Origin of the sequence: Ancylobacter polymorphus (assembly GCF_022836935.1) — a bacterium.
GTDB classification, from domain to species: domain Bacteria; phylum Pseudomonadota; class Alphaproteobacteria; order Rhizobiales; family Xanthobacteraceae; genus Ancylobacter; species Ancylobacter polymorphus_A.
The window spans coordinates 3324697-3431523 of sequence record NZ_CP083239.1 but is presented as its reverse complement, the minus strand read 5'-3'; the positions used below and the strand labels follow the sequence as shown (position 1 = coordinate 3431523).

Below are 106827 nucleotides of genomic sequence, written 5' to 3'. Positions count from 1 at the left end.
GCGCCTCGGCGCCTTCCAGCGCCCCTATGACGCCACCCTCGACGACGTGCGGGAGTTTGCCGCCGGCCTGTGACGCTCAGGCGCCAGACCCTCGTGAGCCTGGCGCCAACCTCACGCCGTCTGCCTCCGAAGGCCGTAGGACCGCTCCAAAGCCTGCGCGCCACGGCCACGCCCCTGCGCTTGGCTCACCATTTCGTCTTCGACCAGCTTGCGCACCGTCGCGGCGATGTTGATTGCCCCATCGGCGCCGCGGCTCTGACGCACATCGGCGGTCTGCCCCGGCAAGGTCTGCACCGATACGTTGACCACCGGCATGCCGCCTGCGCCGCGCGCCACATCGCCGGACCTGATCTGCGGCAGGGTGGGTGCCACCAGCCCGCCGCTGGAGAAGCCGGCCAGGCGGTCCAGGAACCCCACACCAAGCTCGCGGGTACGATCGGCCGGAATCACGTACTCACCACGATGCACCACGCCAGCCGGCTGATACTTGCCACCGGAGCCGGTGTAGCCGCCACCCGCGAAGCCGAACAGCTTGCCGAGTGAACCTGCCTGCGTGGTGCCGGGACTGCCCAGCAGGCCAGTCAGCGCATTCTGTAGCCCGATTTCGATGACCTTATCGAGGACACGATTCAGCGCGTTCGACAGGGCATCTGCTGCGGAGATACCGTTGCGCAGGTCCGAGACGAACCCGCCCAGCACATCATAGGCGGTGCCGCGCACCTCATCCATCGTCTCAGCAAGCGCGGCCTGTGACGCTGCCTGTGCCTCCAGGGCAGATGCTGCCTGACCCGAACGCTGGGCAAGGTCATCGATCTTCGCCACATAGTCAGGCGTGAGCGTGATGCCGGCGCGGGTTAGCTCGTTGATGAGTTCCTGCTTGACGCGGAGCGCTTCTGCCGCCGCGGTCGTCATGCCAAGCGCCTGCTGCTCTACCCCCATCTGAGTGATCCGCTGCTCCGCCGAGAGCACGATCGACTGATATGCCTTCGCCAACTGGTCCGCCGCGGTGCTGGCGGGAGTCTTGACCTGGGACAAATCTCCCATGCCGGAACCCATGCTCGGATTGACCGTCACGCGCGGCGGGCGGCTGTCGAGTTGCGACTGCAGGCCAGCAGCCTCGGCCAGCCGGCGATCGATGCCCTCCTGGCCACCCCCAAGCGCGAAGGCGGCGGAGGACTTCTTCATATTCTCCGCGGCTGCGATCAGAAGGTCGATGCGCCGCTGAAGCGTCGCCGACGACTGCTGTTCTGTGGCGTTCAGCATATCGGAGAAGGTGCGCATCTCCGCCACGACGGCAACTATCGCGCCCTTCAGGTTGGTGCCGATCGTCGTGGATAGCTTCGCGAATTGGCGGTCGATCTCGACGGCGCGCTGGATGAGCTCGGCGTCCAGCACGTTGCCGGTGTCCCGCGCTTCCTGCCGCATCTTCGCGATGTAACCGTTTCCCTGGTCGAGAAGGCGCACGAACTGCTCGCCACCGGTACCGCCGAAGAGCTCGTCCGCGATGCGTATCTGACTCGCCTTGTCCAGCCGGCCAAGCTTTTCGATGATGTCTTCGAACAGGGCAGCCGGATCCCGCAGCTTCTCCTTGAGTTCGGCGGCGCCGTACCCGAGCCGCTGGAATGCCTCCGCCCCGCCGCCTGCCCCGGTGACGATGAACTCGTCGGCCCGGAGTTGCATTTCCTTCAAGCCGTCAGTGAGCGCGTCAAAGTTTACCAGCGCGCCTTTGGCCGCATATCCAAGCTCTTGGAATGCCTCGACGGCGACGCCGGCCTTCTGTGCCTCGGCGGCGATCTGGGCAAGGTCAGCAGCGGCAGTCTTGGCGCCTGCGAACAGGCCTGCAATGCCAACTCCGCCCAGGCCGAACGCGCCGAGCGATGTGGCAGCCGAGCGGCCGATGGCTTCGAACCGGGACTCCAGTCGCTTTGTCGCCTGGCCGGCGCGTCGCTCGATCTTGCCGAAGTTGTCGTTGGCGGCAGCGCTGGCGCGTGCCATGCCCTTTTCGAGTTTGTCGACGCGTGCCAGGACCTCGACAGTTAGCTTCTTGGATTCGGGGTTAGCCACGGCATAAGCTCCTGCGGCGATAGAGTGGTGTATCGGTGCCCGTCATTCGCCATGGCGCGGCCAACAGCCATGATGGCGGCCACTGCCGGGTCAATGCGGTCGGTGGATTTCTTCTTGTTCGGCCGACGGTTCTCAGACGCGTCGGCGTCAAGCACCACGTTTCCGACGGCCCATCGCAGCACGGGGTTGCCGCCGTGCAGCAGCCGTCGCTCCATGAATGCCGTCTCGAACTCGGTGACGGGCCGGGCGAAGGTGGCCAGCCGCTGCGGGAACTCCACCACCGGCAGGCCGTCGGCATCGAGGGATCGCATCATTTCGCCGGCCGACCACGGATCGAAGTTTATTTCCTGAACGTCCAGATGCGCGCACAGGGCTCGAATGCGCTCCTCGATCATGCCGCGGTCGATCACATCACCTGGGCATGCGGTGAGGAAGCCCTGCTCCTGCCAGAGCGGGTACGGCGCGCTGTCCAAGTCCGCTCGTCTGCGTATGCCCTCTTCGGGGCAGAATGCCTCGACGTGCAGGACGTGCCGGCCGTCGGGCACCTCAATGCAAGCCGCAATGGCGGATAGGTCGATGCGCTTCGACAGGTCAACGGCGAGGTAGGCCTTGGCGCCTTTCAGCGCTTCCAGGTCATAGGTCTCGCTGTTTTCGTCCCATATTGCCAAGTCCCAGGCCGGTTCGGCAGCGCCGTCGAGCCACACGTTAAGATGCAGCTGGCGGAACATCTCACGATCGGCGGGCCGGTGCTGGGCTTCCCGCACCATCTGCCGCAGGCCGTCGAGATCGGGATAAGGCGGCTCGCAGGACAGGCCGGGGTTAACACGGTGCCACACGGCCTCGTCGCGCCAATCCTCGTCAGGCTCGGCCTCGAACAGGATAGGCAGGAAAGCCTCGTCCTCGATCGCGCCCGTCGCCACCTGCCGGGCATACGCGTACATGTCGTACGCCACATTCTCCCGCCCGATGCCGGCCGTGGTAGTGATGACCAGCAAGCTGCCGGGGGTCTTCACCAGGCCGGTTTTGATCGCGTCCCACAGGTCGCGCTTTTTCCAGGCATGGAGCTCATCGACCAACGCGAAGACCGGAGTCCGACCATGGGCGGTTGCGGCATCGGCCGACATTGCTCGGTAGAAAGCGCCTGACTTTTTGTGGGTGATGCGGCTCTTCGTATCCTGCGGATGCATCGCCTCGGCGAGCCGCGGATGTGCGCCGATGACGCCGGTCATTTCCTCGAAGGCAATGCGGGCCTGGTCGCGATCCACCGCGGCCGACACCACCTGGGAGCGCGGGATGCGCTCCGGTCCAAGGTGAAGAAGCGCCAGCGCCGCGCCGAGCGTCGTTTTCCGATTGCCGCGCGGAATGAGGGCGAAGACCGTCTTGATGCGCCGCGTACCGTCCGGCCGGGTGTCGCCGTAGACCCTGCGGATTAGCCTTTCGGCCCAGCGATCCAGCTGAAACCCCCGGCCCGGTAAGCTGCTCTTGGGGTGCTTCAGCGCGCGAATGAAGCGGACGGCGCGCTCGCCTTTGCCGTGCGGGTCGGGGATGGGGGAGTCGTCGAAGAGCCAGGCGGGATGGGACGCAACGGCGGATTCCGCCGTTACGTCTAAACTGGCCAGAATCTGCCCAGTTTCTTTGGGGTGTGAAAGTGCCAACGAGTTGGCACTTTCAGATATCCCCAAGGTCGTCGGCAGGGTCGTTTCCAACGGCGCCCCCCTTATTCTTCCCGCGGCTGGCCGGGGTGCCGCCGAGCTCGATCAGCAGCCGACGCGCGGCCTCCTGGTGTTCCTTGAGGATCGCCGTCGCGGGGTGTCGCTGCGGGCCGCGTGTGCCCATGATCACCAGCCCCTCGCGGGCGATGATCTCCTCCGCCTCGCGGATGCGGGCGACGCTGATGCAATAGGACTCGACGCTCTGGAGCTCGTGCACCGCCAGCTTGCGGTCGTTCACCAGGATCGGAACCAGTCGTTTCCATTCTGCCTTGGCATAGGCCGGAAGCCATTTCGGAGCGGCAGGCGCCTTGTCCAGCGCGCCGTCTACGGCGGTGATTTCCGCCTTTCGTCCACGGGCCATTCTCAGGCTCCTTTCGCGACGCAGCGCAGTTCCAAACCGCGGCGCCGGCCGATTTCCTTGATGTCCTTGATGTCGAACGTTACGCCGCCCGCCACGACGCGATCGGCCAGCGTCACCCCATCGATCCAGCGGGTGCGGAACACGGTGACGTTCTCGGAGGAGGCGCCGAAGCTCTTGAAGAACTCGGTGGTGCTGGCCTCGACGACCTGCGCCCGCATCGGCGCGGCGAGAGGCGTCCAGCTGTAGACGGGCGTGCCGAACTCATCGACGACATGCGTGCCGCGCTCGATGGTGATGGTGCGATCCAGCTTGCCGGCGCGCATCACAGTTCCTCCGCGAACAAGGTGACGCTCACCACCGCGTGGGCATGCTCACCATCCGGGTCGCGAAAGTAGCGACAATCCTGCGCCATGATGGAAAGCGAGTAACCCTGCGCCTCAACATCAAGGCCGCGGAGCGCACGCTGCACGGCGCCAGCGATAGTCTTGCACTGCGCCAGGCCTGGCTCCTTAGTCCACACGTGAATGTCGCTGTAGACCTCCCAGGCCTCGATGCATTGCGCGCTGGCGTCGACCGTGTAGCCGTCGCCGACAATGATCAGAGGCGTGACCTCCGGGCGGGAGTTTCGATCCAGGATATTGCCGGCCGGTACCAGCGAGGTGACGCTGCCAGATGCCACGAGCACGGCGCGGATAGCGGCCTGGGCCGCGAGTGACGGCTCGCTCATTTCGACCATGCCTCTCGGATTGCCTTGCCGATCGCGCGGTCTATGCGGCGCCGGACTCTATTCTTGAGGGTGTTGACGGCTGGCCAGAAAAACCGGTGCTGACTGTTCGTGGCGGTTCCGTATTCTTGGAACAGCGCGGCCTCGTCATCGGCGACGACCGTCACCGCGAGGTCTACCGGGCCGGGTTCCGTATGGATGCTGGCGGCAAGCTCGCCGGTCTCTTCGGGGGCCAGGTACTTGGCCCGCGCCACGATCTCATCGGCGCCGACCTGCACGGCCGGCCGGACCTTGTCCCGCACTTCGCCGGGGATGGCTTTGAACGCCTTTTCGAGGGCTACTAGGTCGCGATTACGAGCCATCAACATACCCCGTCTGATAACCACGCCGAGCCGCGATTACGTCGCGCACGCCCAGCGGCGCGGATGCGATGGTCAGGCCGACGACCGTGGCCTCGCGGTTCTCGTAGCTGTGCGCCATCAACTGCAGCACCGCCTCGATCAGGTCAGCCGGCGCGGTCTCGAAATGGTCTTCGATCGCATAGCCCAGCCAGCCCTCGAGCAGCGCCTGGGCCGAGTCGATCTTTGCGGAGATGAGGTCATCATCGCCTTCTTCGGTGACGCCAAGATGCTTTTTTGCAAGCGATAGGTCGACTATGGCCATGCTTTTGCTCCTCTGCAATGCGCATAACGCATGCTGAATCAAGGCCATTGGGCCTTACGAAATCTGGATTAGGGCGAATTGCGCGCTGGAGAGCGGCGGGTGGTCGGGAGGGCGAGGCAAAAGTCGCCAACCACCCCCGGTATGCCATGCGATTAGCGCATGCCTCTACCGAATGCCTGGGTGCGTGCGGTGATGCGTGAGTGGCAAGACCGGCAAAGATATTGCAGATTTGCAACGTCAAGCCTCAAGTCTGGTCGCTCACGCACGGAGATGACGTGATGCACTTCGACGGCGACAGCACCGCAATCGCAGATGGGGTGCTCCTCGAGCATCCGCTTCCGCAACTGCTGCCACGCATGGTCATAACCACGCGCCGCAGCGCTGGGGCGCTTGGCGTCAGCAGCAGCCACGCGCTCACGGCGGGCCGCTACCTGGCAGGTGCAGGTGGCACCACGCTCCACGAGCCGGCCGCAAGAGCATAGACGTTTCATGGATTTGCCCGCAGGTTAACTCGCCGGCAGTCGTCCCCATCCGATTGAAAAGACGCTGCCGACGAGTGCTGGACTTGTAACGACCTTGACCCCTGGTGTCCCATTACGGGTGGCGGCGGGGAGGTCTACTTCCCGTTGTTGGACGGCCCAGCGCCGCCCTCATTGGATAGCCGCCGGATTGGATCAGGCCACGGGCCGGCTGGCCGCGTTGCCCTTGACGGCTACCGCGCCGAGCGCAATCGAAGTGCCGCCGGCCTTTGTCAGCGAGAGGCGCACATAGCGCTTGAATCCCGAGTAGCCGAGCTTGTACGTGCTCGCTGCCACCAGCGTAGCCGGAACAGTGCCCTGCACGGCCGAGGCGGCGGCGTCGGTGAAGCCAGAGCCGGAAGCATCGGATTCCTGCACTTTGATGCCGAAGTCACCGGAACCGACGATCGCTCCGGTATTGATGACGAAGCCCACCGAGCCATAGCCCAGCGTGTCGATGGTAATGCCATCAGCGGCAGCGGCCTGAACGGCCGGTGCGATAGCCTGGACGGCGCCGAAATTGGAAACGAGATCGCGCATGAAGCGCTCCTTAGAAACGCGACGACCGCCCCGAAGGGCGGCCGGTCGCAGGGGAACGGGGATGTGGGTGCTTGCCGCCAAAATGGCGCTAAGCAGGCGTCAGGACGTCGCCATCTTCAGCTTCCGGAACTTCGCCGGCTGCAGGACGCGGCCACCAACGCGCCTGGTGGCGTGGTACCTGGTCAGACCGTTGGTCGCGAGCAGGTACGGATTGACCAGGATCGACAGTCCGACGCGGTCGACAATGCGATAGCCGCTGAAGTCGGCGTAGATGATCGGGAAGCTGCCATCGGCGAGGTCAGGCATGTCAACCATCTCGACGACGGGACGGCCGAGGATGGTTTCGGGCTGACCGGCCTGGTAGCTCGGCGACCACAGATAGTTCGACTGGCCGTCCTTCAGCTTCCTGATAGTCGCAAGCGTGGTGCCATTCATCGCCCAGGAGCCGGCATTGCGGTACGTCGCCGGCATCGCGTAGAGCAGAGAAATAAGCGCATCGGCCTTTAGCTCGGTCGCGTGGCCGTTCGCGGTATAGGCGATGCCTGCATGGGTCATCACGCCTTCCGGCTCGAGCGCGCCGTTGCCGGAGACGAAGGCGAGGCCTTCCTTCTGGCCGAAGTCCTCGGCAAGGGCGAGGCGGACTTCAGTCTCAACCGCGCCGGCGCTGTCGGCGATCAGCTGATTCGAGATGTCAACGTAAGTGTTGACCTCCTTCACCGCGATCTCCGCCTGGCCGAAGGCCGGTTCGCTGCCCTCCTGCGCCTGCGTCTCGCCCTTCCAGCGAGCATTCGTGATCCCCGTTCGGGTCGGGTAGATCACGTTCGGCGCGCCGGTGGAGCGGATGCTGGCCACGCTGCGCATGGGCGAATACTCGACGAGGTCCCGCAGGAACTCGGTGCTCATCTCGTCGGGCGCCAAATATCCGCCCTGAGGATCGGACGACACCGTCAGCGTCTTCAGTTCCTCGGCCGGGGCTTCCTTGCCGTGGCGGAGGTAGGCGGCGAACGCCTTGCGTTCCACCGAAGGCTCGGGGCGGGTATCGCCAGCCGGGCGGGAAGCCTTCGCCTCGAGCTTGTCGAGCCGGGCGGCCAGGGCGGTGGTGTCGGCCTTGGTTTCAACGGCCTTCAAGCGCTCGTCGACGGTCTTGGTGAGGTCGTCCAGCGCCTTGGTGACGATACCGGTGGCGTCGTCCTCGCCGGCCGACTTCAGTTCGATGGGGGAATGATAGGTCATGCTAATGCGCCTCCTTGGCGCGCAGGGCCGCAGAGGCCGTGTTGATGATTTCAGCGAGGCGAAGGGCGTCCGCTGCAGACTTGGCGCTGGTGACGCGTGCGCCGGGATGGCTTGGGATGGTCACCAGGCTGCACTCCAAAATGTCGAGCGCAGAGATGGTCCGGCCGCCTTTTCGGGGCGCGGACTTTCGGGTGACGAAGCCGATGGACAAGCCACCGACGGCGCCAGATTTGACGAGGGCGTGGATCTCGCGCGCACGCGCAACCTCACCGATTAGGAGGCGGCCCTTCACCTCGAGCCCTTTGTCGGTCTCGCGCACCTCATCCCAAACGCCCACCGGGTCGTTCGGGTCATGAAACGCGAGCATGGGGAGCGCAGCCGGCGAGCCGGCGAAGGCGCCTTTGACGATGACATCGCCAACGCGATCTGGCGTGCCGAACGGCCAAGCCGTGCCGGTGATGGTGCCGGCGTCATCGGCCGCGATGGCCGTTTTCAGTTCAAGCCGCTGCATCGGCCACCTCGTCAGTCCACACGGCATCGCTTTCGCTGATCCCGAACAGGGCAGCGGACAGTGTCAAAGCCGCCAAATCTGCGTAGGTGCCGGGACCGTTCTTACCGATCGCGGCGGCAATTTCCGGAGCGGTAGCGCGCCGGTCGCCCGTCGGTTGCGGCGCGCCTAACTTCGCGATGATCCGCTCCATCGGCGTCGGACCATGCAGTGCGAAGGACAGCACGAGCTCAACGTCCGCCGTCGACCACGTTCCGGCCTCGAATTTCTTCAACACGGCATAGGTCGAGCCTCCGAGCGCGGCGTCGAGTATGGCGAGGCTGTCGCGTCGAACAGTGAGGCGGTGTTCCCGGCCGTTGATGGTCGCGCTGATCGAATTAACTAGCATTCGCGTCTCCTGCCGCGCTCGGCGGCTTTGCGGTGGAAATTGCGGGGTTGATGAACGTGTCGCCATCCGGGTACGGCGGCAGGCCTTCCCATCCTCGCGCCTCGTTCGGGTTGAGCACGCGGGCAGAGATCAGGCTGGAGTACGCCGTCGCACGCGCGCCGAGGTCGGCACGGGTGAGGTCGTCGCGATCGATGACGATGCGCAGGCCAGACTCACCAGCCAGCAAAGCCCGGCCAAATGCGGACTCGACGGCGCGGAGCCAAGGTTCGAGACAATAAGTCAAGAATTCCTTGCCCATCTGTTCCGAATTGGACCAGGTGGCGCGGTCGAGCTCATAAAGCATCGAAGGTGGCACGCGGAATGCGCGTGCAATTTCGATGTTCTGGAACTTGCGGTTCTCGAGGAACTGCGCATCCGTGCTGTTGATGATGCCGGGATTCCACTTCCCGCCGTTCAACAACACTGCCGTGTTGCCGGACTTTGACGCTCCGTCATGCGTCTCATGCCAGCTTTGCAGTAGGGACTTGAGCGCTTGCGCCGGTAGATCGCTGGGGATCTCGATAATTCCGCCAGGTCGCGCACCGCGGGCGAATAGGCCCGCCGCGTGTTTCTCCATGGCCGCCGCCGCGCCGATCGCCTCGGCGGCCAGCGAGACGGGGCAGCGGTCGAAGGGGCCGCGCACATGCACGATGTCGCTGGCCGCGATGGGTTGGCCGGCCAGCCTGTACGAGGGCTCGCGGGTCACGACGTCATACTGAACGTCGATTTGCCCGACCTGCGGCTGGATGATTTCGATAGGTACGCCGTTGGCGTTGCGGCCGACATAGGCCAACCCGCCCCGGTCGTTGACGAGCGCCTGGGCTACGAGGTCTCGCACCAATTCCCAGCCGTCCAGCCATTCATTCGCCGCGCTGGTCAGCAGCTTGTGGGCGGGATGGTCGGTGGCGTCGATGTCCGTCCCGGCTTCATCGACGCGCACGACCTTGATCGGCAACGTCGCGGCTGCCTCGCTGATGACGCGCACCGCAGCGGCCACGGCAGGCACACGCAACGCCGTGGGGCCGCTGATGGCCGTAGCGCCCGTGGTGATGCCGAATAGGGCTAAGAGCTCGGGGTCGGGGGCGGCGAGGGATTTCTGTTCCACCGGCGGGGCGGGCTTGCGGAACCACCTCATTCCTGGATCCCCGCCAGGCCGCGGCCTATGCGATGCAGGAGCCGTCCGGGCAGCGTGCGCGCCGAGGCGATGGTCTCGGCATCGTCAGGCGCCCAGGTCGCGCCGGAGGCCGTGAAGACCTCTTCGAGCGGGTCGTCGGTGCAGGTGTATCGGATGACCACGGCGTCGCCGGCATGCACCGTTACGGAGGCCTTCGCGGCCAGCACACTGGCCGGTGCGAGGAAGTCTGGGCCGCCTGCCGAGACGAGCATTCGGCCAATGTAATCGCCGACGGGCATACCCTGGTTGCGGTAGTCCGACATGATGGCGGCGAGCCGGGCGGCCTCGACGAGCGGCCGATCAACCAGAAGCGCCAAGAGGAGGCGCGCAACCTGCGGCGGGTTTACCAATGCCGGAAGCCGGCCGCCGGGCGAGCGAGCGAGCTCTCCGAGCTCCTGAAGGCGACGCGCCTGCATATTGACGTGGTGCGGAGAGAGTTCGGTGGCGGTCGCGACGACGTCGACAACCGCCGAAAGCGCGTAGCGCATCGGGGATCCTCTCGTCGCGACGGCGCGCGACTATGTTGATGGGAAATAAAAAAGCCGCCCGGAGGCGGCTGTTGGACGAGACGACGGGCGCCTCAATCTCGGCGGGGCTGAAACCAACCCCTTCATATAACCCGCTCGGCGAACGGTTCTGGTTATAACCAGCCGGCCGCGCTGAAGGTGCTCTCCTACATATACCCGCTTGCAGGGCTGATTTAGTCACCACCAACTAAGCTGCACGCACCAACTATGCGGAGCCAATCCTGGTATTGTGCCGTAGAAGCTGAATGGTGTAGTTTGGGAGGCAGCTTGCGGTAGATATCAGGGAAGTGGGGGAGGCACCATGAAGGTGAAAATTTTCCGACATTCTGACAGCGCTCAACTGGAGACAGTGATTAATGGCTGGCTGGAGCAAAATCCGGCAATCGAGTACGTGTCTGCAGACTATCAGATGTTCTTCAAGCCGGGTGGTCCTAGCACCGTCGGCAGCATAACAGTCCACCACGATCCAGTCGCGATATATAGCGTCCTTCTCTGGTATCGCTGACCTTTTCTCGAAGTATGCCGAGGCGGCGAGCCTCGGCCAACGGCACATCTTTTTTCTCTCAAAACACCGGCACACAGACGGCACATCCGGCACAGTATAAATACTGTGTGCCGTTTGTGCCGTCTATCGTAGTATGCCCATACCCTAAACGGCACACGGCACAAGACGGCACAAAAGCAGTTATGTGCCGTGTGCCGCTACCCAGAATTCGCCGTCGTGGTGGTACACCGTGCCCGCCTCGGTGAGCGCGCGCCGCGCCCGCTGAAATCGGACCTTCAGCGTGTGTTGCCTCTCGCCGGGGCAGGCCGCATAGAACGCCGCGCGCCATTCGTCTTCGCGGAGCTTGGCGCCTTCGCGGCAGGCCTCCGTCAGGATCGCCAATGCTTGCGCGTTGTGCCCCTTTAGCTTCGCAACCAAGGTTTCTGCGAGATCGGCATCGGCGGGCACGACTACCGGCGCCATCGTCGGCTCTCCGTCTTCATCGACGCCAACCTCAACCCCTTCCATGCGGAAGCGGCAGATTGGCCCTTCGTCGCCATCATTCGTGCCGTCGCAAATCAGCACGTGGGTGCCGCCTTCCTTCTTCACGAGAAAGCTGGCGTCAACGGCGCCATCCAGGTCGATCGCGCCCTTGCCGCGCTCGCCTGACCACGAAGTGTGGTGGACGACGGTGACGTGCGCCTTGGTCTCCAGCAGCACGTCGATCGATTGGACGAAGCGGGTCATGTCCTTCGACAGGTTCTGATCCCCTGGCCCGAAGGTGCGAGTCAGCGTGTCTATGATGATCCACACCGCGGGTAGCCCGACCTCATTCGCGGCGTCGCGGATGACCTGGACGAGAGCATTGGCGTCGGAGGTGTTAGACGTCAGGTCGATGCGCCCGCCGAGAACCAGAAGCGGCATGTTTGCCGGCACATCATGCCGCTTGCGGAAGGCGAGCATGCGGCGCTCCGTCAGCGCCTTGCGCTCGGCTGCTATGTAGACGATCAAACCTTGGCGGACGCGACGCCCCATCCACTCCATGCCCGCGGCGACGTGGCAGGCGATGTCGGTCAAGATCACAGACTTCCCGGATCCCGGCAGGCCGGAAACCACCGTGAACTCGCCGTCGCCGAGCACGCCTTTGACGAATGTCTGTTTCGGCGCGGCATCGGCGATCTCGCCAAACCAGGTAAGCGTGAAGCGGGGCTTGGCAGCGCTCGCGGCTACCGGCTCGTTATCGTTCGCCGCAGCGGGCGCGGGCGTGGCGCCCCAGAATCGGTGTTTACCGTCCGGGGCAATGTCGATCTGCCCAACGCGGCCCTCGACGGTCGCGCCATAAAGGCACCACTCCCCGCCGTGTGGACGCTGACGGATCTCTCCGCCATGTTTTTCCCGGAGACCCTCAAGCGCCGCGAAGTCCAGATCCCGGCGCGTTGCCTCAACGGTCTCGAAACTGGTCTGGCCGGCGACCACGTCCTGGACCAGGTCCATCGCTTCGGCAGAGTAGGCGCCTTCGATCTGCGCCAATTCCGGCGCGCCCTGACGCCATGCGGCGCATACGGTGATCATGTCGTTCGTGCGGATCCAGCGGCTGAAGCCGTCGATGATCACGCCAAGCCTGGGGACATCCGCAGCGGTCAACTCGTCGAGACGCGCGGGGGTGACAGAGTCCCGGTCCACGGCGTCCCAATCGATGCGGCCATCCGCCAAGGGGAGCAGCACGCGATCACCGCACAGGCTTGCCGCGAACTCACTGAATCGAGACCACGCCGCTTCAAGGACCGGGTCCGCTTCACGCTGCGCGACGGTCATGCGGCTCGATCCCGACGGCGCCAAGCGCTTCCTCGATGACGGCGACGCGGACGGCCGGCGAGAAGTTCACCGTCTGGGTGCCGCCATTGCCGGAGGGTCCGTAGACCAGTCGTCGCCCGTCCGGTGCCTGCACGATGCTGCACCCGCTGATGGCGACGCCATCAACGGGCTCGAGGTCGAACCGGCAAAGCGGCAAGAATCCGCTGCGGCCCGGCGGCAGTGAAAGCCGGCGGGCGTTCAAAATGCGCATGTTTTCTCCTTCCCGCGCGGCTCAGCCGGCGGGTGGTGATGGGTGGATGGTGGAGGTGTGGTGGCGTCTAAGGCTGCAGTAGTGAGGAGCTAGGTCAGGGCAATGGCACGCCGTCTTCTAGGAACGAGCCCACCTTCAGGAGTGCTTGGAAGGCGACATCGCGGCTTGGTGGCGTCATCGCCTGGATGCACGCCTCTTTACACAACCACAACGCATAAGAGTGGTCGTCGTTGGCGCGTATCATCAGCACGTCGAACGCCACCCGATGATCATCAAATCGTCCGGCCCTCAGGGCGTCCGTGATGAACGTGTAGTCGGCTTGCGTAAGGTATCCTGACATCATGCCGCCTCGCGCTTGCCGGGAACGTTATCGTTGGCGCCGGCCCAGGTCGACGTCCGCACCTGCGCCGCGACGAAGGCGTCAAGGTCTTCGGCCCGGTAGAAAACCGCACTGCCCATTTTGACAAACCGCGGCCCGGTGCCAAAGCACCTCCACTTATTTAGTGTGCTGATCGACAACCCCAGCCGTTCCGCGGCTTCCGTCACTTTCAACATGCTCGTCCTCCATGGCCGCACCGTGCGGCAACAGACAATTAGGCGCGACCAGAGGAAATCAGCGGAAATTTCATGCTATGGCGCGAGTTGTCCTAAATCTCGCTCTCGCCCCGCATGGAGTCGGCGATCCGGCCCGCGATTATGTCGGCGGCGGCACGTACCGGATCAACTTGCAGGTGGGCATACCTCTGCGTGGTCGCCGAGTCCGCGTGGCCGAGTAGCCCGCCGATTGTTGGTAGAGACATGCCGGATGCGGCGCCGACGCTCGCGAACGTGTGGCGCAAGTCATGCAGACGAACGCCCCCGAGACCGGCCCGTGCCGAGAGTGCCGACCATGGCTTTTTCAAATCTGCACGCGGCTTATTCGGATCGTTGCCGGCGATCACATAGGTGCCGACGCGGGGCAGGGCGGTCAGCACTGCCTGCGCAGCGGCTGACAGCACAACGGCTTTTCGGCCGGTCTTGCTGTCCGGCAGGAACAGCATACCCCGTTCCGCGTCGTACTCCGACCACCGAAGATTCAGGATCTCTCGAAGACGGCAGCCGGTCAGCATCAAGAGCCGGATAGCGCCGGTGACGTGCGGCGAGAAAACGGTGCGGTTCTTAACCTTGGGTGCATGCTTGGACGCCGATGGCGCATGCGGGATGCCGATGGTTTCAGCCTCGCGCAGGGCAGCACCCAAGCGCCCGATCTCCTCGGCGGTGAGGTAACGATCCTTTCCCTGTTCGGCGAACTTCTCGACACGGGCGCACGGGTTCGTGCCTTCTGGGACCAAGCCCACCCCGCCGGCCCAGTTGTAGATTGCCCGGACCAGCGTCAACGCTCGGTTGGCGGTGGTCTTGCCCCCCTTGCCGTCGGCCTTGGCTGCGAGGGCTACCTGCCAGGTCTCGACGTCTGCGCGCGTGATCATGGCGGCACGCTTTGCGCCAAGTGCGGGCAGGATGTGGGTGTCGAGAAGCAGTTGATAATACCCGGCCGTCGACGGTTTGCGCTTCGGCCGCACCTGACGCGTCATGTAGGCGTCAGCGACATCGGCAAAGCTGTCTGCCGTCCGTTCCGCTCGGCGCTGCGCCGATGGATCTGCGCCCCGGCGGATGTCCGCGAGCATCCCCCTTGCCATCTCACGGGCGTCCTCCGGTGTTAGCTCATCCCCGCCTATCCGCACTCGCCTCTTGGCGACTCCTCGTCCCCCGGCGCCGGGGCGATATTCCAAGACCCACGAGCGCGCGCCGGACGGCATTATCCGCAGGCCGAAGCCGCGTACCTCATCGTCGAAGTAGATCGTCGGCTTGTCGGCCGGGCGAAGCCCTGTAACAGCGCGGCGGGTGAGCTTCATGGTCGGCATCGGCGAACCTCCATCATCCGTCACGAATGTAGTGGAGTCGCCACCGAGTCGCCACCGCGAGAGCCATCTGGAGGAAAGTGAGGGAACCCGTTTACCTGCCGGCCCGCCGCCAGAGCATGTGTTCTCAATGGTTTGCGGACACTCTAGACAACAGCGTCCAACCATGGGAAAAGCAGGTACTAAGTCTGGGGGACTAGGGGTCGGAGGTTCAAATCCTCTCGCTCCGACCATTTTCACCGGCACCCCCAATAGCCGGTGACACTTCCCGACAAGTCGAGACGCTTTAACACGGTGGAAACCATGGCGGTGCCTAATAGGCCCCATGATCGACCCCCGCGAAAGCACTCCGCCGATGGCTGCAGGTACCGTCTCTGAGACGGCTGCGCCGGATTCCGGGAATCGGTCGACACACACACGCCGGTTCCTGCGCGGGCTCATTCTGCCGGCCCTTGCCGCGCTCGCTATGGCCGGTGTCGCCGGCGAAATCACCGCGCCACGCTACGAGTCGCGCGCCCGGTTGTGGATCGACGGGCGCGACGCCGGGGCAGGGCGGGACAGCGTGAAGGTCCTCGCTTCGCGCAACTTTGCGCGCCAGGCGATTGAGACGCACCGCCTGACCGCACGCCTCGCCGCTCCCACCGCGAGCGGCGCCGGAGTGCTGTCTGGTACCGCCCTGCAACTGGCGGGCTTCGCTCTGCCGGCCGACGCGGCGCCGCTCTCACGCGAGACCCTCGCCTTGCGCAGCCTGGAACGTGGGCTGGAGGTGCGGCAGATCGGCGGGGGGCAGGTGGCGATCGACGTCGTCTCGCCCGACCCGCAGCTCTCGGCGGATGTGGCCAATGCCCTTGCCGCGACCTATGTCGAGCTGCGCCAGACACGCGGTGTCCATGCGGCGGAGCCGGAGAGCCCCGCGCCCGTGTCTGCTCGAATCATCGCCAATGCCGCACCGGCGACGGCCGCGCGCTGGCCGACACCGCTCATCTCCAGCCTTCTTGCGGGTATAGGCACGTTCGTTCTGGTGTTCGGCCTGCAAGGCTGGCTGCGGCGGCGTCAAGGTGCCTTGGGCCACGAATATGGCGCGATACCGCTGCCGGAGACGACACCGCGCCCACGCCAGCACCTTCCCTGGATCGGCGCTCACTCCGGCGAGCCGACGAGCTCCGCCGAACTGACCAGCCCGCTGCGGCTGCTGTCGCGGGAGCGCGAACAAGCCGACCTCGCCCGGCTGATCGAATTGCGCGGATCCGCGGCGCGCCTTGTCACGGTCACCGGCGGCCGTGCCGATGAATCCATCGCCCGCTGCGCGCTCGCGCTCGGCCGTTCGCTCGCCGGGACGGAGCAGCGCGTGGTGGTGGTTTGCCTCGACGTTGCCTCGCCAACCCTCGACGGCCTGACCGCCGACCCGCGTGCGCCGGGGCTGACAGACCTGCTGTCGGGTGTCTGCGGCTTCTCCGACGCCATTCACCGTGAAAGCGCCTCGCGCTGCCACGTTATCCCGCCCGGGCGCGGGGCACGCGAGGCGGACGGCCTGGTCACCGCCGACCGGCTGCCGTTGATCCTGACCGCGCTGAAGCAGACCTATGATCACGTTATTGTGGCCGCGCCGCCTCTGGGCGGCATGGCGGGCGCAGAGCGTCTCGCCTCTCTGAGCCCGACCACCATTCTCGTCACCCAGCCGGGCGGGATGGCCACAGACGCGGTTCAGGCCTTCGATGCACTCGCGTCTCTTGGTTTCGGTGAGATCGCGATGGTGACCTTTACGCCGGAGGCCGAACCCCGCGCCTTCTCGCGTGCCGCCTGAGGTCGCGCGCTCAAAGGGTTTCTGAGCGTCGGTCGTGCCTCTGCATCCAGCGGATCAGCAGTCCCGCCGGGACGATCCAGCCAATGCCCAGCACCACATAAGCGACGAATTGCCCAAGGGCGGGCAGGGTGGTGACGCGCCCCTGCGCCAGCGCCATCGCCGCCAGCGCCCAACCGAGCACCAGAAACACCAGCAGCACGGTGCCGATGAATTTGCGCGAGCGAGCGGAAAGGCCGGGACGAGGGGCGGACATGGGCGGCTCCGGTCAGGACGGTCGGGCGCGAGACAATGAGTCCCGTTGCGCGCGGGCAGCGGCCTCTATATCGCTCGCGACGCCCGGGCGGAAGCGGCCCGGCGCAGGGTGGCCGGTGGGGCAGGCGGCCGCCAATGCAGGGAGCGCCCGCTTATGGTTCAGGATCACGTCGCCACCGACGTCCCCCGTCACCTCGCCGTGCCACGCGCCAGCGAACCTTCCGCCGGCGACCGTCTGCGGCCGGTGCGGCTCTGGCTCTATTTCGTGGCGGCGCTGGTGGTGCTGATGGTCGTCGTCGGGGGCGCCACACGGCTGACCGAGTCGGGCCTTTCCATCACCGAATGGAAGCCGGTGACCGGCACGCTGCCGCCGCTGAGTGACGCGGCGTGGCAGGCGGAGTTCGACAAATACCGGCAGATCCCGCAGTACCAGCAGATCAACCGCGGCATGAGCCTCGCCGAGTTCAAGTATATTTTCTGGTGGGAGTGGGGGCACCGCCTGCTCGGCCGGGTCATCGGCTTTGCCTTCCTGCTGCCTTTCCTGTTCTTCCTCTGGCGCGGTGTCATCGACCGGCCATTGCGCTGGAAGCTCGCCGGCCTGTTCGTGCTTGGCGGTCTTCAAGGCGCCGTCGGCTGGTGGATGGTGGCGTCCGGGCTGGTCAACCGCGTTGATGTCAGCCAGTACCGGCTGGCGACGCATCTCACCCTCGCCTGCATCATTCTCGCCGCCATCGTCGCGGTCGCCACCCAGCTCAAGCCCCCCCGGGAGAGGCGCGCGTCGCCGGACTGGCTACGCGGCTATGCGCGGATATTGTTCGGAGTGGTGGTGCTGCAGATCTTCCTCGGCGGCCTCGTCGCCGGCCTCGACGCCGGTCTGACCTACACCACCTGGCCGCTGATGGACGGGCATCTCGTGCCGCCGCTCGATAATCTGTTCGTGCAGCAGCCGGCGTGGCGGAACCTGTTCGAGAATGTTCTCACCGTGCAGTTCAACCACCGCCTCGTCGCCTATGTGCTGCTCGCGCTGGCCCTCGGCCACTGGCTGAGCGCGCGGCGGATCGGCGGCGCGGTGCGCCAGCGGGCGACGCTGATCCTACTGCTGGTCTGCGCCCAGGCCGCCCTCGGCATCCTGACCCTGATTCATCAGGTGCCGATCGACATCGCGCTGACGCACCAGTTCGGCGCCACGCTGGTGCTGATCGCGGTGACGGTGAATCTGGTGCGTTTGCGCGAAGGCGCCTGAGGCGCCAGCGGCGCGACCCGAAAGGGCCGCGCCCCTATTCCGCCGCGCTGCGCGGCTTCAGCGGTCGGCGGGCGAGCACGTCCGCGAGGAAGCGGCCGGTATGGCTGCGCTCGGCCTTGGCGATCACTTCCGGCGGCCCGGCCGCCACGATCTCGCCGCCGCCATCGCCGCCTTCCGGGCCGAGGTCGATGACCCAGTCGGCGGTCTTGATGACTTCGAGATTGTGCTCGATCACCACGACCGTGTTCCCCTGCTCGACCAGTTCGTGCAGCACTTCCAGCAGCTTCGCCACGTCGTGGAAATGCAGGCCCGTGGTCGGCTCGTCGAGGATGTACAGCGTGCGCCCGGTGGCGCGCTTGGACAGCTCCTTGGAGAGCTTCACCCGCTGGGCTTCACCGCCGGACAGGGTATTGGCCTGCTGGCCGACATGAATATAGCCGAGCCCGACACGGGCGAGCGTTTCCAGCTTGTCGCGCACCGCGGGCACCGCCTTGAAGAACTCGGCGCCTTCGTCCACCGTCATGTCGAGCACGTCGGCGATGGACTTGTTCTTGAAGGTGACTTCCAGCGTCTCGCGGTTGTAGCGCTTGCCCTTGCAGACATCGCAGGTGACGTAGACATCGGGCAGGAAGTGCATCTCGATCTTGATGACACCATCGCCCTGGCACGCCTCGCAGCGCCCGCCCTTGACGTTGAACGAGAACCGGCCGGGTCCATAGCCGCGCGCCTTGGCTTCCGGCAGGCCGGAGAACCATTCGCGGATCGGGGTGAAGGCGCCGGTATAGGTCGCCGGGTTTGAGCGCGGGGTGCGGCCGATCGGCGACTGGTCGATGTCGATGACCTTGTCCAGGTGCTCCAGTCCCTCCAGCCCGTCATGCGGCGCCGGCGGCTCGGAGGCGCCATTCAGCCGCCGCGCCACCGCCTTGTACAGCGTGTCGATCAGCAGGGTCGACTTGCCGCCGCCCGACACGCCGGTAACTGCCGTAAACAAGCCGAGCGGGATCGACGCGGTGACGTTCTTCAGATTGTTGCCGCGCGCATTCACCACCCGCAGCATGCGCTTGGGGTTCGGCTTGCGACGCTTGGGTACCGGCACGTTGAGCTCGCCGGTGAGGTATTTGCCTGTGAGCGAATTCGGGTTGGCGAGGAGTTCCTTCGGCGTGCCCTGCGCCACGATGCGCCCGCCATGCACGCCAGCGCCGGGGCCTACATCGACCACGTAATCGGCGGCAAGGATCGCGTCTTCGTCATGCTCGACGACGATGACCGTATTGCCGAGATCGCGCAGCCGCCGCAGGGTGCCGAGCAGGCGCTCATTGTCGCGCTGGTGCAGTCCGATGGACGGCTCGTCCAGCACATAGAGCACGCCGGTGAGACCGGAGCCAATCTGTGAGGCGAGCCGGATGCGCTGACTCTCGCCACCGGACAACGTGCCGGAGGCGCGGGCGAGGGTGAGATAATCCAGCCCGACATCGAGCAGGAAGGCGAGGCGCTCGCGGATCTCCTTGAGAATACGCGCGGCGATCTCGTTCTGCTTGTCGGTGAGCTGGCCGGGGAGGCTGGCGAACCACTCCAGCGCGTGGCGCACGGAAAGCTCTGCCGCCGCGCCGATATGCCGGCCGGCGATCTTCACCGCCAAAGCCTCAGGCTTCAGCCGGTAGCCATGGCAGGCGGCGCAGGGAACGGCGGAGAAATATTTGCCGATCTCCTCGCGCGCCCAATCGCTTTCCGTTTCGCGCCAGCGCCGTTCCAGATTGGTGACGATGCCCTCGAACGTCTTCACCGTCTCATAGGCGCGCATGCCGTCATTATAGACGAAGCGGATGGTCTCGGCCTTCGAGCCGTGCAGAATGACGTTGCGCACATTCTCCGGCAGCTCCGACCAGGGAGTCGTGAGCTTGACGCCGTAATGACGGGCAATCGCCTCCAGCGTCTGGCCGTAATAGGGCGAAGTCGACTTCGCCCAAGGCGCGATGGCGCCCTGCTTCAGCGAGCGCGCCGCATCCGGGACGATGAGGTTCGGGTCGATCTTGCTCTCATGGCCCAACCCATCGCACGTGGGGCAGGCGCCGAACGGGTTGTTGAAGGAGAACAGCCGCGGTTCGATCTCGGCAATGGTGAAGCCGGAAACCGGGCAGGCGAATTTCTCCGAGAACACGATGCGGCGGGCGTCGCCGCTCTCTTCCTTCTCGTCGGCGAACTCGATGACCGCGATGCCGTCGGCCAGGCCGAGCGCCGTCTCGAACGAATCCGCCAGCCGGCTGGCGATGTCTGGCCGCACGACGAGGCGGTCCACCACCACGTCGATATCGTGCTTGAACTTCTTGTCGAGCGACGGCGCGTCGGCGATCTCATGGAACTCGCCGTCGATCTTGACCCGCTGGAATCCCTTCTTCTGGAATTCGGCCAGTTCCTTCCGATACTCGCCCTTGCGACCGCGCACCACGGGCGCGAGCAGATAAAGCCGCGTCTTCTCCGGCAGGGCGAGCACCCGGTCGACCATCTGGCTGACGGTCTGGCTTTCGATCGGCAGTCCGGTGGCCGGCGAATAGGGCACGCCCACGCGCGCCCAAAGCAGGCGCATATAGTCATAGATCTCGGTGACGGTGCCGACCGTCGAGCGCGGATTCTTCGAGGTCGTTTTCTGCTCGATGGAAATGGCCGGCGAGAGGCCGTCGATCTGATCGACATCCGGCTTCTGCATCATCTCCAGAAACTGGCGCGCATAGGCCGAGAGGCTCTCGACATAGCGGCGCTGACCCTCGGCATAGATGGTGTCGAAGGCCAGAGACGACTTGCCCGACCCGGACAGGCCGGTGAATACCACCAGGCTGTCGCGCGGGATTTCGAGATCGACATTCTTGAGGTTGTGCTCGCGCGCGCCCCGGATCGCAATCGTGCGGGCATCGCGGCGCGGGAGATCCACGCGGTCCTTCATTCCGAACTCTTCTCGCCGGTTTCTACGGGCAGCTACGCCGAACAACAGATTTTGCAGGGCGGCGCATTACGGCGACGAGGCCCGCCCGGCGAAGGGATCAGCCCCCGACGCCGTGCAGCGCTGCCAAACCCGCCGCGACAGCAAGTGCGCCGGCTACGGCCAGAAAGGCGCGGCGGATCAACGCCTGGCGGGCCTCTTCGGCACGGACGGCGATGGCACGGGCGCGCGGGCGATGGCGCATCTGGGTCATGATGGGGACAGGCTCCCTTTTAGAACACAGGGTAAACATAGTCCGGCGCGCGCGCTTCGCAATGTCGACTCAGCACTCTTGCGGCAGCTTAGACACAATGCTAGGAACAGAACAAGAACAATGTTTCTGGTCGATGTTCCGCGGCGCCATGTGGGCGCAAAGCGGTGGACAGCACAGGCCCGAGGCGCGCGGCCGGGCGTCCGCTGGTCTATTATGCGTTCCCTTTCACGAGCGCGCGCCAGAGCGGGCGTCCGGCAGTTTCGGAGGACAAGATGGCGGGCAGCGTCAACAAGGTGATCCTGATCGGCAATCTCGGCCGCGACCCCGAAGTGCGGACGTTCCAGAATGGCGGGCGCGTGTGCAATTTGCGCATCGCGACCTCGGAAACGTGGCGCGACAAGGCCTCGGGGGAGCGCAAGGAGCGCACCGAGTGGCACAGCGTGGTGATTTTCAACGAGAACCTGCTGCGCGTCGCGGAGCAGTATCTGCGCAAGGGTTCCAAGGTCTATATTGAAGGCCAGATCGAGACCCGCAAGGCCACCGACCAGAATGGCGGCGAGCGCTACTTCACCGAAATCGTGCTGCGGCCGTTCCGGGGCGAACTCACCATTCTCGACAGCCGCGGCGGCGGGTCGGAAGGCGGCGGCGGAGATGATTACAGCGCCGGGAGCAGCGATTTCGGTTCGGGCGGCGGCTATGGCGGCGGTTCGGGTGGCGGGCGTTCCTTTGGTGGCGAGCGTCGTCCGGCACCTGCGAGCGGATCGGGCGGCGGCAAGTTCGGCGGCGGGCCCGCTGGCGGCTCCGGCGGCGACCTGGACGACGAGATTCCGTTCTGAGGCCTGGTCACCGAACCGGTACAGGGCAGAGCGGTGCGGCCTACCACTGCAAGATGCGCAGTGCGAGTAAGCGCCGCTAACGGTGCGTGAGCCGCATGGGGTCGCGGAGGCGGCAACAAAGACGGGCAATTCCCGATAGGGAGCTCAGGTGAGGAACGACGCCCGGATCCCGTCGATCACGAACTGTACCGCCAGCGCGGTCAGCACCACGCCCAGCAGGCGCGAAAGAATGGCGTTGCCGGTGACACCAAGCAGCCTGTCCATCCGACGGGCCGCGAGGAAGACAGCGAGGCAGCTCGCGATCACCAGCGCGGTGATGACGAAAAGCGCCGCGAGCCGCGCCGGGTCGCCATGCGCCTCGCCGGCCAGCAGCAGCATGGCGGTGATGGCGCCGGGCCCGGCCATCAGCGGGATGGCGAGCGGGAAGACCGCGAGCGTCCGCAGGAGCTTTTCGCGCTGGGCGACTTCCGACGCGTCGAATTTGCGCTCGGTGCGCCGGCCGAACACCATCTCGAAAGAGATCGCGAACAGCAACAGCCCACCGGCGATGCGAAACGCGGGCAGGGTGATACCCAGCGCGGCCAGAAGCGGCGCGCCGACAAGGCCGAACGTGACCAATATCGCGAGCGCAATGGCGGCCGAACGGAGCGCCACCAGACGCCTTTCTCCAGCCGTCAGATCCGAGGTGACGGCCAGGAACAGCGGCGCGAGGCCGATCGGGTCGATCACCACCGCCATGGTCACGATGGCCGAGAACATATAGTCGAGCACGTCGCCACCTTCCGCCTTCAATCACGGCGCCCCCGCCGACGGTAGCATTCTATAAGATCGTCCCCACGCGGGCCTGCCAAGGCCTCTCAGATGACACCGCTTGGCTGGGCGCGGCGCCGCGCTTTCGCCACCTTCGCGCGGGGCTGTGGAATTGGGGCTGTAAGCCGTTGGTAAGGCACGCGTTTTGGCGCCGGAGAAAAAGCCGTCGCGCTGGCGTTTCCGGGCAGAATGGTCTAAACAGGCACACACGTTCCGCAACCACGGAAAGACGATTCCTTGTCCGATTCCGACACGTTCAACCCGGAGGGCGGCGGCCCTTCGGATATCCGGCCCGTCTCGATCACCGAGGAGCTGTCCCGCAGCTATCTCGACTATGCGATGAGCGTCATCGTCTCGCGCGCGCTTCCCGATGTGCGCGACGGTCTGAAGCCGGTGCATCGCCGTATTCTGTTCTCGATGCGCGAGAACAATTACACGCCTGAGCGCCCCTACAATAAATCGGCGCGTGTGACCGGCGATACGATGGGTAAGTACCATCCGCACGGCAACCAGGCGATCTATGACGCGCTGGTGCGTCTGGCGCAGGACTTCTCCATGCGCCTGCCGCTGATCGACGGCCAGGGCAATTTCGGTTCTGTCGATGGCGACCCGCCGGCGGCCGAGCGCTACACCGAGGTGCGCCTCGCCAAGCCGGCGATGAACCTGCTGGACGATCTCGACAAGGACACGGTCGATTTCCAGGACAATTACGACGGCCGCGAGCAGGAGCCGACGGTCCTGCCGGCCCGCTTCCCCAATCTTCTGGTCAACGGCGCCGGCGGCATCGCCGTCGGCATGGCGACCAACATCCCCCCGCACAATCTCGGCGAGGTGGTGGATGCGTGCGTTGCGCTTATCGACGACCCCTCGCTCGATGTGGAGCGGCTGCTCGACTATATTCAGGGCCCGGACTTCCCCACAGGCGCGCTCATTCTCGGACGCAGCGGCATAAGGCAAGCCTATCTCACCGGCCGCGGCTCCATCGTCATGCGTTCGCGCGCGACGATCGAGGAAATCCGCAAGGACCGTGACGCCATCATCGTCACCGAAATTCCCTATCAGGTGAACAAGGCGACCATGATCGAGCGCATCGCCGAACTGGTGCGCGAGAAGCGGCTGGAGGGCATCGCCGAAATCCGCGACGAATCCTCCCGCGAAGGCATGCGGGTGGTGTTCGAGGTCAAGCGCGACGCCCAGGCGGATGTCGTGCTGAACAATCTCTACCGCATGACCGCGCTGCAGACGTCCTTCGGCGCGAATATGGTGGCGCTGAACGGCGGCAAGCCGGCGCTGATGAACCTGCTGGATCTGTTGACCGCCTTCGTCGCCTTCCGCGAGGACGTGGTGAGCCGGCGGACCAAGTTCCTGCTGCGCAAGGCGCGTGACCGTGCGCATGTGCTGGTCGGCCTCGCCATCGCCGTCGCCAATATCGACGAGATCATCCACACGATCCGCACCTCGCCCGATCCCGCGTCGGCGCGCGAGGCGCTGATGACGCGGCATTGGCCGGCGATGGATGTCGCCCCGCTGATCGCGCTCATCGACGATCCCCGGCATCGGCTCGCCGAGGACGGCACCTATCGCCTCTCCGCCGAGCAGGCGCGCGCCATTCTCGATCTGCGCCTGCAGCGCCTCACCGCGCTGGGCCGGGACGAGGTCGCGGACGAACTCGACAAGATCGCGGTAGAGATTCGCGAATATCTCGACATTCTCGCCAGCCGCGAGCGCATCCGTGGCATCGTCAAGGACGAGCTGTTGGCGGTGAAGGCGGAATTCGGCACGCCGCGCAAGACCGAGATCACCGAAGCTGAGGGCGATTTCGAGGACGAGGACCTGATCGCCCGCGAAGACATGGTCGTCACGGTTTCCCATGCCGGCTATGTCAAGCGTGTGCCGCTGTCGACCTATCGCGCGCAGCGGCGCGGCGGCAAGGGCCGCTCGGCGATGCAGACCAAGGACGAAGATTTCGTCACCCGCCTCTTCGTCGCCTCGACCCATGCGCCGGTGCTGTTCTTCTCGTCCAAGGGGCAGGTCTACAAGCTGAAGGTCTGGCGCCTGCCGATGTCGGCGCCGCAGTCGCGCGGCAAGGCGCTGGTGAACATTCTGCCGCTCACCGAAGGCGAGCGCATCACCTCGATCATGGCGCTGCCGGACGAGGAGGCGTGGAGCCGGCTTCAGATCATGTTCGCGACCAATTCCGGCACGGTGCGGCGGAACGAGCTGTCCGATTTCACCAATGTGAACCGCAACGGCAAGATCGCGATGAAGCTGGAAGTGGGTGAGTCCATCGCCGGCGTGCAACTCTGCACCGAGGCCGACGACGTGCTGCTGACCAGCGCCAACGGCCAGTGCATCCGCTTTCCCGTTACCGAGGTGCGTGTCTTCAAGGGACGCGATTCCATGGGCGTGCGCGGCATCCAGCTGGAAGAGGGTGATCGGCTCATTTCCATGGCGATCATTCGCCATGTCGAGGCGACGGCGGAAGAGCGTGCCGCCTATATCAAGCTCGCCAACGCCATCCGCCGGAGCCAGAACGGCGTGGAGGCCAATGGCGAGGAGGGCGAGGTCGTTGAGGCCGAGATCGTCGAGCCGGATGCGGAAGAAGCGGTTGCCGGGCCGGCGGATATCGACCAGGCGCGCTATGTCGCCATGGGCGCTGCCGAGCAATTCATCCTGACACTCTCGGAGAATGGCTACGGCAAGCGCACCTCGTCCTATGAGTACCGCACCACGCGGCGCGGCGGTAAGGGCATCGTCGCCATGGCGGTCAATGACCGCAACGGCCCGTTGGTTGCCTCGTTCCCCGTGGAGGACGCCGATCAGATCATGCTGGTCACCGATGGCGGCCAGCTCATCCGCTGCCCGGTGAACGGCATCCGCACCGTGGGGCGTGGCAGCCAAGGCGTGATCGTGTTCGACACGGCGGAGGACGAGAAGGTCGTCTCCGTCGAGCGCGTCACCGAGGACGAGGGCGACGAGGCGCTGGGCGGCGAGGCGGCGGGCGAAGACGCCGCAAGCTGAGCCAAGGCCATGATGAGAACACGGAACGGCGCCAGAAGGCGCCGTTCTTGTTTCCACGCCTCGTATGTTGCCCCGCCGAATGTCATCGCCCATGCGTCCCCTTTTCCTCCTTCTCGCGCTTGCCTTCATGGCGATCAGCGCTGGAGTCGCGCGCGCCGACGGTGTCGGCTTTCGCCGGCTGAGCCTCACCGAGATTCCGGAGCGCCCCCTGGAGGCGGCGGTCTGGTATCCGACATCGGCGGCGGGCCCGCAGACCTTGATCGGCGACAATGCCGTCTTGGTGGGCGAATCCGTCATCGTCGACGCCGCCCCGGCAGCCGGTCGCCACCGTCTCGTCGTGCTCTCTCACGGCTTTGGCGGCAATCTCGGCAACCAGGCCTGGCTGGCGGTCGCGCTTGCGCGGCATGGCTATATGGTCGCGGCGGTGAACCATCCCGGCACCACCAGCCGCAACCTCAAGCCCGATATTGGCGCCCGACTTTGGGAACGGCCGCGCGATCTGTCCCGGCTGATCGACCGGATCACCCGCGACCCCGCCTTCGGTGCAGATGCCGACAAGGTCGGCGTCATCGGCCATTCTCTCGGCGGCTGGACGGCGATGGCGCTTGCTGGTGCGCGTTTCGATCCGGCCCGTTTCGCGGCGGACTGCGACGTTTATGCCCAGCTCGCGGCCTGCGAGATATCTGGTCGGCTTGAGGTGGGAAGCACGGTCGAGGCGCGCACGCTGTTGGCCGGTGATCTCGCCGACCGGCGCGTGGGTGCGGCGGTATCGCTCGATCTCGGGCTGGCGCGCGGCTTCACGCCGGAGAGCCTCGCTGCCCTGAAAGTGCCTGTGCTGGTGATCTCGGCAGGCGAGGGCGACCCGCATGTGCCGGCCGCACTGGAGTCGCGTTATCTGGCCGCGCATCTCCCTTTCGCATTGGGACGCTATATCGCTTTGGACGGCGCTACGCATTTCAGCTTCCTGCCACTGTGCAAGCCGGGGGCGGTCGCGTTGCTGGAGGCGGAGCAGCAGGGCGATGGCCCGATCTGCCATAACGGCACCGCCGCGGAGGGGCGCGCGGCCCTCCACGCGCAGGTGGCCGACGCCGTATTGCATTTTCTGGATACCGAGCTCGGTGCCCCCTGAGCGGAGGCGACACAGTCACCGGTGGCGAAGTGGAAACCACCGCGGCTTGCGTCCAGGCCGCGAGACCGCTAACCCTTGCCGCGCACCGAGAGGCCCGAGATGAGCGCCATGCGCACCGCCTTCTACCCCGGCTCCTTCGACCCGCCGACCAACGGCCATGTCGAAGTCGCGCGTGCTGCGGCGCGGCTGGTGGACCGGCTCGTGGTGGGCGTCGGCATCCATCCCGGCAAGGCGCCGCTCTTCGCGCCGGCCGAGAGGCTGGAGATGTTGAGTGAGGTGTTCGCGCCCATCGCCCATGAGGAGGGCGCCCGGCTCGACTGCGTCACCTTCGACAATCTCGTCGTCGATGCCGCCGAGGCCCATGGCGCGAGCCTGCTCATCCGCGGCCTGCGCGACGGCACCGATCTCGACTATGAAATGCAGATGGCCGGAATGAACGCGACGCTGAAGCCCGGCGTGCAGACCGTTTTCCTGCCGGCCTCCCCCATTGCCCGCCCCATCACCGCCACGCTGGTGCGGCAGATCGCGGCCATGGGCGGGGATGTTTCCGCCTTTGTGCCCGGCCCGGTTCTCGTCCGCCTGCGCGGTCGGTTCGGGCGCGGGGCCTAGCAACGGGCGGTCTTCGCCATCGCTCAACGGAGTTCATGCCCATGATCCGACGCCTTCTCGCTGCCTTCTCCGTCGCCTGCGCGCTGGCCGTGGTCGCCGTCGCTCCGGCCTCGGCGCAGGCGCCCAAGCTGCCGCCGAATGTCGACCCGCAGAACGCGATCATCATGCAGACCACCAAGGGTCCGGTGATCTTCGTGCTGCGCTCGGATATCGCCCCCCAGCACGCCGAGCGCATCAAGACGCTGGCGCGCGAAGGCTACTATGACAACGTGCCGTTCCATCGCGTCATCGAAGGCTTCATGGCGCAGACGGGCGATGGCCAATATGGCAACGGCACCGGCGGCTCGCGCTATCCGAACCTTCCGGCCGAGTTCTCCAACGTGCCCTTCAAGCGCGGCACGGTCGGCATGGCACGCGCTTCCAGCCCCAACAGCGCCAACTCGCAGTTCTTCATCACCTTCGGCGATGCGTCCTTCCTCAACGGCCAATACACCGTGATCGGCCAGGTCGTGTCCGGCATGGAGAACGTCGACAAGATCAAGCGCGGCGAGCCGGTGCAGAACCCCGACAAGATCATCTCGATGAAGGTGGCTGCGGACGTCAAGTGACGCCGCCAACCTTCCAGTAAAGGAGAGACCAATGACCGACACCGCTGAAACCACGCTGCTGCTCGAAACGACGCAGGGGCCGGTCAAGATCCGCTTCCGCCCGGACCTCGCGCCCGGCCACGTCGCGCGCATTAGCGAGCTCGCCAAGCAGGGCTTCTACGATGGCGTGGTCTTCCACCGCGTCATCGACGGCTTCATGGCCCAGACCGGCGATCCCACCGGCACCGGCCGCGGCGGCTCGGGCAAGAATCTGAAGGCTGAATTCAACAAGGGACGCCATGTGCGCGGCACCGCCTCCATGGCCCGCGCCCAGCACCCGGATTCCGCCGACAGCCAGTTCTTCATCTGCTTCGCCGATGCCGGCTTCCTCGATGGCCAGTACACCGTGTGGGGCGAGGTGATCGAAGGCATGGAGAATGTCGACAAGATCAAGCGCGGCGAGCCGGTGCAGAACCCGGACAAGATCGTCAAGGCGACCGTTTCCGCCTGATCACCGCGACGTTGAGGCATGATGCTGTCCCGGATGCGCGTGAGCGCGTCCGGGATCGCCTTTTGTAAGAGCCGGGCCTTCCATGCGTGTCGACCTGTTCGATTTCGATCTGCCGCCCGAGTCCATCGCGCTCCGGCCCGTCTCGCCGCGCGATGCGGCGCGGCTGCTCGTTGTGCGCGCCGGTGCGGACCCGGAACTGACCGACGCGCAGGTGCGTGATCTGCCGGAACTGCTGGCTGCCGGCGACGCGCTGGTCGTCAACGATACGCGCGTGCTTCCGGCACGGCTCGACGGCATCCGCCGCCGTGCCACCTCGCAGGGCGAAGGGGTGCAGGTCGAAGCCATGCTGCATAAGCGGCTCGGCCCGGACAGCTGGCTTGCGCTCGCCCGTCCCGGCAAGCGGCTGGCTCCCGGCGACACGATCGAATTCGCCTCTCCCGAGGGCGAAACCACGCTCGCCGCGCGCGTCGAGGCGAAAGGCGAGGGGGGCGAGGTCACGCTGCGCTTCGCGGCCGCCGGTCCGGCGCTCGATGCCGCCATCGCCGCCATCGGCCATATCCCGCTGCCGCCCTATATTGCCGCCAAGCGCGCCGACGATGCGCAGGACCGGGCGGATTACCAGACCATGTTCGCCGCGCATGAGGGGTCGGTCGCGGCGCCGACAGCAGGGCTGCACTTCACCCCCGAGTTGATCGAGCGTCTGGCCGCGCGGGGCGTCGAGACCCATCGCGTCACCCTGCATGTCGGCGCCGGGACCTTTCTCCCCGTCAAGGCCGACGACACGGCTGACCACCGGATGCATGCCGAATGGGGCGAGGTTTCTCCCGAAACCGCGGCCGCGCTGAACGCGGTGCGGGCGCGGGGCGGCAAGGTCGTCACCGTCGGCACCACGGCCACCCGCCTCATCGAGAGCGCCGCCTCGCAAGAGGGACTTCTCAGCGCCTGGCGCGGCGAAACGGATATCTTCATCACCCCCGGCACGCACTTCCGCTTCATCGACGGCATGCTGACCAATTTCCACCTGCCGCGTTCGACGCTGGTCATGCTGGTGGCGGCGTTCATTGGTCATGAGACCCAGAAGCGCGCCTATGCCCACGCCATCGCCAGTGGCTACCGCTTCTATTCCTATGGCGATGCCTGCCTTTTGCTGCCACAAGCCCGGCCATGAACAGTTCCGATCATTCCCTGCCGACCGATTTTCATTACCGCCTGCACGCCACCGATGGCGCCGCCCGGCTCGGCGAGGTGGTGACGCCACGCGGTGTGGTGCGCACGCCCGCCTTCATGCCGGTGGGGACCGCCGGTACGGTGAAAGGTATGTATCCTGGGCAGGTGCGCGAGCTCGGTGCCGACATCCTGCTCGGCAACACCTATCACCTGATGCTGCGCCCCGGCGCCGAACGCGTGGACCGGCTCGGCGGGCTGCATCAGATGATGCGCTGGCCGCATCCTATCCTCACCGATTCCGGCGGCTTCCAGGTCATGTCGCTGGCAGGCCTGCGGAAGATGAGCGAGAAGGGCGTCACTTTCCGCTCGCATATCGACGGCGCCTATCACGAGCTGACGCCCGAGCGTTCCATCGAAATCCAGGGGCTGCTGGGTGCCGACATCCAGATGCAGCTGGATGAATGCGTGCGCCTTCCTGCCCCGAAGGACGAGATCGCCCGCGCCCTGCGCCTGTCGCTGCGCTGGGCGGAGCGCTCGAAGAAGGCGTTCGAGGCGCAACCGAAAGGCCGTGCGCTGTTCGGCATCGTACAGGGCGGCGACGATACGGAGTTGCGGATCGAATCGGCGCGGGGCCTCATCGACATCGACTTCCCCGGCTATTCCATCGGCGGTCTTGCGGTCGGCGAGCCACAGGATGTGATGCTGGCGATGCTGGAGGTGGTGACGCCCATCCTGCCGGCGGAAAAGCCGCGCTATCTCATGGGCGTCGGCACGCCAGACGACATCATCGAAAGCGTGGCGCGCGGCGTCGACATGTTCGATTGCGTGATGCCGACCCGCGCCGGCCGGCACGCGCAGGCCTTCACCCGTTTCGGCAAGATCAACCTGAAGAACGCCCGCCACGCCGAGGACCCTCGCCCGCTCGACGAGGAAAGCGACTGTCCGGCGGCGCGGGACTATTCGCGCGCCTATTTGCATCACCTCGTGCGCTGCGACGAGATGCTAGGCTCCATGCTGCTCACCTGGGTGAACCTCGCCTATTACCAGAGCCTGATGGCCGGCATCCGCGCCGCCATCGCCGAAGGCCGGTTCGAGGCGTTCAAGGCCGAGGTGAAGGAAGGCTGGGCACGCGGAGATATTCCGGCGCGCTGAGAAATCCCGGCGCGAAGTCTTGCTTCCGCCGGGATGACTTGGCTCAAATGGCCACAGGTACGCGTGATCAGGCCAGCTTGGCCGCGATGGTGGCAACATGCTTGCCCTGGAAGCGGGCACCCGCCAGCTCGACTTCGGAAGGCTGACGCGAACCATCGCCATTGGCGATCGTCGACGCGCCGTAAGGCGAGCCGCCCTTGATCTCGTCAACACCCATCTGGCCCTGGAAGGCGTAGGGCAGGCCAACCACCACCATGCCGTGGTGCAGCAGGGTCGGCACGAAGCCGAGAATGGTCGATTCCTGGCCGCCATGCTGGGTGGCGGAGGAGGTGAACACCGAACCGACCTTGCCCACGAGCGCGCCGGTGAACCACAGCCCGCCGGTCTGGTCGATAAAGCTGCGCATCTGCGAGGCGACCGTGCCGAAGCGGGTCGGGGCGCCGAAGATGATCGCGTCGTAGTCCTTCAACTCGTCCACCGTGGCGACCGGCGCCTTCTGGTCGAGCTTGAAGTGGTTCTGCCGGGCGATCTCCTCCGGCACCGTCTCCGGCACCCGCTTCACCACCGCCTCGGCACCCGCCTCACGCGCGCCTTCGGCAACGGCTTCCGCCATCGTCTCGATATGGCCGTAGGTCGAATAATACAGCACCAGAACTTTTGCCATGTGTCTGCTCCTTGCCCCTGGGAGGGCCGGCGGCGCTCCCGAATGTCATGGCTGCAAGCTAATGGCGCCAAAGCCGCACCGGAAGCGGCATGATCGACGTGGTGTTCTTGCGCACGTGCAATATGAAACATTTGGCACCCCCATCAGGCTCTTGATAGGTGCCGCCGCGACGCGCCGTCCGCTTGCCTTCGCGGTGCGAAACCCTTAATCCCCCTTCTCGTGGGGGCCCGTAGCTCAGCTGGTTAGAGCGCGTGACTTTTAATCATGAGGTCCTGGGTTCGAGTCCCAGCGGGCTCACCACGCGCAAAGGCATATTCTGGAAGCCGTTTCCGTAGCAGGAGTTGAGATGTCCTACGCACCGTTTCTCCCGGCCTCGGTTTTCGCTCTTGCCCTGGTGGCGGCGCAGCCGGCTCTCGCGGCTGGAGCCTTCGAGTGCCCGAAGAGCACGCTCGAAGCCGCGCAGGCGGCGACGATCAAGTCCGTGCTGCCCACGGGCGATGGGCTCGACAAGCCGGAGGCGCTGGATGCGGCGGTGGACGGTCTGCGCGCCGCGGGCTTTTCCTCCGGCCTGATCATCGACGGCGTCATTTCCGCCTACTGCCCTGCCGTTGCTGCGAAATCCGGCCTTTCCGACGCGCAGAAGACCCAGGCTGTGGCGAGCTTCGCCTCGCGGGTCGTGCGCACCGTCTATTCGCTCGACAGCGCCGACGCGGTGATTCTCGACGTGCCCTTCCCGCCGGAAATCCTCAACGCCATCAACACCAAGGCGGCGGCGGCGAAGATCTCGCCGGAAGCCTTCGTGCGCCAGGCGGTTGACGCCGCACTCAAGTAAGCCTTTGCGCCGGCTCTCTTTTCGGGAGCCGGCAGTCTAGTTTCCGGTCAGGCTTTCCAGCCGCGCGATGACGGTCTGGTGGAACTGGTCCATCGAGTCGATGCTCGTATGGTCGATGCCCGGCTGGCCGGAAAGATCAATGTTTTCAAGGTCCCCGGTATAGCCGGGAGACGCTTCGACAGGTTCGCCGAAGCCGTCGGCGGCCCAGAAATTGATCAGAATCGCGACATTCTCCGGCACCGGATCGGGGTCGGTGGCGTCGAACGTCACCGCGAGATCGACCGCAATCCCCTGAGATTGCAACGCGTTAGCGATATTTGTCACCGCGTTGGCGCCAAGCGAGTGGCCGATGAGAATCGTCGGCCCCTCATGGCCCTCAACCTCCCGCCGCTCGATCAGCGCGATCACCTGCTGCGCCTCGTCCCAGCCATAGAGCTCGGCATGGTAGCCCTGCGCCACCAGTTCCTGCGCCAGCGCGTCAAGTCCTTGCGAGAACACGCCAAATAGACCGCGCAGCAGATAGACATGGGTGTCGGCGCGCGACGGCAGCGGGGCGGCGGCGCTCTGGCCGTGATGCGGCGCCTGCGCCGAAGTGGCGTGACCAGTGAGTGCAGTGAGGTGGACAGTGAGGCCGACAAGGCCGGTAAGGGTGAACAGACGGCGCGTCAGCTTCATTGGCAAACCCCGTGGCGGAACCAGCGCCGCTAGATAGAAGTGACTCCGGCGGGATGACCATCCCCCTCGCGCGCAGCCGGCGTCTCATGCTTGCGAATTTGAAAGCTCAGCGTGTCGCCCTGCCGCTGCTGCGCCACCAGTTCATGGCCGTCCTGGCGCACGAGATGGGGAATGTCGATGGCGGCCATCGGGTCGGTACACTCAACGACGATCACGGCGCCCACTTGCGCGCGGGCCAGCGCCCGGCGCGTGTGCAGCGCCGGCAGCGGGCATTTCAACCCTTTGAGGTCGAGCCGGAGCGGGGGCTCGTCGGAAACGGCGGTGGCCATGATGCGCGGGTTACGCCGGGACGGCACCGAGGGCAAGCGCCTCCGCAGCCGGCGGCCCGGCGCAAGCGTGATGGGCCCACCCGCCTCGATGACTTGACGCGGGGGCTGCGAGGGCCGAAGTGCTGGGAAAAGGGCGCGGGGAGGCGACAATGCGGCTGATCGGATTCGCGGGGTGGAGCGGCGCGGGCAAGACGACGCTTCTGGCGCGGCTCATTCCCGTTCTGGTCGGGCGTGGGCACCGCGTCTCCACGGTGAAGCACGCGCACCATAATTTCGATGTCGACAAGCCGGGCAAGGATTCGCACACCCACCGCACCGTGGGCGCGAGCGAGGTGCTGATTTCCTCGGCCAATCGCTGGGCGCTGATGCATGAGCTGCGCGGCGCGCCGGAGCCGGACCTGCCGGAACTCGTCGCCCGCCTTTCGCCGGTGGATCTCGTGCTGGTGGAAGGCTTCAAGCAGGACCACCATCCCAAGATCGAGGTCCATCGCGCGGAACTCGGCAAGCCGTTCCTTTATCCCGACGATCCGTTCATCCTCGGCCTCGCCTCCGACCACGCGGTGCCCGGCTGCCCGCGCCCGGTGATCGACCTCGACGATATCGAGGCCATCGCCGATTTCGCCGACCAGCACGCCGCCCCGGTCGATTCCATCGCCTGGCGCCCGTCGGCTCACAGCGCGGGATAGGCGGCGAGCAGGCGCTCGGCGGCGAGAAGGTCGTCGGGCGTGTTGAGGTTGTGGAACGGGTCGAGCGGCGTAGCCGGCCATTCCACCGGCACGGCGCCGACTTCACGCACCCAACGCATCATCCGCCGCTCGTCTTCCTCCACCAGCAGGCGGCGCAGCGCCGCGCGGGCCGCCACCGGCCACAGCCCGACCACCGGGTGCTCGCGCCAGCCGGAGGTCGCATAGGCCGCCCCCGCTTCCCCGGCAGCGGCGGCAAGACGCGCGGCGAGGTCATGGGGCAGGAACGGGCAGTCGCTCGGCACGGTGAGCAGGTGGCGCGCGCCCGGCAGTTCGCGCGCGACATGGTCGAGCCCGGCGAGCAGGCCGGCGAGCGGGCCGGGTTGGCCCGGCAATGTGTCCGCCACCACAGGCAGATCCAGCCCGAAGCGCGCCGCCGGACCATTGGCGTTGAGCAGAAGCGGCGACACCTGCGGCGCCAGCCGGGCGGCGATGCGCGCCAGCACCGTCTCGCCGCCGAGCCGCTTCAGCCCCTTGTCGCCCCCGCCCATGCGGCGCGACAGGCCGCCGGCGAGGATCAGCCCGGCGGGTGGCGCCGCTTCGCTCATGCGGTCGGCCGGGTGAGCAGATAGGCGCTGGTGCCGACGAAGATCGCGCCAATGATCGCCAGAACCGGCACGGAAAGGCCGATGACGACCAGCAGCACGAAGCTGCCGGCCATGCTGCCGGTGGCGACAAGTTGCGCCCAGCGCGGCACCACGCCATTCGCCCGCCACGCCACCACGGAGGGGCCGAGGCGCGGATGGGTGAGCAGCCAGCGCTCGAAGCGCGGTGAGGAACGGGTGAACAGCCATGCCGCGAGAATGAGGAACACCGTGCCGGGCATGACCGGCGTGACGAGCCCGACAATGCCCAGCCCGACGCAGACCCAGGCGAGGGCAAACATTGCCCAGCGCACAGGTGCCGCAAGGGAAGACGTTTTCCGCTCAGGCTCTGTCATGCAGGGGTGCATCATCGCATCGCCAAGTCGTTGGAGCTCGTCCTCTCGTCATTACCCCGCGCTGAGCAGCTTCACCGCCACGTCGCGCTCGAACACATGTAGCAACAGCCGCAGGGCCGCGCCACGCGGGCCGCGAAGATCAGAATCGTTCTTGACGATCTCCAGCGCCTCGGCCCGCGCCGCGACGAGAAGATCGCCATGCACCTCAAGCCGCGCCAGCTTGAAGCCGGGAAAGCCGCTCTGCCGTGTGCCGAGCACGTCGCCCTCGCCGCGCAGCTTCAGATCCTGCTCGGCGAGGAAGAACCCGTCCTCGGAGGAGCGTAGCGCTTCCAGCCGTTGGCGGGCGATCTCCCCCAGCGGGCGGCGGTAGAGCAGCACGCAGGTGGAGGCTTCCGAACCGCGCCCGACCCGGCCGCGCAGCTGATGAAGCTGCGCGAGGCCGAAACGTTCCGCATGTTCGATCACGATGATGCTGGCCTCGGGCACATCGACGCCCACCTCGACCACGGTGGTGGCGACGAGGAGCTGTGTTTCCCCAGCGGCGAAAGCGGCCATGGCGGCGTCTTTCTCCGCCCCCTTCATCTTGCCGTGGACGAGGCCGACACGGGCGCCAAAATGTGCCGCGAGATCGGCAAAGCGGGCCTCGGCGGCGGCGAGGTCGGAGGTTTCCGATTCCTCGACTAGCGGGCAGATCCAGTAGGCGCGGCGTCCTTCCGCCAGCGCGCGGCCGAGCCGGGCAACAATCTCGTCAATCCGGTCGGAGGGGATGGCGCGGGTGTCGATGGGCTGGCGGCCGGCCGGCTTCTCGCGCAGCTCGCTGGAATCCATGTCGCCGAAATAGGTCAGCACCAGCGTGCGCGGGATCGGCGTCGCGGTCATGACCAGCACATCCACCGCCTCGCCCTTGGCGGCGAGCGCGAGGCGCTGATGCACGCCGAAGCGGTGCTGCTCATCGACGATGGCGAGCGCGAGGTCGTGGAAATCCACCCCTTCCTGAAACAGCGCATGGGTGCCGATGACGAGATCGATCGCGCCGGCCGCGAGCCGGGCCAGAAGCTCCGCCCGCCCGCGCCCCTTCTCCCGCCCGGTGAGCAGGGCAACGCGAAGCCCCGCCGCTTCCGCCAGCGGGGCGATGGTCTTCATGTGCTGGCGGGCGAGGATTTCCGTCGGTGCCATCAAGGCCGCCTGCCGGCCGGCCTCGATCACGGTGGCCGCCGCCAGCAGCGCCACCACGGTCTTGCCCGAGCCGACATCGCCCTGCAGCAGGCGCAGCATGCGGTCCTCTGACCCGAGATCGGCGCGGATGGCTTTGAGCGCCTCGGTCTGCGATCCCGTGAGGGAAAAGGGCAGGGCACTGAGAATGCGCGCCGAGAGCCGCCCATCGCCCACGCTCGGCCGCCCTGCCTGCTTCACCGTGCTGGCGCGTAGCAGGGCGAGGGCGAGTTGGCCGGCGAGCAGTTCGTCATAGGCGAGACGCTGCCAGGCGGGGCCCTGCGGGCTTGCATCCAGCGTCTCGCGCGGCTGGTGCACCTTGCGCAGCGCGTCGAGAAAGCCGATGCCGGGCGGGTCGGCGCGCCATTCCGGCAGCTCCGGCACTTGGGTGAACGCGGCCTCGATGGCGCGGCGCAGATGGCCCTGGCCCAGCCCCTCGACGAGCGGATAAAGCGGCTCGATCGGCGGCAGCTTCGCGAGGCCGGCGGCGTCCACCACCCGGTCGGGGTGAACCATCTGCGCCATGCCGTCGTAGAGCGTGACGGTGCCCGACACCCAGCGCGTTTCGCCCACGGGCAGCAGCCGCTCCATCCAGCTGCGCTCGGCCTTGAAGAAGGCGAGCGTCAGGTCGCCGGTGGCGTCGTGGCCATAGACACGGTAGGGCGCGCGCGAGCCGCGCGGGGTGGGGACATGGCGGTCGACATGGATTTCCACCGTCACCACCGTGTCGGGCACGATTTCCGCCAGTGTCGGGCGGGCGCGGCGGTCGATGGTGGAGGATGGCAGGTGCAGCAGGAGATCGAGCACGCGCGCGCCCTCCTCCCGCCCGAGCAGGCGGTTGAAGGGCCGCGCGAGCTTGGGGCCGATGCCGGGAAGGCCGGTGATTTCGGCGAAATAGGGATTGAGAAGGTCGGGCCGCATGATGGGCGGAAGGTGGACGATGGCGGGCCGGCGCGCAATCGCTTCCCGGGCGTTCTATCTGCCATGCCGACAAGCCACCTGACAGCGGGCCCAGCCCGCGCTAGAACCGGCGCCTCTTGCGCGCGGCCGCGCTGGCGTCACCGCGAAACCGAGACCTGGACATGACCGGAACCACGCGCTCCAGCGCGGGCCTCGATGCCCGCCGTCGCCGCATCCTCTACCGCTCCTGGCATCGCGGCACCCGCGAGATGGACCTGCTGATGGGCCGTTTCGCCGATGCCTGCATCGGCGAGTTGAGCGAGGACGAGGTGGCCGATTTCGAGAAGCTGATCGAGGTCGAGGACCCCGACCTTTTCGGCTGGCTCGGCAGCGGTGAGCCGTCGCCGGAGTTCGACACCCCCGTCTTTCACCGCTTCCGCCAGTTCCATCTGTCGGGCGAGGGCCTGCCGCCGATATGAAGACCGCTTTCGCCACCCTGACCTCGAAGCTCGCGCCCGGCCGCACGGTCACGCTCGCCAATGTGCCGGGCGGGATGGAGGGCCTCGTCGTCGCCGATCTCGCCCGCGCGCTGGCGGCGCAGGACAAGGCGCCCTGGCCGACGCTGATGGTGATCTGCCGCGACAGCGAGCGCATGGCGGAGCTGGAGCGGGCGCTCGGCTTCTTCGCGCCGGGGGTGGAGGTGCTGCCCTTCCCGGCCTGGGACTGCCTGCCCTATGACCGCGCCTCGCCCAACAGCGCCGTCATCGCCCGCCGCATGACCACGCTGGCCCGGCTCGCGCGTGTGAAGGGCCGCGAGGCCGGCACCATCCTGCTCACCACGGTCAACGCCGCGCTGCAGCGCGTGCCGAGCCGCGCGCTGATCGCCACCCAGTCCTTCTCCGCCGCGCCGGGCAACGCGCTCTCGCTCGACGAGGTGGTGGGCTGGGCGGAGATCAACGGCTTCCAGCGCACCTCCACCGTGCGCGATACCGGCGAATATGCGGTGCGCGGCGGCATTGTCGACCTGTTCCCGCCCGGGCTGCCGGCGCCGGTGCGGCTCGATTTCTTCGGCGACACGCTGGAATCGATCCGCTCCTTCGACCCCGAGACCCAGCGCACCGCCATGCAGATGCGCGCCCTCGATCTGGTGCCGATGAGCGAGGTGCAGCTCACCAGCGAGACGATGAAGCGCTTCCGCATGGCCTATGTCGCCGCCTTCGGCGCGGCGCAGCGCGGCGACATGCTCTATGAGGCGGTGAGCGAGGGGCGGCGCTATCCCGGCATGGAACACTGGCTGCCGCTGTTCCATGACGGGCTGGACACGCTGTTCGACTACGCCCCCGACGCCCCCATCGTCATGGAGGCGCAGGACGACGAGGCCGCCGCCTCCCGGCTCGACCAGATCGCCGATTATTACGACGCCCGCCGCCACGGCCTGGAGCATGGCGGCGGCACGCCCTACAAGCCGCTGCCGCCCGACGCGCTCTATCTCACCGCCGAGGAGTGGAAGGCCCGGCGCGAGGCGGCGAAGAACGTCGCCCTGTCGGCCTATGCGCTGCCCGAATCGAGGGACGTGATCGACCTCGACGGCCGCCCGGCCCGCTCCTTCGCGCCGGAACGGGCGGACCCCGAAGCCTCGCTGTTCGAGGTGGCGGCCGCCTATCTGCGCGACCTCGCCAAACATAAGCGCACCATCCTCGCCGCCTGGTCGGACGGCTCGCGCGACCGGCTGTCCACCGTGCTCGCCGATCACGGCCTCAAGGGCACGCAGACGGTCGGCTCGCGCGACGCGGCGGAGGCGCTGCCCAAGGGCACCATCGCGCTGGCCGTGCTCGGCATCGAGTCTGGCTTCGAGACGGACGGCCTCGCCGTCATCGGCGAGCAGGACATTCTCGGCGACCGGCTGGTGCGCCCGAAGCGCAAGGCGCGCCGGCCGCAGGACGTGATCGCGGAGCTGGGCGCGCTCACCGCCGGCGATCTCGTCGTGCATGTCGACCACGGCATCGGCCGCTTCATCGGGCTGAAGACCATCGAGGCGATGGGCGCCCCGCACGACTGCCTCGAAATCCACTATGCGGAAGGCTCCAAGCTGTTCCTGCCGGTGGAAAACCTCGAACTCCTGTCGCGCTACGGCTCGGAAGACACCGAGGCACAGCTCGACCGGCTGGGCGGCGGCGGCTGGCAGGCGCGCAAGGCGCGGATGAAGAGCCGTATCCGCGAGATGGCGGCCGAGCTGATCAAGGTGGCGGCGCAGCGCCAGACGCAGGAGGCGCCGCGCCTCGTGCCGGCGGCCGGGCTTTATGACGAGTTCCGCGCCCGCTTCCCCTATGAGGAGACCGAGGACCAGGAGGCCGCTATCGAGGCGGTGTTCGACGATCTCGGTTCCGGCCATCCGATGGACCGGCTGGTGTGCGGCGATGTCGGCTTCGGCAAGACGGAGGTCGCGCTGCGCGCCGCCTTCGCCGTGGCGCTGAACGGCAAGCAGGTGGCGGTGGTGGTGCCGACCACGCTGCTCGCCCGCCAGCATTTCAAGACGTTTTCCGAGCGCTTCAAGGGGCTGCCCGTCGTGGTGCGGCAGGCCTCGCGGCTGGTGACCGGCAAGGAACTTTCCGACACCAAGAAGGGGCTCGCCGACGGCACGGTGGACATCGTGGTCGGCACCCATGCGCTGCTGGGCAAGACGATCTCCTTCCGCGATCTCGGCCTCGTCATCGTCGATGAGGAGCAGCATTTCGGCGTTGGCCACAAGGAGCGGCTGAAGCAGATGCGCGCCGAGGTGCATGTGCTGACCCTCACCGCGACGCCCATTCCGCGCACGCTGCAGCTCGCCATGACCGGGGTGCGCGAACTCTCCATCATCGCCTCGCCGCCGGTCGACCGGCTGGCGGTCCGCAGCTTCATAACCCCGTTCGATCCCTTGATCGTACGCGAGGCGCTGCTGCGCGAGCGCTATCGCGGCGGACAGAGCTTCTATGTCTGCCCGCGCATCGAGGACCTCGCCGAGGTGAAGGACTTCCTCGACAAGAGCGTGCCGGAGGTGAAGGTCGCGGTGGCGCATGGCCAGATGGCGGCGACGCAGCTCGAAGAAATCATGTCCGCCTTCTATGACGGGCAGTTCGACGTGCTGCTCTCCACCACCATCGTCGAATCCGGCCTCGATATCCCCACCGCCAACACGCTGATCATCCACCGCGCCGACATGTTCGGCCTCGCCCAGCTCTACCAGCTGCGCGGGCGCGTCGGTCGCTCCAAGACGCGGGCCTATGCCATCTTCACCCTGCCGGCGGAAAAGCAGGTGACGGCGCAGGCGGATCGGCGGCTCAAGGTGTTGCAGTCGCTCGACACGCTGGGGGCGGGCTTCCAGCTCGCCAGCCACGACCTCGACATTCGCGGCGCCGGCAATCTGCTCGGCGACGAGCAGTCCGGCCATATCAAGGAGGTCGGCTACGAGCTGTATCAGGAGATGCTTGAGGAGGCGATCGCCAACCTCAAGGCCGGCATTACCGCGCCGGCGGCGGACAAGTGGTCGCCCACCATCTCCATCGGTACGCCGGTGCTGATCCCCGAGGACTATGTGACCGACCTGCATGTCCGCCTCAGCCTCTATCGCCGGCTGGCCGACATGGAGACCGACGCCGAGATCGAATCCATGGGCGCGGAAATGGTCGACCGCTTCGGCACGCTGCCCGAAGAGGTGGAACAGCTGCTCAAGCTGGTGGCGATCAAGGCGCTGTGCCGCCGCGCCAATGTGGAGAAGGTGGATGCCGGCCCGCGCGGCATGGTGCTGACCTTCCGCGACGGGCGCTTCCCCAACCCGGCCGGCTTCATCACCTATGTCGGCAAGCCGCATGTGGTGGCGAAGATGCGCCCCGACGGCAAGGTGGTGTTCTCCGAGGACTGGCCGAGCGCCAATGCGCGACTGAAGGGCAGCGCCGGAATTCTGAAAGAGCTGGCGAAGATCGCGGAGCAGGGGGCGAAGGCGGCCTGAAGGCGGCGTGAGCCGCCGCTTCGCGGCGGGCCGTCATCCCGGAAGGGCCGCAGGCCCTGTCCGGGATCGCTGCGGCATTTTGGACGACGATCCCGGCTCTTCGCCTCGGCGACGGCCGGGATGACGATGTTCTCAGGGGTGGCGAGCCGTCCGTATGACGGCCGCTTTCAGCCGGGCCTCAGTCCAGCGGGCTTTCATAGGCGCCGTCGGTGTCGGGCATCACATCAGCGTCGACATCCGACCCCGGGCCGCTGAGGTTTTCATAATTGCCGCCGGCCTGATCCATATAGTCCTGGCTCTTGCCGGAACCCGGCTTGTCCGGCAGCGGGCCGTAATCGAGATAATTCGGGTCGTTGATCGGCGGAATGGTGATCTCCAGCCCGCCCTGCGCCGGCTGGTTCGGGTGCACCTCAATCGGCTGCTGCGCTCCGGCGGACAGGGTGCCCGCCACGAGCAGGGCGGCGGAGAGGACGGCGTAACGCATGGACATGGCTCCAGCACTTCATTCCTTCGCGGGTCAACCGGCCCAAGCCGGCCCGCCGCGCGCATTCCGCCCCTAAGGAACAGGTGACGGCCCGGCTGTCCAGCGCTTCATGCGCCGGGCGACGCGGAATTGACCGAGCGACAGCGGGCAACTCGCCGGTTTCGGCTGCCCGATGCCGCTAGCCCTTGGCCTGCCACCAGCTTTCCGCCAGCGTGCCTTGCAGGGCCAGCGTCTGCGGCCGTTCCACCTTGCGCCAGCGCGCCACCCACTGGCCGGGCGTGTAGAACAGCGGCACGGAGAACTGCGCGGAAATCAGCACCCGATCCAGCGCGCGCACGGCGGAGACGAAATCCTCCTTGCCCTGCGCCGCCAGTAGCGCCTCGATCATCGCGTCCGCCGCCTTGCTCTTCAGCCCCATGAAATTGCGCGTGCCGGGCGTGTCGGCGGCGGCGGAGCCGAAATAGAACGCCTGCTCATTGCCGGGGGAGAGCGACTGGTCCCAGATATAGGGCACCATGTCGTAGTCGTAAGTCTGCTTGCGGGCCTCGAACTGCACATTGTCGACGAGGCGGATGTCGAGCCGGACCCCGGCGCGGCGCAGCATGTTCTGATAGGCGAGCGCCAGCCGTTCCTGGTCCTTTGAGCCGACGAGCAGCTCCGGCGCGAAGGGCTGGCCGGTGGCGCGGCTGCTGAGCGTGCCACCCTTCAGGTCCCAGCCGGCGGCGGCGAAGAGATCGAGCGCCTCGCGCAGCCTTGTACGGTCGCGGCCGGTGCCGTCCGAGCGCGGCGCCTGCCAGGTGCCGTCCATGACTGCGGGGAGCACCGCGTCGGCATAGGGCGCGAGCAGCGCCCGCTCGCGCGCATCGGCGGGGCGACCCAGCGAGGAGAGTTCGGAATCGTCGTAGAAGCTGCCATTGCGGCGGTAGAGGCCGAAATAGAGGTTCTGATTCGCCCATTCGAAATCGAACAGCGCCACCATCGCCTGCCGCACCCGCAGATCCGAGAACAGCGGGCGGCGCATGTTGAAGATCAGCGCCGAATAGGGTTTTGGCGTGCCGGTGGCGATTTCCTCGGTGACGATGCGCCCGTCGCGCGCGGCGGGGAAATCATAGCCGGTCTTCCAGCGGCCGGGATCGGTTTCGAAGCGAATGTCGTAGAGGCCGCGCTTGAAGGCTTCAAACTGCGCATTCACATCGCGGTAGAAGTCGTAGCGCAGGCTGTCGAAATTGAAATTGCCGCGATTGACCGGCAGCTCCGCGCCCCAATAGGCGGGCGCGCGGGTGAGCACCACGCTTTCGCCCGGCTTCACCTCGCTGGCGACATAGGGCCCGCTGCCGAGCGGGGCCTTGAAGCTGGTCTGCTCGAAGGTCTCGGGATCGGTGGCGTGGCGGGCGAGCACCGGCATCAGCGCGAGGATGAGCGGCAATTCGCGGTCGACCACGGCGAAGGTGAAGCGGATGGCGAGCGGGCCGGTGACTTCCGCCTTCGCCACCTTGCCGTAATAGGTGCGGTGGTTTGGCCGCCCCTTGGCGCGCAGCAGCTCGTAGGAGAACAGCACGTCGTCGGCCGTCACCGGCGTGCCGTCGGAGAAGCGGGCGCGCGGGTCGATCTCGAAGGCGACATAGGAGCGGGCGGCGTCGGTCTCGACGCTGCGGGCGAGCAGGGCGTAGCAGGTAAACGCCTCGTCCGGGCTGCGCGCCATCAGGCTTTCGACGATGTTCCAGCGCACGAAGGGCGGCGCCGTGCCACGCACGATGAACGGGTTCAGGCTGTCGAACGCGCCGACCGCGCCCTGCACCAGCCGCCCGCCCTTTGGCGCGTCGGGATTGACGCTGCGGTAATGCGCGAAGTCGGGCGGATAGAGCGGGTCGCCATGCATGGCGAGGCCGTGCCGGGGGCCCGAGGGCGCGGCGCTCTCCTGCGCGCGGGCCGGCAGCGCATAGGGGTAGCCCAAGGCCGCGCCGCCGGCGATTAAGACATTGCGCGCAAAGGCCCGCCGGGTGATACCGCTCACGCATCGGCTCCTGTTCGAGATTCGGGGCGTAGTCGCCCCCCCACATCTAGCATGAACGGGACACCGATATGTCCCGGGGTCACTCTGTCGCCTCAATTGCGCTTGAGACAGCCCCACGATCGCGTTATGGCGGCGAGGCGTCCGCTGTTGTCTCTACCCGGTTCGCTCGACAGGAACTCGACATGATCCACCGCTCCACTCTCGCGCGCAGCCTGGCTGGCGCCGCCCTGGCGCTGGCCTTTGCCAGCGGTGCCGCGCTCGCCCAGACGGCGCCGGCCAAGCCGGCGGCCAAGCAGCCGGCCGCTCCCGCCGCCCAGCCCGCCGCGCCGGCCAATGGCCAGCAGGCCGGCGCGCAGCAGATCCCGGCGATTCCGATTCCGTGGATGAAGCGCTGCCGGCAGGAGCCGTCGATCAACAAGGAGGTCTGCGAAATGGAGCAGACCATCATCACCGACACCGGGCAGTTCCTCGTCCGCTTCGGCATATTCGAGGTGCAGGACGACCCGAAGAAGGCGTTCACCGTCGCTTTCCCGACCGGCCTGCTGCTGCGCAACGGCTTCCGCGTCGCCCTCGCCAACGAACAGCCGATCCTCGGCACCTTCGTGATGTGCGACGAGCGCTTCTGCCGCGGCGACATCCAGGTCGACCAGGGCTTCGTCGACCGCATGAAGAAGGCCCCCGGCCTGACGCTGCAGGTCGCCAATGCGGTCGGCCGGCTGATCTCCTATCCGATCGGCCTCGGCGATTTCGCCAAGGTCTATGACGGCCCGCAGACCGACCCGAAGGCGTTCGAGGCGCAGATCACCAAGATCCAGGAGCAGGTGAAGGCCCGCCAGGATCAGCTGAAGGCCGAGGCCGACCAGCGCGAACAGCAGACCAAGGCCGGCCTTGAAAAGCTCGGCGCCGAAAAGCTGAAGACCGCGCCGGCCCAGTAAGGCCCGCGCTCCTCCCGATACAGAAACGCCCGGCGATGAGCCGGGCGTTTTCGTTTGGGAAGGGTGTGCAAGAGGCGCGAGCTATTGCAGCCTTTCGCTGCGCACGCGCCAGCCGCCGTCACCGTCGGCCGCCAGCATCTCCGGCAGCTGCGGGTGGCGAAGCGGCTCACCCGTGGTGTCGAGTTCCAGATTCTGCTCCGAGACATAGGCGACGTATTCCGTCTCCGCGTTCTCGGCCAGCAGATGATAGAAGGGCTGGTCCTTGGTCGGGCGGATGTGCTCGGGGATCGATTCCCACCACTCATCGGTGTTGGAGAATTCCGGGTCCACATCGAACACCACGCCCCGGAACGGGTAGTGCCTGTGCCGCACGACCTCGCCGATCCGGTATTTGGCGTTGCGCTCTTTCATCCTGGACCCGTCCGCCATACTGAAATGTCCGCCATGGGGGTGGCGCCCCCGTAGCGGGCGAGGCCGGCGCCTGTCAACGCCGCTCATGCAACCGCCATGCCCGACCGCACCCGCCGCGGGCACGCCACGTCGCCATTGACCGGGGCGCGGCGAGCCGGTAGCGAGCGCTTATGGACGAGGTCCTTGCGCTCGCGCTTCCCTTCTTCGGCGTCATCTTCCTGGGGCTGGGATGCGGCCGGCTGGCGCGTATCCCGGAAAGCGGCCTCGCCTGGCTGAGTTTCTTCATCATCTATGTCGCCCTGCCGGCTTTGTTCTATTCGCTGGTGGCGCGCACGCCGTTCCACGAACTGACCAATGGCCGCTTCATCCTCGCCACCACGGCGACGACGGCGGTGTGCTTCACCCTCTCGCTGCTGGTGGGGCTGTGGCTGCGGCGCGGCAATTTGCCGGAAGCCTCCATCGCCGCCATTGTCGGCTCCTATTCCAATGTCGGCTATATGGGGCCGGGGCTGACGCTGGGCGCGCTCGGCGCTGCCGCCTCGGTGCCGACGGCGCTGATCTTCGTTTTCGACAGCCTGTTCTTCTTCACCATCGTGCCAGTGCTGATGGCCATCGGCGGGCGCGACCGCCGCGGGCTGGGCCACACGCTGCTCCTCGTGGTGCGCCGCGTGGTCACGCACCCCTTTAATGTCGCGACCTTTCTCGGCGTGCTCTCGGCCTATGCCGAATTCCATCCGCCCGCCGCGATGGAAAAGACCATGGAGTTCCTGCGCAACGCCGCCGCGCCCTGCGCGCTGTTCACGCTCGGCGTCTCGGTGGCGCTGCGGCCGATGGGCAAGATGCAGAGCGAGGTGCCGTGGCTGCTGGGAATCAAGCTCGTCATCCACCCGGCGCTGGTGTGGCTGGTGCTGAGCCTCGTCGGCGGGTTCGATCCGGTGTGGATCGCCACCGCCGTGCTGATGGCGAGCCTGCCGCCGGCGCTGAACGCCTTCATCATGGCCAAGCAGTACGACACCTATGTCGCCGGCGCGTCCGGCGGCGTGCTGGTCGGCACCGTGGTCTCGGTGGCGACCGTCACCGCCATGCTCTACGCCCTGCAGCACGACATGCTGCCGCACGGCCTGCTGCAATAGCCTAGAGGGCGATTTACCGATCAGCGCATGCTCTAAAGCGGCGCCCCCGCCAGCAGGCGCGGCACGTCGCTGGTCGGCCCCACGCCCTCGCGCATCACCAGCCGCCGCAGCCCCGGCGAGCGGCCGAGCATATAAAGCCCGAGCCCGCGCAGGCCGGCGACGGGGAGAAGATCGGTGAGCAGCGAGCGGTTGAACAGATCAATGGCGAAGCCGCGCGCGGCGACATCGCGGCGGCGGCGGCGCTCATAGGCTTCCGTCACCTCGGCGCCGCCAATGTCGCGCCCGGCGCGCACCGCATCGCTGGCGATTTCGGCGAGAGTGGCGGCGTCGCGCACGCCGAGATTGAGCCCCTGCGCGCCAATGGGGGGAATGATGTGGGCGGCCTCGCCAATCAGCGCGATGCGGCCGCGGGCGAAGTGCGTCGCGGTGCGCTGGCTGAGCGGGAAGCTGCCGCGCGGCGAATCAAGCTGCATCGTCCCGAGCAGCGAATGCGCCTTGCGTTCCATCTCGCGCGCGAAGGCGGCGTCGTCGAGCGCGGCCAGCGCTTCCGCCTCCGCCGCCGAGACGACGCAGACGACGCTGGAGCGATTCCCGGGAAGGGGCACGAGGGTGAACGGGCCGGTGCGGGTGTGGAATTCGGTAGAAATGTCGCGATGCGGGCGGCTATGGGCGAGGGTGGCAGTGACGGCGACCTGGGGATAGGCGCGCGCCGTCACCTCGATGCCGGCCGCCCGCCGGCAGGGGGAGTTGCGTCCATCCGCCGCCGCCACCAGCGCGGCGTCCACCTGTTCGCCGCTGTCGAGTTCCAGCGTCGCATGGGTAGCGCTTTCCCTGACGCCGGAGACGCTGGCCTCACGCCGTGTGATGCCGGGCGTCGCCGCCACGGCGGCGTCGAGCGCGGCGAGCAGCGCCTCGTTCTCCACATTCCAGGCGAAACCGTCGAGCCCCAGCTCGCCGGCGCGGAACTCGACCTCGGGCGCGCGGATCAGCCGGCCGGTATCGTCCACCAGCCGCATCACCCGCAGCGGCGAGGCGTTCGGGCGCAGGCGCGGCCACACGCCGAGCGCTTCCAGCGCCTTCACCGAGCCGTCCATCAGCGCCGTGGCGCGGGGATCCACCGCGCGGGGCGGGGCGATGAGCGTGACGGGCAGGCCACCCGCCGCCAGCGCCAGAGCGGCGATGAGGCCGCTGGCGCCGCCGCCGACCACCGCCGCCCGCTGTCCTGTGTGCAGTTCGGATGACATGTGAACCTCCATGTGCATCACCGGGACTATAAGCCGGACCTGGAGTGTGGGATAAGCAGCCCGGCGTGGTCTGGCAATGCGGATCGCGGCGGGCGCATGTTATATGTCAGATGTTGAAGAGGCAGGCGGCGATCCCACGGGTCGCACGGTCGGGGGAGGAGAGCCGGTGGCGATGACAACCAAGTCGCTCAGTGCGGGGCCGGCCGGACGACGCACGCTTGCTTTCGCCGTCCACATCTTCACCGCCTCCGGGGCGGTTTGCGGCCTTATGGCGCTGATGGCGGCGGTGGAAGGCCATTGGGCGATCATGTTCGCCTGGCTCGGCATCGCGCTGTTCGTCGACGGCATTGACGGCACCATGGCCCGGCGGGCGAAGGTGGGCGAGGTGCTGCCGCGCTGGTCGGGCGACACGCTGGACCTCGTGGTCGACTACCTCACCTATTGCCTGGTGCCGGCCTTCGCGGTGGCGAGCGGCGGGCTGATGCCGTTCTGGCTGGCGGTGGCGGCGAGCGCCACCATCCTGCTCACCAGCGCGCTCTATTTCGCCGACACCTCGATGAAGACCGACGACCTGTATTTCCAGGGTTTTCCGGCGGTGTGGAACGTGGTGGTGTTCTATTTCTTCCTGGTGCCGCTGAACCCGTTCGTGATCGCCGGCATCATCGCGCTGCTGGCGGTGCTGACCTTCCTGCCGATCAAGTTCGTGCATCCCTTCCGCGTCGTGCGGCTGCGGCTCGTCACCCTCGCGCTGCTGGCGCTGTGGGCGGTGCTGGCGGTGATCGCGGTGCTTGAGGACATGCGGCCGGATGTGTGGGTGACGGTGGGCCTGTGCGCCTGCGCGGTCTATTTCGCGCTGTTCGGGGTGATTCCGGTGCGCAAGCGCGCCGCCGGCCCGCAGGCCTGAGCGCCGGCGGCCTTCCCCCTTCCCCTTCGCGTCAGGAGAGCACGATGGTCGTGGCGATTCGCATCCATGAAACCGGTGGACCCGAGGTCCTGCGGCTGGAAGAGGTGACGCTCGGCACGCCCGGCGCGGGCGAGGTGCGGCTGCGCCACACCGCCATCGGGCTCAATTTCATCGATACCTATTTCCGCAGCGGGCTCTACCCGGCGCCGGGCGGCCTGCCCTTCACGCCGGGTAACGAGGCGGCCGGCATCGTGCTGCAGGTCGGCGAGGGGGTGAGCGGGTTCAAGCCCGGCGACCGCGTCGCCTATGGCTCGGCGCTCGGCGCCTATTGCAGCGAGCGCATCATGTCTGCCGCGCCGCTGGTGAAGCTGCCCGAGTCCATCGCCGACGAAACCGCCGCGGCGATGATGCTCAAGGGCATGACGGCGCGCTATCTGCTGCGGCAGACGCATAAGGTGAAGGCCGGCGACACGCTGCTGGTGCATGCGGCGGCAGGCGGCGTCGGGCAGATCCTGTGCCAGTGGGCGACGCATCTCGGCGCCACCGTCATCGCCACGGTGGGCTCGGCGGCGAAGGCGGAGATCGCCAAGGAGTGCGGCGCCGCCTATGTCATCAATTACAGCGAAGAGGATTTCGTCGCGCGGGTGAAGGACATCACCGAAGGCGCGCTGTGCGATGTCGTCTATGACGGGGTGGGGCAGGCGACCTACCCGGCCTCGCTCGACTGCATCAAGCCGCGCGGCCTGTTCGCCAGCTTTGGCAACGCCTCCGGTGCGATCACCAACTTCAGCCTGCTGGCCCTGTCGCAGAAGGGCTCGCTCTACGCGACGCGGCCGACGCTGTTCACCCACATCTCCACCCGGGAAGACCTGCTGGCGAACGCCAACGACCTGTTCGAGGTGGTGTCGTCCGGTGTGGTGAAGATCCCGGTGAACCAGCGCTACGCCCTCGCCGATGCCGCCGATGCGCATCGGGACCTGGAAGCGCGGCGCACCACCGGGTCGACCGTGCTGCTGCCGTGACGGTATCTCGATCCGGCAGACTGACGCAAAACGCGCCAGTTTTCGAAATTTTCGGACCAGACTTTAGGCTTGCCCCGCGTGCCCGCCATGCCATGCTGCCGGCTCGTAACCCCACCAGCGTGCTGCGCATGACCCTTTCCCGCCACCTTGTTTCCCCGACTTCACGCCCGCGCGGTGCCGGGCACCGCGGCTGTGGCCGCTAGGGCGGGGCGCGGGGATGGGGGAGGCGGCACGCCAGCCGGAATCGCTGCTCGAAGCGGTGGAACTCACCAAGCGCTTCGGCGCGCTGGTGGCCAATGACCATGTGAGCCTCGCCATCCGCGCCGGCGAGACGCATGCGCTGCTCGGCGAGAACGGCGCCGGCAAGTCCACGCTGGTGAAGATGATGTGCGGCCTGCTGCAGGCCGATTCGGGCGAGCTGCTCTATGAGGGCACGCCGATCGTGTTTCCCGACCCGGCGAGTTCCCGCGCCAAGGGCGTCGGCGTCGTGTTCCAGCATTTCGCGCTGTTCGACGCGATGACCGTGGTGGAAAACGTCGCGCTCGGGTTGCCCGGCCACCAGCCGCTTTCCGTGCTCGCCGCCCGCATCGACGATTGCGTGCGCCGCTATGGCCTTGCCGTCGAGCCCTATCGCCGCGTCGGCGAACTCTCCGTCGGCGAGCGCCAGCGGGTGGAGATCGTCCGCTGCCTGCTCGGCGATCCGCGCGTGCTGATCCTCGACGAGCCGACCTCCGTGCTCACGCCGGACGAATCGGAAAACCTGTTCCGCACCGTGGATGTTCTCACCGGCGAGGGCCGGGCGGTGCTGTTCATCAGCCACAAGCTGGACGAGGTGCGCCGGCTCTGCCACCGCGCCACCGTGCTGCGCGGCGGCAAGTTCATCGCCGAGGTCGATCCCAAGCGCGAATCCTCCGCCAGCCTCGCCCGGCTGATGGTGGGGGCGGAAGTGCCGCGCACGCCGCGCGTGACGACCCACGCGCTGGGCGAGCCGCGCCTCTTGGTGCGCCACCTCAACCTTCCCGGCGACGGGTCGCGCGGCTCGGCGCTGCACGACATCAATATCGAGGTGCGCGCGGGCGAGATCGTCGGCATTGCCGGTGTGGCGGGCAACGGCCAGACGGCGCTGTTCAACGTGCTCTCGGGCGAAACCCTGGTCGAGGATCAGGAGAGCATCGTCATCGACAAGGTGGCCGCCGGCGGGCTGGGGCCCACGGAACGCCGGGCGCTCGGCGCCGGCTTCGTGCCGGAGGAGCGGCTGGGCCATGCCGCCGCACCCGATATGCGGCTGTCCGACAATGTGCTGCTGACGACCCATGGCGACGGCGAGATCGTCACGGCGGATGTCATTCGCCGCACCACCCTGTTCGGCCGCTTCCAGAAGATCGTGAAGGGCTTCGACGTGCGCTTCGGCGGCAAGGACCCGAAGGCGCGGCGGCTGTCCGGCGGCAATCTGCAGAAATTCGTCATCGGCCGCGAAGTGCTGCGCAACCCGGTCCTTATCGTGGTCGACCAGCCGACCTGGGGCGTGGATGCCGCCGCCGCCGGCTTCATCCGCACCACGCTGCGCGAGCGCGCGGCGCAGGGCTGCGCCGTGCTGGTGGTGAGCCAGGACCTCGACGAATTGCTGGAATTCACCGACCGCATCGCCGTGATGAGCGAGGGGCGCCTCACCGCGCCGGTGCCGGTGGAAGAAACCTCGCGCGAGGCGATCGGCCTCGCCATGGGCGGCGCCCATGGCGCGCATGACAGCGACGCGGAGGGGGAGGGCCACCATGCCGCTTAGGCTCGAACGGCAGGAGAACATCTCTCCCCTGCGCCACGCGCTGGCGCCCGTCGTGGCGCTCCTCGTCACGCTGGTGGTCGGGGCCTTCATGTTCGTCGTGCTCGGCCACGATCCGGTGCGCGCCTTCGCCATCTATTTCATCGACCCGCTCGGCGATCCCTACACGCTGCAGGAACTGGTGGTGAAAGCCGCCCCGCTGCTGCTGATCGGCGTCGGCCTCGCCTTCTGCTACCGCGCCAATCGCTGGAACATCGGCGCGGAGGGCCAGTATGTCGCCGGCGCCGTGCTCGGCTCCTGGCTGGCGCTGGCGACCCATGGCACCGAGGCGGGACCCTGGGTGCTGCCGGCCATGCTGGTGCTCGGCGCCATTGGCGGGGCGCTGTGGGGGCTGATCCCCGCCTTTCTGCGGGTGCGCTTCGGCTCCAGCGAAATCCTCACCAGCCTGATGCTGGTCTATGTCGCGCAGCTCGGGCTCGATTATCTCGTGCGCGGCCCCTGGCGCGACCCGCAGGGCTTCAACTTCCCGCAAAGCGTCACCTTCGACGATGTGGCGCTCATGCCGCTGTTGATGGGCGAGGGGCGGCTGCATGCGGGCATCGTCATCGCGCTGCTGGCGGTGATCGCCGCCACCTTCGTGCTCGGGCGCACGCTGGTGGGCTTTTCAATCGAACTCGCCGGCTCGGCGCCGCGCGCCGCCGCCTTCGCCGGCTTCGACGAGAAGCGCGTGACCTATGGCGTGTTCGCGGTGTCCGGCGCGCTGGCGGGGCTGGCCGGCATCATCGAGGTGGCCGGGCCCATCGGCCAGCTGCAGCCGACGATCTCGCCCGGCTACGGCTTCACCGCCATCATCGCCGCCATGCTCGGCCGGCTGCACCCGGTGGGTATTCTCATCGCCAGCCTCGTGCTCGCTCTGACCTATATTGGCGGCGAGGCGGCGCAGATCAGCATGCGCCTTCCCTTCGACGTGACCCGCGTGTTTCAGGGCACGCTGCTGATCGCCATTCTCGCGGCCGATGTGCTGGTGCGCTACCGCATCCGCCGGGTGGAGGGAGCGACCCATGCTTGACGCGGCGATCCTCGGCGCGGTGCTCGCCAGCATCGTGGCGGCGGCGACGACGCTGCTCATCGCCTCGCTCGGCGAACTGGTGGCGGAACGCGCCGGCACGCTCAATCTCGGCGTCGAGGGCATGATGATCGTCGGTGCCGCCGTCGGCTATGCCACCGCCTATGGATCGGGCAGCCTGCTGCTCGGCACGCTGGCGGCGGTGCTGGCGGGGGTGCTGCTCTCGCTCGTCTTCGCCGGCCTCGCCATCTGGCTGGCCACCAACCAGGTCGCCTCCGGCCTTGCCACCACCATTCTCGGCCTCGGCGTCGCCGGGCTGATCGGCTCCAATTTCGTCGGCACCCGGCTCGACGGTGCGCCGGAGCTGGTGATCCCCGGCCTGACCGACCTGCCGATCATCGGCGAGGCGGTGTTCGGGCAGAATGCCTATGTCTACGCCTCGCTGGTTCTGCTCGCCGCCGTCACCTACACGCTGGCGCGCACCCGCATCGGCCTCGTGCTGCGGGCGGTGGGCGAGAACCACGCGGCGGCGCATGCGCTCGGCCACCCCGTGCGGGGCATCCGCACGCTGGCAGTGATGTTCGGCGGCGCCTGCGCGGGACTCGCCGGGGCGCATCTCTCCCTCGCCTATACCCCGTTCTGGGCCAGCGACATGACCGCCGGGCGCGGCTGGATCGCGCTGGCGCTGGTGGTATTCTCCGCCTGGCGGCCGCTCTGGCTGCTCGGCGGCGCCTATCTCTTCGGCGCGGTCTCGATCTTGCAGCTGCATGCGCAGGGGTTCGGGCTGGGCATTCCCTCACAGCTCTTGTCGTCGCTGCCTTATCTCGCGACGATCGCGGCGCTGGTGGTGATCTCGGCGCTGAAGCACGGGCAGGGCGCGCCGGCCTCGCTGGGCGTGCCCTTCGTGCCGGACCGCTGACGACGACGACAGACCCGGCCGCGCCACGCGGCCTCCCGGCGCGCGAAGCGGTCGCGCGTGCCGGTGATCCCTCCGGCCGCGACTGACGGAGCGGAGACGTTCATGCGCAAGATTCTCTCCATGGCGGTGGCCATCGCCTCGGGCCTCGCCCTCGCCGGGGCGGCGGCGCCGGCCAAGGCGGCGGAGAAGCTGAAGGCGGCCTGGGTCTATGTCGGGCCGGTCGGCGATTTCGGCTGGTCCTACCAGCACGACCAGGGCCGCCTCGCGGTCGAGAAGAAGTTCGGCGACAAGGTGGAAACCACCTTCGTCGAGAACGTCTCCGAAGGGCCGGACGCCGAGCGCGTGATCGAGCAGCTGGCGCGCGCCGGCAACAAGATCATCTTCACCACCTCCTTCGGCTTCATGGAGCCGACGCTGAAGGTGGCCAAGCGCCATCCGAACGTCTATTTCGAGCACGCGACCGGCTTCAAGCGGGCCAAGAACGTCTCGACCTACAACGCCAAGTTCCATGAGGGCCGCTACGTCCTCGGCCAGATCGCGGCCAAGATGTCGAAGACTGGCACGGTGGGCTACATCGCCTCCTTCCCGATCCCGGAAGTGATCTCCGGCATCAATTCGCTGATGCTGGGCGCGCAGTCGGTCAATCCCGACATGAAGATCAAGATCGTCTGGGTGAATTCCTGGTTCGACCCGGCCAAGGAAGCCGACGCCGCCAAGGCGCTGATCGATCAGGGGGCGGACGTCATCTCCCAGCACACCGACAGCCCGGCCGCCATGCAGGCCGCCGAGTCGCGCGGCGCCAAGGCGTTCGGCCAGGCCTCGGACATGATCAAGTTTGGCCCGAACGCGCAGCTCACCGCCATCGTCGATGACTGGGCGCCCTACTATATCGAGCGCGTGCAGGCCGCCCTCGACGGCACCTGGACCTCCACCGACACCTGGGGCGGCATGAAGGATGGCGAGGTGGTGATGGCCCCCTACACCAACATGCCCGACGACGTGAAGAAGATGGCCGAAGCCACCCAGGCCGCCATCACCTCCGGCGCGCTGCATCCCTTCAAGGGCCCGATCCTCAACCAGAAGGGTGAAGTCGTGGTGAAGGAAGGCGAGGTGCTGGCCGACAAGGACATCTTGTCGATGAACTGGTACGTGAAGGGCATCGACGACGCCGTGCCGGGCAAGTAACGCCGCTCCCTTTGGGCAGACCTTTCGGCGGCGCGGCGCGGTCCGTGCCGCCGAAGTCGGCAAAGCCGGCGCCCTAGGCGATGGCGCGGGCGGGGAACGTGTTCCCGTCCGGGCCGCACCGCCGTCTCGATCCGATGACGTTTCCCGTGGACAGCGCAGACGCCGGCGCCGCCACGTCTTCCCCCGCTTTTCTCCCGATCTTCGCGCCGCCGCGCCCGGACGCTATGCTGTGGCGCCGGCGCTGCTTCAGCGCGCGGAATCAACGGCCCCCGGCGGTGGCGGCCCAGGCGGAGCGGTGAGGTGAGCATGTCCGGCGACGATGACGAACTGGCGCGCGAGGTCGACTTCCTCAAGGCGCTGGTGCGCGTTCCCAGCGACAACCCGCCGGGCGACTGCGCCCCGCATGCGGAAGTGGCGGCGCAGTTGCTGGAAGAACTCGGTTTCACCGTCGAACGCCACGCGGTTCCGGAGCCCTTCGTCCGCGCGCATGGCATGAAATCCGTGGTCAACCTCATCGTTCGCGAGCGCTTCGGCAGCGGCAACGGCCCGGTGATCGCGCTCAACGCCCATGGCGACGTGGTACCGCCGGGCGAGGGCTGGACCTACGACCCCTATGGCGCCGTGGAAAAGGGCGGGGCGATCTATGGGCGCGGCGCGGCGGTGTCGAAATCCGATTTCGCCACCTATGCCTTCGCGCTGCGGGCGCTGAAACAGCGGCCGGAGGGCCTGGACGGCACGGTCGAGCTGCATTTCACCTATGACGAGGAGGCCGGCGGCTTTGTCGGGCCGCAATGGCTGCTGGGGCAGGGGATCAGCACGCCTGACCTCGCCATCTCCGCCGGCTTCTCCTATGCCGTTGTCGTGGCGCATAATGGCTGCCTGCACATGGAAATCGTCGTGCGCGGCAAGCAGGCCCATGCGGCCATGCCGGAGACCGGCGCCGACGCGCTGGAAGCCGCCACAGCCATTCTCAGCGCGATCTATGCCGAGCGCCGCCAGCTCGGCAGCCGCGTCAGCGCCACGCCGGGCATCGGCTCGCCGAAAATCACCGTCGGCCTCATCTCCGGCGGCATCAACACCAATGTGGTGCCCGACCGCATCGTGCTGCGGGTCGACCGCCGGCTGACGCCGGAAGAGAATGGCGAGAGCGTCGAGGCGGAACTGCATGCGCTGGTGGAGGGCGCGGTAGCGGGGCAGGCGGGCATCGAGATCGAATGCCGCCGCCTGATCCTCGCCGAGCCGCTGCGCACCCTGCCCGGCACGGAGCGGCTGGTGGAGACGATCCAGCGCCACGCGACCGAGGTGTTGGGCGAAACCCCGCCCGCCACCGCCGTGCCGCTCTACACCGATGCCCGCCACTACACGGCGGCGGGCGTGCCCACCGTGCTCTACGGCGCCGGGCCGCGCTCCATTCTGGAAGCCAATGCCCATGCCGCCGACGAGCATGTGCGTATCCGCGACCTGAAAGCGGCGACCCAGGTGATCGAAGCCGCGCTGCGCGACCTCTTGAACCCCTGAGGCGGAGACGCGAACGTGACGTGGACCCGCCTCTTCGTCAGCGAGTATTTCCCGCTGTTCGTGGCTTTCGTCGCCATCGTGCCGCTGCTGGCGGGATGGGCCTGCTACCGCGTGGCGATGCACCCGCGTCTCGTCGCGGTGTTCGTGCCGCGCGACCTGCAGACTTCCTATCTCGGTGCGCTCACTTTGCCTTTCGCGCTGTTCCTCGCCTTCATGGTGAGCGACATCTGGAACCGCGAGACGCTCTACGCCAAGACCGTGCTGCAGGAAGTGCAGAAGCTCGACGCCATGCTCGATGTGGCGCGTGTGTGCGGCCCGGTCTGCGCACCGATCGACGACGCGGTGGGCGTCTATGCCCGCGCGCTCGCGCGCTATGAATGGGACGAGGGCTGGGTGCGCCCGCAGGCCGAGGTCTCAGCCACCTTCGAGGCGCTGGTCGACGCCATCGGTCGGGCGGAGGCGGATTCCGCCATTCCGACCTATATCCGTTCGGTGCTGCTGACCGGGCAGATCGAGCTGCGCCGGCTGCGCACGGATCGCTACTTCATCCTGCACGCGGATCTGGCGCCACATCGCTGGATCGTGGTGATGGTGCTGGGCCTGCTGTCGCTGGTCGGGCTGGCGGCGCTGCATGTGGGCAAGCCCTATCAGCTCATCCTCGGCCTCTCGACCTTCGCCATCGCCTTCTCGATGACGCTGGCCTACACGGTGGTCCTGGCCTGGCCGACCGTGGACGAGAGCATCATCCCTTCCGAACAGCTGCGCCGGGTGCTGGAATAGCCCCGCCCGGCGCCGTGCGGGCGGTCAGTACCCGACCGCCGTGCCGTGCAGGTCATAGGCGTCGGCACGCTCGATCTTGACGGTGACGATCTCACCGACGCGCAGCGGACGGCGGGCGGCGACATGCACCACGCCGTCGATTTCCGGCGCATCCGCCTTGGAGCGGCCGATGGCGACGGTGGGGCCGACGCTGTCGATGATGACCTGCTGGCGGGTGCCGACCTTGCGCTTGAGCCGGCGGGCGCTGACGCGCTGCTGCACCTCCATGAAGCGCTTCCAGCGCTCCTCCTTCACCTCGTCCGGCACCATGTCGGCGCCGAGCGCATTGGCGGGGGCGCCGTCCACCGGCTCATATTTGAAGCAGCCGACCCGGTCGAGTTCAGCCTCTTCGAGGAAGGCGATGAGTTCTTCGAACTCCGCCTCGGTCTCGCCGGGGAAGCCGACGATGAAGGTCGAGCGCAAGGTGAGATCCGGGCAGGCGGCGCGCCAGGCCTGCACGCGGGCGAGCGTCTTCTCGTTCGAGGCCGGGCGCTTCATGCGCTTGAGCACAGTGGGGGAGGCGTGCTGGAAGGGGATGTCGAGATAGGGAAGGATCACGCCCTCCGCCATCAGGCCGATGACTTCGTCGACATGGGGGTAGGGGTAGACATAGTGCATGCGCACCCAGGCGCCGAGGCCGCCGAGTTCGCGCGCGAGATCGAAGAAGCGGGCGCGGACCTCGCGGTCCTTCCAGGTGCTCGGCGCGTAGCGCAGATCGACACCATAGGCCGAGGTGTCCTGCGAGATGACGAGGAGTTCCTTCACCCCCGCATTCACCAGCCGTTCCGCCTCGCGCAGCACATCCGCCGCCGGCCGGCTGACGAGATCGCCGCGCAGCTTCGGGATGATGCAGAAGGTGCAGCGGTTGCTGCAGCCCTCGGAAATCTTGAGATAGGCGTAATGGCGCGGGGTGAGCTTGATGCCCTGCGGCGGCACCAGATCGACGAAGGGATCGTGCTGCGGCGGCACCGCCTGATGCACGGCGGCCAGCACGCTTTCATATTGCTGCGGGCCGGTGACGGCGAGCACGCCGGGATGCACGTCGCGAATCTGCTCGGGCTCGGCGCCCATGCAGCCGGTGACGATGACCTTGCCATTCTCCTTCAGCGCATCGCCGATGGCGGCGAGGCTTTCGGCCTTGGCGCTGTCGAGGAAGCCGCAGGTGTTGACGATGACGAGATCGGCGCCCTCGTGATGGCGCGACAGCTCATAGCCTTCCGAGCGCAGGCTGGTGATGATCCGTTCGCTGTCGACCAGCGCCTTCGGGCAGCCGAGCGAAACGAAGGAGATGCGCGGCGCCTCACCGCGCGTGGAGGAGAGGGCGTCGGGGGACGCGATGTCGGCCATGATCGTGGGGGTACCCGGCATTTCAGGATCGCGAGGCGTTACGGCACGCCGCCCGATCCGTCAACTGCGCCGGGCGCGGCCCCGCCATGCCGAGCTCCCTCTCACAAGCGTCCCCGACGCGGCTCTCAGGCCGCCTGGTCTTCCATCGACTGTGCGAGCACGCTCTCGAACAGCTCGACCTCGGGATGGCCGAGATAAAGCGGCTTGTTGGCGCCGGCGCTGCCATGCGCCTTGCGGAACGCTTCCGAGCGCGTCCACGCCTCGAAATCCGCCCGCGACGCCCATTGCGAATGCGAGGCGTAAAGGGTGTGGTCGTCCTTGGTGGGACCGCGCAGCAGATGGAACGACTTGAAGCCCGGCACGGTGCGCAGATGGCTGTCGCGCTCGCGCCAGACGGTTTCGAAATCGGCTTCCGAGCCGAGCTTCACCTTGAATCGGTTCATTGCGAGGAACATGGCGCTCTCCTGTGTTTGACCCGGCAGGGCAGACTTAACCCATGGTCGCGCCAAGGTCGATGCGGCGCAGGGCGGCACGGGCCGCGCGCAAAAAAGAAGGGCGGCTCGCGCCGCCCGCCAATATCCGGGAGAGACACATCCGGAACTGGGCTTACTTCAGCTTGTCGACATCAATGCCGAAGGTGACGGCGCCGATGGCCACATCCTTGTCGGAGATGGTCACGCTGACCTGGGCGATCTTCTTGCCGTCCTCTTCCTCGACCTTGTCGACGAAGATGGTGCCGGGGCCGACCGCATAGGTCTTCTGCCACTTCGCCTCATCGGCCTGCCAGAGGTCCGAGGTGCCGTCGGTCTGGCCGACATTGAGGCCGCGATTATCCATCACGAACGCCTCGGTGATGACACCGCCGGAGGCATCCTTCTTCTGGATCAGGAATTCGGACAGCTTGTTCTTGCGAACCGGGTCGACCACCGCCGGGTCCTTGGCGACCCACGCCTTGTCGAGGGCGATGATGTCTTCCTGCATGAGGCGCTTATGCGCCTTGTTCGAGTCGATGACGGCGGTGATCACCACCGGGTCGCTGAGCCAGGGGACGATCTTCTCCTGCACATAGGCCGTCGCCGGCTTCACATGCGCCGCCTGTTCCTGCGCGAAGGCGGGGGCGACGGCGAACAGGCTCGTCGCCGCAGCGAGGGCGACGAAGGTGCTGCGGATCTTCATTGGCGTTTCCTCCTCAGGACGGTCTTCTGCCGTCCGTCCGCAGCGTAGCATGATGTATCGGCGGGCACGCAAGAGGTATTCGACGCTGCATGGCAGCATTAATAATGCCATTAATTCGCACAAGCGAAATAATTCAGCCGCGAATAGTATATTCTTTACTTATCCGGTCAGGGTGGCAACAATTCAGCCGCGCGCCGTGCCGGAAAAGCGCCGCACGCGCCCGACAGAAGGTCGCGACAGCTGACCAAGGGGAACAAGCACGCTGACGACGCTTTTCTATTGGCTGGCGCGCCTCCGGTACCTGCGCACTAACCATCAGCCATCGTCTGGAATGCCGCATTACATGTACGATGTTCGGTATTCTTCATGGGGGACATCACGGTTTCACGCAAACGTGTGAACGCCCTTCCGCCCTAATTGCCGCGATCCGCCATGGTCGTGCCCGGATACTTCTTGACTGCGTCATTTGGGTGCCAAGATAGTCAGCCTAGGATGTGCCTGCCCGTCGAGGGTCACGGCCCCACCTCCGACGGGTTTCACAAAAGGCCGAAACGGGAGGTTCACATGACCAACATTGTTGAAGGCCCCGCCTTTCGCCCCGAACCGCTTCACCTGCTTATCGGTCAGGAGGACCTGACCGTCGCCTCGCTGGACGAGGCCATCGGATTCATCCGTTCGCTGCGTCACGACCGCCTCGGCCGTTTCGCCGAAATGCTGCTCACCCAGCTGGAATCGGCCCGCCTGCCGCAGCAGAAGAGCGACGCCTGGGTCGCCTTCGCCACCTGGACGCAGGCCTGCCAGCTGCGCAACGACGCGCACCACTGGAGCCGGGCCGCGTAGCGGTAACTGGTTGGCGCGCGGAAAGACATATGCACTTCCCGCGCGCGAGCATCCCGGCAAAGCGATGGCGGCGACCGCGCGGTTGGGGTAACGGTGGCGATGGGGGAAGAGCGATCCGTTAGTCGAGCAACCGATTTGAAGCCTGTCACTGCCACCGTCGCCGCGCTCGCCGTCGGCGCTGCCCTCATCGCCCCACCGGCCGCGCTGGCCCAAACCAGCCGGCGCGCCGAACAACCAGAACCGGCCTCGCCCGCGCCGGCTTCTCCGCCTGTCGTCCTGCTTCTGGACGGTCTCGGGGTCTATGTCGAAAGCGACTATATCGGCGTCTCCGCCTTGACCCGGCCGCTGGCGCGGCAGGGTTTCCAGACCCGCACCGATTCGCATCTGATGATGAAGTCCAAGGGGATGGTGCCCGATGTCATCATCGGCCATTCCATGGGCGGGGAGAGCGCCCTGCGCTACGCCACCGAACTGGCGCGCGCCGGCTACAAGCCGCCGCTCGTCATCACCATCGACGCGGCGCCTGCCCCGCCGGCCTGCACCGTGCCGCGCTGCATCAACATTGCGGGTCCCGGCTTCGCCAATGTGCGCGGCGCCCGCAACATCAGCGCCTGGGACGCCGGCGCGCGCTTCGTCAACCACGCCCAGCTGCCGACCCACGCCGCCGTGCAGGAGCTGATCCTGCGGGAGACCGGCGCCTTCATGGCCGCGTGGAAGGCCGGCCAGCCCAAGATCGCGCGCAGCGCCAAGCCGGCCGCGCGGCAGAATGGAGCGGAAGCCGCCGCTTCCGCCGAACCCGCTCCGCCGCCGTCCGCGCCGAAAATGTGGACCATGCCGGGCTGGACCGTGCCCGACTGGGCGACGCCGGGCGCAACCGGCACCCGCCAGGGCGGCTGAGCGGCGCCAGGGCCGGGCAGGGCGTGCGTCAGCCCTGGCTGTAGCGCAGATGGTCGATCAGCGCCCGCAGCTTGGGCGCGAGATTTCGGCGGCTCGGATAGTAGAGATAGAAGCCTGCAAAGGGCGGGCAATACGCCTCCAGCAGCGGCACCAGCTCGCCACGGGCGATGTAGGGCCGGAAGGTCTCCTCCATGCCGAAGGTGAGACCGCCCCCGGCCAAGGCGAGCTTGATCATCAGCGCCATGTCGTTGGTGGTGATTTCCGGCGCGACCGCGACGGTGAAATCCCGGCCGTCTTCCGTGAACTCCCAGCGATACGGCGCCTTCTGCGGCGCCGGCCGCCAGCCGATGCAGCGGAAGCTGGCCAGCTCCCGCGGATGCGCCGGCGCACCGGCGCGCGCGAGATAGTCCGGGGCGGCAACCACGATCTGCCGCTGTTCGGCGGAGACCGGCACGGCGATCATGTCCTGCTCGATCACCTCGCCGAGCCGCACGCCGGCGTCGAAGCCTTCGGCGACGATGTCGAACTCCTCATCCGTCACCGTCACATCGAGCTGCACCGCAGGATGGGCATCGGCGAATCCCGCCAGCAGCGGGCCGGCGAGAAAGCGCTCGGCGATGGAGGAGACGGCGAGCCGGAGCTGGCCACGCGGCGCGCTGGCGTGATCGCCGGTGCTCTCAACCGCCGCCTCGATCTCCGCCAGTGCCGGGGCCAGCGCGGCATGCAGCCGCTCGCCGGCCTCGGTGAGGCTGACGCTGCGGGTGGTGCGGCGCACCAGGGCGAGCCCCATCGTCGCCTCCAGCCGTCCGATGGTCTGGCTCACCGCCGAGCGGGTGACGCCGAGGCGGTCGGCGGCCGCACGGAAGCTCCGCTGCTGCGCCACCAGCGCGAACACGGCGAGGGCGTTGAGATCCGTCGGCATTGGTAAGCTACGCTTTCCTCTGTGTCGCCCGGTCGGCGGCTACTCGCGACAATGCCGTCTGACTACCTTCCTGCCAACACCAAACACACGGAAGGAACAGCAACATGGCTTTGGAAAAAACGACTCTCGACAAGGTGGTCCTGATCACCGGCGCCTCCAGCGGCATTGGTGCCGGCATCGCCCGCGAACTCGGCCGCGCCGGCGCCCGCCTCGCGCTGGGCGCGCGCCGCACCGACCGGCTCGACGCGCTGGCCACCGAGATCGCCGAGGCGACCGGCGCCGAGGTGATGACCCGTCGGCTCGACGTGACCGACCGCGCCGATGTCGCCGCTTTCACGGAGGCGGCGCGGGCGCGCTTCGGCCGGGTAGACGTGCTCATCAACAATGCCGGCATCATGCCGCTCTCGCTCATGGCCTCGCTGAAGGTGGAGGAGTGGGAGCGCATGGTGGATGTGAACATCAAGGGCGTGCTCAACGGTATCGCGGCCGTGCTGCCGGAGATGACCGCGCGCGGCGCCGGCCACATCGTCAACATCGCCTCCATAGGCGCGCTCTCGGTGGTGCCGACGGCGGCGGTCTATTGCGCCACCAAATTCGCCGTCCGCGCGATTTCAGAGGGGCTGCGGCAGGAGAACCGGCAGCTGCGCGTCACCTGCGTCCATCCCGGCGTGGTGGAGAGCGAACTCGCCGACACCATTACCGACCCCGCCGCTGCCGAGGCGATGAAGAGCTACCGCGCGATCGCCCTGACGCCGGACGCCATCGGCCGCGCTGTGCGCTTCGCGCTCGAACAGCCGGACGATGTCGATGTCAGCGAAATCGTCGTCCGCCCCACCGCCAGCACGTGAGGAGGCGGGCATGACGCATCCCCTCCGCCTGCTGACACGCCGCGCCGCCCTGGGGGCGGCGCTCCTCACCTCACTGACCGGAGTCATTCCTGCCATGACGCAGCCCTCGACCGCGCAACCCGCCTCCGCCCAGACCCCGCCCGACCGCGATCATCCCTATGTCGGGCTGTGGGTCACCGCCGATCGCTATGTCAGGCACGAATTGCTGCCCAATGGCCGCTATGATGAGGCGCGAGGCTCGCGCGAGAGCGCCTATCGCGGCCGCTACGAGGTGCGAGGGACGCAGATCGACTATTGGGACGACACCGGCTTCACCGCCGACGGCGTGTTCGTCGATGACAATACGCTGCACCATGGCGGCATGGTGTTTCGCCGGGCGAAATGAGGCGGGCTGAGCCGGGCCGGGGCAACACCGCAGCGATGACGCAGACGAGGGGGAGGGGCGGGCGCGGCGACATGCCCGCCGCCCCTCCGCCGCGCCGATCGGGCGGGGGAACGGCTTGACGAGCAGGCACCGGCTGGGGCATGGCTCGCCGGCGATCCCGCCCGGCCTGCCGGGCCCGAACCCGACGCATGACGGGCGGCTTGCCTGGCGAAGCCGTTTCCTTGGCAGGCTGTCTCCTAGTGGGGCTGCCTTAGCTGGACGGAGGGAGCCCGGTGCCGATCCGGTGCCAGGTTCGGAAGCGGATCGCCGATGATGTCTGCCGCAACGGCCGATGTTGTCACGGGGAAGGGTGGCCGAGTGGTTTAAGGCAGCGGTCTTGAAAACCGCCGTGGGTTCACGCCCACCGTGGGTTCGAATCCCACCTCTTCCGCCAGTTTCGTTTTTAAGATCAATGCCTTACGGCACTCTCCCGGCGCGCAACAGGGCCTCAGGTTACCGGGAACAAACGGCGACAGATCGCACCGGAATGCACGTTTCGGCGCAAGAAGTCCCGAAATAGTCCCGAACGGCGTTCACGGGGTGTTCTCGGTCTGGAGCGACTGGTCGCCCTTGGCCTGGCCTTCCGGAAGGAAGCCGCCAAGTCGAATGAAGCCAATGCGTTATCCCGAAGTGGGAAATGAATCCGTCGCACCGGCTCGCAAGCATTTGCAACACCGCTCTTTCCCACCTCCGGCCTAGGTCGGCTCCTCCCTCTCGAATTGCGCACTGACCACCTTGTCGGTGCAAATCCACAGGTGGCTCGTCGCCGAGTCGGCGAAAGGGTAAGGGCCGCTTGGCTCGCGCTCACCGCACACGCGGCAGCGCATTCGCTTGCGCACATCGTGGATGGTCTCGCCCGGGCGCGCCCATAGCTCCATCACAGAGGCGCGGACATAGACGCCTCGGTGGCCGCAGCGGCATTGAAATCCGACCAAAGGGCTGGTGTTCCGCATGAGAACATACTGAGAACGCGTCCGCCGAGAGTCAACGCCGCCGTTTGCTCCGCGGATTGCCAACCGGGCCTGCCGTGGCAGGCTGCACTGCGGTCTCAGCAGCTAGGATGCCCGCCTCGGCCGAGGCGGCAATGAGCGCGTCACGGAATGCCCCTGCGGTGCCATGCCCGCCTAGCGCGTCGAGGGCCGCCACCTGCGCCGCCCGGTGCGCCAGTGTATCCATCATCTCAGGCGGCCACTTGATCAGCAGGAAGTTAGCGGCGCCTTCCACATCGCCGAGCGTGCGCCGCGTGGCATTGCCTTCCCATACATGAACAGGTGCAATCGGTATCATCCTGACTCAACACCGATCCGGCCTTCGGGTTGCCGGCCGATGTGCGAATCGTCGATAGGGATCGGATGCAGCCATACGAGATCGTGCGGAAGAAACTCATCAAGACGGATGGCGAGTGGCGGATAGCGCCGGAGCCTCCACCGGCAGACGCGCGCACATGGATCGGCAACCTCGCCTTTGTGCCTGGCGCTGCGACGGAGGTTCGGAAGAAGGTCGACGCGATCAAGATCAGCTTCGCCGCCGATGTTCTGCCGGCCGAGGGGGGCGCTTGGGTGTGGGCGGGCATCAGCGATCTAGAGAAGATCGTCCGCGCGCTCAGGACGGAAGGCTAGCACGGGCGGCGCCGCGCCTTCTGAAAGGAAGGCGCGGCGGACCTATAGAGATGGACTACGAGCGCCCAGTGAGCGTCGGGTGGCGCATCATCCCAGGCTTAGGCGCTCCGCTAGGAGGCAAAAGCTTCTGCAGATAAGGCAGGGCAGCAGGGTCGCGAGGCGAAAAATACTGTTCCGCGTACTGCGGAATCCAGACCGTCTCGACAAACTCAATGAACAAAGGAAGCATGGAGTTCGGGTATTGCCGCACAAGGCCCTCCCACTGTGGGGTCTTGTGAAGGTAGAAGCTATGAGCGTCGCAAACGCTGGGATGGTTGGCTTTCAGCCATGACGAGAAGCGGCTGCCAACCGCTCCATCGAGGCGAATTTCTTTCCCGTCGGGAGCGCGATCTGCCAGCCGATGTCCGGCCATCTCGAGCCTTCCCCACACACGCGCAACGGTTTCGCTGAGAATCGAGAAATGCCCCGCATCGACGCGGTGCCAGTTCTCATTGAAGCGCCGGATGAAAGCCGGCGTCTGCGAAAGCTCATACCCGCCGGTTTTGCGGATCGACGGCAGAACTTCCGACGTGACCCACTTCCGGAAGCGCTTCGCCTCCGGCTTGGTCGAACGAAGGATCAGAGAATAGAGACCGGACTCGCTGATGACTGTCATCTTCTGAGCGCGTCCGATGGCGTCGGTAATTCCGACGGCATCCTTTTCGTCATCGTCGAGCCTAGAAGCTGCGTCGCTCGGATTGGCGATATCCAGCTTTTTGCATACGTCCAAAAGAACGAACCAAGGCTCGCCATTTCGGTCGATCACACGGAAAGTGTCGTGCTGAGGGTCGTGAAACACCTTGAGAGAGTACTGCATTAAGGCTTCCCAAATTGGGCCGGAAAGCGCTTGACAGAACGATAACCGGTCCTATTTAAAGGACCTGTCCAATGTACCGTTCCGCAAGGCTTCCAGGCAGTTGCGGATTCAAGAGAGCCGGGGCGCCAACCCCGGCTTTTTGCTGTCCCGAGGGACAACCTGAGGCAAATGGTCGTGGCGTGATGCTTCCGCAAGGGCGGCTCGACAAGAATCTTTCGAGAATGGAACAAAACGCGAAAAAAGCGCCCCACCACCCATAATGGCAGCGGGGCGAGTGGGGTAGGCTTTGAACCGGGAGAAGTCCCGGCCGCTATCCGCGCGGCTCGCGCGAATGGGGGTTGTCGAAGAGTGAGCGCTGGGGCCGGCAGTCGGCCGAGCGCAGGTCGCAGATGAGAAGCTCGGCCGCCTCGGTCGCGGCGCTGCGCCCGATCGTGTAACGCAGCCGCACCTCATCCATCGGGAACGCTGCGAAGACGCGCCGGATCTCCGGCGTGTCGTTGATCGAGAGCAGGAACCGCCCCTTCAGGTCCGCCAGTTGGGTGGCCATGCGCTCGAACTCGCCGGGCGGGAACACGCCCGCCCCATAGTCGTCCTCGCTGCCGTGATAGGGCGGGTCGAGGTAGAACAGCACGCCCGGCCCGTCATAGCGCTCGAGGAGCGCGCCATAGGGCAGGTTCTCGATCACCACGCCCGCCAGGCGCTGCGCCAGCCCGTCGATCAGCGGGCGCAGCTTCCTGCGGTCAACGGCGGCGGATTCCAGCGGCGAGACGCCGAAGGTTTGCCCCGTCACCTTGCCCCCGTAGCTGGCCCGCTGCAGGTAGAGAAAACGCGCCGCCCGCTCGATATCGGTAAGGCCGCGCGGGTCGGTCGCCTGCAGCACGTCATAGGTGGCGCGTGCCGTCAGGAGGAAGCGGAACTGCGCTTCGAGCGCATCCGGGTGGCGCTGCACCACCCGGAACAGGTTCACCACCTCGCCCGACACGTCGTTGATGATCTCCGCCGGCGGGCGCCGGTCCCGTCGGAGGAAAACGCCGCCCATGCCAATGAAGGGCTCGGCATAGCTGCGGTGCGGAATGGCGCCGATCCGCTCGACGATGAGCGGTGCGAGGCGCTTCTTGCCGCCGATATAGGCGGCGATCGGCCGGGCAGGGCGCACCGGCCGGAGGGTATCCATCTCCATGATTTGGTAACTCGCGATAGGGCACAGTCCGTGCGCGCGCCGGCTGCGCTCGGCGGGTGGCCTTTTCGCTATGCGAGGCTGCGCGGGTTGATCTGCCAGGACTGGCCCGCGGCGGAGGGGTGTTAGCGCGCCCCAATGCCCCGCCGATCACCCGGCAGGGCTGTAAATGTCAGAATTCGGGCTTGATCTCCGGCAGCGCCGGCCAGCGGCCCTCATAGGCGTCCGCCCGCACCTGGTGCCGGGCCTGCCGGATGAAGCGCTCGATCTGCTCCATCTCTTCCAGCGTCCCTATGGCGAAGGACGAAGGGCCGGCGATGAGCAGCCGGCCCGTGGGCTTGTGAAAATCGGCCCGGAGGCCGGTTGCGGTGTCGACGATCACCGCGGCCATGGCGGCGGTCTCCATCCCGGCGGCGGGCCGTCTCGCCAGTGGCGCACCCAGCGGATCGCCGCCTCGCACAGCGACATGCCGATGAGCCCCAGGATAAAGCCCACCATCCCCTCGACAGAGGCGGGCGATATCTCCGGCGCCGCCAGCCAGCGCGCCGCGAAATGCGCGCCGATGGGCGTGCCATAGCCGGCGACAGCGGTGCCGACGACAGCCGCGCACACATGCCGCGCCAGCGAGCCGCCCGGGTGTGTCAGCGAGCGGGCCAGCCCGCCGACGAAGCCGGCCGCAAGGTGCGCGATCTTGATGCCCCACAGGGCCGGGTCAGGCGGGATATCGGCCACCACTACCCCCTCAGCGGCGGCCAAGCGGCGTCTTCGCCACCCAGCGCCCATACAGGGTCACGAGCCCGCCCACCAGCGTGCCGGCCGCCGTCGCCACGGCGATGATGGTCTCGACATCCTGCGGGCTCACCGCCAGCCCCAGCAGCCCGCACACGCCGGCGCCGATCGAGACGATGGCGCCGATGGTGACGCGGGACTGATACCAGGGCTCGGCATTGGTGGCGTATTCCACCTGCGCCGCCACCTCGCGCACGGCGGCGCTCTCGCGCACCTGCCGCTCCACCTCGGCGGCGATGAGGGGCGCCTGCGCCGGCGGCGCATCATTGCGCGGCGAGCGGATCACCTGCTGCACGATCTCCCCGATAGCGGGGAGCAGAACCGTCGTCAGAATCGGGGTCACGGCAGGTACTCCTTGATGTTGAAGCCGAGCGCGCCCAGCAGCGCCGCCAGCGCGGCAATGAGAGCGGTGATGAACGGAGCGAGCCGGGCCGCCGAGGAGGCGGGCGGCGGGGTTGTCACGGGCACCCCCGCAGCGGCAGGCACCGCGCGCGCCGTCGCCAGCGCCTTGGCGATCACCGCCTCGAAGGTGGCGGCGGGTACGAGCGATTTGTTGAGCGCATCGCCGGCGTAATAGGATTGGCCGCGCTGCAGCGTCCGGTGCGCGCCCTTGGTGGCCGCCAGCACCGGCATGGAGGCCCACTCCATCGCCAGCCGCTTACCGAATTCCTCGAGGGAGATGCGCCTGGCCACGGCGTCCGCATAACCCCGGCGCTTGAGCAGGTGATAGCCCAGCCGGTCCTGCAGATTGGCGTCGAAGATCTGCGAGCCGCGCAGGCCAAGCTCGGCCTTCAGATCTTGCAGCGTCGCCCGCATGAACTGGTAGGCACCTGCGGCGCTGGATTTGTAGGCGCGCGTCCAACCCGGCCCGGCGGCGATCACCTCGTCGATGGTCATCCGCGTCAGAGGCTTCGGCAGATGCCGCTCATTGTGGCCGAACAGCGTGTCATAGGCAGTGGCGTCGCGACGGCCCGTCTCGGTTTCACGCATGAAATCGAGCAGGATCGCGGCGCCGGCGGGCACCGTGGGGTCCATTGTTATTCTCCCGTTGGAAATGAAAAAGGCCGCCTGAAGGGGCGGCCAAATAGGCGGGGTCGAGAAGCGAATACCGCTCGGGGTTCGCTACGTGGGCTGTTTCAGCTATAGATAGTGGGCTCGCTCATATGCCCGTCAGGCTTGTGAGTGGGCGGCCGGGCGTGGTTGCGGGCGCGCCCGGCCTCTCACGCGGTGCGTGTCGGTCTAAGCGGCCACGACGGGCGAAAGCCCCAGCATCTGGGTCGCCGTGATGCCGTCAAGGCCGACGACAGCGACTACGCGGCCTGGGGCCGCTATGCGCTCGGCTAAATGCCTCAACGAGCGCTTAGGCCAGGCGCGTGAACCCGTGGGCCACGCAGACCGCGTTGAGGTGGTCCGAACCCCACAAGATCGGCATCTCCGGGGCAGACGGGTCGGGGGAGAAATCAGCTATCAGGGCCTCGATGACGGGTCGCAGGACGGCCTCGGGCAGGGCCTCGGGATAGACGCCCTGCCTCGCCGCCGCGATCATATCGATGAAGGCGGGCCACACATCAGCCCGCAGACCCATGTGTGTCGCGTCGGCCCCGTCATCGGCGGCGAGCGGGATGGTGTAGGACACGGGTCCCCACCCCATCGCCGCGCCGATCTGGTCGCCTGCGTCCTTAAGCGCCATCGGCAGTATAAGCACCGCGCTATGCATTACCATTCCTCCTCGGGGCGAAGCTCTCGGACGGAGATGTTGTCGAACACCCCGGTGTCGCCTGCCGCTGCGCTGTTGACAGCCAAGCCAACGAACATCGTCGCGCTGGTTGCGACAAACACTTGGTCGACGGACCCGGTGATCTGAAAAATCTCGGTGGCAACGCTCGACGTGCCTACGCCGATACGCCCGCCGCTGATCACCTGCCCTCTGATGCGGTATGCCCTCCCGATCACAGCGCTAAAGGACTGGATTGCGCGACGATTTGTGCCGCCGGAAGGGTTTGTCACAACCAGCTGTCCGGAAACTGCGGCAAAGGTAGCACCGCTGCCGGAAGACCAGTTGCTTGCGTCAGTGTTGAACGTGCCGTTTAGGATTAGCTCCGGACCGGCTTCAACCAGCAGCCCCTTCGCCCCGCGCTCTTTGTGGTAGCTCAAAAGCCATTTACGCTCGGCAGCGGTCAGGGTCCTGCCGATCACCGCCCATCCGACCACATCACCAACCGCCCGCAGGATGTTTGACACACCCCCGGTATAGGAGGTCGGGCCAAGCTGGAATGTGCTGCCAGCCGCGTAGCTAGCCGGCGCTATGACTGTGCCGTCCCGCCCCGCAATGACCACGTCACCTGTCACCGCCTGCGGCAGCACTGTATCTAGCCGGTCGTCGGATAGGTCTAAGCGCGCGAAATAGTAAGACGGGACACCTTCTTCGGTGGTGATGAGACCATTCAAGCTGACCGACTGATAAGGGGTCAGATCGCCATTCTCGATTTGCAGTTTGCCGATGTTGATCGAGCCTGTGCCGGGAACTAAGCGCAGGTTGGCTGATGTGAGTGCCTTGAACGAACAGCGATATCCACCTGCGACCGGCTGCATCGCTGCGTCAGTCGTATTGTTGCCGCTGCTTGCCACGCCGGTAACCAGATTGAAACTGGCAGTGATTGCACCTCCTGTAGAGCCAACTCCGATTGAACCTGATGTGCCTGCCGAAGCGAAAAAAGATACGGTCCTGCCCGATGCAATCGGGGCCGACATCTGAAGGATGCTAGCACCAGAAATGCCGGTAAGCGTAGCGCCAAACCCGATCCCATCCAGCACAAACGTTGCGCCGTTCACCGTGCTAGGAGACGATCCTTCGAGTAGGTCACTACCAAGGTATATGTTCCGCCGGTCCTTCGGCGCGCGCCCAATCAGCGGCCGAAGCGAAACCGACGACTGGCGGGCGTGTGTGGCGTGTATCCTGTCCGACACAAGCGCGATTTGCTGCTCCGGCGCGGTCGCAGGGTTGGTGCCGGCCGTGTCCTGAAACAGCGACGACAGGTCGAAAGCATCGTAAGCGACGCCCGGCTCACCGTAGCGGAAAAGGTCTTGCAGCGTCGGTAGGATAGCGGTCTTGCCCAAGTTGGGATAAGTAAGCGTCGGCATCAGGGAGCCCTCCCGTCGATCTGCACCAGCATCACCCACGGTCCAGTGAGCGTTCCCCCGCCCTCGCGATGCACCGACACCTGGTCGCCCTTGGCCAGCACGAGGCCGAGATCGGTGATAGTCGTCACCCCGGCCCCCAGCGCGATGCCGCTGCGGACGGTGGTACCATTCTTGCGCACCGCCAGTGTCACGCCCGTCGCCGTGCCCACCAGCATTTCGGCGCGCAGGTACTGGCACGTCGCGGCGGCGTGGTAGTCCCGCGTCACCCACCAGCCGCCGAGGCCGGTGTCGACCGTGTCGCTCACCACCAGCACCAGCGGCTCGCCGGGCGCGCCGGGGGTGCCTTGCGCGCCGGCGGGGATGGAGAATGCCAGCTTGGGCTCCTCCGGCGTGCTCCCCGGCCCCAGGCTGACCTCAGCCGGCTCCCCCGGCGCCAGCGTGGTGGTCGGAAGGATCGCAATATCTGGCGTCAGGCCCGTGTCGCCCTTCGGGAGCCCGAAGACGAGCTTTGGGGCCTCGGGCGTGCTGGTGTGGTCCAACGTCACGCGCGCCGGTTGCCCGGGCGCAAGCGTGGTGGTGGAGAGCACCGAGATATCGGGGGTCAGGCCGGTGCCGCCCCGAAAATCGGTTGCCTCGGAGATATCGTCCACCAGCCCGCCAGAGCCGAGATACTGCCCCACAGCCGGCTTGTCGCCGCCCCCGCCCGTCCAGTCCGCGACCCGCATGACGACGCTGGCGCCGTATTCCTCGGCCGCGAACAGCGGCGCCCAGCCGCGCGGGCCCTGGATGCCGGGGACTTCGACAATACTGAGGCTCGCGGTGAGCATGTGGCCGGCGCGGCCGATCGTGATGTATCCCGCTGCAATCTTTCTTCGGGCGGCTCCGCTCAAAGCGAACAGATCGACTGTCGTCAGACGGCCTTCGGGCAGGCGACCAATCAGATCGGCACCATAGGCGACGACGACGCCATCAGGCAGATCCAGCGAGAGCCCGCCATTCTGGGTCGAAAGCAGGATCGGCGTGCCCCGCTGGTTAGGAAGAACCTCCATCTCTAAGGTAGCACCGGTCAGATCCCGCCCCTCAAGCCGGATCGTCACTGTCAGCCCATCCTCGCCGGGATACATCGGGAGGAGTATTTCGTCAGACGCCATAGCGGCCTCCGTGAATGTCGATGGTGAGCCGGGCGCGCCCGTCAGAACGAATAGGGGCCGGACCAGCCGGCGGCTTCCTTGCGCGTCAGGGTGAGCGGATAGCCCGTCTCCACCCGCAGCCAGAAAGACCCGGTGGGCGGCTGCGGCGCCAGCGCGTCGCGCTGGGCAATCGTGCCGCTGCCATAAGGGGCGATGGCGCACAGCGACAGGTCGCGGATCACCTTCACCAAGGCGTTGCTTGCGAAGAGCGCGTCGGCGGCAAGCGCGCTCTCGCGGGTGATCACATAGGCCGACCCCGCCACGCTCGGCCCCTGCCAGGCGAAGGCGAGCTTGCCCGCCCCGTCGGCGCTGATCTCGCGGATCGGCGCGCTGTAGCTCGCGCCGCCCGCCGCCACCCACAGCGTGCCGCCGGCCACGCCATTGACCAGCCAGCCCGTGCCGGCGCCAGTGAAGTCAACCGAGCCATGGACGAGCGAAATCGTGCCTTCCTCATAGAGGGAGGGTGAGACAGGCATGGCGATGTCCTTTGGGTCTAGAAATCCGAGACGTTCATGGTGGCGAACGCCGTCAACGTGCTCGAAGAAGCGCCAAGCCACGTGTACTTGTCTCGCGCTGAGACGTAAGCGTTCATGGTATCTTGCGGCACCCACTTATCTATTGTGGTGTTGAATATTCGCTTGTCGAACTCGCCTGAATAGCCGCACCCGCACCACCAGTCGCCTGTGGCATTCTTGTAATGCAGAAAGAAAGCAAAGGGTAATCCTGCGCCAACGGGCGGGGGAGCCGGTATGTTGTAAGCACCAAACGGTCTTGATGCCGGTATTTGCTCATACGCCTTGATGTAGGGGGTCAGTCGATCTGAGCGAAATATGTAATCCGTCTGACTAGCCAGATCGAAATGCACATCGTGCTTGGTGACAACCAAGCCGGTTGCCGGCGAGTAGTGCCAACGTCGCACGCCCTCGGTCGAATCCACCCCGCCACGATAGGCGGGGTCCGTCGCAACAACCGCGAAGCGGAAATTCGTTACACCCGTCCCGCCGGTCAGCATGATCCGGCTCGGATTGATCCAGTAAGCCGAGCACGCGATGCCACCGGCATTGGTGGTGAAATAGACGATGACGGGCGGGTAATGCGGATACGACCCCTCAAGATCGACGAAGCCAACCACCGGGCCTGAGCCCGTCGCCAGCACCGGGTCTGCCATGGGATCGGAGAGCGCTAGGCCTGAGCTCGCACATTGGCCGGTCTCCGCGATCTGGAAGACGTTCTTTTTGGTCGCAACCGTCATGTCATCAATGCCGGCGGTCTCGATCACGGCGCCGGGCCGCGACACAAACAGGCCACGGCCATGCAGCGGGTGATTGCCGAGGATGAAACCGTTCGTCCCCGAATCCTCGGGTGACGAGGCGTTATTGCCGAAGATGAAGTAGACATAGTCAACGCCGCTCAGCTGCGGCGACAGAAGTATGAATGCGGTGCGAAGGCTGACGCCGCACTGCCGGTATCCACGCTGATAAGCCTGCGTCCGGGTCACGCCGCCGGAGATGTACTGAAGCGAGCCGGACCCGCGTCGCGCCCATGCGAGAACGGGACGGACAAGGCTACCGCTCGACGGCAGCAGCTTCACCCTTCGTGTGGCGCCACCGGCGTAGTTCACAGTCAGGTTCGACAGCGAGGCGGCCGAGACCACATTGTTGTCGATCAGGCGGAAGGCATTAGGCCATGTGCTGTCGAAGGTGACGTAGCGCTCATCGAGGTTGATGTTCTCAACATCTTGGCCCGGGAGGCACGTCCGCAAACGCGTGACGCCGCCCAGGTTTCCCAGCAGAAAATCCGCCATTCAGCTGGTCCCGGTGATCGTGCCGTTGGTGATATCGATCCGGAGCTTGGCGCCGGGGCCGCCCTTGATGAGGCCCGTGGTGATTTCGCCGGCGTCGACCGAAAGCGAAGAGAGATTGGGCACCTTTAGAAACCCGACATTGATCACCGCTTGGTCCGTCGCACCATCGATCACGAAGAGTGGCGCCACCGCTCCCGTGACCGGGTTCAGCACCAGGAACTGATCAGCGAAGTTGGTGATGCGCGAGAATGGCATGCCGGCGGTGAAGCCGGTTTCCCAGGCGGTGCCGACCTCCACCCACTCATCTTCCATTGTGGCCCGCATGAAGATGACCAGTCGCGCGACCACGTCGCCGCTGCCGGCGATCACTTCCATCTTCCACAGGCCTTCGCCGGCGATGTTGCCGACCTGGGCGCTGAGGGCGCTGACGACCGCCGCATTGGCGTTCACGACGCCATCAAGCTCGGTTACCGAGGCCGAGAGGCCCGTGAGAGCCGCGGCATTGGCGGTCCCCGCCCGCACCGCCACTGCCGTCTCGCGCGCCTGCGCTCCCATGCCGGCGGCGGTTTGCCTCACCAGATCGTCGAGCCGCTGGCCGGCCGCGTTGATGTCGGCGCGGAGCGACAGCAGCGCCTGGTAGGCATCGCCCTTGATCTGGTCGAGATACACTCCGAAATCGGGGTCCGGCAGTTCGCTGGTCGTGACGAGTGCGCCCACGCTCCATGCCACGGTGCGTGGCGGGTCCGTCACCAGCCGCGTGCGCACCCGGTACTGCGTCGCCGAGAGCACGCCGTCGAGCAGCGCCACCGTCTGGCTCACCGGCACGCTGCGCAGGATCACCGCTTCCGGCTGGGCAGTCGGGAAATACATCACATCGACGCCGGTGACGGTCACATCGTCCACCGCCTCCCAGGCGGCGCGAATGCCCGCCTGCATCCGCCCGTCCGTCCCGGTGAGCAGGATCGGCAGCGCGGTGAAGGACTGCACCTCGGCGAGGTAGCTCGGCGCGCCTGGCGGCAGCGGCAGGGTCACCGCAGGGGCCGAGACGCCGTCATAGATCGAGCCGTCGCGCTCCTCGAGCGTCAGCTGCACATTGCGCGGCCCCTCGCCGTCGAGCGAAACCAGCGTCACCGCCTTGACGAGATACACCCGGTTGCCATAGCGCGCGCTGTTCCAGCGCACCCAATCGCCCGGCTCCAGCACCAGGAAGCGGGGGCGCAGCGTCACTTCCGCGCTCGCCTCATAGCGGTTCTCTTTGAAGTAGATCGCCGCCAGCGCCGCCCCTTGCCCCCCCACGCGCACCTGCGGGAAGTCGATGGTCAGGTCGCGGTTGCGCCGGTCGAGCGCCAGCAGCGCCGGGCTGGTCTGCGTCTCATAGTCCACCATCGACCAGACTTCGTCCGGGCTGGCGACCTTGCCGGCTACCGAGTTGACGAGCTCGCTCATGGAGCGCCGCGCCTGCCAGCGCACCGGCGCCGTGGCGATCAGGTCGTCATCGGTGAAGGTGATCGCCACCGGCTGGTCGTGGCCGACGACAGGCCAGGAGCCGGCGATGCCGTCCACCGTCGCCGCCCCGCACGCCATCTGGATCGAGGCGATGTTCTCCCCATGCTCGGCGGTGCAGTCCAGCATGATCGAGCAGCGGTAGCGCGGCCCGTACTCGGTCGCCTCATCGCTGATATTCGCGGCAGGGGTCCACTTGTCGAGCGGTAGGTCGGCCGGCGCCATGCCCATGCCGCAGAACATGTCGCCATTGATCGCGAAGCCCCGCCGGTAATTGTATTCGATCACCTGCGGGTTATCGCTGAACTCGTGCGTGGTCGGGTCATCCCAGCGATGCGGGCCGGAACCGCCGACGGTCGAATCCTTGCGCCAGTCATAGAGCCGCGCGCCCCGGAACTCGAAGAAGAAGTCGGGGAATGACGAGTTGCGCTCGTCGTTGAAGGTCATGCTCACCAGCACCGCCGTCTGGCCGATGCCGATATGGTTGGCCGTCCAGCGCCCCGCCGGGTTGGCGAAATTGACCAGCGGCGACAGCGCCGCCGTCTGCCGGCCGTCGAGAAACTTGATCCACACCAGCCCGGCAAAGGGGCCGGTCATCACCACCCGCCCGCGCGCCGGGCTGCTTTCCGTCGGCTCCAGCGTCACCCACTTGCCGTTAATGGCGACGCGCGACAGCCCGTCGCTGGGGTAATCCGACAGCGTGTAAAGCTGGTGCATCTCATAATTGGCGGGGCCATAGGTGCTGCAATAGGTGTCGTGCCCGGCGATCCCCACTAGCCCGCAGGCCACCTGCCGCTGCACGGCGCCGCCATATTGCCGCTCATACAGGACGCCCCCGGGCGTCTTCGGCGCCTTGTTGGCCAGCGCCTTGGAGGCATAGCTCGCCGCCACGCTAAGGCCGATTCCGAGCACCGCCTGACCGACGACGCCAATGCCGGCGACGAAGGAGCCGACAGCGGTTACCGCCGTGCCGATGGCGGCGACGATGGGCGCAATGACAGGCATCAGGCCACCCGGAAGGCGCGGGTGACAGAGGAGATCGGCAGCACCAGCGCGCTCGCCGGCCCGCGCGTGAAGAAGCCGGCGCCGGTGAAGACGCCGCCCGACACCTCGCCATTGCCCTGGTGGATCACGCCGATATCGCCGCGCTGCGCTTGTGCCACCGGAATGGCGGGGAAGCGGTCGGCAAAGGCGTCTTCCACGGTCAGGAAGCCATGGCGGCGCAGCACCCGGGCGGCGCCCTTGGCGGTGCGGTAGCGCCGGGCATCCCGGAACATCCGCGCGCCGGTCACCGCCTCAACGGCGTCGTCGGCGATCGCATAGCAGTCGCTCACCCCGTACTGCGTCGGGAGCGCGAGGTGCTTCTCCACGACGAGCCGGAGCCCTCGCTCCCAGCCTTGGACGCGCATGGCCGAATTCCTGATTTGTAGAAGTGTCAGACGTTGGTGACGCCGGCGATGAAGCCGCGCCCGGCGACGACGGGCGCGCTGCCGGAAACGGTGCGCGCGCGGCCCCAGAAGATTTCTTCCCGGCCGCGCATCGCGCAGTGCTCGAAGAACAGGTCGCCCGGCGCGCGCCGCGCCTGGTCGGCCACGGTGCGCCGGCGCTCATTGCGGCGGGTATAGTCCAGCGCCCGGCTCTCGCAGGCGGCGGTGATGGTGTAGCCGGTCGACGGGTCGTCTTCGTGGGCGATCACGTCGACATAGCCGCGTCGCATCGGCTGCACATGCAGCAGCGCCCCCGTGTCCGGGTGGAAATAGGCGTCGTACACGGTCACCGGGCGGTCCCGGTAATCTTCCGCCTCGATGCTCTGCAACACCGCCGGCGTCAGCCCGGCGGGGGAGGCGGCGAGCGTCACCGTGAAGCCCCCGGCCGAACGGTCGACATCCCCGGCAAGGTCCGACACCGAGATCAGCCCGCCCGGCTGATAGGTCAGCCCCGCCCAGGTCAGCGGCTGCTGCGCCCGGATGAAACCATACTGGCCGGACCCGAAGGCGAAGCGGATCATGCCACGGATGGAAATCCGCCCGGCGTCCAACAGGGCGAGCACGTCTTCGGGCAGCACGATCATGGCCTAGATCCTCTGCCAGGCGGAAAAGGTGAAGGTGCCGAGGCTCGGCAGCGCGCCGTTCTCATCGCCGCCGCTGGTCCAATCGAGCACGAGCTCACACACCGGCCGCCACAGCCGGACTACAGCGTCGGGCGTGAACAGCGCCGTATGCAAGAAGGGCGCGACGGTCACGGTGGCATTGCCCGCGCCGTCGGCCCCTGCCGCATCGATCACCTCGTAATAGCCCCGGCGCAGCGGCGCCCCCTGCTCGATCCCTATCCGGTCGCCGGGGGTGAAGCGGTATTGCGCCGGCAGGCCGGAGAGGGTGAGCACGCCACCCGCGCCGAGCGTCACCACATTCGCCGTGCCATCCCAGCCGGCCTTGATATCCACCGGGGAGCGGGCGCCGGCATAGGCCAGAGGCGCGCGGCGGCGGGTGTCGAAGGCGAGGAAGCTGCGCAGCCCGCCCTGCAGGCTGATCTTCCACGCGCCCCATTCCGCACGCAGCGCCGGGCGCAGCGTGTAGGTTTCCCCCGCGAACAGCCACACCGGATCGTTCACCTGCGTCAGGTTCGCGAAGGCGCCCTTGCCGGAAGGCGACATGGCGACGTTCTCGGCCAGCGTGAGCGTGCCGCTGCGCAGGCCGCATTCCGGCAGCGGGCGCGGAAAGGTGAGCGCCATCACACCCTCACATTGCGCATGCGCGCGTTGCGAATACCCTTGACCGCGAGGCCGGGGATTTCCCGCTTCAGCTGCACGACTTCGGCCCGCAGGCGCGCCAGTTCCGGGCCGTCGGCTCCCGGCGCGTTGATCGAGATCGGCATCGAGAGGCTCAACCGGTCACCGCCGCGCCCCATGCCCGCCAGCGAAGGGATGCGCGGCGCCGAGCCCACGAGGCCGCCGGCGGCCATCTTGCCGATCCGGCCGGAATTGATGGCTTCCAGCAGCGGGGCGAATTTCTTCGCCTGCGCCGCCCGCACCACATACTCACCATCCGACAGCATCATCGGGATGCTGTCGCTGGTGCCGGTGCCCGGGCCACGAATGCGCCCGCCCGTGGCGGCGCGGCCGATACCGCCGCTCACCGGCCCGCCCTGCGCCATGCCGCCGAACAGCTTGGCGAGGAACCCGCCACCGGCCGGGTCGAACAGCGCGTTCAACGCCATGTCGAGCAGCTTGTCGGCGACATTGTCGAGGGCATTGGCGAGCGATTCCGCCGCGCTCGCCCCATTCAACAGCCCAGAGGCCAGATCATCGGCGAAACCCCGCGCCAGATCGTTGGCATCGTCGAACGCCTGCTGCGCCTTCTCCAGCGCCTCCACCTGGCGGCCATAGGCGGCCGACACATCTTCGATCGCCGCAATCTGGTCGGGCGCCAGCTGAATGCTTTCGAGATCGGTCTCGCCCTTTCGCCGCGCCTCTTCGCGCAGATCGGCAAGGGCGCGCTGCTCGAGGTCAATTGCCATGCGCCGCGCCTCCTGCGCGGCGATGCTCTGGCCGATCATCTGCTGTTCCGCCGCGAGCGCTGCCGTGCGGTCTTGGACGGCCTGAATATCCTCCCGGAGACGGTCCGATGCCGTCCGCCGCCCAACCTTCGTGGTGTCGGAAGTCACACCCGGCCCCTTGCCGTAGCCGTCGCTCGTTGCTGCCAATCCGGCTTCGGGGTTCGCCAGCCGCTTCTGGAGGTCCGCCAGTTCAGCCTTGCGCTTGGCGATCTCGGCGAGCGCCGCATCGATCTGTTTGTTTGCGAAATCCTCGTTGGTGGCAGCGAAGGCCGCCGCCTCGCCGAACATGGGCGTGCTCTGTGCGGCATCCCGCACAGCCTGGGCCGCCTTCAGCTGAGCTTCCGCGTTCTCAACCGCAGCTGTCGCGCTCGCCAGATGGGCTTTAGCAAGAGCCTCGAACTTTGCCTTGGCGCCATCGGCCCCACGCTGTGAGGCCGCGAAGGCGTCAGTCAGTTCGGAAACGGCATTTTTATGCCGTTCGGCCGCTTCATCCGCCTGGTCTTGGCGCATGGAAAGAAGCAAGAGACCGGCCGAGACCGTGCCCAGCAAGATGCCGATAGGGCCGAGCGACGCGGTGAACGCGGCGCCGACAGCGGTACCGGTACGAAGGGCCGTGAGTAACGCTCCGAGGGCGACCACAGCATTGCCCGCCGATATGACCAATCCCGCGAGCGCTCTGCCCGAAAGAGCACCGGCAATGATTGTCGCAAGCGAGACAGCACCGTCGGCGACAGTGCCGAAGTTGGCCGCCAAGAGAAGTAGTGCGCTGACAAGCCCGCGGCTCGCGCCTGCGGCCATGTCTGCGTTGCCGATGTAGGCCGTGAACTCATTGTTCACGGTGGTGATCGCATCCTTGATCGTGGCATTGGTCGCACCGAACTGCGCCGCCACTTTCGGCTGAGCATTCAGTATCGCTTGGAAAACGCGATCCGAGGTGAGCTTGCCCTCAGCGCCGAGGTCCTTCAGTCCGGCAATCGTCGTCTTGAACTCATCGGCGATTGCCTGCGCCAGAATGGGCGCGTTCTCCCGGAGGGAGCGCAGTTCATCGCCCTGGAGCACGCCGGAACCGAGCGCCTGCCCCAGCTGAAGGATGCCGGCGGCCTGTTCGGAGGCGGACGCGCCGCCAGCCTTGAAGGCCTGCGCCACGATCTGCGTCGCCGCTGCGATCTCCTGCTCGCTCTTTGCCACCCCCGACGCCGATCGGATGAGCCGTGCGTACAGGTCGACATAGCTCTCAAGATCGGTGCGGGCCGCGTTGGCGCCGTCTTTCAGCGCATCAAGGCTTCGGGCCTGGACACCGGCCGAAGTCGCAGCGGCGCGGACCTTGTTGCCGGCCTCTGTCCAAGCGTCGGCATAGGCCGCGATCTCGCGGACGCTAAGGGCTGCGCCAATACCGGATAGGGGCGCGAGAAAGGCGTTCGCCGCTTGCTTGCCGATGCTGTCCAGCCGGCTTGCCATCTGCGCACCCCGGCGCTCGATTTCCCCGGCTTGGCGGTTCATGATGCCGACGGCGCGGCCCATCTGCCGGTCAAAGCTGCGGATATCGGCCGAAATTTGAGCGACAAGGCGCTCAAGGTCGGTAGATGCGGCCATCGCGGGGGAGCCTTATGAATCTGTTTTGGTGGGTAGTCGGAGCCATCGCGGTGCTGGTGATCGGGATTCCGATCCTGATGGCAGTGCGGAGAGCCAAGGCCCGTGAGGAGGCGGAAGGTTGGCTTAAGGCGTCTGGCGTTGCCGAACACGTCACCGGCTTGAGCAGCGGCGACGCGATCGGCATCAACTATGCGACTAAGACCCTCGGCGTCGTTGCAGGAGGGAATCGTTATCTCGTCGAGATGCACGGCATTATTTCCGTCGAACTCATCGAGGACAGCGACACCGTGTCGAGGGTCAACAGGAGCGGACAGATCACCGGCGCTGCGGTTGGTGCGCTGGCGCTTGGCGGTGTCGGCGCTCTCATCGGTGGCCTATCGGCCGGGCGCACTTCGAAGACCAAGGTGAGCAAGCTCGCCTTGCGCATCTTCACCGACAGTCCGCATGTGCCGGTGATCGAGGCCTGCGCCTACCAAGGCCCTGAAGTTGATCGATCTGGCATCGTCTATCGCCAGGCGGAAGCGGAACTTCTGCCGTGGTTCGGCAGGTTGCGCGCCGTCGTCGAGCGAGGCGTCGCCGCCTGACGTCAGATGCCGAGCCAGTCCGCGAGATCGTCTTTCTCGGCCTCGCTTAGCTTGCTGCGGGCATCGGGATCATGAGCCTGCGCAAACCCTTCAACGGAGGCCATGAACTGCCACATGGACATTCCGTCGATCTGCTGTGGTGTGAAGCCCATAACGGCTCCTGCGCCATAAACGGCGGCGAATCTGAACTTTCCGTTCGGGAGGCTATCCAACTCCTCCCTTGATCCGCCGCCTACGGTTTTCCCAGCGGCTCATCCGGGGCGCCGACCAGCGCGGCGCCGAGAACCGCGTAAGCTAACGCGGCGTTCTCGACGGGGAGGCGCCCGCTCTCATCACCCAGCCAACTCTCGACGATCCGCAGGGCCTCGACATGGGTCATGCCGGCGCCAACTAGGCCCAGCAGAAGCACCACCGAGACATCGTCGGCCTTCCACTGGCGAGCGCCGAGCCGGTCCAAGATCACGAAGGGTCCCGCGTCGCATGCCTCCTGCAACGCGACCAACTGGCCCCAGCCAAGCCGAAACTCGAAATCGGTGCCGCCCACGCGGCTGACCAATCGTGCATCGCGGCTCATCGCAATCAGGCCCCCGGGATGGTGCTGGTTTTCACCAGTGCGCCATCGCCTTGCATCTCCACCGAGACGGTGACACGCCCGGCACGCTCGGCGCTCATGCCGAAATTGCTCAGATGCGCGTGGCCGACGAAGGTCACGGTGCCGGAGGAGAATTCGATCTCCACCTTGACCGGCACCGAAGCGGAACTGTCATAAGCATCGAGCCAGGCGTCCACCGATCCGGCGGCGAGAAGGCCCTCGCCGGAAATGTTCCAGTCCTTCGACTGCACGTCGCGAGCGAGGTCGACAGCAGCGTCCGGGTCCGCGCAGTCGGGAATCTCGATCTCGGCAAGGTTCTTGATGAGGTTGAGCGCCTTCGAGGTGAAGCCGCAGGGCGCGGCATAGACGGTCGGCGTGGCGTCGTTGCCCAGCAGGACACGGAACTTGCCGAAGCGGGCGGTTACAGGCTGCGCCATAATGGCCTCCAACAGAAAGGCCCGCACGGAGGCGGGCCGGATGACAGGGCAAAGGTCGGGTCAGTCGGCGCTCTCGATCACGCCGGAGAAGGTGATGGCGGCCTGACTCATCGTGCCGCCCCGGTCCCGGAATACCCGGGTGATGCGATGATCGAGGCTCACCAGAGCGTTCTCGGTCAGCGCGAAATCGCCGATCATGGCTTTGCGCACCGCCGCACCGAGCCGGCGCACCTCGACAAAGCCGGGCGCCTCCGACCAGCAGTCGATCTGCAACGCGAATTCGTAGGCCCCAATGCATTCGGCGCTATCCTCGGCCGCCTCGCTGGGGCCGATGGCGATATAGGGGCGGTCGGCACCGAGAGGCACATCGTCGAACACGCGCCCGCCGACGAATGCCACCACGCCGGCATCGGCCTTGAGGCGAGCCACTACGGCACCCTGCAATTCCAGCAGCGGATCGGTCATGAGGTGGAAACCTTTCTCGCGGCATTCCGCATCGCCTTGCGGATGCGGCTCTTGGCCCGCTTCCTGTTGGCGCGGAAGGACGGGTAGAAGAAGGGCTGCGCCCGTGTTCCGGGGTGCTGTGAGCCGGCGAACAACCCGCCAACGATGTGCGGCGCGGTGCCGAACTCCACCCAGCGGGCATAGAAGGCCTCGCTGTTGCCGGCATAGACCGTGATCGTCAGCCCCTTGCCGAGGGCGGAGCGGGCCACCTTGCCGAGCGTGATGGAGCCGCGCGGCGGCGCCCCCCACGTCCAACCGATGCTGGCGCGCAGCGCGCCGTCATCTTCCGGGGCCAGGGAGCGCGCGAGGCGCACGATCTCATCCGCCACGGCTTCCATCGCCGCGCGGATCTCGGCCTCCGCCACCTTGGGCAGGCGCTTGAGCTTCCGCTCCAGCTTCGCCAACCCGAGGATCGTCGTGCGGCGCGCCATCAGCCCGGCTCGCCTTGGGTGACGAGAATGTCCAGCCACAGCCCCAGCGCGTCCGGGTCGGTCGGCGGCGCGGTGATGGCGAACACCCGCGAGGCGTCGCGCGCGTCCACCACGCGCCAGTCGCTCGCCACCAGCCGCGTCTGGCTGCTCTGGCGCACCGTCAGCACATAGGGCTGCACACCCTGCAGGCGCGAGGCCATCACCTGCTCACCGCCCCGCAGCGGCCTCAAGCCGGCGGCGACGGTGAAGCGGGTGACCCAGGCCCCGCGCGTGTTGCCATAGCCATCATCGACCACGGCACGCGACTGGAAACGCACCCGCTCCCGCAGGCGCCCGGCACCCGTCTGCCGGCTCATCCGAGCACCCGAAAGGGGCCGAGCAGACGCCGCACGCTGAAGGGAACCTCAAAGCGTTGCGCGTCGGTGCCTTCCTCTCGGTTGTTGAACCACTCGGCGACCATCATGCGGATGGCGAGGCGGAAAACCTCCGGCATCTCGGCGTCTTCATAGCCGGCGGAATAGGTGACGCTGACGGCGTCCGGCCGGCAGGCCGTCGCGGGCCATGATCCGGTGGGCGCGAGGATGGTGGCAGCGACGACATAGCCGGCCTCGGGAAGCGTCGTCTGCTCCCCGGCGGGATCGCGATACTTCACGCCGGTGACGGCACGCACCGGCCCATAGGGCAGGCGGACGCGCCGGGGGAAACCGGGGAGGTCGAGCCGCAATGTCTGCCGGGAAATCGATCGGCCGTAAATGTTCGGGGGACCGTCGAAATGGGCCTGCGCAGCGGCGATAAGCGCCGTGATGGTGGCGTCTTCGTCCCCATGATCGACATGGAGCCACTCGCGCGCCTCCGCCAACGACACCAGCGGCGAGAGGGCCCCGATGCGGGTGATGATCACGCCCGCACCCGCTTGTTGCGCGGCGCGGCACCTTCAGCCTTGTTCTGCACGGGCGCTTCAGCCTTGGCCTCGCGCTCGCCAGCTTCCGGCGGTGCCAGCACGCCAGCGCGGACCAGATGAGCCACTTCGTTCGCCTCGGCCGTCCGCGTCTCGCCGCGTTCATAGAGCCGCTCGGCCATGTGCCGGCGGGCAACCGCGTATGTGACCTTCGCCATGGGCATCTCCTGATGGATGAGCGGAGGCGACCGGGGCCGCCTCCGTTGCTGTCGTGATCAGGGCGTGGTGGGAGCCGGCAACTCGCCGTAGACGAAAGCTTCCGGGCGATACACCGCCAGCGCCAGACGCTCCTCGCCGAGCACGGTCACCAGGTTCTTGGTGAAGTCGTCGTTCTCGAAACCGACTTCAACGCGCGCGTCCCAGCGGTCGAACACCTGGGCTCCGAGCCGGAAGGCGCCGGTCAGGAAGTCGCCCTGCGCCATGGCCTGGGTGGCGACGACAGGCAGGTTCCAGAGAGTGGGCGCCAACGTGCCCTGCGGATTGCCGACGATGTAGCGGCCGAGCGTATCCTTGGTGAGCTCGATCGCGGCCCAGTCGATGGGGTGGAGCACATGGCCCGTGGCGGGATATTCGGCCAGCGCCGCTTGCAGCATGGCCAGGCGAAGAGTGTCGATAGCCGTTTCGCCATCCGGAGCGAACGGGGCGGAATATGGCGAGGCCTGCGGCACGATGCCATGCAGATTCTGGCCCGTCCCGTCGCCGTTCAGAAGCTGCGCCTCTTCCTTGTAGGCGAGACCGTAGAGCAGGCGCTGATCGATGATCGAGCGCAGCTGCGAGAAGTCATCGAGAATCTGGCGCGAGGCCTTCATCCAGTGCGCGATAACCTTCGCACTGGTGGTGACGAGGCCGAACTTCAGGTCCGACGACGGCTTGGCCGCGCCCTCCGCAACCGGCGCCGCGTTGTTCACGAATCCCGTCTCCTTGACGTACTCCAGAGAGGAGCCGTCCATCCGGCCGGGGGTGATCAGGTCGCGAACGGTAAGGCGGCGCTGGGGAAGTTCGAGAATGCCGGGCAGGCGGGTCGTCTGCACACCGGCCCCCGCCGAACCCGCGGCGTTCGAGGTGGCCGAGGTGATCGTGGCCTTGATGCGCATGTCGGCGCGCCGGCCGCCGGAGGGCGCGGCGGCAAGGTTCTTCACGCCCTCCTGTTCGATGAACTGCTCGCCGATCGACTTCTCGGCGGCGGGGCGCGTATCGCCCTGCGCGAGCTTCTGCTCGATCTGGGCCACCTGCTCGCCGAGCGTGTTCATCTTGATCAGTGCTTCGTCGGCCCTTTCTTTCAGCGAGGCGCTGGCCATCTCGCCGGTCTTGGCCTTGCCGAGAGCCTCCTCGGCAATTGCCTTAACCGCGTCGACCGAGTTTTTGAAGGCGGTCTTCACTTCATCCGCCAGCTGGGCCGCAGTCTTCGTGCCGCCGTCGTTCGGAGCGTCGAAGCAGATGATGGGAGCGCCACGCCACAGGGCAGCACCGAGGCGGGCCACCGAGCCCGCACCGCGAAGGGTGGTCGTCATGTTGATATCCTCAGGGGAGGTGGTCGGGTTCAGCCGCCCAGAAGCGCCTTCAGGAAGGCGGCCGGTTCATTCGCCTTCTCGCCCTCGGACTCGCTCCGAATGGCCTTCGCATAGCCGACAGAGGCGATCTGTACGGCCATGGCCTTCGGGACCCCTGCGTCACGCAGGATGTCCTCGAATTCCTTGATCGGCATGGGGTCGCCATCGCGCAGGCGCCGGGCGAAATCCTCCATGCGGTCGGCGGACTTCACCGACTCCACCCGCGCGCGGCGGTTGGCCGGGAATGACACGAGGCTGATCTCGTGCAGATAGAGCTTCTTCAGCAGGCGCACCGCGCCGTCCTGATCGGTATCTTCCTCGCGATACCCGATGGACAGTCCGCCAATGGCCGACGCCTTCAGCAGCGCATGCGCCTCGCGCGCCTTCTCGACCTCGAGCACCAACCGACCCTTGCCCCACAGCCCCTTGGCGTCTTCGGCCAGATCTTCCCACACGCCAATCGGCTGGTACGGGTCATGCTGCCACAACATCAGGACGTTGGAGCCCTCGCGCTTATGGCGGGCCAGGCTCTCGACGAAGGCGCCTGGCATGACCTTCTCGCCATAGCTGTCGACATTGCCGAAAACCGAGCCATAGCCCTCGAAAGTGCCGTCATCGCCGAGCGCCTTGACCTGTAGCGCAAAGCTCTTGGTCTTGTGCTGGCCGGAGTCCTTGATCTTCATTCCGGGTTCTCCCGCGGCGGCCGGTCCTCATCGTCGATCGCAGGCCCGCCGTTGTCGCCGATGCCGCGCGCCTCGGTGATGGGTATGTTTTGGGCCTGCATGCGGGGCACGTCGCCCCCTTCCACCGGCGGCAGGCCTTCCAGCCGGCGCACATAGTTGATGGTGAACACGCCAGCGTTCAGCATCGCCACGTAATAGGCGGCCCGTGCCTTCGAATCCCCACGCAGCAGGCTCTCGAAATTGAAGCCGACCGTGATCCCCGCTGCGCGATCTGCCGGCGTCAACAGCTGCTTCTCGATCGCCGCCTCGATCCGCTTGGCGCGGCGGCGCAGCGCGAAGCGCTGGAAGCCCAGCGTCTGCTGCTCAATTCCCGTGCCCCAGCTGGTCGACTTCTCGGTGTGTCCAACCATGAAGGGCGGCACGCCGAAGAGCCGGCACACTTCCTCCACAGAACGCGCGCCGGATTGCAACATCTGAGCATCGTCCGGCTTCATCTGGATGGCTTCGGCCTTCACGCCGCCCTCGGCCACATAGGGGCGGCCGGCATTGGCCGCGCCCATGTACTTCTCGACGAGGATGTCGTTGGCGAGCGTCCGCTGTTCCTCCGTGAGCCACTCGGGGAACACGAGTTGCACCGTCGGGCGCATCCCGTTCTTGAAGAAGCCGCCGGCCGAGCGGTCGATAGCCTGCGCCAGGCCGAACACATTCCGGCCGAAGCTCAGCGTCGACATGCCCCCGAGCGGTGAGCCACCGAAGCCGCGAATATGCAGCACCTCCGCCGCCGGCAAATCGAAGCTGCCGAATTCGTCTGTCCAGCGATACCAGAGGCCGCCACTGCGCTCGCGCCGCACCGCGACAAGGTCCGGCATGACCGGGATCAGGGCAACGATGCGCGCTCCCGAGCGGACGATGCGCACATAGGCATTGCCCCAAAGCTCGAGGCTGACGCATACGAACTCCCAGAAGTCGACGGCGGTCTGGTCGGCATTGGGGCTGTCATGCAGCAGGCGGTAAAGCGGGTGGTCGGGTGCCTCATCCGCTACCCCGGAGGCGGTGCCGCGATAGACCAGAAACTGCAGCGAGGCGACAGTGCCGGCCAGCAGGTTGACGCAGGCCCACGCCGTCGAAAGCGCAAGCGTGCCGCGCCAGGTCACCACCTCGTCGGAAAAGCCCGTGTGTCCGGTAGGATACCACCCATCCGGCCGCAGCGTCGTCATCAGCCGGGTCACCTCGGACTTGCGAGCAAGCCCCACGGCGCCGAGCATCTTCGTCATCACGCTCATGCCGCTGCGCCTTTGAGTGACTTGAAGAACCCAGCCATCCCAGCCCCCGCCGCCGTCGGGTTCCAACTCATGAGGATGGCCGCGCAGAGCATGGCGATGAACGGGTCAATCTTGGCGCGGCCGGCCGCCTGCTTGGTGGCCATGTTGCCGTTCGCCTTCACCTCGACCTTCACGTTCCCCACGCACCAGTTCATGAGCGCCAGCCCGGCATGGCTCACCGTGTCGTCGCTCAGTTTGTGCTCAAGCCCCCAGAGGGCAGGCGAAAGAGCGGGGCCTTGGAGCAGCCGCCTCAGCATCGGGCCTTCGATCCCGCAGGCGGCCAGCGTATCGATCAGCGCGGCGATATTGTTCGGGTCGAACCCCACCGCGTCCTTCGCCGGCAGCAGGCCCTCGCTCTTCAGCAGCGCCACGATCGCTGCGATCTCGGCCAGGTACTCACTGACTTCGGCAAAGGTCAGCGAGCCCTCGGCCTCGAAATCGTCCAGCGTCGCCGCTATATCCTTGCGCACCTCGCGAACGTTCGGGTGTGCATAGGCATGGCTCCAGACAAGCCAGCGCCTGGTGACCTTCTCGCGACCGATGACGCACAGCCCGAAGAGGTCATCAAGGCCGCCGCCATCGAGCCCGACGACGGCCACTTCGCTCCGGGCAATAAGGGCTTCGAGGGTCAACCCGGTATCCGCTCGAAGCTCCCAATAGTCCGCGCCGCGCCATCCATCGTCAGCGATGCCGACGCCGATTTCGATATTAAGATGTTGCGAGGCCCACACCTTGATGGCGTGGTCGCCCTTCTCCTGCTCCGAATTCCAGTCGGCAATCAGGCTCGGAAGCTGCACCGAGCGGCCGAGGTTCGGCATCACAAGGCCCCAATTATCGGGGTCCTTCCACTTCGCCGGGTCTGCGGCGATGTCGCGCGGGAACTCGTAAAGGATCGGCAGCATCTGCCGGACATCGCGCCCGCGGTACTCGCCGTCACGCATCTTGCGGGCGAACTTCAGCTCGTCCTTGAAAGCGCCGACGGGAGCGGCGTCGCTCTGCGTGGTGGTGATGATCAGCAGCCCTTCCGGCGTCTTCTCAAGACCGCCCCGGATCTGGCGCATGACCTTTGTCGTGTGGGCGTTCCGTCCCAGCAGATGCAACTCGTCGACTAGGGCAGCGATAAGGATGCTGCCCGTCAGGATGTTCACGTCGAACGTCTTGACCCGAAGCTCTGTGCCGTTGGCCTGATCCACGATCGTCTTGATGTGGTCGCGTGGCAGAAAGCGCCGCTTGAGTTCGGGCTTGCGGTCGATCATGCCGACCGCCTTGTCATAGGCGTTTTCCGAAATGGCCTGCGTCGGCGCGACGAAGAGGGCCTCCGCCCGGGGCCGGATGTTCATCAGCATGATGATGAGCAACAGCCCGGCGCTATACGTCGTTTTCGACTGCCCCTTCGGGAGCATCGCGAAGATGTCGCGGATGTACCGAACGCGGGCAACAGGGTCCCATGAACCGAAGGCCGCGCGGACGATCTCGCGGAACCACAGTCCACAGGCGTCACGCATCGGCGGGGTGCCCGGCACGTCCGGCAATTCCAGTTCGTCGAACATGGCAAGCGCCAGTTCGGCCTCTTCGCTCATCAGCGGCAAATCAGGGATGAGCGAGCGCCCGCTGCGGATACGGTCTTCCCAATCGGGGCAGGACAGGTCCCACATGGCGCTAGTTGACCTTGCCCTGACGCTGGGCGATCAGCTGGCCGAGGGTGGAGCCGGTGTCGGGGCGTTGGGCGGCAGCGGCGGCGGCTTCCTTCTTGCCCAGCTTGGGCGGCTTCGGTGCCGCTTTGGCCGGGGCACCGCTGGAGCGCCCGTAGAGCATCATGTCGTTCCGTTCGAGGAAGCGATCGAGATGCTTCATCGCCGCCACGTTGCCCTTCTCGACTTCGGCCCAGAGCAGTTCGACGCGCCGCATGTCCAGCCGGTCACGCGCCACCTCCCGATACTTGAGCTCAGAAAAATAATGCCGGCGAAAGGTCGGCAGGGTGATGCGCAGAGCGCCCGCGATCCGCTCATTACTCCAGCCAAGCGCCAGTAACATACTGACACGCCTACGGTTTTCGTTGGTCGGGACATGCTGCGGCCGGCCCCGACCACCCCGGCCTTCCGGCACCGGGTCGCCGAAGAGGTCGAAATTCCCAGCCATCGAAAAAAAACCTGCGAATGAGGGGGACGCGGGTACGCGGGCGAGGGGGGCTCCAGACTTTCTGGCCCCCCTCCCGTCGCCGCGCTTAGAATTAGTAGGGTTATGCCCGCCTTGTGGGCTTAGGCGCGCCTAGTGCCAGACGCCGCGCTGTTGCAGCGAGGCCTGTTCCTCGCGCTGCTTGAGCTTGTCGTGGCAGGGCTTGCACAGCGTCTGCAGGTTGCTCTCATCCCAGAACAACGCCGCGTCGCCGCGATGCGCCTTGACGTGGTCGCACACGAGCCGAGACGTGTCCGCCTCGATCCGTCCGCACTCCCGTCGCTGGCAGGTGTAGAGGTCGCGCAGCAGCACCTTGAGCCGAAGCGCCCGCCACCGAGCGGTGTTGTACCAGGCGCGCCAAGGCGCCGCCCTTGCTCGCCCCATCAGCACCCCCAGACATGCGAAAGGCCCGAAGCGTTTCCGCCCGGGCCTCTTTATCCGTGCACAGTGAGCACCAAATGTAAGGCGCAAGTCAAGCCCTCGTCACAGCCACCCCGCGCAGTGACGGGAGAATGCGCCTTTGCGGAGCGTCCGGCTCCCATGGGCGGGCCGCCCGCTTGGGCCCGGTGACCCGGTGCGCGTCGAGCGATTCGGCCAGCAGCCCCACCAGCGCCATCAGCGCGGCATGCCACACCTCATATTCGGCACGGTCGCAGGCCGCGTAGACCGGCGAGGGCACCAATTCCATCTTGTGATAGGCACCGGGGAAAGGGCGCCGGCGACGCGGGCACCAGCCGTCTACCTCGTGTTCGACATAGCCGATGATCTCGCCGTTGACCGTCTGGGCTACCTTCCGCTTCATGAACCACTTGGCGTGGCCACGGTCACCGCCTCGCACCCGGCGATACTCGATCGGCTCCGCCTCCCAATCCGGCACCGTGCCCATCATCGCGTGCTTGCGCACCAGCCAAGCCGGGGACGCCTTGAACCGCAACCCGCCATCCTCGCCCCGCACCGCCAGCCGGTCGAGCGCGTCGCTCACCGTCTTGGCCCCGGCCTCGCCCCAGCCATCCGCCGGCGCCATATCCGCGAAGGGCCACCAGCCCGCCGGCACGTCGAGGTGCAGCCCGTCCAGTTCGGCAACGGCGCGGTCTACCAGCAGCGCGTCAGGGTGCGGGCCATCCAGCGCCGTCATGTCCGGAGTCACGCCATAGACGTTTCGCACGTCCCGGCCGTCGATCACCGTCCCGAGCGTCGCCCACAGGGACATGGTAGCCCAGCCGGCCCCGTGCCGCGCCGGCGCCACCGGCTCCGCCGGCACCTTCGGCAGCTCTGCCCGATACGCCCAGATCAGCAGATCCTCGATATCCATGGTCGTCTTCATCGCCGGCCCCTGTTGCTGTCCAACCTGTCCAACCTTTTCAGAACAGAAATAAGAGGTTGGACGCTCGCAAAGCCTTGCGGCTGCTCGCTTTGTCCAACCTGTCCAACCTGTCCAACCTAAAAGCCGCCTCCGGCGCCGTGAGAGCGGGGCCTTCGGCGTAATTTACATTCCCGGCGCGGCCTTCACGCGCGCGCGGGCGCACATGCACGTGCGAGGAAAAAGGTTGGACAGGTTGGACAGGTTAGGCAGCGCTTTGATATCGCTAGCGTTTCTGCGTCCAACCTTTCGGCCCGCGTCCAACCTAGGTTGGACAAAGGCGCCTCTACCCCTTCAACCCGATCTCTCTCACGGCTCGTCATCGCCCCAATCCACGGCTTGGCCGAGTTCTCTCACGAAGGCGTCGCGGCAGTCGGCGAGGCTGGGCATGACAAAGCACCAAGAGCGCCGCATCACGCCCGGCTCTACCTCGATCGTGAGCCGGCGTTTGATGATGCCGGGCACCAGCTTGCGCAGCTTCATGCCTACGGCCGTCTCTTCCGCTTTGCGCCGGATGCCGATCTTGTCGGAGATATCGAGATAGTCGGCAAACAGCGCGTCGCACGACACCTCTTCAAGCCACGTCGCGCAGTTGCGGGTGCTGGTGCCCTTTTCCAGCCGCCCGAACCACCAGGATTCGATGCTGTCGAGCGAGCGGAGCTTCTGCTCCAGCAGGCCGCCGGTGCGGGGTATCTTCCGAAGGTCCACCTGCGAGAGGTCGAAGTGCAGCAGGTCATGCAGCAGCGCCTCGCGCCCCCCGGCATCAAGCTCTTCGTCCATCTCGCGGAAATAGTCGGTGTTCTGGGCACAGCGCGGGTTGATGTCGAGCACACAAAAGCGCCGCTCATCCTTGCCGGCCGGCACCACCCAGTCCTCATTCGAGGTCATCATCAGGCAAACGAAATTGTCGATGCGGATGGGGTCGATGCCCTTGTTCTCGATCATCTGGAACTTGGACGTGACGAGCCCCTTCAGCCGCCCTTCGGCCGCCTTGTCACCCGCCCACACGGCTTCCTCGGCTTGCAGCAGCAGGCAGGACGCCATGTGCGAGTTGAATTGCCCGGTGATGTAGCGCGGGTCATCGACCGAGAAATAATGGGCGGCGATCAGGCTTCCCATCACCTCGCCCACCTTCGACTTGCCCACGCCCATCTTGCCGCGCATCACCAGCGCGGTGCCGATCCGCTCGCGCGGGCGCTGCATCATGTGCGCGAACCAGCCGAACACCCAGCGGTACAGATCAGGGTCGCCATCACAGACATTGTTGATCATGTGGTCGCGCAAAATCGCGTAACTGCCGCCATTTCGCGGTTCCACGGCAAAGCCGCGCCACAGGTTGAGGTAGCCTTCCGTCGCCTGCGCATCCGGTCCGGGGTTGAACTCGATTCCCTGAAACTGCCGCCGGTCCCGCGCGCTCAACCAGCGCGTCGCCCAGGTCACCACCTTCAGGTCGCCCTGCGGATTCACCGTCTCGGTGAAGCGGTTGGAGAACCACTGCTTGAACGCGTCCACGGAGATGATGCGCAGCCGGTCCTCGATCGGCCCGGCCGTCTGCTCACGCACCATCACGGCCTTGGAGCCCATCAGCACCAGCGCCCATTCGGCGTTCATGTCGTCGGTGGAATAGCCCATGGCCCGCGCCCGGGCCGGTGCGTCTTCCTCGCCCGCATCGCCCGCCGGCTTGCGCTTGCGGCGGGGTTTCGCGGGCGGCGCCGTCTCATCTTCGGCGGGCGCTGCGGCTTCCGGCGCCGGTGCGTCCGGCGCGACGGGCGCCAGCCCCTCCACCGGGTCCACCATGCGGGCGATGGCCTCGAAAGCCTCGTGCTTCGGCTGTTCGCCCATCACATCACCATGCTGTTGAAGTCATGGCCCGCCGGGGGCCACAGGGTCGCCACGCGGCGCCCCGGCACCAGGTGCCGGCGCTCCGCCCGCGCCATCGTCAGGCGGGTGGTGAACGGGTCGCTGTCCCCGTCGCCGAGAAGGCGCAGATCCATCACGCTGTCGGGCACCGGCACCGCGGCCGAATCCATGTCCGGTTCCGGCCCCGGCACCTGCTTCACCCGCCCGGCCGGCGTGCGCTCGCTCGGGTGCGGCACGCGGCTATGGTCCGCTGCGCGCCCGGCGAGATTGCCGAGGTCGACCGAGGTCCACATGGCGAGCCCGTCCAGCGCCCGCCCGGTGCACGCCAGCGCGGTGAAGACGGTCAGCACCGTCTCGATCCCCTCGCCGAGGATCAGGCGCCCCGGCGCCGCATGGCGCAGAAGTTCGATCCGCCCGCCCGCCTTGCTGCCGCGCACCTTCTTGGCCGGCAGCTTTTCGCCCGTGTCGGGGTGCACCAGCGCCAGCTTGCCCTTGGGGGCATCGAGGTCGATCCAGGTGATATGCAGCCCCGCCAGCCGCCCGTCGGCGCCGGTAATGGCCGCCAGCATGGCCGGCCCCTCGTGCAGCCGGCGCCAGTTCTTCCGCCCCGCCTCATCCTGCCCATGCTCGAGATAGGGCATGGCCGGGTGCGCCCGCAGCGCGGCGCCGGCGGGCCAGTCCACATGGCGAATGTCGCGCAGATAGGTTTCCACCGGCGTGCCCGGCAGTGGCCCCGCCGCCTGCCAGAACTCCCAGCACCGCTTGCGCTCCGCCTCGCGATAGGCGGCATTCTTGGCCTCATCGGCCGCCTTCTTTTCCGCCGCCGCGCGCGCCCGCCGCGCATCCTCCGCCGGGTCGGTTTCCTGCGCCCCGCCCAGCCAGTCCACGGCCTCGCGGAAGCCCAGCTTTTCCACCTGCTGCACAAGGCGGATCACGTCGCCGCCGTCCTGGCAGCGCGCGCATACCCAGCCATCGTCCCAGCACTCGAAAGAGGTGGAATCCTTGGCCGCCCGATCAAGCGAATGGATAGGGCAGGGGCCGACCATCCGCCCCTTGCGCGCGCCACGGCGCAGGCTCACCCACTTGCCGGCGACATCGCAGCAGGAATTCCGGGCGCGCAGATCCGCGAGGGAGCTTTCGGAGATCATTCCGCCGCCTCCATCTGCCGTGCGGCAACCGTGCTCCACTGCGCCGCCATCGCGGCGGCAAGGCCCTCATAGGTGCGGCTGCGGTCTCTCCAGCGGTCAGGGCCGGGAGACGCCCGATGCACCTTCGACCACGCCTTGTGCTCTTCCGTGCCGCGCGCCGGCGGCGTCAGCTTCTTGGTCGGCACCAATGGCGGCAATCCGCGCAAGTGGAGCCCAGTTGCCTTGAAGGCCGGGTCGCCAAACCACCACGGCTGCACGGTCTGCGGCTTCGCCCAGTTGCGAATCCGCTCGCGCGCATAGCGGTGCATCACCGGGTTCTCGACACACACCCGCTCCACCGGCGCGTTCCAGCAGTCGGAGAACAGTGCCGCGCCGGCGTCGAGTTCGGCCCACATCTCCTCAAGCGTCCGGCGCGGCGGTGCCTTGCGCAGCCAGCGAACCCCGCTGTTGCACAGCCGCGTGCAGGGCGGGTGCATCACCGCGAGGAGGTCCCACCCCTCGGCGAGATGGTACCGCACATCGCCGATGATGTGCCGGTTGCTGCCATCTTTGGCGGGAAGCACGTCGACCGACCAGACATCGTGCCCATAGGCCGCAAATGCCCGGCGCACGACACCAGAGGTTTCGCAGCCGATCAGTATGCGCATTGGGGCAGGATGGTCGATCGGGGAAAGCACTGCAGTCATGCCGCCACCCTCTCGACAACCGGGAGGCGAACGGGCAGCGTCGAGATATGAAAAGGATGCCTTTCACTGCCGATCTCGTGGCATTGGCCGCGTTGCTGCTCTCGACTGCAGTAATTGTCATCGTCTCCGTCCGCGGTCCGATCGCCGCGACTAACGATGGCGCACTTGCCTTCTGGGGCGGCATTCTCGGGGGCGTGGTTGGCGGCCTGCTGACCGTTGCTGCAGGTACGCTCGCACTCAGAGCCGCGAGCGCTTCCGAAGAAGAGAAGAAGCGTCAAGCTCTTCACATAGTGGGCTACAACTACAGCCAGTGGTCGAAGTTGATAGAGGGACTTCAAGACGATGTAGTCCGATTTCGCTCTATCAAAATTGGACCAAGCTACGTTACCGATTATGCCGATATTGAATATCTCGGAGAGACATGCAGGTTGCATATAGCACTTCAAAATCGGCATACGGAAATAATAGCTGCCAGAATCGCGCAAAACGCCGTTTCTATACTTTCGTACGATGTTATTACAGCATACTTTGAAGCCAATAATGCAATTGTTGCGTTGGTTGGAAGTCGTAGGAGGTTGTTCATGTATGTAGAGCAGCTTACGAGCAGCACGGTAGCCCTCAAGGCTCAAATTGAGGAGAAAGCCTCGAACGCTTTGAGAGAATATTGTGACGATATCGATGCGGCCGTGAAAGCCACGGCCAGTCTGGGCCAACTGCTTCCGCGCCACCATCATACTCCCCCCGCCTGATCGAACTTCCCGGCCTCATTCCCCCACACGTCCCAGCCGGGCCGGCTCTGGCGGGAAAACAGGCTGGCGCGCCGCGCCTGCGGCCACGCCGCCTCGCAGCGGGCGTAGAATTCATCGGGCTTGCGGGAGTGCTCGCGCGCCAGCCCGTCGAGCGAATCCGCTTCCAGAGTTTCGACAAGGTTGGGAAAGCTCGCCCCGCTCCAGTCGCCGCCGGGCAGGCGGGCGATGATGTAAGGCTCGTGCAGCGAGCGGGCGACATAGCCCGGCCCCCATTGCAGCTTGCCGTTGACGGTGCGCTTGGCCCAGCCGCCGCCGGTCACCGGCTTCAGCCCCCAGCCGCGGATGACATCGACATGCGCGCCGATGGCAACCAGCGGCCACGTCGTCCACATCACGCACACGCCGCCTGGCGCCAAAAGGTTGCCCACCGGCAGCGCGGCGATATCGGCCAGCGACATGGTGGCGTATTGCGCCTGCGGCGACTTCGCCTCGCCCTTCGCCGAATACAGGTCGAAGTTCCACGGCGGATCGAGCTCGACCACGTCATAGGCGAACATGCGCAGGGGTGAGAAAGGCCAGGTCACCGCCCCATCTCCCGCATGAGCGCCGTCGTCAGGCGCTCCCATTCCTTCGGTGACCAGATGCCTGCCCCCGGCGCCAGCGCGCGCTCGACATAGCCGGCGCTGATGCGCAGCCGCCGGGCGATCTCCCAATGCGGGCGCCCGAGGGCGTGCATCCGGCGCACCGCAGGCACTACCCGGCGCCAGGGGCGCTTGATGACAAAGATCACCGGCGTGCGCGCGAGCATGGGTCACCACTGCGTCCGACTGCCGAGCTCGGCGCACTGCGCCGCCGGGCTTCCCGCGCAGCCGGCGGCCGGCTGCAGCCGCCGCCACGCCAGCGGGCGGGCATCATTGGGGGAAGGCACCGCATCAGCCGGCGGCGCCTTGTGCCGCGCGGCGAGCGCGGCCAGCAGCGGGTCGGTGCCGCCGCCCGCCCTGCGGCAGTCGAGCGGGCCGTCTTCGCTGTCGTGTCCGATGCCGAGAAGGAACGCCCTCTGCTTCGCCGCGTCCGGCGAGCGCCGCCCCAGCCCTTCCGCTTCCATCAGCGCGACAATGCGGGCATAGGGCAGCCCCTTGGCCACCAGTCGCCGCAAGGCCGCGTCCATTTCCTCGGTCCATCCGCGCGGGTGCCGGCCCATCACCGCCCCCCATTCGCCTTGGCGGAAAGCCGGGCATAGAGGCTCGACATCGCCATCAGCGCGTCGCGCACATCGGGCAGCGCCGCGCGGGCCTCAGCGGGGGTGATCTCCACCCCGCCATCGGAATCCATCGCCGCGCTGGCGAAGATCTTGGCCGCCGCCTCGCTGGTCTCGCGCATGGCTTCGGCCGTCAGCTGCACAGCGGCGTCACCCTCCGGCGGCGCGGGCACGAAAAAGCCGCCGGCACACGCGGCGAGGTACGCTGCCGCCTCGGTGCAGCGAAAGCGCTCGGCCAGTTGGCAGGCGTGGGCGAAGGCGAACTCGCCCGGCTGGTCGGGGTCCATCTGCCGGTACAGAGTCGAGCGCGCGATGTTGAGAAAGCCCAAGGCGAGGATCATGCCCTCGCTCGGCGCCCCGTTCGGCCCGTGCTCGCGGCCGATCTGGTCGAACATCCGGTCAAGCGCCTCATGGGCGGAGCCGATGGCGGGCCGCTTTGTCATGCCGGCACCCCGCCTATCGGCAACAGGTCACGGCCGTAGCCCGGCAACGCCTCGCACAGGGAAGCGGTGGCGCGCAGGCCAACGAGAATGGAAACCCCGCCATCGCCTCGTGCAGGGTACTGGTAGACTTCGAAGAGTGCAGAAGCGCCAAAGCGGCGGAACGCGGCATACGCCTGCTCGTTGAAAGCCCCTTCGGCAGCCAACGCTTCCAGACGGTTCAGCAGGCGCATGGCGCCGGCGCCGTCGAAATGAAGACTGACCTTCAAGGGTCTCATTTTGCCAAGGCGCGCGGGCGCCTGCTCGCACAGGCCGCTCATGCCGCCACCTCGTCACTGAGATTTTTCGCCGCCGGATTCTCGTTTTCGTCCGCCATCTCCGGTGCGAGGGTCGGCGTGTCGGGGCGGGGAACGCCGGCAGGCCACTCCGCCCCCTCCGGCCAATTGGCCGAGAACCAGCCCATCACTTCGTCGTACTTGCGGACAGTGAAACTCGCTCCAGCGCCTACCCGGTCGAAGAAGCGCCAATCGCCAGCGGCCAACGTGGCGACGCGAGCAGTGCTGAGTTGGCGGGACGCGGCGAAGCAAGCGAGGCAAGTGGTCAGGTGAGCGCGGAGGTGCTGTTCCATGGCCGGCATGATGCCGGATGTTTCCGGTTTTGCAACAGGAAATATCCGGCTCGCCTGTTGACCCGTTTAGCCGGATTATTCCGCCATGTCTGACGAACTGAAAAATGCTGTGGCAGCGCGGCTCGAGGAGGCAGGCCTAGTCCCTACGCCGGCGGCGTTAGGGGCGGGGCTGGAGCGGAACTTCATCACCGACATCCTGAACGGGAAGAAGAAAAACGTTCGCGGTGACAACCTCGCCAAACTCGCCCGGGCGCTGAACTGGACGCCTGCCGAACTGCTAGCCGCCATTGCCAAGGGCGGGGAGGTTGGCACGAGCGAAGCTAGCGCACGGCCACCACAGTCCGCGCCTAGAGCGTTATGGCAGCCGGTTCCAGATGCTTTGCCGCAGCTGGTGCCCGCTCCCGTGGTCGGCGTCGCCAGGGCGGGCATGTTCGAGCCAGTGGACGAGCTGGCCAGTCAGGAAATGCAATGGGTTAACGTGCCGCGCGATGAGGATTTTCCGCAAGCGCGTCAGATGATTTTCGACGTTGAGGGCGATTCAATGAACGCCCTAGCGCCAATGCCCATCCTCGATGGGTCCCGAGTCGTCTGCGTTGACTTTGAAGATTTGCAGGGGCGGGTCCCGCTGCAAGACGGGATGATCGTCGTTATTGAGCAGCAGATAGCTGATGGCGCCGTGCGTGAGTGGTCTGTTAAGGAAGTTGAAATTAAAGACGACCGTGTTGAGTTTCACCCACGCAGCACCAATCCGAAACATAAGCCCATTATTATCGATACCGATCTAGACCCTTCTGATACTCGCCAAGTCCGCGTTCTCGCAATTGTGCGGAGCCTTCTAAATACTGTGGCGCTGAGCCGGACGAGGCGCTCACCCAAGCGCTAATCAAGCCGCGCCACTGACTTGCTGGCCCCGTTCAGTGACGACGGATGCTGTTACGATCGATCCGATCGTGCCTTGGCAGCGCGTGCACTGAAATCTCAGATCCGACAGCAAGGCGCTCTCCAAGAGGTCATCAACAGTGCGCGGCGCGTCGTCTTCCTCGGGCACGTTGAGGTGTGCGACGTGGTCTTTCCGGCAGTTGTGGCAGCGGACGCACAGTTTGAAGACGGCTGCATACCCCAACCCTAAGGTCATTTTGGCACCTCCGACAATCGACAATGTTCTTGTTTCGTACTCATATTGCGGCGGGCGTGAGGCCGTGTCGAGTCGAATCGCTAACGGAGAATGAAAGCAGGATTTATCCGGCTTACTTGATTGACAGCCGGATAAATCCTGCTTAGCGTTCGCCCCAATCCACGCGATTGGGAGCGACGCATGCACCCCGCCCATCATGAATCCGCGCTTGTCGCCTTCTTCCGCCGCCATGGCCTTGTCGCCCCCCACACGGAATGTGACGGGCTGATCGAGCGCCACGGCCTGGTGCTCGCCATGGGCTTCGCGATGCGCGAGGCGCATTTCCGCGCCACCCCGGCGGAGGGCGGCGCCTTCGCCTTCGGCAACCACGTCTTTCCGGTTGACGACTGGATGGCCGCCAGCGGCGATGCGCACGCCTTCGCCCAGCTGGTGGCCGAGATCGCCGACACCCGCTGCCTGGCGCGGCCCGATCGCCCCTATGAGGCGCTGGTTGACCGCATGGCGCTGGATATGCGCCGGCTCGATCTCGCCGGCATCTCCGTCACGCCGGATACGCTGGCCTGCGAAGGCTACGCCTCGGCGGAAATCACCGAGACCGGCGTCACCGCCGCCCAGCTGGCCGAGGCGATGAAGGTCGCGCAGTCGCGCTACTGGCAGTCCCGCAAGACCAAGGCCGAGGAGGCCGCCGCCGCCCGCACCCTCGAGGCCGCGTAATGGGCACCGTTGCGGCCATCGTCGCCGCCGTGGCCGCCTGCGCCCTCATCGGCGTTGCCGCCGCCATGGCCTATCACCTGTGCTTCGGCATTGCGGAGGATGACGGCGAATGAGCCTCCCGCACCGCGTCTGGGAGCAGTCCCGTTATGGCCGCGCGCTCGATCTCGTCGAGCCGCACGCGGAACAGGTGAACTTTGCCGAGATCGCGGACCAGCTGTCGCTGATCAATCGCTATGTCGGCGCCTCCACCGTGGCCGTCTCGGTCGCCAATCACACGCTCATAGCCTTCCGCGCGGCCGAGCGTGCCGGCGCCACGGAGCGGGAGAGGGCGCTTGTGCTGCTGCACGACGCGCATGAGAGCCGCATCGGCGACAAGGCCACCCCGGTCAAGTCGATGGAATTCGCCGTTGCCCGGCAGATGTTCGGGCTCGCGGGCGAGGACACGCTGCGCCAGGTGATGGCGGAGGTGGAGCGGCGGCACGATGCCGCCATCTATGCCGCCGCCGGCATTGCACCGCCGAGCGAGGCGGAGCGCGCCTTCGTCAAGCACTGCGACATCGTCGCCCTCAACACCGAGCGGCGGGATTTCCTCGCGCGCCCACCGATGCCGTGGGGCGCGGACATCGAGGCCGTGCCGGCGCTTTCCAGCCGCCAGCGCCTTCTGCCGCCGCCCACCGCGTCGCTGGAACTGCACGCGCTGTTCCTCTCTCACCTGCCCGGCGCCCGCGCGCAGAGCGCCCGCGCCGCGCCCATCACGCAGAGGTCCGCATGAGCCTCGCCCAGGATCGCCAGCGCCGCCGCCAGTTGGCGGAAGACTATGCCGCCCGGCGCCGCAAGTTCGCGCCGATTTCGGAGGTGGAGCAGCAGCTCAAGAAGCTGACACACCGCCTTCTGCGCAGCGAAGTGGCGGAGGCCAAGGCCGCCCGCCGCAAGGCCAGCGCCGCCACCCGCGCCGGTAGCCTCGCCGCCGATCTCGATCTTTTCACCGTTAACCACGGCTGACCGCCGGCCCGCAGGGGATTCCTATGACCACGCGCATCATTCGCAGCCTCTTTCAGGCGCTCGGCCTCTCCAATCGGGGGCGCTTCGAAGAGAAGGCCAACGCCGAAATGCAGCGCCTCATCGACGCGCTGCAGGAGCACCCCGACGAGAAGGCCAAGGGCACGCTCACCCTCACGATCGAGTTCGTGAAGCTGGGCGATCGCATGGACATGAAGCCCCAGGTCAAAGCCAAGCTGCCGGAAGAGAAGGGCTTCACCTCCACCCCGTTCTGGGTGGTCGAGGGTGGCCTGTCCGTTCAGCACCCCAGCCAGTCCGACATGTTCGGCGGCCCGTCCGAGGTCGGCGAGCGCCGCCGCGCGGCCGAGCCCGCCTGATTTCCCGCCCTCGATTCACCCCGCTGACAGGAGCACCCTCCCGTGTCCATCACCGAGCACAAGCCGGACCTGCCGCCCGCGGCATCCGCGCGCTACATCGCCGAACTCGCCCGCGACGCCGAGGCGCCGACCGTTCTCAGCATCCCCACTGCGGGGCTGGGCGCCGGCCTGCCGGCTACGGTTCCGGCCCTGTGGGACCGCAAGAACCAGCGCGTCATCCAGGTCTTTGACGAAATCGAGCGCTATCGCCAGGGGCCGGCGCGCATCAAGGGCACCGCTGTCGTCGACACGCTGGAAAGCTTCATCGGGCTGGTGAACCGGCACAAGAGCGATGACAGCGTCATCTTCGCCGCGACGTCGTGGCCTAAGCCCTCGCTCACGGCGGTGATCGACTATTACACCCTCACCCACGGCACGGCGCACAAGCAGCACCGCGTGGCCTATGCCTTCCCTCTCACCGAGGAATTCAAGGCGTGGGTGGCCGGCAACGGCAAGCCGATGGAGCAGCAGGCCTTCGCCGAGTTTCTGGAAGAGCACGCGGCCGAACTCTCCGCCCCGTTCGAGCAGGAGAAGACGGATTATCAGCCCCTCTTCAAGGAGCGCTTCGCCCTGCCGAATGAGCTCCTCGAACTCTCCCGGCACCTCGAGGTCAATGTCGGCGCCAAGATGAAGCAGGGCTACCGGCTGCAGACCGGCGAGCGGCAGATCGTGTTCGAGACCGAGCACATGAATGCCAAGGGCGAGCCGATCGATATCCCCGGCATCTTCATGATCCAGCTGGCGCCCTTCGTCGATGGCGATGTCGTGCGCATCCCGGCCCGCATCCGCTATCGCGCGGGGCAGGGCGTGGTGACGTGGTTCTACCAGCTGTACCGCTGGGAATATTGGCTGCGCACCCGCGTGCAGAACGATCTGCTCAAGGCCGGGAAAGACACCGGCCTGCCGACCTTCGAAGGCTCCCCCGAATCCTGATCCTCCCCCCGGCGCTTTGGCGAGGCGCCGGGACCCCTGCCGGGCGGCGCCCCGCGCATGCGCGCCGCCCGGCCTTTCTCTTCCCCTTCGCGCCGCGGGACACGCCGCGAACCGAGCCGGGCGGCAGGTTGATCGCGCCCAGCCCCGTCGCCCGGCTCACCCCATCCCCCTCACGCGAGACGCAGATCATGAACATCACCGTCGAGCGCGCCGCCTTCCTCGCCGCGCTCCAGCGCGCCCACCGCGTCGTCGAGCGCCGCAACACCATCCCCATTCTCGCCAACGTGCTGCTGCGCGCCGAAGGCGGCAGCCTCACCCTCATCGCCACCGATCTCGACATCGAGATCGAAGACACGCTGCCGGCCGAATGCGCGGCCGAGGGTGAAATCACCCTGCCGGCGCACACCTTGCTCGACATCGTCCGCAAGCTGCCCGAAGGCGTGCAGATCAAGCTCGAATTTAACGCCGAGAAGGGCACCGCCACCCTGCGCGCCGGCCGCTCCCGTTTCTCGCTTCAGGCGCTGCCGTCGTCGGAATTCCCAAGCCTCTCCCGGGTGGAAGACGGTGCCGCCTTCGAGGTGCCCGGCCACGCGCTGGCCGACGTGCTGGACCGTGTGAAGTTCGCCATCTCGACGGAAGAGACGCGGTACTACCTCAACGGCATCTATCTGCACCGCGACCCGGAGGGCTCCGGCAAGCTGCGCCTGGTGGCGACGGACGGGCACCGCCTCTCGCTCGCCTCGCTGGCCGTCGAGGGCCTGCCGGACTTCCACGGCGTCATCGTCCCCCGCAAGGCGGTGGATGAGCTTTCCCGCATGGCCCAGGCGGCAGAAAAGGCGTCGCTCGCCTTGCAGATCTCCGGCGCCAAGCTCGCCGCCACCTTCGGCCGCGCCCGCTTCACCACCAAGCTGATCGACGGCACCTTCCCCGACTATGGCCGCGTCATCCCCGCCGGCAACGCCTTGGTGGCCACGCTGCAAGCGGAAGAACTGGCCTCCGCCGTCGATCGCGTCGGCACCGTGTCGAATGAGCGGGGCAGGGCGGTCAAGTTCACTTTTCAGCCCGGCAGGCTGGTGCTGGAGGTGGTGAACCCCGATGCCGGTAACGCCTCGGAAGAGCTTGATATCGCCTATGCCGGCGAGGAAATGAGCATCGGTTTCAACGGCCGCTACGTGGGCGATCTGCTCACCGCCACGGCCAAGACCGGCCCCGTCGAGATCGCGCTCAACGATCCCGGCTCCCCCACCATCTTCCGCCGCGTAGAGGCCACCGACGCGCTCTGCGTCCTCATGCCGATGAGGGTCTGAAAATGGCAACCGCTCGCGTGAAGGTCACGCTCGAAGTCGAAGTCAGAAGTTCGTGGGGCAATGAATGCCGGCTCGAACAGGTCGAGAAACAGGCCACCGACGACGCCCTAGGCGCGCTTCGGAATGGATTGCGCGACCGCTTTACGATCATCGGGGCCCCCGAGGTTATCTGCATCCTGGTGCCCACCAAGGGGAAGCTCTGACATGAGCGACAACCCCGCCCGCCCGATCAACAAGGCGCTGTTCTATCTCATCGCCCTGTCACTGGTGGTGCTCGATTTCCAGCACACCGGCCTCATCCCCCGCGCCCTCGGCGCCCTGTTCGGAGGCGGCTCATGAGCAAGAACAGCCGCCGCCACCGCCGAGCCTATGTCGCCGGCGCCCACACCGGCATCGCCCGCCTGCGCGCCGTCATCGCTCCGCTGCTGCCGGCCGATGCCCGCCCGGCGCTGGAGAAGATGGCCGCCAACGTCACCGCCGAATTCCCTATGCCGCCCGTCTGGCGCCACGACAAGGCGCCGGCGGATAAGGCGGGAGGGTGAGGCATGGCGGAAGCAGTCACATCCCGCGAAGCTGGCGAGGACGCCATTCACGCGCGCCTTCGCAAGGCAATCGAGAAGCGTGAGTCGGCATACCTCTGGGTGCCCTCTGACGCGATCACGTTCGTCCCGCGCGTCTCGCCGACCATTTACGGCGATGGCAGGGCGCTCTTCACCATCGCAACATTAAACCAGCGCCCTGCCTATTGGGTGATCCGCGCGTGCAGCACGTGGGGCTGTGGCCTCGATCGCGACGACGCACCGGGACCTGACTTCGCCCAGATGACAGACCAGATCATGGCCGATCTCGAAGAGGCATTCGGGCGTGGCCGCTGCGGCTACTCCGGCAACAGCCTGTTTTGGACCCGGAAAGAGCGCCTCCGAAACTGCCAATGTGAGGAGTGCGACGAGAAGCGGTTCAAGGCCCGCTGGCCCATGGTCGACGATTCCGGCGGCTGCTCATGGTCGCGCACCGACTGGCCCAAGGGCTTCGACACGGTGGAAAATCCGCTGTCCTGGCAGGGCAACCTCCTCGCAGGTCATTCCCCTCATCGAGGGGGTGCGCCACGCCGCGCGAATTGACCATCTGGATCGAAAACCATTGTCACCTCGTTGATGGCCCGAACGATGTGCCTCTTCAAATAGACCCTTGTTGCACCGTAATAAATCGCCGCATCATCATTGTATTCGCAACCAAACGAGCGACCGTCAATAACAATTGCGTCAGGACAGATCCCAGCGATCAGATTGAATGTGAACTTGTTTCCGTCAATCAGATGTTCAGGAGAGCTAATATGACAACACGCATTTCTTGCGACGCGTATCAGTTCGGTTACATCCTTATGGCGACCGACGTCATCCTTAAACGTTATTCTCCTTCCAAGTTTACTAGCTTTTTGTAATACATCGTTCAAATGTATGAGTATAAATGTGATCAGTGGTGCAGTGTTTATGCTATGACTTTGTGCATCAAGAAGCTTTCCCAATTCTTGTAGTTGGTAAGCGCACATATCGATTGATGTCACCGCATCCTGCTTACTCATCCAGGTCATTTCGGGCATCAGGCTTCTCCAGCACCGTACAGGGAAATGGTAACATGGCCGGCAGCGTCAACAAGGCAATCCTCATCGGCAATCTCGGCCGCGATCCCGAAATCCGCACCTTCCAGAACGGCGGGCGCATCGCCTCGATGCGCATCGCCACCTCGGAAACCTGGCGCGATAAGGACAGCGGCGAGCGCAAGGAGCGCACCCAATGGCACAGCGTCGTCATCTTCAACGAGCCGCTGGTGCGGGTTGCCGAGCAGTTCCTGCGCAAGGGCAGCAAGGTCTATGTCGAAGGGCAGATCGAGACGCGCAAGCACACCGATCAGGCCGGCGTCGAGCGCTATTACACCGAGGTGGTGCTGCGCCCCTTCCGGGGTGAAATCACGCTGCTCGATCGGCAGGAGACGGGCTCGCGCGGCACGCCGGAGGATTACACCCGCACCGATCCGCCGCGCGAAGCCGCCGGCGCCACCCGCCGCTTCGGCGACCAGGGTGCCGCGACCGATATGGACGACGAGATTCCGTTCTAGGGGAGGGTGGGGCGATGCAGGCGCGCCTGTTCAACATCGACGAGGCGGCCGAGCGCCTCGGCATCTCGCCGCGCACCTTGCGCGAACATGTGCGCCATGGCGAAATCACCTTCATCGCCATGGGGCGGGGCACGGAGAAGATCCGGCGCATGTTTGCGGAGAGCGACCTTGATACCTTTGTCGAGCGCCGCCGGAGAAGCGAGCCATGTCCGTCTATAAGCCAAAAGGGTCGCCGTTCTTCCACTACGACTTCCAGCGGGCCGGTCGTCGATTTTACGGCTCTACGGGCTGCAAAACGCGCCGCGAAGCAGAAGCCTTCGAACGCCTAGAAGCCAAGAAGGCCGCTGCCCTCCCGAAGGCCAGCGCAACCGAGCACGTGGCCATCACCCACGCCTGGGCGCGCTTTTGGGAAGAGAAGGGGCAGCACGACGCCAAGTCCGACACCACCTTTGCCCGCATGGAAGCCTTGCAGGATGGCCTGACAAAGGCGCTGCAGGCCCGCAACCGCTCCACCGCGATCAGCGAGATCGACGCCGACGTGATCGCCTCCTATGTCGCCACCCGGCGCGGCACGAAGGGGCGAAACGGCAAGCTGCTGTCGAATGCCAGCGTGAACCGCGAATTGCAGATCCTGCGCCGAATCCTCCGCCGCGCCCAGCGCGTCTGGAAGATGCCGGTGCAGCTGCCGGCGTGGGATGAGCTCATGCTGCCCGAGGCGGATGAGCGGGTGATCGACATTTCCCGCGACATCGAGGCCGACATCATCGGTCGCATGCGCCCCGATTTCCGCGCCGCAGCGCGATGGCTCATCTTGTCAGGCCTGCGCGCCGGCAACGCCCTGCCGTTCGATCCCGCCAATGTCGATTTCGCCATGGGGCTGGTCACCGTCATGCAGAAGTCCCGCAAGCCGGGCGGGCGCATGCACGTGCTGCCGATCACATCAGCCATGGCCACGCTGCTGGGCAACGAGATCGGCCACCTTCCAGATGCCGTCTTCACCTATGTCGCCCGGCGGACCCGGGAGGGCAGGGTGCGTGGCCTGCGCTATCCCATCACGCCGGAGACCTTCTATAACGAGTTCAAGGCCGCTGCGGTCGCCGCCGGCCTTCCCGATCTGCGCCCGCATGACCTGCGCCACGTCGCTGGCACTCGGACGCTACGCGCCTCTGGTGGCAATCTCCGGGCCGCCCAGCGGCACTTGGGCCACTCCCGAATCTCGACCACCACGAAGTACGCCC

Annotated in this window: 125 protein-coding genes, 2 tRNA genes and 2 pseudogenes (1 of these 129 only partly in view); 49 read left to right on the top strand and 80 right to left on the bottom strand. The window is 66.5% G+C overall.

Annotation, left to right across the window (positions count from 1 at the left end):
- A protein-coding gene (locus tag K9D25_RS16280) for a hypothetical protein (RefSeq protein WP_244376678.1) crosses the window boundary here: on the top strand, positions 1–73 show its end. Its footprint begins 134 nt before the window's first position; only the last 73 of its 207 coding nucleotides appear in the window; its start codon lies off the left edge, out of view; the stop codon is at positions 71–73.
- Between the two features lie 38 nt (positions 74–111).
- Here the strand turns inward: K9D25_RS16280 and K9D25_RS16275 are convergent, their stop codons facing one another.
- The 14 genes from K9D25_RS16275 to K9D25_RS16215 all read right to left on the bottom strand — a co-directional run bounded on the left by K9D25_RS16275 (position 112) and on the right by K9D25_RS16215 (position 10412).
- Positions 112–2064 carry a hypothetical protein gene (locus tag K9D25_RS16275; RefSeq protein WP_244376677.1) on the bottom strand — a complete coding sequence of 651 codons (1953 nt, stop codon included), beginning with the start codon at positions 2062–2064 and terminating at the stop codon, positions 112–114.
- Positions 2037–3770 (bottom strand): terminase large subunit, encoded by a 1734-nt coding sequence (locus K9D25_RS16270; protein ID WP_244376676.1) that lies wholly within the window; start codon positions 3768–3770, stop codon positions 2037–2039. The genes K9D25_RS16275 and K9D25_RS16270 overlap by 28 nt, the downstream gene beginning before the upstream one ends.
- The gene (locus K9D25_RS16265; protein ID WP_244376675.1) at positions 3733–4137 is read right to left on the bottom strand and encodes a phage terminase small subunit P27 family; all 405 of its coding nucleotides are present in this window, start codon (positions 4135–4137) and stop codon (positions 3733–3735) included. Before K9D25_RS16265 ends, K9D25_RS16270 begins: the two co-directional genes overlap by 38 nt.
- A 2-nt stretch (positions 4138–4139) precedes the next feature.
- A complete protein-coding gene (locus K9D25_RS16260; protein ID WP_244376674.1) occupies positions 4140–4460 on the bottom strand; it encodes a phage head closure protein in 321 nt (106 codons plus the stop codon).
- A complete protein-coding gene (locus tag K9D25_RS16255; protein ID WP_244376673.1) occupies positions 4460–4873 on the bottom strand; it encodes a DUF3168 domain-containing protein in 414 nt (137 codons plus the stop codon). The genes K9D25_RS16260 and K9D25_RS16255 overlap by 1 nt, the downstream gene beginning before the upstream one ends.
- Complete coding sequence (locus tag K9D25_RS16250) at positions 4861–5223, bottom strand: HK97-gp10 family putative phage morphogenesis protein (RefSeq protein ID WP_244376672.1); 363 nt, start codon at positions 5221–5223, stop codon at positions 4861–4863. The genes K9D25_RS16255 and K9D25_RS16250 overlap by 13 nt, the downstream gene beginning before the upstream one ends.
- Positions 5213–5524 carry a head-tail connector protein gene (locus tag K9D25_RS16245; RefSeq protein ID WP_244376671.1) on the bottom strand — a complete coding sequence of 104 codons (312 nt, stop codon included), beginning with the start codon at positions 5522–5524 and terminating at the stop codon, positions 5213–5215. Before K9D25_RS16245 ends, K9D25_RS16250 begins: the two co-directional genes overlap by 11 nt.
- A gap of 152 nt (positions 5525–5676) precedes the next feature.
- Positions 5677–5856 (bottom strand): HNH endonuclease, encoded by a 180-nt coding sequence (locus K9D25_RS25085; protein WP_432207954.1) that lies wholly within the window; start codon positions 5854–5856, stop codon positions 5677–5679.
- A gap of 342 nt (positions 5857–6198) precedes the next feature.
- Positions 6199–6582 (bottom strand): hypothetical protein, encoded by a 384-nt coding sequence (locus tag K9D25_RS16240; RefSeq protein WP_244376670.1) that lies wholly within the window; start codon positions 6580–6582, stop codon positions 6199–6201.
- A 99-nt stretch (positions 6583–6681) separates the two neighbouring features.
- Positions 6682–7815, bottom strand: a complete 1134-nt coding sequence (locus K9D25_RS16235) for a phage major capsid protein (protein WP_244376669.1) — start codon at positions 7813–7815, stop codon at positions 6682–6684.
- A gap of 1 nt (position 7816) precedes the next feature.
- Positions 7817–8326, bottom strand: a complete 510-nt coding sequence (locus tag K9D25_RS16230) for an HK97 family phage prohead protease (protein ID WP_244376668.1) — start codon at positions 8324–8326, stop codon at positions 7817–7819.
- Positions 8313–8711: a GTA-gp10 family protein gene (locus K9D25_RS16225; protein WP_244376667.1), complete on the bottom strand. Its 399-nt coding sequence runs from the start codon at positions 8709–8711 to the stop codon at positions 8313–8315. Before K9D25_RS16225 ends, K9D25_RS16230 begins: the two co-directional genes overlap by 14 nt.
- Positions 8701–9885 carry a phage portal protein gene (locus tag K9D25_RS16220; protein WP_244376666.1) on the bottom strand — a complete coding sequence of 395 codons (1185 nt, stop codon included), beginning with the start codon at positions 9883–9885 and terminating at the stop codon, positions 8701–8703. Before K9D25_RS16220 ends, K9D25_RS16225 begins: the two co-directional genes overlap by 11 nt.
- Positions 9882–10412, bottom strand: a complete 531-nt coding sequence (locus tag K9D25_RS16215; RefSeq protein WP_244376665.1) for a hypothetical protein — start codon at positions 10410–10412, stop codon at positions 9882–9884. The genes K9D25_RS16220 and K9D25_RS16215 overlap by 4 nt, the downstream gene beginning before the upstream one ends.
- A gap of 340 nt (positions 10413–10752) precedes the next feature.
- Here K9D25_RS16215 and K9D25_RS16210 point away from each other — a divergent pair, with 340 nt between their 5' ends.
- Positions 10753–10956, top strand: coding sequence for a hypothetical protein (locus K9D25_RS16210; RefSeq protein WP_244376664.1), 204 nt, complete (start codon positions 10753–10755; stop codon positions 10954–10956).
- Between the two features lie 180 nt (positions 10957–11136).
- Here the strand turns inward: K9D25_RS16210 and K9D25_RS16205 are convergent, their stop codons facing one another.
- The 5 genes from K9D25_RS16205 to K9D25_RS16185 all read right to left on the bottom strand — a co-directional run bounded on the left by K9D25_RS16205 (position 11137) and on the right by K9D25_RS16185 (position 14901).
- Positions 11137–12750 (bottom strand): AAA family ATPase, encoded by a 1614-nt coding sequence (locus K9D25_RS16205; RefSeq protein ID WP_244376663.1) that lies wholly within the window; start codon positions 12748–12750, stop codon positions 11137–11139.
- Positions 12731–13000, bottom strand: a complete 270-nt coding sequence (locus K9D25_RS16200) for a hypothetical protein (RefSeq protein WP_244376662.1) — start codon at positions 12998–13000, stop codon at positions 12731–12733. Before K9D25_RS16200 ends, K9D25_RS16205 begins: the two co-directional genes overlap by 20 nt.
- A 94-nt stretch (positions 13001–13094) precedes the next feature.
- On the bottom strand, positions 13095–13340 hold the full coding sequence (locus K9D25_RS16195) for a hypothetical protein (RefSeq protein WP_244376661.1): 246 nt from the start codon (positions 13338–13340) through the stop codon (positions 13095–13097).
- Positions 13340–13555, bottom strand: a complete 216-nt coding sequence (locus K9D25_RS16190; protein ID WP_244376660.1) for a helix-turn-helix transcriptional regulator — start codon at positions 13553–13555, stop codon at positions 13340–13342. The genes K9D25_RS16195 and K9D25_RS16190 overlap by 1 nt, the downstream gene beginning before the upstream one ends.
- Before the next feature lie 92 nt (positions 13556–13647).
- Positions 13648–14901, bottom strand: a complete 1254-nt coding sequence (locus K9D25_RS16185) for a tyrosine-type recombinase/integrase (RefSeq protein WP_244376659.1) — start codon at positions 14899–14901, stop codon at positions 13648–13650.
- Between the two features lie 322 nt (positions 14902–15223).
- Here K9D25_RS16185 and K9D25_RS16180 point away from each other — a divergent pair, with 322 nt between their 5' ends.
- Positions 15224–16702: a tyrosine-protein kinase family protein gene (locus K9D25_RS16180; protein WP_244376658.1), complete on the top strand. Its 1479-nt coding sequence runs from the start codon at positions 15224–15226 to the stop codon at positions 16700–16702.
- A 10-nt stretch (positions 16703–16712) separates the two neighbouring features.
- Here the strand turns inward: K9D25_RS16180 and K9D25_RS16175 are convergent, their stop codons facing one another.
- The gene (locus K9D25_RS16175) at positions 16713–16955 is read right to left on the bottom strand and encodes a DUF2842 domain-containing protein (protein WP_244376657.1); all 243 of its coding nucleotides are present in this window, start codon (positions 16953–16955) and stop codon (positions 16713–16715) included.
- Between the two features lie 153 nt (positions 16956–17108).
- On the opposite strand from K9D25_RS16175, the gene K9D25_RS16170 reads away from it, so the two are divergent.
- The gene (locus tag K9D25_RS16170; protein WP_244376656.1) at positions 17109–18197 is read left to right on the top strand and encodes a COX15/CtaA family protein; all 1089 of its coding nucleotides are present in this window, start codon (positions 17109–17111) and stop codon (positions 18195–18197) included.
- A 34-nt stretch (positions 18198–18231) separates the two neighbouring features.
- Here K9D25_RS16170 and uvrA read toward each other — a convergent pair whose 3' ends face one another.
- Entirely contained in the window at positions 18232–21135 is a 2904-nt protein-coding gene (gene uvrA / locus K9D25_RS16165) for an excinuclease ABC subunit UvrA (RefSeq protein WP_244376655.1), read from the bottom strand.
- 97 nt (positions 21136–21232) lie between these two features.
- Positions 21233–21385, bottom strand: a complete 153-nt coding sequence (locus tag K9D25_RS16160; RefSeq protein WP_244376654.1) for a hypothetical protein — start codon at positions 21383–21385, stop codon at positions 21233–21235.
- Positions 21386–21657: 272 nt separating this feature from the next.
- Between K9D25_RS16160 and ssb (K9D25_RS16155) the strand changes: the two genes are divergently transcribed.
- Positions 21658–22221 carry a single-stranded DNA-binding protein gene (gene ssb / locus K9D25_RS16155; protein WP_244376653.1) on the top strand — a complete coding sequence of 188 codons (564 nt, stop codon included), beginning with the start codon at positions 21658–21660 and terminating at the stop codon, positions 22219–22221.
- Between the two features lie 144 nt (positions 22222–22365).
- On the opposite strand, the gene K9D25_RS16150 is transcribed toward ssb (K9D25_RS16155), so the two are convergent.
- Positions 22366–22992, bottom strand: a complete 627-nt coding sequence (locus K9D25_RS16150; protein WP_279613814.1) for a MarC family protein — start codon at positions 22990–22992, stop codon at positions 22366–22368.
- Between the two features lie 276 nt (positions 22993–23268).
- Between K9D25_RS16150 and gyrA the strand changes: the two genes are divergently transcribed.
- The 7 genes from gyrA to tgt all read left to right on the top strand — a co-directional run bounded on the left by gyrA (position 23269) and on the right by tgt (position 31207).
- Positions 23269–26052: a DNA gyrase subunit A gene (gene gyrA / locus K9D25_RS16145; protein ID WP_244376651.1), complete on the top strand. Its 2784-nt coding sequence runs from the start codon at positions 23269–23271 to the stop codon at positions 26050–26052.
- A 127-nt stretch (positions 26053–26179) separates the two neighbouring features.
- The gene (locus tag K9D25_RS16140; protein WP_244376650.1) at positions 26180–27181 is read left to right on the top strand and encodes an alpha/beta hydrolase family protein; all 1002 of its coding nucleotides are present in this window, start codon (positions 26180–26182) and stop codon (positions 27179–27181) included.
- A 108-nt stretch (positions 27182–27289) separates the two neighbouring features.
- Positions 27290–27790, top strand: coding sequence for a pantetheine-phosphate adenylyltransferase (coaD, locus tag K9D25_RS16135; RefSeq protein ID WP_432207953.1), 501 nt, complete (start codon positions 27290–27292; stop codon positions 27788–27790).
- Between the two features lie 35 nt (positions 27791–27825).
- The gene (locus K9D25_RS16130) at positions 27826–28398 is read left to right on the top strand and encodes a peptidylprolyl isomerase (protein WP_244376648.1); all 573 of its coding nucleotides are present in this window, start codon (positions 27826–27828) and stop codon (positions 28396–28398) included.
- 31 nt (positions 28399–28429) lie between these two features.
- A complete protein-coding gene (locus K9D25_RS16125; RefSeq protein WP_244376647.1) occupies positions 28430–28888 on the top strand; it encodes a peptidylprolyl isomerase in 459 nt (152 codons plus the stop codon).
- 82 nt (positions 28889–28970) lie between these two features.
- The gene (queA, locus tag K9D25_RS16120) at positions 28971–30056 is read left to right on the top strand and encodes a tRNA preQ1(34) S-adenosylmethionine ribosyltransferase-isomerase QueA (protein WP_244376646.1); all 1086 of its coding nucleotides are present in this window, start codon (positions 28971–28973) and stop codon (positions 30054–30056) included.
- The gene (gene tgt / locus K9D25_RS16115) at positions 30053–31207 is read left to right on the top strand and encodes a tRNA guanosine(34) transglycosylase Tgt (RefSeq protein ID WP_244376645.1); all 1155 of its coding nucleotides are present in this window, start codon (positions 30053–30055) and stop codon (positions 31205–31207) included. The genes queA and tgt overlap by 4 nt, the downstream gene beginning before the upstream one ends.
- Before the next feature lie 67 nt (positions 31208–31274).
- Here tgt and wrbA read toward each other — a convergent pair whose 3' ends face one another.
- The gene (gene wrbA / locus K9D25_RS16110) at positions 31275–31871 is read right to left on the bottom strand and encodes an NAD(P)H:quinone oxidoreductase (RefSeq protein ID WP_244376644.1); all 597 of its coding nucleotides are present in this window, start codon (positions 31869–31871) and stop codon (positions 31275–31277) included.
- A gap of 223 nt (positions 31872–32094) precedes the next feature.
- Here wrbA and K9D25_RS16105 point away from each other — a divergent pair.
- Both K9D25_RS16105 and K9D25_RS16100 read left to right on the top strand, forming a co-directional pair.
- Positions 32095–32171: transfer RNA gene (locus tag K9D25_RS16105), tRNA-Lys, on the top strand.
- 46 nt (positions 32172–32217) lie between these two features.
- Positions 32218–32703 carry a hypothetical protein gene (locus tag K9D25_RS16100; RefSeq protein WP_244376643.1) on the top strand — a complete coding sequence of 162 codons (486 nt, stop codon included), beginning with the start codon at positions 32218–32220 and terminating at the stop codon, positions 32701–32703.
- A gap of 36 nt (positions 32704–32739) precedes the next feature.
- Here K9D25_RS16100 and K9D25_RS16095 read toward each other — a convergent pair whose 3' ends face one another.
- Together K9D25_RS16095 and K9D25_RS16090 are read right to left on the bottom strand one after the other, a co-directional pair.
- Positions 32740–33378 (bottom strand): alpha/beta hydrolase, encoded by a 639-nt coding sequence (locus K9D25_RS16095; RefSeq protein WP_244376642.1) that lies wholly within the window; start codon positions 33376–33378, stop codon positions 32740–32742.
- Between the two features lie 29 nt (positions 33379–33407).
- Positions 33408–33734 carry a sulfurtransferase TusA family protein gene (locus K9D25_RS16090; RefSeq protein WP_347881452.1) on the bottom strand — a complete coding sequence of 109 codons (327 nt, stop codon included), beginning with the start codon at positions 33732–33734 and terminating at the stop codon, positions 33408–33410.
- A gap of 122 nt (positions 33735–33856) precedes the next feature.
- Here K9D25_RS16090 and mobB point away from each other — a divergent pair, with 122 nt between their 5' ends.
- Complete coding sequence (gene mobB, locus K9D25_RS16085; protein WP_244376641.1) at positions 33857–34393, top strand: molybdopterin-guanine dinucleotide biosynthesis protein B; 537 nt, start codon at positions 33857–33859, stop codon at positions 34391–34393.
- On the opposite strand, the gene mobA is transcribed toward mobB, so the two are convergent.
- The 3 genes from mobA to recG form a co-directional block, all read right to left on the bottom strand.
- Positions 34378–34998: a molybdenum cofactor guanylyltransferase MobA gene (mobA, locus tag K9D25_RS16080; RefSeq protein ID WP_244376640.1), complete on the bottom strand. Its 621-nt coding sequence runs from the start codon at positions 34996–34998 to the stop codon at positions 34378–34380. The two genes, mobB and mobA, sit on opposite strands and share 16 nt — an antisense overlap.
- Positions 34995–35336 (bottom strand): YbaN family protein, encoded by a 342-nt coding sequence (locus tag K9D25_RS16075; protein ID WP_244376639.1) that lies wholly within the window; start codon positions 35334–35336, stop codon positions 34995–34997. Before K9D25_RS16075 ends, mobA begins: the two co-directional genes overlap by 4 nt.
- A 105-nt stretch (positions 35337–35441) precedes the next feature.
- A complete protein-coding gene (gene recG, locus K9D25_RS16070) occupies positions 35442–37523 on the bottom strand; it encodes an ATP-dependent DNA helicase RecG (RefSeq protein ID WP_244376638.1) in 2082 nt (693 codons plus the stop codon).
- Positions 37524–37684: 161 nt separating this feature from the next.
- On the opposite strand from recG, the gene K9D25_RS16065 reads away from it, so the two are divergent.
- Positions 37685–37981 (top strand): succinate dehydrogenase assembly factor 2, encoded by a 297-nt coding sequence (locus tag K9D25_RS16065; RefSeq protein ID WP_244376637.1) that lies wholly within the window; start codon positions 37685–37687, stop codon positions 37979–37981.
- Positions 37978–41490 (top strand): transcription-repair coupling factor, encoded by a 3513-nt coding sequence (gene mfd / locus K9D25_RS16060; protein ID WP_244376636.1) that lies wholly within the window; start codon positions 37978–37980, stop codon positions 41488–41490. Before K9D25_RS16065 ends, mfd begins: the two co-directional genes overlap by 4 nt.
- Positions 41491–41668: 178 nt before the next feature.
- On the opposite strand, the gene K9D25_RS16055 is transcribed toward mfd, so the two are convergent.
- Positions 41669–41974: a hypothetical protein gene (locus K9D25_RS16055; protein WP_244376635.1), complete on the bottom strand. Its 306-nt coding sequence runs from the start codon at positions 41972–41974 to the stop codon at positions 41669–41671.
- Positions 41975–42152: 178 nt separating this feature from the next.
- A complete protein-coding gene (locus K9D25_RS16050) occupies positions 42153–43853 on the bottom strand; it encodes an extracellular solute-binding protein (protein WP_244450895.1) in 1701 nt (566 codons plus the stop codon).
- A gap of 317 nt (positions 43854–44170) precedes the next feature.
- Here K9D25_RS16050 and K9D25_RS16045 point away from each other — a divergent pair, with 317 nt between their 5' ends.
- The gene (locus K9D25_RS16045; RefSeq protein WP_244376634.1) at positions 44171–44923 is read left to right on the top strand and encodes an invasion associated locus B family protein; all 753 of its coding nucleotides are present in this window, start codon (positions 44171–44173) and stop codon (positions 44921–44923) included.
- An 81-nt stretch (positions 44924–45004) separates the two neighbouring features.
- Here K9D25_RS16045 and hspQ read toward each other — a convergent pair whose 3' ends face one another.
- Positions 45005–45334, bottom strand: a complete 330-nt coding sequence (gene hspQ / locus K9D25_RS16040) for a heat shock protein HspQ (RefSeq protein ID WP_244376633.1) — start codon at positions 45332–45334, stop codon at positions 45005–45007.
- A 170-nt stretch (positions 45335–45504) separates the two neighbouring features.
- Here hspQ and K9D25_RS16035 point away from each other — a divergent pair, with 170 nt between their 5' ends.
- Positions 45505–46467 (top strand): AEC family transporter, encoded by a 963-nt coding sequence (locus K9D25_RS16035; protein WP_244376632.1) that lies wholly within the window; start codon positions 45505–45507, stop codon positions 46465–46467.
- A gap of 32 nt (positions 46468–46499) precedes the next feature.
- Here K9D25_RS16035 and K9D25_RS16030 read toward each other — a convergent pair whose 3' ends face one another.
- The gene (locus K9D25_RS16030; RefSeq protein WP_244376631.1) at positions 46500–47711 is read right to left on the bottom strand and encodes a UbiH/UbiF family hydroxylase; all 1212 of its coding nucleotides are present in this window, start codon (positions 47709–47711) and stop codon (positions 46500–46502) included.
- A 172-nt stretch (positions 47712–47883) separates the two neighbouring features.
- On the opposite strand from K9D25_RS16030, the gene K9D25_RS16025 reads away from it, so the two are divergent.
- The 8 genes from K9D25_RS16025 to K9D25_RS15990 all read left to right on the top strand — a co-directional run bounded on the left by K9D25_RS16025 (position 47884) and on the right by K9D25_RS15990 (position 56885).
- Positions 47884–48615: a CDP-alcohol phosphatidyltransferase family protein gene (locus K9D25_RS16025; protein WP_244376630.1), complete on the top strand. Its 732-nt coding sequence runs from the start codon at positions 47884–47886 to the stop codon at positions 48613–48615.
- A 44-nt stretch (positions 48616–48659) separates the two neighbouring features.
- Entirely contained in the window at positions 48660–49637 is a 978-nt protein-coding gene (locus K9D25_RS16020; protein ID WP_244376629.1) for a quinone oxidoreductase family protein, read from the top strand.
- Positions 49638–49854: 217 nt separating this feature from the next.
- The gene (locus K9D25_RS16015; RefSeq protein WP_244376628.1) at positions 49855–51420 is read left to right on the top strand and encodes an ABC transporter ATP-binding protein; all 1566 of its coding nucleotides are present in this window, start codon (positions 49855–49857) and stop codon (positions 51418–51420) included.
- On the top strand, positions 51410–52486 hold the full coding sequence (locus K9D25_RS16010) for an ABC transporter permease (protein WP_244376627.1): 1077 nt from the start codon (positions 51410–51412) through the stop codon (positions 52484–52486). Before K9D25_RS16015 ends, K9D25_RS16010 begins: the two co-directional genes overlap by 11 nt.
- Positions 52479–53402 (top strand): ABC transporter permease, encoded by a 924-nt coding sequence (locus tag K9D25_RS16005; protein WP_244376626.1) that lies wholly within the window; start codon positions 52479–52481, stop codon positions 53400–53402. The genes K9D25_RS16010 and K9D25_RS16005 overlap by 8 nt, the downstream gene beginning before the upstream one ends.
- A gap of 102 nt (positions 53403–53504) precedes the next feature.
- Positions 53505–54587, top strand: coding sequence for a BMP family ABC transporter substrate-binding protein (locus K9D25_RS16000; protein ID WP_244376625.1), 1083 nt, complete (start codon positions 53505–53507; stop codon positions 54585–54587).
- 300 nt (positions 54588–54887) lie between these two features.
- Positions 54888–56105 carry an ArgE/DapE family deacylase gene (locus K9D25_RS15995; protein WP_432207887.1) on the top strand — a complete coding sequence of 406 codons (1218 nt, stop codon included), beginning with the start codon at positions 54888–54890 and terminating at the stop codon, positions 56103–56105.
- A 15-nt stretch (positions 56106–56120) separates the two neighbouring features.
- Positions 56121–56885 (top strand): hypothetical protein, encoded by a 765-nt coding sequence (locus K9D25_RS15990; protein WP_244376623.1) that lies wholly within the window; start codon positions 56121–56123, stop codon positions 56883–56885.
- A 24-nt stretch (positions 56886–56909) separates the two neighbouring features.
- On the opposite strand, the gene rimO is transcribed toward K9D25_RS15990, so the two are convergent.
- The 3 genes from rimO to K9D25_RS15975 all read right to left on the bottom strand — a co-directional run bounded on the left by rimO (position 56910) and on the right by K9D25_RS15975 (position 59447).
- A complete protein-coding gene (rimO, locus tag K9D25_RS15985) occupies positions 56910–58271 on the bottom strand; it encodes a 30S ribosomal protein S12 methylthiotransferase RimO (RefSeq protein ID WP_244450894.1) in 1362 nt (453 codons plus the stop codon).
- 125 nt (positions 58272–58396) lie between these two features.
- Positions 58397–58726, bottom strand: a complete 330-nt coding sequence (locus tag K9D25_RS15980; protein ID WP_244376622.1) for an antibiotic biosynthesis monooxygenase family protein — start codon at positions 58724–58726, stop codon at positions 58397–58399.
- Between the two features lie 151 nt (positions 58727–58877).
- Entirely contained in the window at positions 58878–59447 is a 570-nt protein-coding gene (locus tag K9D25_RS15975; protein WP_244376621.1) for a hypothetical protein, read from the bottom strand.
- Between the two features lie 564 nt (positions 59448–60011).
- Here K9D25_RS15975 and K9D25_RS15970 point away from each other — a divergent pair.
- The gene (locus tag K9D25_RS15970; protein WP_244376620.1) at positions 60012–60287 is read left to right on the top strand and encodes a hypothetical protein; all 276 of its coding nucleotides are present in this window, start codon (positions 60012–60014) and stop codon (positions 60285–60287) included.
- 135 nt (positions 60288–60422) lie between these two features.
- Positions 60423–61184 carry a hypothetical protein gene (locus K9D25_RS15965; RefSeq protein WP_244376619.1) on the top strand — a complete coding sequence of 254 codons (762 nt, stop codon included), beginning with the start codon at positions 60423–60425 and terminating at the stop codon, positions 61182–61184.
- Between the two features lie 28 nt (positions 61185–61212).
- On the opposite strand, the gene K9D25_RS15960 is transcribed toward K9D25_RS15965, so the two are convergent.
- Positions 61213–62106: a LysR family transcriptional regulator gene (locus K9D25_RS15960; RefSeq protein WP_244376618.1), complete on the bottom strand. Its 894-nt coding sequence runs from the start codon at positions 62104–62106 to the stop codon at positions 61213–61215.
- A gap of 104 nt (positions 62107–62210) precedes the next feature.
- Between K9D25_RS15960 and K9D25_RS15955 the strand changes: the two genes are divergently transcribed.
- The 3 genes from K9D25_RS15955 to K9D25_RS15945 all read left to right on the top strand — a co-directional run bounded on the left by K9D25_RS15955 (position 62211) and on the right by K9D25_RS15945 (position 63772).
- The gene (locus tag K9D25_RS15955; protein ID WP_244376617.1) at positions 62211–62954 is read left to right on the top strand and encodes an SDR family oxidoreductase; all 744 of its coding nucleotides are present in this window, start codon (positions 62211–62213) and stop codon (positions 62952–62954) included.
- 10 nt (positions 62955–62964) lie between these two features.
- Complete coding sequence (locus K9D25_RS15950; protein ID WP_244376616.1) at positions 62965–63339, top strand: Atu4866 domain-containing protein; 375 nt, start codon at positions 62965–62967, stop codon at positions 63337–63339.
- Between the two features lie 343 nt (positions 63340–63682).
- A tRNA-Ser gene (locus K9D25_RS15945) sits at positions 63683–63772 on the top strand.
- A 590-nt stretch (positions 63773–64362) separates the two neighbouring features.
- On the opposite strand, the gene K9D25_RS15940 is transcribed toward K9D25_RS15945, so the two are convergent.
- The gene (locus K9D25_RS15940; RefSeq protein WP_244376615.1) at positions 64363–64665 is read right to left on the bottom strand and encodes a DUF982 domain-containing protein; all 303 of its coding nucleotides are present in this window, start codon (positions 64663–64665) and stop codon (positions 64363–64365) included.
- Positions 64666–64730: 65 nt separating this feature from the next.
- Here K9D25_RS15940 and K9D25_RS15935 point away from each other — a divergent pair, with 65 nt between their 5' ends.
- Positions 64731–64997, top strand: a complete 267-nt coding sequence (locus tag K9D25_RS15935) for a hypothetical protein (protein WP_244376614.1) — start codon at positions 64731–64733, stop codon at positions 64995–64997.
- A 529-nt stretch (positions 64998–65526) separates the two neighbouring features.
- Here K9D25_RS15935 and K9D25_RS25080 read toward each other — a convergent pair.
- From K9D25_RS25080 to K9D25_RS15855, 16 genes and pseudogenes are all read right to left on the bottom strand, one after another.
- A pseudogene (locus tag K9D25_RS25080) lies at positions 65527–65853 on the bottom strand (BRO-N domain-containing protein); the annotation flags it as partial.
- A gap of 310 nt (positions 65854–66163) precedes the next feature.
- Entirely contained in the window at positions 66164–67033 is an 870-nt protein-coding gene (locus tag K9D25_RS15925) for a DNA adenine methylase (RefSeq protein ID WP_244376612.1), read from the bottom strand.
- Positions 67034–67202: 169 nt separating this feature from the next.
- A complete protein-coding gene (locus K9D25_RS15920) occupies positions 67203–67421 on the bottom strand; it encodes a hypothetical protein (RefSeq protein ID WP_244376611.1) in 219 nt (72 codons plus the stop codon).
- The gene (locus K9D25_RS15915) at positions 67409–67786 is read right to left on the bottom strand and encodes a hypothetical protein (protein ID WP_244376610.1); all 378 of its coding nucleotides are present in this window, start codon (positions 67784–67786) and stop codon (positions 67409–67411) included. The genes K9D25_RS15920 and K9D25_RS15915 overlap by 13 nt, the downstream gene beginning before the upstream one ends.
- Positions 67773–68162, bottom strand: coding sequence for a hypothetical protein (locus K9D25_RS15910; RefSeq protein WP_244376609.1), 390 nt, complete (start codon positions 68160–68162; stop codon positions 67773–67775). The genes K9D25_RS15915 and K9D25_RS15910 overlap by 14 nt, the downstream gene beginning before the upstream one ends.
- On the bottom strand, positions 68159–68854 hold the full coding sequence (locus tag K9D25_RS15905; protein ID WP_244376608.1) for a hypothetical protein: 696 nt from the start codon (positions 68852–68854) through the stop codon (positions 68159–68161). The genes K9D25_RS15910 and K9D25_RS15905 overlap by 4 nt, the downstream gene beginning before the upstream one ends.
- Positions 68855–69179: 325 nt before the next feature.
- The gene (locus K9D25_RS15900; RefSeq protein ID WP_244376607.1) at positions 69180–69536 is read right to left on the bottom strand and encodes a hypothetical protein; all 357 of its coding nucleotides are present in this window, start codon (positions 69534–69536) and stop codon (positions 69180–69182) included.
- Entirely contained in the window at positions 69536–70960 is a 1425-nt protein-coding gene (locus tag K9D25_RS15895; RefSeq protein ID WP_244376606.1) for a hypothetical protein, read from the bottom strand. Before K9D25_RS15895 ends, K9D25_RS15900 begins: the two co-directional genes overlap by 1 nt.
- A complete protein-coding gene (locus K9D25_RS15890; RefSeq protein WP_244376605.1) occupies positions 70960–72111 on the bottom strand; it encodes a hypothetical protein in 1152 nt (383 codons plus the stop codon). The genes K9D25_RS15895 and K9D25_RS15890 overlap by 1 nt, the downstream gene beginning before the upstream one ends.
- A gap of 41 nt (positions 72112–72152) precedes the next feature.
- The gene (locus tag K9D25_RS15885; RefSeq protein ID WP_244376604.1) at positions 72153–72626 is read right to left on the bottom strand and encodes a hypothetical protein; all 474 of its coding nucleotides are present in this window, start codon (positions 72624–72626) and stop codon (positions 72153–72155) included.
- A 17-nt stretch (positions 72627–72643) separates the two neighbouring features.
- The gene (locus K9D25_RS15880) at positions 72644–73954 is read right to left on the bottom strand and encodes a hypothetical protein (RefSeq protein WP_244376603.1); all 1311 of its coding nucleotides are present in this window, start codon (positions 73952–73954) and stop codon (positions 72644–72646) included.
- Positions 73955–76462: a phage tail protein gene (locus K9D25_RS15875; protein WP_244376602.1), complete on the bottom strand. Its 2508-nt coding sequence runs from the start codon at positions 76460–76462 to the stop codon at positions 73955–73957.
- Entirely contained in the window at positions 76462–76866 is a 405-nt protein-coding gene (locus K9D25_RS15870; RefSeq protein WP_244376601.1) for a DUF6950 family protein, read from the bottom strand. The genes K9D25_RS15875 and K9D25_RS15870 overlap by 1 nt, the downstream gene beginning before the upstream one ends.
- A 26-nt stretch (positions 76867–76892) precedes the next feature.
- A complete protein-coding gene (locus K9D25_RS15865; protein WP_244376600.1) occupies positions 76893–77528 on the bottom strand; it encodes a DUF2163 domain-containing protein in 636 nt (211 codons plus the stop codon).
- A 3-nt stretch (positions 77529–77531) separates the two neighbouring features.
- A complete protein-coding gene (locus tag K9D25_RS15860) occupies positions 77532–78188 on the bottom strand; it encodes a hypothetical protein (RefSeq protein ID WP_244376599.1) in 657 nt (218 codons plus the stop codon).
- Positions 78188–80605, bottom strand: coding sequence for a tape measure protein (locus K9D25_RS15855; RefSeq protein ID WP_244376598.1), 2418 nt, complete (start codon positions 80603–80605; stop codon positions 78188–78190). Before K9D25_RS15855 ends, K9D25_RS15860 begins: the two co-directional genes overlap by 1 nt.
- A 14-nt stretch (positions 80606–80619) precedes the next feature.
- On the opposite strand from K9D25_RS15855, the gene K9D25_RS15850 reads away from it, so the two are divergent.
- Complete coding sequence (locus K9D25_RS15850) at positions 80620–81189, top strand: hypothetical protein (RefSeq protein ID WP_244376597.1); 570 nt, start codon at positions 80620–80622, stop codon at positions 81187–81189.
- 2 nt (positions 81190–81191) lie between these two features.
- Here K9D25_RS15850 and K9D25_RS15845 read toward each other — a convergent pair whose 3' ends face one another.
- The 18 genes from K9D25_RS15845 to K9D25_RS15760 all read right to left on the bottom strand — a co-directional run bounded on the left by K9D25_RS15845 (position 81192) and on the right by K9D25_RS15760 (position 94895).
- Positions 81192–81341, bottom strand: coding sequence for a hypothetical protein (locus tag K9D25_RS15845; RefSeq protein WP_244376596.1), 150 nt, complete (start codon positions 81339–81341; stop codon positions 81192–81194).
- An 80-nt stretch (positions 81342–81421) separates the two neighbouring features.
- Positions 81422–81763: a gene transfer agent family protein gene (locus K9D25_RS15840; protein WP_244376595.1), complete on the bottom strand. Its 342-nt coding sequence runs from the start codon at positions 81761–81763 to the stop codon at positions 81422–81424.
- Between the two features lie 5 nt (positions 81764–81768).
- A complete protein-coding gene (locus K9D25_RS15835) occupies positions 81769–82218 on the bottom strand; it encodes a phage tail tube protein (RefSeq protein ID WP_244376594.1) in 450 nt (149 codons plus the stop codon).
- 60 nt (positions 82219–82278) lie between these two features.
- Entirely contained in the window at positions 82279–82683 is a 405-nt protein-coding gene (locus K9D25_RS15830; RefSeq protein WP_244376593.1) for a DUF3168 domain-containing protein, read from the bottom strand.
- Positions 82680–83153 (bottom strand): HK97-gp10 family putative phage morphogenesis protein, encoded by a 474-nt coding sequence (locus tag K9D25_RS15825; protein WP_244376592.1) that lies wholly within the window; start codon positions 83151–83153, stop codon positions 82680–82682. Before K9D25_RS15825 ends, K9D25_RS15830 begins: the two co-directional genes overlap by 4 nt.
- Positions 83153–83509 (bottom strand): head-tail adaptor protein, encoded by a 357-nt coding sequence (locus tag K9D25_RS15820; protein ID WP_244376591.1) that lies wholly within the window; start codon positions 83507–83509, stop codon positions 83153–83155. The genes K9D25_RS15825 and K9D25_RS15820 overlap by 1 nt, the downstream gene beginning before the upstream one ends.
- A complete protein-coding gene (locus K9D25_RS15815) occupies positions 83506–84054 on the bottom strand; it encodes a head-tail connector protein (RefSeq protein WP_244376590.1) in 549 nt (182 codons plus the stop codon). Before K9D25_RS15815 ends, K9D25_RS15820 begins: the two co-directional genes overlap by 4 nt.
- Complete coding sequence (locus tag K9D25_RS15810; RefSeq protein WP_244376589.1) at positions 84051–84269, bottom strand: hypothetical protein; 219 nt, start codon at positions 84267–84269, stop codon at positions 84051–84053. The genes K9D25_RS15815 and K9D25_RS15810 overlap by 4 nt, the downstream gene beginning before the upstream one ends.
- A gap of 57 nt (positions 84270–84326) precedes the next feature.
- Entirely contained in the window at positions 84327–85550 is a 1224-nt protein-coding gene (locus K9D25_RS15805) for a phage major capsid protein (RefSeq protein ID WP_347881476.1), read from the bottom strand.
- Positions 85551–85651: 101 nt separating this feature from the next.
- Entirely contained in the window at positions 85652–86344 is a 693-nt protein-coding gene (locus K9D25_RS15800; RefSeq protein ID WP_244376587.1) for an HK97 family phage prohead protease, read from the bottom strand.
- Positions 86341–87627: a phage portal protein gene (locus K9D25_RS15795; RefSeq protein WP_244376586.1), complete on the bottom strand. Its 1287-nt coding sequence runs from the start codon at positions 87625–87627 to the stop codon at positions 86341–86343. The genes K9D25_RS15800 and K9D25_RS15795 overlap by 4 nt, the downstream gene beginning before the upstream one ends.
- Positions 87624–89321: a terminase TerL endonuclease subunit gene (locus K9D25_RS15790; RefSeq protein ID WP_244376585.1), complete on the bottom strand. Its 1698-nt coding sequence runs from the start codon at positions 89319–89321 to the stop codon at positions 87624–87626. Before K9D25_RS15790 ends, K9D25_RS15795 begins: the two co-directional genes overlap by 4 nt.
- A gap of 4 nt (positions 89322–89325) precedes the next feature.
- Complete coding sequence (locus tag K9D25_RS15785; RefSeq protein ID WP_244376584.1) at positions 89326–89700, bottom strand: hypothetical protein; 375 nt, start codon at positions 89698–89700, stop codon at positions 89326–89328.
- A gap of 234 nt (positions 89701–89934) precedes the next feature.
- Complete coding sequence (locus K9D25_RS15780) at positions 89935–90225, bottom strand: HNH endonuclease (RefSeq protein WP_244376583.1); 291 nt, start codon at positions 90223–90225, stop codon at positions 89935–89937.
- 88 nt (positions 90226–90313) lie between these two features.
- A complete protein-coding gene (locus K9D25_RS15775; RefSeq protein ID WP_244376582.1) occupies positions 90314–91165 on the bottom strand; it encodes a hypothetical protein in 852 nt (283 codons plus the stop codon).
- A 345-nt stretch (positions 91166–91510) separates the two neighbouring features.
- Entirely contained in the window at positions 91511–93043 is a 1533-nt protein-coding gene (locus K9D25_RS15770) for a primase-helicase family protein (RefSeq protein ID WP_244376581.1), read from the bottom strand.
- A complete protein-coding gene (locus K9D25_RS15765; protein WP_244376580.1) occupies positions 93043–94209 on the bottom strand; it encodes a DUF7146 domain-containing protein in 1167 nt (388 codons plus the stop codon). The genes K9D25_RS15770 and K9D25_RS15765 overlap by 1 nt, the downstream gene beginning before the upstream one ends.
- Complete coding sequence (locus K9D25_RS15760) at positions 94206–94895, bottom strand: hypothetical protein (protein WP_244376579.1); 690 nt, start codon at positions 94893–94895, stop codon at positions 94206–94208. The genes K9D25_RS15765 and K9D25_RS15760 overlap by 4 nt, the downstream gene beginning before the upstream one ends.
- Positions 94896–94951: 56 nt before the next feature.
- Between K9D25_RS15760 and K9D25_RS15755 the strand changes: the two genes are divergently transcribed.
- The gene (locus K9D25_RS15755; protein ID WP_244376578.1) at positions 94952–95644 is read left to right on the top strand and encodes a hypothetical protein; all 693 of its coding nucleotides are present in this window, start codon (positions 94952–94954) and stop codon (positions 95642–95644) included.
- On the opposite strand, the gene K9D25_RS15750 is transcribed toward K9D25_RS15755, so the two are convergent.
- The 6 genes from K9D25_RS15750 to K9D25_RS15725 are packed head-to-tail and all read right to left on the bottom strand — an operon-like array spanning position 95626 to position 97979.
- Positions 95626–96228 carry an MT-A70 family methyltransferase gene (locus K9D25_RS15750; protein WP_244376577.1) on the bottom strand — a complete coding sequence of 201 codons (603 nt, stop codon included), beginning with the start codon at positions 96226–96228 and terminating at the stop codon, positions 95626–95628. The two genes, K9D25_RS15755 and K9D25_RS15750, sit on opposite strands and share 19 nt — an antisense overlap.
- Entirely contained in the window at positions 96225–96452 is a 228-nt protein-coding gene (locus tag K9D25_RS15745) for a hypothetical protein (RefSeq protein WP_244376576.1), read from the bottom strand. The genes K9D25_RS15750 and K9D25_RS15745 overlap by 4 nt, the downstream gene beginning before the upstream one ends.
- A 3-nt stretch (positions 96453–96455) precedes the next feature.
- Positions 96456–96845 carry a hypothetical protein gene (locus K9D25_RS15740; RefSeq protein WP_244376575.1) on the bottom strand — a complete coding sequence of 130 codons (390 nt, stop codon included), beginning with the start codon at positions 96843–96845 and terminating at the stop codon, positions 96456–96458.
- Positions 96845–97345, bottom strand: a complete 501-nt coding sequence (locus tag K9D25_RS15735) for a hypothetical protein (RefSeq protein ID WP_244376574.1) — start codon at positions 97343–97345, stop codon at positions 96845–96847. Before K9D25_RS15735 ends, K9D25_RS15740 begins: the two co-directional genes overlap by 1 nt.
- Positions 97342–97662 carry a hypothetical protein gene (locus K9D25_RS15730; RefSeq protein ID WP_244376573.1) on the bottom strand — a complete coding sequence of 107 codons (321 nt, stop codon included), beginning with the start codon at positions 97660–97662 and terminating at the stop codon, positions 97342–97344. The genes K9D25_RS15735 and K9D25_RS15730 overlap by 4 nt, the downstream gene beginning before the upstream one ends.
- Positions 97659–97979 (bottom strand): hypothetical protein, encoded by a 321-nt coding sequence (locus K9D25_RS15725; protein WP_244376572.1) that lies wholly within the window; start codon positions 97977–97979, stop codon positions 97659–97661. The genes K9D25_RS15730 and K9D25_RS15725 overlap by 4 nt, the downstream gene beginning before the upstream one ends.
- Before the next feature lie 76 nt (positions 97980–98055).
- Between K9D25_RS15725 and K9D25_RS15720 the strand changes: the two genes are divergently transcribed.
- The 11 genes from K9D25_RS15720 (at position 98056) to K9D25_RS15675 (ending at position 104595) form a co-directional block, all read left to right on the top strand.
- Positions 98056–98853, top strand: coding sequence for a helix-turn-helix domain-containing protein (locus K9D25_RS15720; protein WP_244376571.1), 798 nt, complete (start codon positions 98056–98058; stop codon positions 98851–98853).
- A 432-nt stretch (positions 98854–99285) separates the two neighbouring features.
- Positions 99286–99819 carry a hypothetical protein gene (locus tag K9D25_RS15715; protein WP_244376570.1) on the top strand — a complete coding sequence of 178 codons (534 nt, stop codon included), beginning with the start codon at positions 99286–99288 and terminating at the stop codon, positions 99817–99819.
- A gap of 109 nt (positions 99820–99928) precedes the next feature.
- Positions 99929–100591: a hypothetical protein gene (locus tag K9D25_RS15710; protein WP_244376569.1), complete on the top strand. Its 663-nt coding sequence runs from the start codon at positions 99929–99931 to the stop codon at positions 100589–100591.
- Entirely contained in the window at positions 100588–100821 is a 234-nt protein-coding gene (locus tag K9D25_RS15705) for a hypothetical protein (RefSeq protein WP_244376568.1), read from the top strand. The genes K9D25_RS15710 and K9D25_RS15705 overlap by 4 nt, the downstream gene beginning before the upstream one ends.
- A gap of 23 nt (positions 100822–100844) precedes the next feature.
- A complete protein-coding gene (locus tag K9D25_RS15700) occupies positions 100845–101195 on the top strand; it encodes a hypothetical protein (protein WP_244376567.1) in 351 nt (116 codons plus the stop codon).
- 42 nt (positions 101196–101237) lie between these two features.
- A complete protein-coding gene (locus K9D25_RS15695) occupies positions 101238–102167 on the top strand; it encodes a DUF2303 family protein (protein ID WP_244376566.1) in 930 nt (309 codons plus the stop codon).
- Between the two features lie 188 nt (positions 102168–102355).
- A complete protein-coding gene (dnaN, locus tag K9D25_RS15690; protein ID WP_244376565.1) occupies positions 102356–103474 on the top strand; it encodes a DNA polymerase III subunit beta in 1119 nt (372 codons plus the stop codon).
- Between the two features lie 2 nt (positions 103475–103476).
- Positions 103477–103677 (top strand): hypothetical protein, encoded by a 201-nt coding sequence (locus tag K9D25_RS15685; RefSeq protein ID WP_244376564.1) that lies wholly within the window; start codon positions 103477–103479, stop codon positions 103675–103677.
- A gap of 1 nt (position 103678) precedes the next feature.
- On the top strand, positions 103679–103813 hold the full coding sequence (locus K9D25_RS24955; protein ID WP_279613745.1) for a hypothetical protein: 135 nt from the start codon (positions 103679–103681) through the stop codon (positions 103811–103813).
- Entirely contained in the window at positions 103810–104016 is a 207-nt protein-coding gene (locus tag K9D25_RS15680) for a hypothetical protein (RefSeq protein ID WP_244376563.1), read from the top strand. The genes K9D25_RS24955 and K9D25_RS15680 overlap by 4 nt, the downstream gene beginning before the upstream one ends.
- Positions 104017–104019: 3 nt before the next feature.
- Positions 104020–104595 (top strand): hypothetical protein, encoded by a 576-nt coding sequence (locus K9D25_RS15675; protein ID WP_244376562.1) that lies wholly within the window; start codon positions 104020–104022, stop codon positions 104593–104595.
- Here K9D25_RS15675 and K9D25_RS15670 read toward each other — a convergent pair.
- The gene (locus K9D25_RS15670) at positions 104562–105074 is read right to left on the bottom strand and encodes a hypothetical protein (RefSeq protein ID WP_244376561.1); all 513 of its coding nucleotides are present in this window, start codon (positions 105072–105074) and stop codon (positions 104562–104564) included. The genes K9D25_RS15675 and K9D25_RS15670 overlap by 34 nt on opposite strands.
- A 35-nt stretch (positions 105075–105109) precedes the next feature.
- Here K9D25_RS15670 and ssb (K9D25_RS15665) point away from each other — a divergent pair, with 35 nt between their 5' ends.
- Both ssb (K9D25_RS15665) and K9D25_RS15660 read left to right on the top strand, forming a co-directional pair.
- Positions 105110–105589, top strand: a complete 480-nt coding sequence (gene ssb / locus K9D25_RS15665) for a single-stranded DNA-binding protein (protein WP_244376559.1) — start codon at positions 105110–105112, stop codon at positions 105587–105589.
- Positions 105590–105603: 14 nt separating this feature from the next.
- Positions 105604–105918: a helix-turn-helix domain-containing protein gene (locus tag K9D25_RS15660; protein WP_244376557.1), complete on the top strand. Its 315-nt coding sequence runs from the start codon at positions 105604–105606 to the stop codon at positions 105916–105918.
- 220 nt (positions 105919–106138) lie between these two features.
- Here K9D25_RS15660 and K9D25_RS15655 read toward each other — a convergent pair whose 3' ends face one another.
- Positions 106139–106537: a hypothetical protein gene (locus K9D25_RS15655; protein WP_244376555.1), complete on the bottom strand. Its 399-nt coding sequence runs from the start codon at positions 106535–106537 to the stop codon at positions 106139–106141.
- On the opposite strand from K9D25_RS15655, the pseudogene K9D25_RS25075 reads away from it, so the two are divergent.
- Positions 106428–106769 (top strand): annotated as a pseudogene (locus K9D25_RS25075) (tyrosine-type recombinase/integrase); the annotation flags it as partial. The gene K9D25_RS15655 and the pseudogene K9D25_RS25075 overlap by 110 nt on opposite strands.
- Between the last annotated feature and the right edge of the window lie 58 nt (positions 106770–106827).

What these genes read in the sequence shown, in the direction of transcription:
- K9D25_RS16265 (WP_244376675.1), bottom strand. Translation starts at nt 4,137, where the DNA reads ATGGCCCGTGGACGAAAGGCGGAAATCACCGCCGTAGACGGCGCGCTG.
- K9D25_RS16260 (WP_244376674.1), bottom strand. Translation starts at nt 4,460, where the DNA reads ATGCGCGCCGGCAAGCTGGATCGCACCATCACCATCGAGCGCGGCACG.
- K9D25_RS16255 (WP_244376673.1), bottom strand. Translation starts at nt 4,873, where the DNA reads ATGGTCGAAATGAGCGAGCCGTCACTCGCGGCCCAGGCCGCTATCCGC.
- K9D25_RS16250 (WP_244376672.1), bottom strand. Translation starts at nt 5,223, where the DNA reads ATGGCTCGTAATCGCGACCTAGTAGCCCTCGAAAAGGCGTTCAAAGCC.
- K9D25_RS16245 (WP_244376671.1), bottom strand. Translation starts at nt 5,524, where the DNA reads ATGGCCATAGTCGACCTATCGCTTGCAAAAAAGCATCTTGGCGTCACC.
- K9D25_RS25085 (WP_432207954.1), bottom strand. Translation starts at nt 5,856, where the DNA reads ATGCTCGAGGAGCACCCCATCTGCGATTGCGGTGCTGTCGCCGTCGAA.
- K9D25_RS16240 (WP_244376670.1), bottom strand. Translation starts at nt 6,582, where the DNA reads ATGCGCGATCTCGTTTCCAATTTCGGCGCCGTCCAGGCTATCGCACCG.
- K9D25_RS16235 (WP_244376669.1), bottom strand. Translation starts at nt 7,815, where the DNA reads ATGACCTATCATTCCCCCATCGAACTGAAGTCGGCCGGCGAGGACGAC.
- K9D25_RS16230 (WP_244376668.1), bottom strand. Translation starts at nt 8,326, where the DNA reads ATGCAGCGGCTTGAACTGAAAACGGCCATCGCGGCCGATGACGCCGGC.
- K9D25_RS16225 (WP_244376667.1), bottom strand. Translation starts at nt 8,711, where the DNA reads ATGCTAGTTAATTCGATCAGCGCGACCATCAACGGCCGGGAACACCGC.
- K9D25_RS16220 (WP_244376666.1), bottom strand. Translation starts at nt 9,885, where the DNA reads ATGAGGTGGTTCCGCAAGCCCGCCCCGCCGGTGGAACAGAAATCCCTC.
- K9D25_RS16215 (WP_244376665.1), bottom strand. Translation starts at nt 10,412, where the DNA reads ATGCGCTACGCGCTTTCGGCGGTTGTCGACGTCGTCGCGACCGCCACC.
- K9D25_RS16210 (WP_244376664.1), top strand. Translation starts at nt 10,753, where the DNA reads ATGAAGGTGAAAATTTTCCGACATTCTGACAGCGCTCAACTGGAGACA.
- K9D25_RS16205 (WP_244376663.1), bottom strand. Translation starts at nt 12,750, where the DNA reads ATGACCGTCGCGCAGCGTGAAGCGGACCCGGTCCTTGAAGCGGCGTGG.
- K9D25_RS16200 (WP_244376662.1), bottom strand. Translation starts at nt 13,000, where the DNA reads ATGCGCATTTTGAACGCCCGCCGGCTTTCACTGCCGCCGGGCCGCAGC.
- K9D25_RS16195 (WP_244376661.1), bottom strand. Translation starts at nt 13,340, where the DNA reads ATGTCAGGATACCTTACGCAAGCCGACTACACGTTCATCACGGACGCC.
- K9D25_RS16190 (WP_244376660.1), bottom strand. Translation starts at nt 13,555, where the DNA reads ATGTTGAAAGTGACGGAAGCCGCGGAACGGCTGGGGTTGTCGATCAGC.
- K9D25_RS16185 (WP_244376659.1), bottom strand. Translation starts at nt 14,901, where the DNA reads ATGCCGACCATGAAGCTCACCCGCCGCGCTGTTACAGGGCTTCGCCCG.
- K9D25_RS16180 (WP_244376658.1), top strand. Translation starts at nt 15,224, where the DNA reads ATGATCGACCCCCGCGAAAGCACTCCGCCGATGGCTGCAGGTACCGTC.
- K9D25_RS16175 (WP_244376657.1), bottom strand. Translation starts at nt 16,955, where the DNA reads ATGTCCGCCCCTCGTCCCGGCCTTTCCGCTCGCTCGCGCAAATTCATC.
- K9D25_RS16170 (WP_244376656.1), top strand. Translation starts at nt 17,109, where the DNA reads ATGGTTCAGGATCACGTCGCCACCGACGTCCCCCGTCACCTCGCCGTG.
- uvrA (WP_244376655.1), bottom strand. Translation starts at nt 21,135, where the DNA reads ATGAAGGACCGCGTGGATCTCCCGCGCCGCGATGCCCGCACGATTGCG.
- K9D25_RS16160 (WP_244376654.1), bottom strand. Translation starts at nt 21,385, where the DNA reads ATGACCCAGATGCGCCATCGCCCGCGCGCCCGTGCCATCGCCGTCCGT.
- ssb (WP_244376653.1), top strand. Translation starts at nt 21,658, where the DNA reads ATGGCGGGCAGCGTCAACAAGGTGATCCTGATCGGCAATCTCGGCCGC.
- K9D25_RS16140 (WP_244376650.1), top strand. Translation starts at nt 26,180, where the DNA reads ATGGCGATCAGCGCTGGAGTCGCGCGCGCCGACGGTGTCGGCTTTCGC.
- coaD (WP_432207953.1), top strand. Translation starts at nt 27,290, where the DNA reads ATGCGCACCGCCTTCTACCCCGGCTCCTTCGACCCGCCGACCAACGGC.
- K9D25_RS16130 (WP_244376648.1), top strand. Translation starts at nt 27,826, where the DNA reads ATGCCCATGATCCGACGCCTTCTCGCTGCCTTCTCCGTCGCCTGCGCG.
- K9D25_RS16125 (WP_244376647.1), top strand. Translation starts at nt 28,430, where the DNA reads ATGACCGACACCGCTGAAACCACGCTGCTGCTCGAAACGACGCAGGGG.
- queA (WP_244376646.1), top strand. Translation starts at nt 28,971, where the DNA reads ATGCGTGTCGACCTGTTCGATTTCGATCTGCCGCCCGAGTCCATCGCG.
- tgt (WP_244376645.1), top strand. Translation starts at nt 30,053, where the DNA reads ATGAACAGTTCCGATCATTCCCTGCCGACCGATTTTCATTACCGCCTG.
- wrbA (WP_244376644.1), bottom strand. Translation starts at nt 31,871, where the DNA reads ATGGCAAAAGTTCTGGTGCTGTATTATTCGACCTACGGCCATATCGAG.
- K9D25_RS16100 (WP_244376643.1), top strand. Translation starts at nt 32,218, where the DNA reads ATGTCCTACGCACCGTTTCTCCCGGCCTCGGTTTTCGCTCTTGCCCTG.
- K9D25_RS16095 (WP_244376642.1), bottom strand. Translation starts at nt 33,378, where the DNA reads ATGAAGCTGACGCGCCGTCTGTTCACCCTTACCGGCCTTGTCGGCCTC.
- mobB (WP_244376641.1), top strand. Translation starts at nt 33,857, where the DNA reads ATGCGGCTGATCGGATTCGCGGGGTGGAGCGGCGCGGGCAAGACGACG.
- mobA (WP_244376640.1), bottom strand. Translation starts at nt 34,998, where the DNA reads ATGAGCGAAGCGGCGCCACCCGCCGGGCTGATCCTCGCCGGCGGCCTG.
- K9D25_RS16075 (WP_244376639.1), bottom strand. Translation starts at nt 35,336, where the DNA reads ATGTTTGCCCTCGCCTGGGTCTGCGTCGGGCTGGGCATTGTCGGGCTC.
- recG (WP_244376638.1), bottom strand. Translation starts at nt 37,523, where the DNA reads ATGCGGCCCGACCTTCTCAATCCCTATTTCGCCGAAATCACCGGCCTT.
- K9D25_RS16065 (WP_244376637.1), top strand. Translation starts at nt 37,685, where the DNA reads ATGACCGGAACCACGCGCTCCAGCGCGGGCCTCGATGCCCGCCGTCGC.
- mfd (WP_244376636.1), top strand. Translation starts at nt 37,978, where the DNA reads ATGAAGACCGCTTTCGCCACCCTGACCTCGAAGCTCGCGCCCGGCCGC.
- K9D25_RS16055 (WP_244376635.1), bottom strand. Translation starts at nt 41,974, where the DNA reads ATGCGTTACGCCGTCCTCTCCGCCGCCCTGCTCGTGGCGGGCACCCTG.
- K9D25_RS16050 (WP_244450895.1), bottom strand. Translation starts at nt 43,853, where the DNA reads ATGCATGGCGACCCGCTCTATCCGCCCGACTTCGCGCATTACCGCAGC.
- K9D25_RS16045 (WP_244376634.1), top strand. Translation starts at nt 44,171, where the DNA reads ATGATCCACCGCTCCACTCTCGCGCGCAGCCTGGCTGGCGCCGCCCTG.
- hspQ (WP_244376633.1), bottom strand. Translation starts at nt 45,334, where the DNA reads ATGAAAGAGCGCAACGCCAAATACCGGATCGGCGAGGTCGTGCGGCAC.
- K9D25_RS16035 (WP_244376632.1), top strand. Translation starts at nt 45,505, where the DNA reads ATGGACGAGGTCCTTGCGCTCGCGCTTCCCTTCTTCGGCGTCATCTTC.
- K9D25_RS16030 (WP_244376631.1), bottom strand. Translation starts at nt 47,711, where the DNA reads ATGTCATCCGAACTGCACACAGGACAGCGGGCGGCGGTGGTCGGCGGC.
- K9D25_RS16025 (WP_244376630.1), top strand. Translation starts at nt 47,884, where the DNA reads ATGACAACCAAGTCGCTCAGTGCGGGGCCGGCCGGACGACGCACGCTT.
- K9D25_RS16020 (WP_244376629.1), top strand. Translation starts at nt 48,660, where the DNA reads ATGGTCGTGGCGATTCGCATCCATGAAACCGGTGGACCCGAGGTCCTG.
- K9D25_RS16015 (WP_244376628.1), top strand. Translation starts at nt 49,855, where the DNA reads ATGGGGGAGGCGGCACGCCAGCCGGAATCGCTGCTCGAAGCGGTGGAA.
- K9D25_RS16010 (WP_244376627.1), top strand. Translation starts at nt 51,410, where the DNA reads ATGCCGCTTAGGCTCGAACGGCAGGAGAACATCTCTCCCCTGCGCCAC.
- K9D25_RS16005 (WP_244376626.1), top strand. Translation starts at nt 52,479, where the DNA reads ATGCTTGACGCGGCGATCCTCGGCGCGGTGCTCGCCAGCATCGTGGCG.
- K9D25_RS16000 (WP_244376625.1), top strand. Translation starts at nt 53,505, where the DNA reads ATGCGCAAGATTCTCTCCATGGCGGTGGCCATCGCCTCGGGCCTCGCC.
- rimO (WP_244450894.1), bottom strand. Translation starts at nt 58,271, where the DNA reads ATGGCCGACATCGCGTCCCCCGACGCCCTCTCCTCCACGCGCGGTGAG.
- K9D25_RS15980 (WP_244376622.1), bottom strand. Translation starts at nt 58,726, where the DNA reads ATGTTCCTCGCAATGAACCGATTCAAGGTGAAGCTCGGCTCGGAAGCC.
- K9D25_RS15975 (WP_244376621.1), bottom strand. Translation starts at nt 59,447, where the DNA reads ATGAAGATCCGCAGCACCTTCGTCGCCCTCGCTGCGGCGACGAGCCTG.
- K9D25_RS15970 (WP_244376620.1), top strand. Translation starts at nt 60,012, where the DNA reads ATGACCAACATTGTTGAAGGCCCCGCCTTTCGCCCCGAACCGCTTCAC.
- K9D25_RS15960 (WP_244376618.1), bottom strand. Translation starts at nt 62,106, where the DNA reads ATGCCGACGGATCTCAACGCCCTCGCCGTGTTCGCGCTGGTGGCGCAG.
- K9D25_RS15955 (WP_244376617.1), top strand. Translation starts at nt 62,211, where the DNA reads ATGGCTTTGGAAAAAACGACTCTCGACAAGGTGGTCCTGATCACCGGC.
- K9D25_RS15950 (WP_244376616.1), top strand. Translation starts at nt 62,965, where the DNA reads ATGACGCATCCCCTCCGCCTGCTGACACGCCGCGCCGCCCTGGGGGCG.
- K9D25_RS15940 (WP_244376615.1), bottom strand. Translation starts at nt 64,665, where the DNA reads ATGATACCGATTGCACCTGTTCATGTATGGGAAGGCAATGCCACGCGG.
- K9D25_RS15935 (WP_244376614.1), top strand. Translation starts at nt 64,731, where the DNA reads ATGCAGCCATACGAGATCGTGCGGAAGAAACTCATCAAGACGGATGGC.
- K9D25_RS15925 (WP_244376612.1), bottom strand. Translation starts at nt 67,033, where the DNA reads ATGGAGATGGATACCCTCCGGCCGGTGCGCCCTGCCCGGCCGATCGCC.
- K9D25_RS15920 (WP_244376611.1), bottom strand. Translation starts at nt 67,421, where the DNA reads ATGGCCGCGGTGATCGTCGACACCGCAACCGGCCTCCGGGCCGATTTT.
- K9D25_RS15905 (WP_244376608.1), bottom strand. Translation starts at nt 68,854, where the DNA reads ATGGACCCCACGGTGCCCGCCGGCGCCGCGATCCTGCTCGATTTCATG.
- K9D25_RS15900 (WP_244376607.1), bottom strand. Translation starts at nt 69,536, where the DNA reads ATGCATAGCGCGGTGCTTATACTGCCGATGGCGCTTAAGGACGCAGGC.
- K9D25_RS15895 (WP_244376606.1), bottom strand. Translation starts at nt 70,960, where the DNA reads ATGCCGACGCTTACTTATCCCAACTTGGGCAAGACCGCTATCCTACCG.
- K9D25_RS15890 (WP_244376605.1), bottom strand. Translation starts at nt 72,111, where the DNA reads ATGGCGTCTGACGAAATACTCCTCCCGATGTATCCCGGCGAGGATGGG.
- K9D25_RS15885 (WP_244376604.1), bottom strand. Translation starts at nt 72,626, where the DNA reads ATGCCTGTCTCACCCTCCCTCTATGAGGAAGGCACGATTTCGCTCGTC.
- K9D25_RS15880 (WP_244376603.1), bottom strand. Translation starts at nt 73,954, where the DNA reads ATGGCGGATTTTCTGCTGGGAAACCTGGGCGGCGTCACGCGTTTGCGG.
- K9D25_RS15875 (WP_244376602.1), bottom strand. Translation starts at nt 76,462, where the DNA reads ATGCCTGTCATTGCGCCCATCGTCGCCGCCATCGGCACGGCGGTAACC.
- K9D25_RS15870 (WP_244376601.1), bottom strand. Translation starts at nt 76,866, where the DNA reads ATGCGCGTCCAAGGCTGGGAGCGAGGGCTCCGGCTCGTCGTGGAGAAG.
- K9D25_RS15865 (WP_244376600.1), bottom strand. Translation starts at nt 77,528, where the DNA reads ATGATCGTGCTGCCCGAAGACGTGCTCGCCCTGTTGGACGCCGGGCGG.
- K9D25_RS15860 (WP_244376599.1), bottom strand. Translation starts at nt 78,188, where the DNA reads ATGGCGCTCACCTTTCCGCGCCCGCTGCCGGAATGCGGCCTGCGCAGC.
- K9D25_RS15855 (WP_244376598.1), bottom strand. Translation starts at nt 80,605, where the DNA reads ATGGCCGCATCTACCGACCTTGAGCGCCTTGTCGCTCAAATTTCGGCC.
- K9D25_RS15850 (WP_244376597.1), top strand. Translation starts at nt 80,620, where the DNA reads ATGAATCTGTTTTGGTGGGTAGTCGGAGCCATCGCGGTGCTGGTGATC.
- K9D25_RS15845 (WP_244376596.1), bottom strand. Translation starts at nt 81,341, where the DNA reads ATGGGCTTCACACCACAGCAGATCGACGGAATGTCCATGTGGCAGTTC.
- K9D25_RS15840 (WP_244376595.1), bottom strand. Translation starts at nt 81,763, where the DNA reads ATGAGCCGCGATGCACGATTGGTCAGCCGCGTGGGCGGCACCGATTTC.
- K9D25_RS15835 (WP_244376594.1), bottom strand. Translation starts at nt 82,218, where the DNA reads ATGGCGCAGCCTGTAACCGCCCGCTTCGGCAAGTTCCGTGTCCTGCTG.
- K9D25_RS15830 (WP_244376593.1), bottom strand. Translation starts at nt 82,683, where the DNA reads ATGACCGATCCGCTGCTGGAATTGCAGGGTGCCGTAGTGGCTCGCCTC.
- K9D25_RS15825 (WP_244376592.1), bottom strand. Translation starts at nt 83,153, where the DNA reads ATGGCGCGCCGCACGACGATCCTCGGGTTGGCGAAGCTGGAGCGGAAG.
- K9D25_RS15820 (WP_244376591.1), bottom strand. Translation starts at nt 83,509, where the DNA reads ATGAGCCGGCAGACGGGTGCCGGGCGCCTGCGGGAGCGGGTGCGTTTC.
- K9D25_RS15810 (WP_244376589.1), bottom strand. Translation starts at nt 84,269, where the DNA reads ATGGCGAAGGTCACATACGCGGTTGCCCGCCGGCACATGGCCGAGCGG.
- K9D25_RS15800 (WP_244376587.1), bottom strand. Translation starts at nt 86,344, where the DNA reads ATGAAGATCAAGGACTCCGGCCAGCACAAGACCAAGAGCTTTGCGCTA.
- K9D25_RS15795 (WP_244376586.1), bottom strand. Translation starts at nt 87,627, where the DNA reads ATGAGCGTGATGACGAAGATGCTCGGCGCCGTGGGGCTTGCTCGCAAG.
- K9D25_RS15790 (WP_244376585.1), bottom strand. Translation starts at nt 89,321, where the DNA reads ATGTGGGACCTGTCCTGCCCCGATTGGGAAGACCGTATCCGCAGCGGG.
- K9D25_RS15785 (WP_244376584.1), bottom strand. Translation starts at nt 89,700, where the DNA reads ATGTTACTGGCGCTTGGCTGGAGTAATGAGCGGATCGCGGGCGCTCTG.
- K9D25_RS15780 (WP_244376583.1), bottom strand. Translation starts at nt 90,225, where the DNA reads ATGGGGCGAGCAAGGGCGGCGCCTTGGCGCGCCTGGTACAACACCGCT.
- K9D25_RS15775 (WP_244376582.1), bottom strand. Translation starts at nt 91,165, where the DNA reads ATGAAGACGACCATGGATATCGAGGATCTGCTGATCTGGGCGTATCGG.
- K9D25_RS15770 (WP_244376581.1), bottom strand. Translation starts at nt 93,043, where the DNA reads ATGGGCGAACAGCCGAAGCACGAGGCTTTCGAGGCCATCGCCCGCATG.
- K9D25_RS15765 (WP_244376580.1), bottom strand. Translation starts at nt 94,209, where the DNA reads ATGATCTCCGAAAGCTCCCTCGCGGATCTGCGCGCCCGGAATTCCTGC.
- K9D25_RS15760 (WP_244376579.1), bottom strand. Translation starts at nt 94,895, where the DNA reads ATGACTGCAGTGCTTTCCCCGATCGACCATCCTGCCCCAATGCGCATA.
- K9D25_RS15755 (WP_244376578.1), top strand. Translation starts at nt 94,952, where the DNA reads ATGCCTTTCACTGCCGATCTCGTGGCATTGGCCGCGTTGCTGCTCTCG.
- K9D25_RS15745 (WP_244376576.1), bottom strand. Translation starts at nt 96,452, where the DNA reads ATGCTCGCGCGCACGCCGGTGATCTTTGTCATCAAGCGCCCCTGGCGC.
- K9D25_RS15740 (WP_244376575.1), bottom strand. Translation starts at nt 96,845, where the DNA reads ATGGGCCGGCACCCGCGCGGATGGACCGAGGAAATGGACGCGGCCTTG.
- K9D25_RS15735 (WP_244376574.1), bottom strand. Translation starts at nt 97,345, where the DNA reads ATGACAAAGCGGCCCGCCATCGGCTCCGCCCATGAGGCGCTTGACCGG.
- K9D25_RS15730 (WP_244376573.1), bottom strand. Translation starts at nt 97,662, where the DNA reads ATGAGCGGCCTGTGCGAGCAGGCGCCCGCGCGCCTTGGCAAAATGAGA.
- K9D25_RS15725 (WP_244376572.1), bottom strand. Translation starts at nt 97,979, where the DNA reads ATGCCGGCCATGGAACAGCACCTCCGCGCTCACCTGACCACTTGCCTC.
- K9D25_RS15720 (WP_244376571.1), top strand. Translation starts at nt 98,056, where the DNA reads ATGTCTGACGAACTGAAAAATGCTGTGGCAGCGCGGCTCGAGGAGGCA.
- K9D25_RS15715 (WP_244376570.1), top strand. Translation starts at nt 99,286, where the DNA reads ATGCACCCCGCCCATCATGAATCCGCGCTTGTCGCCTTCTTCCGCCGC.
- K9D25_RS15710 (WP_244376569.1), top strand. Translation starts at nt 99,929, where the DNA reads ATGAGCCTCCCGCACCGCGTCTGGGAGCAGTCCCGTTATGGCCGCGCG.
- K9D25_RS15705 (WP_244376568.1), top strand. Translation starts at nt 100,588, where the DNA reads ATGAGCCTCGCCCAGGATCGCCAGCGCCGCCGCCAGTTGGCGGAAGAC.
- K9D25_RS15700 (WP_244376567.1), top strand. Translation starts at nt 100,845, where the DNA reads ATGACCACGCGCATCATTCGCAGCCTCTTTCAGGCGCTCGGCCTCTCC.
- dnaN (WP_244376565.1), top strand. Translation starts at nt 102,356, where the DNA reads ATGAACATCACCGTCGAGCGCGCCGCCTTCCTCGCCGCGCTCCAGCGC.
- K9D25_RS15685 (WP_244376564.1), top strand. Translation starts at nt 103,477, where the DNA reads ATGGCAACCGCTCGCGTGAAGGTCACGCTCGAAGTCGAAGTCAGAAGT.
- K9D25_RS24955 (WP_279613745.1), top strand. Translation starts at nt 103,679, where the DNA reads ATGAGCGACAACCCCGCCCGCCCGATCAACAAGGCGCTGTTCTATCTC.
- K9D25_RS15680 (WP_244376563.1), top strand. Translation starts at nt 103,810, where the DNA reads ATGAGCAAGAACAGCCGCCGCCACCGCCGAGCCTATGTCGCCGGCGCC.
- K9D25_RS15675 (WP_244376562.1), top strand. Translation starts at nt 104,020, where the DNA reads ATGGCGGAAGCAGTCACATCCCGCGAAGCTGGCGAGGACGCCATTCAC.
- K9D25_RS15670 (WP_244376561.1), bottom strand. Translation starts at nt 105,074, where the DNA reads ATGCCCGAAATGACCTGGATGAGTAAGCAGGATGCGGTGACATCAATC.
- ssb (WP_244376559.1), top strand. Translation starts at nt 105,110, where the DNA reads ATGGCCGGCAGCGTCAACAAGGCAATCCTCATCGGCAATCTCGGCCGC.
- K9D25_RS15660 (WP_244376557.1), top strand. Translation starts at nt 105,604, where the DNA reads ATGCAGGCGCGCCTGTTCAACATCGACGAGGCGGCCGAGCGCCTCGGC.
- K9D25_RS15655 (WP_244376555.1), bottom strand. Translation starts at nt 106,537, where the DNA reads ATGGCTGATGTGATCGGCAGCACGTGCATGCGCCCGCCCGGCTTGCGG.